The organism is Ottowia thiooxydans, assembly GCF_040548795.1.
Taxonomy (GTDB): domain Bacteria; phylum Pseudomonadota; class Gammaproteobacteria; order Burkholderiales; family Burkholderiaceae_C; genus Ottowia; species Ottowia thiooxydans_A.
Window position 1 is genome coordinate 56,520 of record NZ_JBEPSH010000006.1, and the last position, 112,088, is coordinate 168,607.

Sequence of the window (112,088 nt, forward strand, 5' to 3'; positions counted from 1 at the left end):
GGCCAGTTTATCGACATGGCTCTGCTGGACACCCAAGCCGCCATGCTGGCCAACCTGGGCGCCAACTACCTTGTAAGCGGTAAATCGCCAGGCCGCATGGGCAATGCCCATCAGAACATCGTGCCCTACCAGGTTTTCGAGGTCGCGCCCAAGCCCGACGGCAGTGCAGATCACATCATCCTGGCCGTAGGCAATGATGGCCAATACGCCAAATTTTGTCAGGTGGCCGGCCGGCCCGATCTCTCAGCGGATCCACGCTATGTCCGCAACCAGGACCGCGTGCGGCACCGTGCAGAATTGGTGCCTATCCTCACTGAGATCATGAAGACTCGTGCCAAGGCTGACTGGCTGTCCGCGCTGGAAGCCGCCAAGGTCCCATGTGGCGCCATCAACAACCTGGCCGAAGTATTTGCCGACCCCCATATCCAGGCTCGCGGCATGGTCACCCACTGGAAGCACCCGCTGCGTGGTGACTTGCCTCTGGTGAGCAGTCCGCTGAAACTGGAAAAAACTCCGGTCCGCACCGATATGCCGCCTCCTCTGCTGGGCCAGCATACAGACCCCGTTCTGCGCGACCTTCTGGCGTATGACGACGCACGGATGCAGCAACTGCGTGATGGCAAGGTCATCTGAAGACTGGGGAGCTGCGACTGTGGCGTGAGGTGGGGGTCAGCCCACCTCTTTGCTCTCCCTGTTCCCGGCCGACTACCCAGTGCCCAGTGCGTTTAGCAAAGGCAGCGCCTCACGCACCGAAGAAATCAGCAGCCCGGCAAATCTGCCTTGAGGTAGTGCGCTCCGGCAATAGGGTTGTGATAGTAGGGGGGAATTTCCATGAAGCCGAGCTCTTCATAGAGGGCTCGTGCGGCTTCCATGTCACTCAGCGTGTCGAGCAAGACGCAAGCATAGCCCAAGCGCTCAGCCATCTCGAGAATGGACTCCGCGAGTTGGCGCCCTAGTCCGAAGCCGCGAAAGGCCTTGCGGACATACAGGCGTTTCATTTCCGAGGCGTTGCTGTAATCCACGTCATCTAGCGGAGACAGGGCACAACAGCCTGCCGCCTCTCCATCGACCAGCGCCAGCAACAGGACACCCCTGGGCTCGGCGTACTCGCCGGGCAGCTGTGCCAGCTCTTCCTTGAAGCCCTGAAAATCCAGATCGACCTGAAGGCTCGATGCGTACTCTTCAAACAACTCGCCAATGACCTTGATTTGCTCGGGCGTGTGGGCGACGACGATTTCTATAGGGGGTGGAGTATCCAATGCAGTGGGCCGCGCGTGGCGCGAAATATAGTCTCAGGCTCAGTTTAGCGCAGGACTGGCCAGGCCCACCACCGTATAAACGATGGCTATGGCCGCCAAAAGCACCACCAAAGCCAGCCAACGCGTCTTGGCGGAATCCCGTGTCGCCACCACCTCCGCGGCAAGGGTCTTGTCGCCGCCCAACATGGGCTTGATCAGATTGTTCTTCTTGGCAACCCAATAAATCAGCACCGCCACAATGTGCAGGACGATCAGGGCGATCACCAGAAGTTGCCCCCAATCCTTGTGGTAGCCCGTGGCCAGATTGACTGTATCGCCAGACACCAAAGCGGTCAGCGGCCCGGAAAAGGCGATTTCATCATCCGAAATCAAACCAGTCCCCACTTGCGCCCCCAGCACGAGCAACATGGCAAAAACGGAGAGCGCGCCAAGGGGGGTGTGCCCAGCCGTATCCTGCGCCAGGGCTTTCCCACGAAGGTAGCGGCCCAAGCGGGCCGGTGTCGGGAAAAACGAGGTAAACCTGGACCAATGACCGCCCACCAGGCCCCAGATCACTCGAAACACCAGCAACGCAAACACCACGTAGCCCAGGCGAATATGCCAAGTCATGGCATTGCCGCCCACCTTGCCGGAGATCACTAACCCTATGACCGCTGCTGCGAGGAGCCAATGGAATATTCGGGTGGGAAGATCCCAGATGCGGGTGGTTTTCATCATGAACGATTTCGTGGGGGGTCGATCACCGAACGTGCATTCTGCACACGCCGTACGGAATTATTATGGAAGTTCAGGCAAGATATGCTCCGCAAGGGCGCACCGCTATGAACTGCAGTGTAGTGGCTTCATAGCCGGCGGCTTCGCGCGCCGGATGGCTTGTTTCAGTTTCCCGACACCAAAGAAAGAACCACGATGAAAAAACTGATATCGATTGTTTTGGCGGTTGGCGCCTTAGGCCTGGCTGTACCCGCCAGCGCCCAGTTTGCCAAACCCGAAGATGCCATCAAGTACCGCCAAGCGGCCTTGACCTTGCTCGGCAACCATTTTGGCCACCTGGGCGGTATGGCTCAAGGCCGTATTCCATTTGATGCCGCCGCCGCGTCCCTGGACGCGGATGTCGTCGCACTGGCATCCAAACTGCCCTGGCATGCCTTCGGCCCGGGTACGGACACTGGACGCCCCAACGCTGCCAAACCCGAAGTCTGGAAAGAGCAAGCCAAGTTCAAGGAACTGAGCGACAAGATGCAAGCCGAGGTGACCAAGGTCGCCGCTGCAGCCAAGACTGGGAACCTGGACAATCTGAAAGGCGCCTTCGGCCCCGCCGCGCAAAGCTGCAAAGCCTGCCACGACGACTTCCGCAAACGTTGATGTAAAAACAGCCAGGAGCGCTATGGGCCTGGCTGTTGAGTACGATAGGGCAATTCACAGCCCTGGATCGCCACGCGCTCCAGGCTGTCGTCAGGCCTCAGCCAGAAGCTTTTCAATCAACTGGTGAAGCTCGGCAAAATCTGGCGCACCCACATAGCGCTTCACGATCTCACCTTTTTTATTGACGATATACGTCGTGGGGGTCAATTTGACTTCGCCCCATGCCTGGGCCACGGCGCCCGTGTTGTCGATAGCCACCTTGAATGGCAACTTGCGAGTCTCGGCGAAGTTGACCACGTAATTCGGCGGGTCGTAGCTCATGGCTACGGCCAGAGTTTCATAGCCGCGTGATTTGAACTTGTCGTAGGTTGAGACGATTTGCGGCATCTCTGCCACACAAGTGGTGCAACTGGTTGCCCAGAAATTAACCAGGGTCACCTTGCCCTTCAACTCTTGCGTGGTGGTACGGCTACCGTCCAACAGCACAAAGGTGGACGCTGGCGCGGCATCCTTGGCACAACCAGCCAACGCCAACACGGCAGCGGTCGTCCCGGCAACGAGAAGTGTTCTAAAAGCGAGTTTCATGGCTAATCTTGGATTGTAGGACCAACGGACTCCTGGCGCGTGACAGGTCCGAATTCTCCGGCAACCACCCCAGACCCAGAATAGAGCAGATTTACAGCGGCAAGTTCACTTGACTCATGCGCTCTGATGGCTCTCCTGCACAGGAACTGCCCGAGGAGGCAGATTCCCAGCGCCTCTGGCCAACCCAAAATGCGTGAACCTGACCGCCCTGCACCAGCAAGGCGGCCTGGCAAACGGCCGAGATTTATTTGGCTTGGGCCAGCATGGTCGCACCGTCGCTGACTTCAAATTTGCCAGGGCCTTCCACATTCAGCGTGGCCACCTTGCCGTCTTTGACCAGCATGGAGTACCGATTGCTGCGCACACCCATGCCGCGCCCTGTGAGGTCCAGGGTCAAGCCGGTGGCCTTGGCAAATTCAGCGCTGCCGTCGGCGAGGAAGCGGATCTTGCCCGCAGCCTTTTGGTCACGCGCCCAGGCGCCCATGACAAAGGCATCGTTCACGGACAGGCACCAGATCTCGTCCACGCCTGCTGCTTTCAGCGCCTCTGCATTTTCAAGATAGCCGGGCACGTGCTTGGCAGAGCAGGTCGGGGTGAATGCGCCGGGAACGGCAAATACGGCGACGGTCTTGCCGGCAGCGGCAGAAGCCACTTCCACCGGGTTCGGACCGATACTGCAGCCATTGCCTTCCACCTCGGAATACTCGGTCAAGGTGACGGCAGGCAGGGTGTCTCCAACTTTGATCATGGAATGAATCTCCTTCTAAAAAAACAAAAAAAAGCGACTCACATTGTGAGTCGCTTTTCGCTTTCACGCGCATAACGCGGAAAAGTAGGCTTGGTGCCCGCGCGGATTCTTAGAACAAGTTCTTAGACCACAGCGGCTTTTTGCACCAGTCGTGTCGCTACCCAGTTTTTAGTCTTGGACAGCGGACGGCTTTCAGTGATCTCGATCACGTCGCCCAGTTTGTACTCGCCATTTTCGTCATGAGCGTGGTACTTGCTGGAACGCATCACGATCTTGTCGTAGATCGGGTGCTTCACGCGGCGCTCGATCAGCACCGTCACGGTCTTGGCGCGCTTGTCGCTGACGACCTTGCCGACCAGCGTGCGCTTGAGGGATGTTTTGGCTTCCGTCATGGTCACGTCCTTACTTGGCGGCTGACTGCTTTTCAGCAATCAGGGTCTTGGCGCGAGCAATCGCGCGGCGGGTCGAACGCAGCTGGCTGGTGTTATTCAGTTGCTGCGTGGCCTTTTGCATACGCAGGTTGAAGTGGGCCTTTTGCAGGTCCTTGACTTCAGCTTGCAGGCCGGCGACGTCTTTTTGGCGCAGTTCAGCGGTTTTCATTTTCTATGTTCCTCGCTTACTGGCCAATCATGCGTGTAACGAAGGTCGTGCGCAGTGGCAGCTTGGCGGCAGCCAGCTGGAACGCTTCACGAGCCAACGCTTCAGGCACGCCGACGATTTCGTACAGCACCTTACCTGGCTGAATTTCAGCCACGTAATACTCAGGGTTACCCTTACCGTTACCCATCCGGACTTCAGCCGGCTTGGTTGAAATCGGCTTGTCTGGGAACACGCGGATCCAGATACGGCCACCACGCTTGACATGGCGCGAGATCGCGCGGCGTGCTGACTCGATCTGGCGCGCCGTGAGGCGGCCGCGGTCGGTGGATTTGAGACCGAAGTCGCCGAAGGCCACGGTATTGCCACGAGTGGCGATACCGGTATTGCGGCCTTTCTGCTCCTTGCGGTATTTTCTGCGTGCAGGTTGCAGCATGTTTACTCTCCTTTAGCGCCGTCAGCTGCTGCAGCTGGCGCGGCTTTGCGAACGCGCTTAACGGCGGATTTGGCGTCAGCCCCTGCGGCCTCCGCGGGTTTGTCGCTACCATCGGCAGGCGCTGCGTTGCTACCACCAGCGCGGCGGGGACCGCCACGGCCAGCACGGTCGCCACCAGGGCCACCACGGCCATCACGACGTGGGCCACGTGGACCGCGACGCTCTTCGCCTTCTGGGCGTGGCGTGCTGTCCAGCGAAGGCGCGTCGTTGCGGCCCAGTGTGTCGCCTTTGTAGACCCAGACCTTGACACCGATGATGCCGTAGGTGGTCTTGGCTTCGCTGGTACCGTAGTCGATGTCAGCGCGCAGTGTGTGCAGTGGCACACGGCCTTCGCGATACCACTCTGTACGAGCGATCTCGATGCCGTTCAGACGGCCAGCAGACATGATCTTGATGCCTTGAGCACCCAGACGCATGGCGTTCTGCATGGCGCGCTTCATGGCGCGGCGGAACATGATCCGCTTTTCGAGCTGCTGTGTGATCGAATCAGCGATCAGCTGGGCATCGACTTCAGGCTTGCGCACTTCTTCGATGTTGACGGCCACTGGCACGCCCAACTTGTCTGCCAAGTCTTTCTTGAGCTTTTCGATGTCCTCGCCTTTTTTACCGATCACCACACCCGGACGAGCCGAGAAAATGGTGATGCGGGCGTTCTTGGCAGGACGCTCGATCAGAACGCGCGAAACGGCGGCGTTCTTCAGCTTGGCCTTCAGGTACTCGCGAACCTTGATGTCTTCAGCCAGCATGCCAGCGAAGTCACGGTTGTTGGCGTACCAGCGGCTGGACCAGTTACGGCTAACGGAAAGCCGAAAACCGGTAGGATGGATTTTCTGTCCCATAGTATTTCTCGGGCTTTCCGTATCAGTAGCCGACCGTCACGTACACATGGCACGTGGGCTTCGACAGGCGGGCACCCCGGCCTTTGGCGCGGGCGGCTGAACGCTTGAGCGTCGTGCCTTGCTCGACGTAGATCGTCTTGACGCGGAGTTCGTCAATGTCTGCACCATCGTTGTGCTCAGCGTTGGCAACTGCCGACTCGAGCACCTTGCGCACGATAGGCGCTGCCTTCTTCTGTGTGAAGTTGAGGATATTCAGGGCCTGGTCCACTTTCTTACCGCGGATCAGGTCGGCCACCAGACGGCCTTTGTCGACCGACAGGCGTACGCCACGAAGGACTGCACGTGTTTCCATGAGTCTTCTCCTTATTTCTTGGCTTTTTTGTCCGCCGCGTGACCTTTGAAGGTACGCGTCAGGGCAAATTCACCCAACTTGTGGCCGACCATCTGGTCAGTCACGTACACAGGCACGTGCTGCTTGCCGTTGTGCACAGCAATGGTCAGGCCGATGAAATCGGGCAAGATCATTGAGCGACGCGACCAGGTCTTGACGGGCTTCTTGTCTTTGGTGGCCACGGCCTTGTCGACCTTGGCCAGCAGATGATGGTCAACAAACGGACCCTTTTTGAGAGAGCGAGTCATTTGTTAGTCCTTATTTCTTGCGACGCGACACAACCATTACCTGGGTGCGCTTGTTGTTGCGAGTGCGATAGCCCTTGGTCAGGTTGCCCCATGGATCGACAGGCGCGCGGCCTTCACCAGTGCGACCTTCACCACCACCGTGCGGGTGATCGACCGGGTTCATGGCAACGCCGCGAACCGTTGGGCGAATACCCATCCAGCGCTTGACACCGGCCTTGCCCAAACGGCGCAGGCTGTGCTCTTCGTTGGCAACTTCACCGATCGTGGCGCGGCACTCGATATGGATCTTGCGGACTTCGCCAGAGCGCATACGCACTTGAGCGTAAGTGCCTTCGCGCGCCAAAAGCGTAGCCGATGTACCAGCCGAGCGAACAATCTGAGCACCAGCACCTGGCTTGAGCTCGATGCAGTGGATGGTGGAACCCACTGGGATGTTGCGGATCGGCAGGGTGTTGCCAGCGCGGATAGGCGCTTCGGAGCCGCTCATCAGCTGGCTACCAACTTCAACACCGCGAGGAGCGATGATGTAGCGGCGCTCGCCGTCAGCGTAGCAAACCAGAGCGATGTGTGCCGAACGGTTTGGATCGTATTCAATACGCTCGACCTTGGCAGGAATACCGTCCTTGTTGCGACGGAAATCGACGACGCGGTAATGATGGCGATGACCGCCGCCACGATGGCGCGTAGTGATGTGACCGTTGTTGTTACGACCGGCTTTCTGGAATTGTGGTTCCAGCAGCGGAGCGTAGCCTTCACCTTTGTGCAGGTGATCGCGCGTGACTTTGACCTGACCGCGACGGCCAGGGGAAGTCGGTTTAATCTTGATGACAGCCATGACTTACGCGGCCTCCCCAGACAGGTTCAACTCCTGGCCTTCCTTGAGCATGACGTACGCTTTACGCACGTTGTCGCGACGACCGATTGCCCGGCCGAAACGCTTTGTCTTGCCCTTGGTATTGACCACGGAAACGCCCTTGACCTCGACCTTGAACAGCAGCTCTACAGCAGCTTTGATCTCTGGCTTGGTAGCGTTTTGCAGCACCTTGAAGGTGACCGCATTGGACTTTTCAGCCACCATGGTGGCCTTTTCCGAGATGATGGGTGCCAACAGCACTTGCATCAACCGGCCTTCGTCGAATTTATTGGCGGCGGTGCTCATGCGAACATCTCCTTGAGCTTGTCGATGGCGCCCTTGGTTACGAGCACTTTCTTGTAGTGCACCAAAGACACCGGATCGGCGTAGCGCGGTTCGATGACCAGCACATTGCCGAGGTTGCGCGAAGCCAGGTACAGGTTCTCATCGACTTCGTCGGAGATCACGAGCACGGAATTGAGCTTCATGGCTTTGAGCTTGTCAGCCAGCTGCTTGGTCTTGGGAGAGTCGACCTTGATCGAATCCACCACGGCCAGGCGGCCTTCACGAGCCAGCTGCGAGAAGATGGACGCCATGCCGGCGCGGTACATCTTCTTGTTGATTTTCTGGCTGAAGTTTTCTTCAGGGCTGTTCGGGAAAATCCGACCGCCCCCACGCCACAGAGGCGAGGACGTCATACCAGCACGAGCATTACCCGTACCCTTTTGACGGAAAGGCTTCTTGGTGGAGTGCTTGACCTGCTCGCGGTCTTTTTGTGCACGTGTTCCCTGGCGCGCATTGGCCTGATAGGCCACCACGAGCTGGTGAATCAGCGATTCGTTGTAATCGCGACCGAACACAGTCTCGGGCGCGTCCACTTTGGAAGCTGCCTGACCTTGGTCGTTGAGGAATTCAAGCTGCATTACTTAGCCCCTTCCTTCGCGGCCGTCTTTGGCTGGCCTTTGACTGCTGGATGCACGGTGACGAAGCCGCCACGCGAACCAGGCACAGCGCCTTTGATCAGCAACAACTGACGTGCTTCGTCTACACGAATGACGTCGAGGTTTTGCGTGGTCACGGTTTCGTCGCCCATGTGGCCGGTCATCTTCTTACCGGGGAACACACGGCCTGGATCTTGCGCCATCGAGATCGAACCTGGCACATTGTGCGAACGGCTGTTACCGTGCGATGCGCGCTGCGAACTGAAGTTGTGGCGTTTGATGGTACCGGCGAAGCCTTTACCAATGGAAGTGCCTTGCACGTCGACCTTTTGGCCGGCGGAGAACACATCCGTCACGGGAACGGTGCTGCCTGCGGCGTACTTGCCAGCAACATCACTGTCCACACGGAACTCACGGAGGATTTCACCGGCTTCCACGCCCGCTTTAGCGAGGTGACCGGCTTCAGGCTTAGTGACACGCGAAGCTTTGCGTGTACCAAACGTGACCTGCAGGGCCACGTAGCCATCGTTTTCCTGGGTTTTGACCTGGGTGACGCGGTTGTTTGATACATCTACCACTGTGACAGGCACTGCATCGCCGTCATCAGTGAACAGACGCATCATGCCCACCTTGCGCCCCAGCAACCCCAATCGATTGCCTTGACTCATTTATTGCTCCAGTACTTTCACCGCGCCTGCTGCAATTGGCTTGCGCGTTTGGTGTATGAAAGAAGGGTTGATATAGAACTTACCTTGTTTTGCCGGCTCTTCCGAGCCGCAAAAATAGGCAAGCCTGCGATTATAAGTGCGACTTGGAATTTCGGCAAGTCACAAGTAGATAAGGGCTGACAGCGTTGCTTCTCAGCAGCTATCAGCCCCCTCCTCCCTGCTTTCCTTAACCGAGCGCCCTTTGTCAGAGCGCTTTCCAAGGGGCAGGGAATTGCTTCTTCGATCCACAAGGAAGCTTGGCTTCCTTGCCTGCGTTTATTGCAGTTTGATCTCGACGTCCACGCCAGCTGGCAGATCGAGCTTCATCAGCGCGTCTACAGTTTTATCTGTCGGGTCGACGATGTCCATCAGGCGCTGGTGCGTACGGATTTCGAACTGGTCGCGGCTGGTCTTGTTGACGTGCGGCGAACGCAGGATGTCGAAACGCTTCATGCGTGTGGGCAGCGGCACTGGGCCTTTGACCACAGCACCAGTGCGCTTGGCAGTGTCAACGATTTCAGCTGCAGACTGGTCGATCAGCTTGTAATCGAACGCTTTCAGGCGAATGCGGATTTTTTGTTTGTTAGCCATGATTCGCCTGCCTTACGCAATGATTTTTGCAACCACGCCGGCGCCGACGGTACGGCCACCTTCACGGATAGCGAAGCGCAGACCTTCTTCCATGGCGATAGGAGCGATCAGCTTGACGGTGATGCTCACGTTGTCGCCAGGCATGACCATCTCTTTGCCTTCTGGCAGCTCGATGGAGCCGGTCACGTCTGTTGTACGGAAGTAGAACTGAGGACGGTAGTTGTTGAAGAAAGGCGTGTGACGGCCACCTTCATCTTTGCTCAGTACATACACTTCGCCTGTGAAGTGCGTGTGTGGCTTGATGGAGCCTGGCTTGCACAGCACTTGGCCGCGCTCGACGTCTTCACGCTTGGTGCCGCGCAGCAAGATACCCACGTTGTCGCCTGCTTGACCTTGGTCGAGCAGCTTGCGGAACATTTCCACGCCCGTGCAAGTAGTCTTCTGGGTGTTCTTGATACCGACGATTTCGATTTCTTCGCCGACTTTGACAATACCGCGCTCGATACGGCCAGTCACCACAGTGCCGCGGCCAGAGATGGAGAACACGTCTTCCACAGGCATCAGGAAGGCACCGTCAATCGCACGCTCAGGCGTAGGAATGTAGGTGTCCAGCGCTTCAGCCAGCTTCATGATGGCCTCTTCACCCAGCTCGCCAGTGTCGCCTTCGAGGGCCAGCTTGGCAGAGCCTTTGATGATGGGGGTGTCATCGCCAGGGAATTCGTACTTGGACAGCAGCTCGCGCACTTCCATCTCGACCAGCTCGAGCAGTTCAGCGTCGTCCACCATGTCTGCCTTGTTCAGGAAAACGATGATGTAAGGCACGCCGACCTGACGCGACAGCAGAATGTGCTCACGCGTTTGGGGCATAGGGCCGTCAGCGGCCGAGCACACCAAGATAGCGCCGTCCATCTGGGCAGCGCCGGTAATCATGTTTTTAACGTAGTCAGCGTGACCTGGGCAGTCCACGTGAGCGTAGTGGCGGTTAGCCGTTTCGTACTCAACGTGCGCTGTGTTGATGGTGATGCCGCGCGCTTTTTCTTCTGGCGCTGCGTCAATCTGGTCATACGCTTTGGCTTCGCCGCCAAATTTCTTGGACAGCACAGTCGCAATGGCCGCTGTCAGCGTTGTCTTACCATGGTCAACGTGACCAATCGTGCCCACGTTCACGTGCGGTTTCGTCCGCTCGAATTTCTCTTTTCCCATTTCAAAACTCCATGTAAAGAACAAATGCCCGTGCTTGTTTAACGTCTCCAGCACCGAGGCCGCCACGGGCAGCTCCCCTACGCCCTGCGGGCGTTGCCAAAGACAAATCCACTAACTCAACCTCAACCAACCTAACCATCACCCCCCCACTTTCGAGGGCACCCGCGGAGCTGGCTTTGCCAGGCCGCTGGGTGCGCCCCCTTGAGGGGGTAGGCGGCAATGCCGCCTTCAGGGGTGGGTTTATTTAGCCCGAGCAGCCACAATGGCTTCAGCGACGTTCTTAGGCGCTTCAGCGTAGTGTTTGAATTCCATGGTGTACGTAGCGCGGCCTTGTGTAGCCGAGCGCAGCGTCGTGGAGTAGCCAAACATCTCGGACAGAGGAACCTCTGCCTTGATGGCTTTGCCACCGCCAGCCATGTCGTCCATGCCTTGAACCATACCGCGACGGCTGGACAGATCGCCCATCACGTTACCGGCGTAGTCTTCAGGTGTTTCCACTTCGACAGCCATCATGGGCTCCAGGATCACGGGAGTGGCCTTGCGAGCTGCTTCCTTGAAGCCGAAGATAGCGGCCATCTTGAACGCTTGTTCAGATGAGTCCACATCGTGGTAGGAACCGAAGGTCAGGCGAACTTTGACGTCGACCACAGGGTAGCCAGCCAGAACACCGCTGTTCAGCGCCTCTTCCACACCCTTCTGCACTGCAGGGATGTATTCGCGTGGCACCACGCCGCCCTTGATTTCGTCGACGAATTCAAAGCCTTTGCCTGGCTCTTGTGGCTCCAGTGTGAAGACGACGTGACCGTACTGGCCTTTACCGCCCGACTGACGCACAAACTTGCCTTCGACATCGGTCACTGTCTTGCGCACGGTTTCGCGGTAGGCCACTTGTGGCTTACCCACGTTGGCTTCAACGCCGAATTCGCGCTTCATGCGGTCAACAATGATCTCCAGGTGCAATTCACCCATGCCGGAGATGATGGTCTGACCAGACTCTTCGTCTGTGCGCACGCGGAACGATGGATCTTCGGAAGCCAGGCGTTGCAGAGCAATGCCCATTTTTTCCTGGTCAACCTTGGTCTTGGGTTCCACAGCTTGCGAAATCACAGGCTCAGGGAACACCATGCGCTCCAGCACGATAGGCTCGCTAGGATCGCTCAGTGTTTCACCGGTGGTGACGTCCTTCAGACCCACGCAAGCGGCGATGTCGCCCGCAACGATCTCTTCGATCTCGATACGGTCGTTGGCCATCATCTGCACGATACGGCCGATACGCTCTTTCTTGCCCTTGACGGTGTTGATAACCGTGTCACCTTTCTTCAACACGCCCGAGTAGACGCGCACGAAAGTCAACTGGCCGACGAACGGGTCAGTCATGAGCTTGAATGCCAGCGCAGAGAATTTTTCCGTGTCTTCGGCTTTGCGAGACACTGATTTCTCTTCGTCATCGGCATCGGTGCCGGTGACAGGTGGAATATCCACTGGCGAAGGCAGGAAGTCGATCACGGCGTCCAGCATGCGCTGAACACCCTTGTTCTTGAACGCAGTACCGCACAGCATAGGCTGGATCTCGGTGGAGATCGTACGGTTACGCAGGCCGAGCTTGATCTCTGCCTCGCTGAGGTCACCCTCTTCGAGGTATTTGTTCATCAGCTCTTCACTGGACTCAGCCGCAGCTTCGACCATGTTTTCGCGCCACTTCTGAGCGTCCGCTGCCAGCTCGGCAGGGATTTCAGCGTAGTCGAACTTCATGCCCTGTGAAGCTTCATCCCAGATGATGGCCTTCATTTTGATCAGATCCACCACGCCTTTGAAGTTGTCTTCGGCGCCGATTGGAATCACCACTGGCACAGGGTTGGCCTTCAGACGAACCTTCATCTGGTCATAGACCTTGAAGAAGTTCGCGCCGGTGCGGTCCATCTTGTTGACGAACGCGAGACGAGGCACTTTGTACTTATTGGCTTGGCGCCACACAGTTTCGGACTGTGGCTGGACGCCGCCCACGGCACAGTAGACCATGCAGGCGCCATCAAGCACGCGCATGGAACGCTCCACCTCAATGGTGAAGTCCACGTGGCCGGGGGTATCAATGATGTTGAAGCGGTGCTCGGGGTAGGACAAGTCCATACCTTTCCAGAAGCACGTCACGGCAGCCGAAGTAATGGTGATGCCGCGCTCTTGTTCCTGCTCCATCCAGTCGGTCGTGGCCGCGCCGTCGTGCACTTCGCCCAGCTTGTGGTTCACGCCGGTGTAAAACAGAATGCGCTCGGTAGTCGTGGTCTTGCCAGCGTCGATGTGTGCCGAGATACCGATGTTGCGATAGCGCTCGATGGGGGTTTTGCGAGCCATGATGAATCCTTGTGGAGTTGGGCGTTGAGCGTTCGGCGTTCAGCGCGAAAAACAGCGGGCCACCAGGCCCGCAGCACGCTCAACGCAATACGCCGAACGCTGAACCGATAATCAGAAGCGGAAGTGGCTGAATGCCTTGTTGGCTTCGGCCATACGGTGAACTTCGTCCCGTTTTTTCATGGCGCCACCACGACCTTCGTTGGCTTCCAGCAACTCGTTGGCCAGACGCTGCGCCATGGATTTTTCGCCACGCTTGCGAGCAGCTTCCTTGATCCAGCGCATGGACAGAGCCAGGCGGCGCACTGGGCGCACTTCAACAGGAACCTGGTAGTTCGCACCACCGACGCGGCGGGATTTAACTTCCACCATCGGCTTGACGTTGTTGATCGCGGTCACGAAAAGCTCAAGCGGATCTTTGCCGCTTTTCTTTTCCATGTTCTCGAGAGCACCATAAATGATGCGCTCGGCAACCGCTTTTTTACCGCCTTCCATGATCACGTTCATGAACTTGGAAAGCTCGACATTGCCGTATTTTGGATCCGGCAGAATTTCACGTTTAGGGACTTCGCGACGACGTGGCATGTTTCACCTCATATTGCTTCAGCTGATGCTCGGCCAGTCCTATTGACTCGAACACCGCGCAGATCATCAAACCTGCACTTACTCGACCTTTGTTCAAGGTCACTACGCTTGATTGAAGGACCAAGGCCCCATTCAAGCACCGAAAAATGACAAAAGCGCTTAAAAAGCCGATCAGGCTTTCTTCGGACGCTTGGCACCGTATTTGGAGCGCGACTGCTTGCGGTCTTTCACGCCTTGCAAATCGAGCGAACCGCGCACGATGTGGTAACGCACACCCGGCAAGTCCTTGACACGACCACCGCGCACGAGCACAACACTGTGCTCTTGCAGGTTGTGGCCTTCACCGCCGATGTACGAAATGACCTCGAAACCGTTGGTCAGACGCACTTTGGCAACTTTACGAAGAGCCGAGTTTGGCTTCTTAGGCGTCGTTGTATACACACGAGTGCACACACCGCGACGCTGCGGCGAGTTTTGCATCGCGGGGCTCTTGGATTTCGACTTCTCGACTGTCCGGCCCTGACGCACCAATTGACTGATGGTTGGCATTGAAAAAACGTCCCTAAACGTCTGGAAAAACCAAAGGCGCCGCCCGGCCTACTACCCGGCAGCGCACGCTTGAAGCCCCTCCCCACTAGCTGCCCAACGACTCATTCAAACGAATGACGCCAAGCACCATTCAAACGAATGACCCCAGCAGCTACCAAGGAAAAAGGCCCTGAATTTCCCGCCCCAAAATGCGGGAAAGCCTTAAAGTATAGCCCGTATTGGGCAATCCCGCAATGGGATGCCCTTGGGAGTTACTTGATCCACAGGCGCACGGCGTCCCACGCCCGGCCCATGAATCCAGCCTCTTCCACGCCTTCCAGGGCGACCAGAGGTACTTCGAGCAGCATTTGCTCACCCTGCTTGACCTTCAAAGTCGCTACAGCCTGGCCCTGCTTGATTGGCGCAATCAGAGGCTCAGGGCGTGCAATCTCGGTCTTGACCTGCGATGCGGTTCCCGCTGGCACTGCAACCACAATGGGTTCGTTGCGGCCAAGTTTCAACTCGCTCGCCTTGCCTTTCCAGATTTTGGGCGTCACCACGGCCTGACCACCATCAAACAGCTTGATGCCTTCGTAGGCGGTATAACCCCAATTGAGGAGCTTCTGCGATTCGCTGGCACGCGCACTTTCGCTGGCGGCGCCCAAAACCACCGTCAGAACGCGGCGCGAGCCCATGTTGGGAAAATCACGATTGGCCGTGGCCACGAGGCAGTAGCCCGCTGCATTGGTGTGTCCCGTTTTCAGACCATCGACGGTCGGATCGCGGTGCAGCAAGGGGTTGCGGTTGGTGGCGTTGCTGACAGGCGTGCCGGCGTAGTGGTACTTCTTGATGGAGTAGTAGCGCGCGTCGTCTGGAAAGTCTTGCAACAGGCGCATGGACAGGGTTGCCAGGTCGCGCGCCGTGGTGGTGTGCCCGGCTTCAGTCAAACCTTCCGGGTTTTTGTAGCTGGTGTTTTTCAAACCGAGCGCCTTGGCCTGGTCGTTCATCAACTGAACAAAGCGCTCGACTGAACCGCCAACACCTTCGGCCAGAGCGACCGTGGCATCGTTGCCAGATTGAACGATCATGCCCTTGATGAGGTCCTCGACTGGCACCTGCATCTTGGGATCAATGAACATACGCGATCCCGGCATTTTCCAAGCACGCTGGCTGACCGGCATGGTTTGGCTCAAGCTGATTTTCTTGGCCCGCAGCGCATCGAATACGACGTAGGCGGCCATGAGCTTCGTCAGGGAAGCAGGTTCCACCGGGGAATCGATGTCTTTGGAGCCCAGAATCTGGCCAGCCGTGACGTCCATGACCAACCAGGATTTGGCAGCGACTTCAGGCGGTTGGGGAAGCTGGGACGATTGCGCCGCGGCGACGAACGTCAGTGCAGAGAGAGTGAGTGCAGCGAGTGTCTTGAAAAATCGGTTCATGGGAAAAGCGCAAAAAAGAGAGTAAGCCGCTTCAGGCACGCGCATGGCGTGCGACCAGCGTCTTGAGCAGGGGCAATTGGCCATGAAAGAAATGCTCGCCCCCGGGCACCACAGTCACAGGAAGCGATTGCGGCCTGGCCCAGTCGAGCACCGAGGCCAGGGGAACGGTGTCATCTTGCTCCCCATGTATCACCAGAGTCTGGGAATGCAGATCAGGATGGACAGGCTCGGCATTGAAGCGCGAGACTGCGGTGCCAACCAATACAGCGCTGGCAATGGGACGGATGGGCCGCAGGCGCTCCAACGCGCAGGCGGTGACAAAAGCACCAAACGAGAAGCCTGCCAGCGCCAGAGGAGCACCTGAAGGCACCTGGGATTCAACCACAGCCAGCAAATCGTCCAGTTCGCCACGGCCTTCATCGTAAGCCCCGGCGCTCGCGCCGACACCCCGAAAATTGAAGCGCACTGCCCGCCAACCACTTTGCACAAAAGCGCGCGCAATGGTCTGCACAACCTTGTTGGTCATGGTGCCGCCAAATTGCGGATGCGGATGAGCCACCACCACCGTTCCCAGCAGAGACTGAGACAGATCTGGCGACGGCGCATCGATCAGCGCCTCTATGGCACCAGCCGGGCCGGAGAGGGTCAACGTTTGGGTTTGAGCATTCATTTAGCTACTTAAAGTATAGCAGCTTGGCGATGAGCACCTGTATTGCAGACGGCTTTGACTATGTATCGAAACAATTCCCGGGCGCGTTGCCCGGCATTCGGCAAGTGCGGTCAGCGGCCTACATCCGGGGGCGTCAACAAGCGCTCGACCACCACACCGCTTTTCAGATGGGACTCTACGATTTCCTGGATGTCGGTTTGGTCGACATAGGAATACCAGACCGCCTCTGGATACACCACCGCGATAGGGCCTCCCGCGCAGCGGTCCAGGCACCCTGCCTTGTTGACCCTCACCTTGCCGGGGCCAGACAGGCCTTGCTTCTTGACTTCGGCTTTGCAGTAGTCAAACGCGGCCTGCGCATTGTGGTCAGCACAGCAAGAATCCCCATTTTCTCGCTTGTTCAGGCAAAAGAAAATGTGGCGCTGGTAGTACGAAGACGAGGTATCGGTGGCGGTCATGTGCGGAGATTCTAGAACGTGTACGCTTTTCCGGCACAGAGGGGCACTGCCCCTGTCCCTTGCCTTGGAGCATGTTGACGTGATTAGCGGCCGGATGGGTCGCGCTGCTGAGTCTCGAGGGCTTTGGACAAGCCATCATCAGATAAGGAATTGGCTCGACTGACACCATGGGCCTCATCGATGCGCGGGACAGGAGTGGCCGGATGTCTATCGGCGCGAAACGCATGGATCAGAAGGTAGATAAAGGTTACATAGGGCCACAACCAACCCACCCACTGCGCCAGCCCGTGGAAATGGATGAAACGGCCTTGCTCCCAGCTTTGAAGGGTAGCCGAGAAGTACGCGCTCTCCGGCGCCGCGTTGAGCATCACGACCTGGGTCACGAGGGCGACCATCAGCAGGACGCCACAGACCCGCGGCGGAAGAAACAAGGTCGCGAATGCGGCGAACGCACCCACCATCAGCCCAGCCTCCACCGGCTGGCTGACCCACGCCCAGGCATACACCGGGCCCCATGTCAGGGCGGCCGACAGCGCAGAAACAAGCACTCCCAGTGTGAGGGCAGACATTGCAAACAAAGCCCTGCGCCCCCGGTCGCGAATGATGGTATAGCCGAGCAGGCAAGGAACCAAAGCCCCCAGTGCCACGCAAATCAGCTCGACACCGGGCAGCAAAGGCTGAAGATCCAGTTCTCTAAGTGGCAGCCATTCGAGAAATGGCGTGTCTTCCAGGACCTGCGCAAGCGCATCTTCCAGGCGCTCATAGACCTGCCCCAGCCCCAAAGCGACAGGCGGTGTAAACAGAAGCCCGACGGGCCAGAGCGCAAGCAAGACCAGGGCGCCACGTGAGTCGTGTACGAACCAGAGCGCTCGAAAGCGGCGCCAACGGTCAATGGCCCCCAAGCGCTCCAGTACATAGGCGGTCAACGCGCCTATCACCCCGCCAGTCGCGTTGAGACCCCAATCCAGATTGGAGGCCACCCGGATAGGCAGATACGACTGCAAGGCCTCCATGGTGAACGACAGCAATGCCGTGACCAGCGTCGCCAGCACGACCGCTGGCCATCGCCAGTGGGCCCGCAACAGCGCGAGGGTGAGAAGAAACCCCATGGGCACATAGCCCGCCACGTTGGCGATGATGTCGAAGCGTGTCCAGTATTGCGGCAAGGGCGCTGCGGTAAAGGCCCACGGAGCCAGGCCTTGGTCACGCCACCCCGAAAAGGGGTACAAGCTGGCGTAGACGATCAGCGCCGCATATAGAAATGACAGCGGACGCGCGGCGGACTTGTAGCGGTTCATGGAGAGCGCCCAACGGCGTTCAGAACGGCTTGACGACCACCAGGATGACGGCAGCCAACAACATCAAGACGGGTGCTTCGTTGAACCAGCGGAACCAGACGTGTCCGCGTGCGGGCCGGCCGGCCTCGAAGTCTCGGAGCAGACGACCGCACCAGTGGTGATATCCCAGAAGCAGCACCACAATCAGCAGCTTGGCGTGCATCCAGCCATTGCCGGGGCCCATGCCAATCCGGTAGCCCACCCACAACCACAAACCCAGCGCCAACGCGGGAATGGCGAGCAGGGTCATGAAGCGGTAGAGCTTGCGGGCCATGAGCAGCAGCCGCGCGTGTTCGGCCACGGAACCGGCAGGCACCATCGCCAAATTGACGAAGATCCGTGGCAGATAAAACAAGCCGGCAAACCAACTCGCAACGAAGACGATATGCAGAGCCTTGATCCAGAGCATGGGGCAAGTGTAGCGGTGATGAATTCCCGCAGGCGTGTGGTCTCTGCGTAGCCCACAAGAAAAAACCTCGGCCACAGGGGCCGAGGCTGAATAAGCTTGTTTGCAAAGTGCAATCAAGCACCCGCTCAGGGAGGAAAAGCGGGGAGCAGCGAACTGCCCGGAAGAAATATACTACAAAAGTAAACTCTTTGATGCGATTTGCGGTGGATTTGTCTACGAATGAGGGAAAGCCCTTGGATGCAGCGAATGGTCCGGGGACCAGAGGGGCAGTTTCTCTGAGCGCTCAGTAAGGGCCAATTGTTTGCCAGCGCCGTCTACCCTCACCCCCCCCTCTCCCGCAAGCGGGAGAGGGAGCAAGATCGCAAGGCCGCGGAGCAGGCCATTCGGAAGTAGCCGCGGAGCTGGCTTTGCCAAGCCGCTGGCTGCGTCCCCCTCAGAAGGCCGCGGAGCAGGCCATTCGGGAGTAGCCGCGGAGCTGGCTTTGCCAGGCCGCTGGCTGCGTCCCCCTGGGGGGAAGGCGCGTAAGCGCCTCAGGGGGGGCATAAAATCCAGGCCATGACCTTCCCCCCCGCCTCATTTCCCGCCAACCGGCCACGCCGCCTGCGCCGCGATGACTTCACTCGCCGCCTGGTGCGTGAGCACGCAGTGAGCGCCAACGATCTGATCTACCCCGTTTTCGTGCTGGAAGGTCAAAAGCGCCGGGAAAATGTGGCTTCCATGCCCGGCGTGGAACGACTTTCATTGGATGAATTGCTGCCGGTGGCGCAGGAGTGCGTCGAGCTGGGCATTCCGGTGATGGCGCTGTTCCCGGTCATCGACAGCCAGCTCAAGGACGAAAAGGGCAGCGAAAGCACCAACCCCGAGGGCCTGATTCCCACCGTTGTCCGCGAGCTGAAAAAGCGATTTCCTGAACTCGGTGTCATGACCGATGTGGCGCTAGATCCTTACACCAGCCACGGGCAGGACGGCTGGCTTGATGACACGGGCTACATACTGAATGACGAGACCGTTGGCCAACTGACCAAGCAGGCCTTGACGCAGGCGGCTGCAGGTGTGGATATCGTGGCGCCGAGCGACATGATGGACGGGCGCATTGGCGCCATTCGCTCCGCACTGGAAGCCCATGGGCATATTCACACGCGCATCATGGCCTACAGTGCAAAATATGCCAGCGCTTTCTACGGGCCGTTTCGTGATGCAGTGGGCTCTGCCTCCAACCTGGGCAAGAGCAACAAGAAGGTCTATCAGATGGACCCCGGCAACAGCGATGAGGCCTTGCGTGAGGTGGCCATCGACCTGCAGGAAGGCGCCGACATGGTGATGGTCAAGCCTGGCATGCCCTACCTGGATATCGTGCGCCGAGTGAAAGACGAATTTCATGTCCCCACCTTCGCCTATCAGGTGAGCGGCGAATATGCCATGCTGAAGGCCGCGGCGCAAAACGGCTGGCTTGACCACGATGCAGTCATGATGGAGAGCCTGTTGGCCTTCAAACGCGCTGGTGCCGATGGCGTGCTGACTTATTTCGCTCTTGAGGCTGCTCGCCTGCTTCAACGGCCATGACCCACCATCCCCGAGCGGGCTTGGCATAACACCGTACCCTCACAGTGCACATCCTCGAATTCACCGGCAACAGCCTGCGGTTTCTCGACGAGCTGCCGTCTGAAGTCCCTGCGGATGGTTTCGTATGGGCCTACCTCGAACGCGCTGAGCTCCCTCGGCATCAGGCCGCCCTACAAGCTGCCGCCCAGTGCCTGGGTGGTTCAGGCCTGCTGGATCTGCACTGGCTGGACTTGAACAGCGAACAGCACCCTTCGAACTACGATTCGACTTCTGTGTATGACGTGGTGATCTTTCGGCGTCTGGCGACACAACTGGAGGTGCAGCAAGATGCCGAGCGCGAGGCGGCCATCGTCGCGTACCACAACCAGGGCTATGCATCGCGCAACCGCAAGGCCGACGCCATGCCCCCCGCCTTTGCCCGGATCAACTCGCGGGCGGTGGGTTTTGCCATTTTCGACCGCTTGCTTATCAGCCTGCATCCACCCGGCTGCCATATCCCCAATACCTATGTACAGCGCTTTGCAGCTGACGCTCGGCTGAGCATTGACGCAACCAGCGTCCGATCGCGCTTGCCTGCCAGTCCAGCCGACCTCGCACTGCGCATGATCAACACCATGGTCGACAGCTACCTCGACTTGCGCAAGGACCTGTCGACCCATCTGGAGCAGATGCAGGCCGAATTGATCAAGCCGGATTCTCAATTTGCAGACTGGGGCGCCTTGATGGAGGCGCGCCGCCAATTGCATTTGCTCGAAGACCTGTGCGAAGGGCAGCGCGATGCCATTCAGGAGTGGGTGGACAATCTGCGCGAGCAGCCTTTGACGAATTTTTCGCCCGATGCGATGGTCGCGCAGGCCCAGCGCGATCAGCTGATGGCGCGAGCGCGCGACGTAGGCGAGCACATAGACCGCGTGATGCACCACGCCCGGCGCCTGGAACAGTCGGCCGAGACCGTCGTGCAGATTCATTTTTCCGTGCAGGGACACCGGACCAATGACATCATGCGCACCCTCACTGCGGTGACCGCCATCTTCCTGCCCTTGAATCTGGTGACAGGTTTTTTCGGCATGAATTTCGAGCATCTACCCTTGATTCACAGTTCTGGTGCGATGTGGGTCATCTTCAGCATCATGACCTGCCTGGCCCTGGCCGTGATCGTGATCTTCCTTCGCAAGCGCTACATCGCCCGCACCGGTCGTTGAATCTTTTTGGGCCAAAAAAAACGAGATGACGGGCATCTCGTTTTTCTCACCCCCGCGCTTTTGAGCGCGCGGGGTCCTGCGGTCCGGCGGCGCGGGGCGCAACAATCAGCTCATTTCGCCGCTCTTGGCAAATTGGCCGTGGGCCACTGCCTCGACAGTGTCGGCACGCACTTGCGCACGAGTCAACTGGCTGGAGGCTGCCCGTACAGCAGCAACGGCATTCTGAGCGCCAGCAGCGGGACGATGAGCGATAGCGTCTTGCTGAACCGCTTCACGACTGGTGGCACTCACTGTCACCGCATCGTTTTGAAAGAATGGGCCTTCGCCAGAGACGGGAAATGCGAACGCATTGCCAGCGAATGCAGTAGCGAGCAAGGTAGCAAGGGCGATATTTCTGGTTTTCATGATAGTTTTCCTTTAAGTTCGTAAAGTGATGCTGCCGATCGATCTGTGGTCTGGTGGCCATTGGCCGATGGGTCAGCTTTTCAATCAAGTCCGTGTCTTTTTATGTTGGCCCGGGCTCTCTTAGGAGAGGTTGTTTGTCTGAAAGAGGCTTGTCGCCGCTCCGTAAGACGAAGTTTGCGCCTGGGAGACTTGATTTCAAACTACCATCCAGGAACAAGACTTTTTCCGAATAGGAAATAATTTAGTGTCGTGAATTGGAAGTTCGTTGAACAATTCTGCCGAGAATCGGCGCCATGCGGCGTCACCTCGGCGGCCCCACAACTCCTCGCGATACCACTCGGTATCCCTGCGGTTTGTTCCTTGCCTGACACCGATTTCGACAGAATTTTTTCTTCAACGCACTTCCAACTCACGACACTAGGCTATGGACTCTCTCGAACTGATTCAAACCTTTCGCGAAGTTGCCCAGCGCGGTAGCTTTTCTGCCGCTGCACGCGCACTCGACATGTCGCCTGCCAATGTGAGCAAGTACGTGGCCGCATTGGAGACCCGCTTTGGCGTGCGCCTGTTCAACCGCACCACACGCAAGGTCTCACTGACCGATGCGGGTCATCTGCTGCTACAGCGCTCAGGGCCCATGCTGGAGCTGGTGCAGATCACGACCGGTGAGCTGCACGACCGCGCCACTACGCCCAGTGGAAGGCTCACACTGACGGTGCCGCATCCCTTGCTGCAAACACAGTTACCTACCTTGCTGGCGCGCTTTCTGGTGCGCCACCCTGCTGTGTCGCTGGACCTTCGTGCCACCGACCGCGTGGTCGATCTGGCAGAGGAAGGCGTTGATATTGCGCTGCGCGTGGGACCTGTGCCCAATGCCAACCTGATTGTGCGCCGCCTCATGCCTATCGAGCGGGTCATCGTCGCCACGCCAGCTTACTGGGCCAAGTACGGCGAGCCCAAGCATCCACGCGATCTGTCGACACACCAGACACTGACCGTGGTGCGCTCAGGCGAAGTGCCTAACTGGGCCTTCATAGACAACGGAAAACGCTTTGATCTGCCGCTGGACCCGCACGTCGAAAGTTCCAGCCTGGCGCCTATGGTGACCTTGGCCATGCACGACCTGGGGGTGATCTACATCGCCCGTCTCACCGTGGCCGAGCAACTTGAAAAGGGTCAATTAAAGCCCGTACTGGAACGCTTCATTCCCCAGGACGTATGGCTGTATGCGGCTTATGCACAGCGGCGCAACAACAGCGCGGCGTTGACCGCGCTGCTGGCCTATCTGGAACAGGAGTTTCCCAGGCAGGAGACCAAACTGGGAGCGGTGGCAGCCAAGGAATGCTAGGGAGTCTCTGCAAAACCCCTCACGCCCGGATGGCTGCCCCCCGGATCACTGCCCTCGCGCGGTCTGCGACGTTGATTGAAGTGGAGGTATTCAACCCTCCGTCATTCCCGCGCAGACGGGAATCCAGGCCTCATCTCAACCCTGTCGCTGGATTCCCGCCTGCGCGGGAATGACGGAAACAAGAATCTCGGCTCCTTCGACAATCAACGAGCAGACACCCTGAAGCAAGCGCCATTCTCCCTAAGAGTCTGCGCCGCTAAAGCCCGCGAAACGTATTGACCCCTAAAGCGGTTCCATGGACCGCGAGGTGCGCACCGAGTTGAATGGCTTGCAGCATTTCAGCCCGAGACAGCCCTTGAGAAAGTCCCGTGACCACCATCTGCCGGGTGGCGTGCGGATTGAATGCCGTGAAGCAGGCGTGAAGCGCCAGTTGGACCAGGCTGCGCTCACCAGGTTCGAGGCCGCCCACGGGTCTGCCATGTTCTATAAAGTCCAGCAGCATGGCTGCATAGCCAGAGTCCATCCGCGCAACCGCTTGCAGGGCCAGCGCGTGTTCGGGGCCGAGTTGATCGATGCGCGCTTTCAGGTGCGCATCCAACTCCTCAAGTTCATCGGTTCCTGCCAGTTCGGCCAGGATGTCGGCGGCCTGGCAGGCGCTGACAGCGCCTTGTACGGCCACCAGATGCAGCACGTCAAAGATATCGGACTGAGTGGCGCCCACTTCCAGCGCCTTGCGCATGTGGGTTTCCAGGCCAGAGGCGAACAGATGCGATGATGATGTGTCCAGCGCGACATAGATCAGTTCCACCATGCGCGGCGAGAGCGGCCCCGTGCGCGCCGGGTACCCCGCATAGCGCGCGTATTGCTCCACGAAACCAGGGCTGACTTCAAGCATGGTTTCGGCCCACGGGCGCCAGTAACCACGCTCTGCGGTAAAGAACGCCTTGATTCGGGAGCGCTCTATGTCGGCCGCAGACTCAGGCACTTTTGTCATGCTTCTGACTGCGAAGCGCTGCCGCGGCACCTCAGAGTCTGTCCGGTCAGGTATTGGGCGGCTGGGCCGCAGACGTAGGCCAGCAGCGGGTGCAATTGCGATGGCTCAAGGTCTTCAGGCACTTCGACCGCATTGATGCGAAGCGCCAGACTGCCCCATTCGCACGCCAGGGTGGACACCAGCATGCGTGCGGCGGCCGCGTCGCCTGCGGCTTGCCAGCGGGCTGTAGAACGCGAGGGCAACAACACCGTGAGGCTGGCCTGCTGGTCATGGCGGCCCGCAAAACGCGTTGCCGCCAGATGCACGGCCTGCAAGAGTCCGCCCTCGGGCGCGGAGAGTGCCGAGACATCCAGGCAAGCTTCGTAGGCCGTGGTTCCCGTAGAGGCCTCGGCCCAGCTGTGCCATGGCCCGGCATGGTCACCCCGAACATCAAGCTTCACCGGCCCGTCCAGCGGCAACGTGTCAATCGTAGTGGGCGCGTAGGGGCGGCTTGCACCGGAAATCGAAGAGCCGCCATTGAGTGCCAGAATCTGCCCGCGAAGTGGCCGGGCACCTGCACTGGCGAGAAAGAACAAGGCGCGTGCCATTTCCGCCGGGGCAGCCATGCGCCCCAGGGGGATCTTGGCCACGGCACCTTCGGGAACCAGGCGGCCCGATTGAATCAGGCTCTCTACGAGTTCGGTACGCACAAAGCCAGGCGCCAATACTGTGACGCAGAGATCAGGTCGCGCTTGGGCCAAGGCCATGGTCTGCGCGATGAGACCGGCTTTGCTGGGGCTGTAGGCGCCCCGCCAGGGGATGGCAGCCAGCCCCGCGCCCGAGGAGACATTCACGACCCGGGCGCCAGGACGAAGAAGACCGGCACAGGCGTCCACCACGGCAGCCGGTGCCGTGAGGTTCAGCGCAAGCAGGCGCTGCAGTTGCTCTGGGGTCTGCTCAATCAAGGGCAGCGTGGACGGCTCCGTCATGCCTGCGTTGTTCAAGATAGCGTCCAGTGCGGGCGTACCCTCCGCGAGTGAGGCGATCTGCTGGCGGTCTGTCAGATCGATGACTCTTGGAAAATGCGTGACGCCGCCATGTGCAGGCAGGCTGCGCACCACCTTTTCCAAAGCCTGCGCATTGCGATCAACCAGTACACATTGCCAGCCGGCGCTGGCAAACAGGCGAGCGGTATCGCGGCCAATGCCGGACGCTGCGCCGGTAATCAAAACATTTTGCATCGATTGAATAAACGTGTAGGGTGATTGCAAAAAATTGTAGGACACGCCTACACCAAGGATTACCCATCATTTCGCGATAGAGTTTTACAAAATGAGAAGCAATGAGCTTTCTTAACTCGTTCAATATCGCCAGTTCAATTCGACACGAATTCATAACCCGCGAGCAACGCGTCCATCGCGATTGAGCACAAAGGCAAGCAGTGAACATTCAGCGTCTGGGAGAATTAAAAACCGCCTTGGGTGAGTGCCCGACCTGGTTTGAAGGGCAGCTTTGGATCATGGACTGCCGCGCTGGACTGGTGTTCGCGCTGAATCCCGATACGGGGGCAGTCGTCTCACGCTACGAAGCGCCTGCACCGCTAGGCTCGTTTGCGTTCAACGAGGACGGCAGCCTGATCATTGCCATGAAGGAGCACATCGCCGCCATGAGCCGGCCCAGCGGCGAGCTGCGCATGCTGGGACACATTGGCTGCTCTCATCCCAATTTGCGCCTGAACGACGGCAACGCTCTGCCCGACGGCAGTTTTTTGGTGGGGACCATGCACATTGCCCGTGAGCCGGGTGAAGAGCCTTTGGGCGGCCTGTATCGACTGGGCACTTCATTGCAGCTGAACAGGGTGGACACCGGCCTGGGCATCACCAACGGCCCTTGCGTGAGCCCCAACAATGGGCGCCTGTACGTGGCCGACAGCGCTGCGCATTGCATTTACTCTTACGCCATGGGTGCCGATGGCACCTTCTCGGACAAGCAGGTGTTTGTCAACACCGAGCCGTACAACTCCAGTCCGGACGGTTGCTGCTTCGACCGCGATGGCGGGCTTTGGACTGCGCTGGTACGTGCGGGCGCCCTGATTCGCTTCGACGAATCTGGCAAGCACACTCACCGGATTGAATTGCCAGTCAAGCACCCCACGGCATTGTGCTTCGGAGGTCCAGCCATGAGTGACATGTTCATCACCAGCATCAGTGACAGCGGACGCCTCAGCGCGTCCGGGCCTCTTGATGGAGGCCTACTCAAACTGAGTGGGCTGGGGTTTACTGGCATGGCCCGTCCCTCGTGCCGCCTTGCGCTTTGAATTGCATTCATGAACGCGCCAAACTCGCGTTGCCGTTTAGCGTCGTCAACTGGTCTTGGTCAGAAGCCGAGAGCTCTTGGCATGGGCCGTGAAGCGAAGCTCCGGCCCGGCCACATGCTCCGCCACAAAATCCAGAAATAGCCGGATCTTGGCCGGGACAATCGGCGTGTCAGAGATGGTGGCGAACATACCCTGGCCAAAGCTTGTGTTGGTGATGCGAAATTCCGGCAAGATGCGAATCAGGCGCCCATGAAGAATGTCGTCATGGACCGTGTAGTCATCCAGCAAGGCCAGACCCTCACCCAGGCGTGCCAATTCCAGAAGGGCAAACCCGCTGTTGCTGACATGCCGGGGCTTGAAGGCCATGGTTTTTTGCTGCTCGTCCTGCTTGAACAGCCAGGTGTATTCATCCCCGGGCCGGTAATAGGCCAGGCACTCATGCTCCAGAATGTCCTCTGGTTTGGAGAGCGGTGGCTTTCCCGACAGATAGGCAGGCGATGCCACCAGATGACGATGGCTCTGAAACAACATGCGGCGCTTGACCCCGGCCTCCACCGGCGGAGAAATACGAAAATCAATGTCGATCTGGCTGCGCCTCAGATCCGCTTGCGACTCTGCCAGTACCAGTTCGATATGGATGTCAGGGTAGAGTTTTCGGAAGTCGGCGATCAGTTGAGGCAGCACACCGAGCCCGAACATCACCCTCGAATGCACCCGCAAAAGGCCTTGCGGTGCATGGCTGATGGCCGTGATGTTGGTACGAAGCTCATTGATTTGAAAAAGAATGCCTTCCAGCTGCTGGGCGTACTCTTGGCCCGACTCGGTGAGCACCACCTGGCGGGTGGAACGCAGCAAGAGCTTGACGTTCAGGTCCTCCTCCAGCTCAGTGACCATCCGTGAAACTGCAGTTGCCGATATTCCAAACTGGCGAGCAGTCTCCGAAAAATTCTGAGTCTGGGATATGGATAGAAACAGCTCCATGGCGCGCAATCTATCCATGACTCCTCCAATTAACGCAGTTCTGAACTTCAATATTGGTGATAGTTAAATCCTCCTGGATCCATAAAATTTGCTGCATATCAAGGCAGCGCGTTTTTTTGGAGACAGTCAATGGACTTCGGCGTATTCATCCTGGCCCAGCAGCGGGGTTACCATCAAACCCCGCAACAAGTGATCTACAACTCGATCGAGCAGACGGTAGCCGCGGAACAAGCCGGCTTTACCAACGCCTGGTACGCAGAGCATCACTTTAACAACTATTCGCTTTCGCCCTCGCCGCTGATGATGGTGGCTCACATGGCAGGCAAGACCGAGCGCATCCGGCTGGGAACCGCAGTTTGCATCCTTCCGCTGTATCAGCCGGCGCGATTCCTGGCCGAGGTGGGGTTTGCCGATGTCGTCTCCAACGGCCGTCTGGACCTCGGCGTGGGCTCGGGCTATCAGGAGTTCGAATTTGAGCGCTTTGGCGTGAAAATTCAGGATGCCGCAGAGATCTACAACGAGTTCCTGGACATCATCCCCAAAGGCCTGACCCAGAAAATTGTTGAATACGACGGCAAGTTTCTCAAGATGCCGCCAAGCTCCGTCGCAGTACGTCCGCTGCAAAGCCCGATGCCACCCGTCTGGATCACATCAGGCAACCCCGTCGCGCTGGGCCGCGGCGTGCGCGAAGGCTACAACCTGTTCGTCACAGCACTGCTGGGCGGCAATCAGGCCATCACCGATCTGCGGGGGCGTCTGGAGAAAGTGGCCCAGGATAACGGTGCAGATCTTGACCGCGATGTGAAGTTCGGCTTCCTGCGCTGCGCCTATGCATCAGACAAGCCTTCTGAAATTGACGCATACCTGAACTGCGCACGCTTTCAGCGGCGCATTTCTGAAAGCCTGAAATACCGCCGCGCACAGTCCGACGACGGCTATATGGTCAAGGAAGTCCCTTCTGCAACCGATCCCACCATGGAGCAGCTGAAGGAGAACCTGCCTGTCGGTTCCGTCAACCAGGTGATAGACAAGTTGCTGGAGGAAATCAGCATCCTCAAGCCCAAGCACATCGCCATTCAGACTCAACTGGGCGATTTCGACCAAGCGGCCATGCTCAAGCAGATCGATCTCTGGGGCAGCACCATTATTCCAGCCGTTCAAAAAGAACTCAGCCGCAACAAGCAGACCGACACCGCCACCGCCGTTTGAAGAGCCCGAGCTCCCCCCGAATCTAGAAGTCAGTACTCAAAAGGAGACATGCATGAATAAAAGCCTGATCAAACGCCGCATCGTCGTGGCCAGCGCCCTGTTGGGCAGCTTGCTGTCCAGCGCGTTCGCCCCTGCCCTGGCACAAGGTGATAACTGGCCGTCCAAGCCGATTCGCCTGATAGTGCCGAGCGCACCTGGCGCTGGCGGAGACATTTTTGCCCGCTTGATCTCGATGCCACTGCAGAACATCCTCAAGCAGCCCATCATCATCGACAACAAACCCGGCGCCAACGGCATCATCGCTGCCGATCAGGCGGCCAAAGCCAGTGGGGACGGTTACACCTTATTGCTGGCTCCCTCATCGGCCATCCTGATCAACCCGGTCATTCAGGCCAAATTGCCCTATGACACTGAAAAAGACCTGATCCCTGTGGCTCAGGTCGGCGCGGCGGGCATTTTGTTGGTTGCCAACCCCAAGACAGGCTTCAAGAACCTGGCTGATATGGTGGCCTATGCCAAAGCCAACCCTGGCAAGCTCCCCTATTCTTCATGGGGCAACGGCTCGTCTGGCCACCTGGCGATGGAAGGCATCAAGGCGCGTTACGGCCTGGACATGCCTCATGTGCCCTACAAGAGCATTCCGCAAGAAGTCACCGACCTGATAGGCAACAACATCAGCGTGGGATTCGTTGATATTGCCTCGCCCATTCCGCACATTCGCGAAGGCCGCCTGACCGCTTTGGGCACGACGGGCTCGCAACGCTGGCCCGCCACACAAGATGTGCCACGCTTGACTGAGCAAGGCTTTACGTTCGATGCGGACGGCTGGTACGGAATTTTTGTACCGAAGGGCACACCTCAAGCCATCATTGACCGCCTGGCCACCGAGATTAACCGCATCCAGCAGAGTCCAGAAGTTCGGCCAAAGATCGAAGCGCAGAACATGATCGTTCCGCCCAACCGCACGGCCAAACAATTCGCCGACTCCATCAAAGCCGATGCGGTCATTTGGCAGGGACTGGCCAAGACCACGGATCTGCGAGACAAGTAATTCTTGCCCAGCCAGGTGTCCAAGCGTGGGCCCGCTCCAGAGCCCACGCTTGAAAACGAAGTGCGGGATACGCGGCCCATGCAATGAGCGCACCCGCCCTGCTGCCCCACTGCGCCAACAGGCGCACACACCCAGCCAATGGCTACCCTCATTTCGTGCACTGAGTCACTCCCAAAGGCGCGCCATGATCATCTCCCCCTCATTTGACAGCAACGCCCTGAACGGAAAAGTCGCCTTAGTCACCGGCGCATCCGGCGGCCTGGGCCTTGCCATGTGCCAGCAACTGCGCGCCATGGGCGCGCAGCTTGTGCAGTTGGACATAAGCTACCCGGCCACCCCATTGGAGGACGAAGGCAGCCTGTCTTTCCACTGCGACATTGGCAATCCCGATTCCGTCTCTGCGATGGGTGAGCAGGTACGCCAACGGTATGGCCGCTGTGACGTGCTGGTGAACAACGCCGGCATCAGCTCCGAAGCTGTTGGCTTGGAAAATTTGCCTATTGCGATCTGGGACCGGGTCTTTCAGGTCAACCTGCGCGGCGCGCTGCTTTGCGCTCAGGCCGTGGTCCCCATGATGTTCCAACAACAAGCGGGCAGCATCATCAATGTGGCGTCCATTGCGGCGCAAGTCGCCACCCGCGTAGGAGCCTATGGTCCTACCAAGGCTGCCCTGAAGGCGCTCACGAACCAGATGGCCGTCGAGTGGGGACCCCGCGGCATTCGCGCCAATTCAGTGAGCCCCGGCATGATCCGCACGCCCTTGTCTGAAGTTCATTACAGCGGTGATGCGGCAGCGGTCCGGACTGCGCGAATTCCGGCACGGCGCCTGGGACTGCCTTCTGACGTGGCAGGTGCGGTGGCCTTTTTGGCCAGCGACGCTTCCATCTATGTGAACGGTCAGGACATTGTGGTCGATGGAGGCTTCCTGAAAGCGGGCCTGGTCAATCTTTACAACGAGGCAGAGAAGGCAGGGGCCGCAGCCCCTGCGACCCCCTCATCCTAAGGCACACCATGCAATCACCCAAACGCCTTCAAAACGTCTTTGTCGTGGCCGAGCGGCCGGCTGAGCTGCACCACTTTTACGAGTCTGCTCTGGGACTGACAATCAAGTTTCGCGACAAGGACCGATGGATCCAGTATGGCGTGGGCAACACCAGTGTCGCCCTGGCCAGCCGTGAAGAGGCCGCACCGGCCAGCGCAGGTGTGGTCATGGTGTTCGAGGTGGAGGATTTTGCCGACGCATCGGAGCGCATCACAGCCGGAGGGGGAGAAGTTCTGGGCACACGCGACATGGGATCGCACGGTGCGGTGCTTTCGCTGCGCGATCCGGAGGGCAATATCGTTCAACTCTTCAAGCGCCAAGGGACGCCCACACCGTGACCCAACCAGCCTCACTCACGGAATCCATAGACCCGCACCGGTTCCGCCAGCTGCTGGGGTGCTTTCCGACCGGAGTGGCCATCATCACGACCAGTGGCAACGATGGCACCCCCCTGGGTCTGACCTGCAATTCGTTCAGTTCAGTTTCCCTGGAGCCGCCGCTGGTGCTGTTCAGCCTGCGCAATGCCAGCAGCTTGCTGCCGCGCTTCATGACGGCAGACGCTTTTGCCATCAATATTCTGTCTCAGAGCCAGGATCAGCTGTCCGGGCGCTTTGCGTCCAGCAAGATTGCCGACAAGTTTGAAGGGGTGAACTGGCGCCCCGGGCCACTGGGCACACCGCTGATTGACGGCTGCCTGGCCAGCTTCGAATGCCAGGTACACGCACGCCACGAAGCGGGAGACCATACGATCTTCATTGGTGAAGTCAAATACATGGGCGCCGACTCTGCCGATCATGCATTGGTGTTCTACAAAGGCGCCTACATGATGCTTGCGGAATCCCTTCGCAAGCTGGTGCTGGATGGCAAGCTCAATACCGCCGACATTGACGAGGCCTATCGCGCGCTCTACGGTACGCTTCTGAGGCTGGGTTGCGAGCGCGCCAGCGAGGAAGAGGTGGATGCCATCGAAGCCGCGGTCCATGAGATCGAGCAGCACCAGCACATTGATTCGCTCCCCAGACGGATTGACGCTACCGCCCGCTTCTTTTCTTCCATTGCACGGGCCGGCCACAACGAGGCGCTGACGCTCATGGCCCAAACCATGACATCCGTCCTGAGGGAGCGCATGACACATGTGCTGCCCACACCACCACGGCCCGACGTGTTTCCACTGAGAAGGAAAATCGTGGAATGCCTGCGGGCGCGTGACGTCGATGGGGCGACTGCTGCCCTCGACGAATTGATCACCAGCCTGCGCAAGGAAACCAGGACGCAGGGCAGCGAGGGCTCTGTACCGCTATAGGGTCAGGCCTCTGCGCCTGCCCATTCTGAAACACCAGGGCGTGTTAACCGGCCCTGGGGCGTGTCATCAATTAAACCCCCCACGCGCTGATTCGCCCTGAGGATGGATACGCGAAGGCAGGCGCAGGCCGTAGTGATCTACGGCCAAGGCTGCCGACAAAGTAGACGCCGCAGGGCGAGCCAGCCCGAAGGGTTGCCAAGCCAGGGGGCGCCATGCGTTGTTGTGGCTCGCTTGTGTACAGTAGTACACGGCGCTCGCCACGCCTAGCCTGGCACCCCCTGGCTTGGCAACGCGTGGGGGGTTTAATTGATGACACGCCCTAGGCCCAACGCTGTTCAGTTAAACCCAGTCCGTTCGCGCTGAGCCTGTCGAAGCGTCGCACCCGGCTTCGACAAGCTCAGCCCGAACGGGTATTTGTGTGCTTAAGTCAACAGCATTGGCCCTAGGCCAGATTCTGAGCAAAGAATGCGAGCGTGCGTTCACGCGCCAGCTTGGCGGCAGCGGCGTCATAGGATCCACGGTGATCGCAATTGAAACCATGGTCAGCAGCGTACAGATGCACCTCCACCTCTGGGTGCGCCTTCTTGAAGGCTTCCACGCTTTCCACCGAAATCCAGTGGTCGCGCTCACCGAAGTGCGCCAGCACAGGGACCTTGGGCTGACGAGCCACTTCTCCAGGGGTGGTCATACCACCACCGTAATAGGGCACAGCCGCGGACAAACCCGTCAAGGTGCAGGCGGCACGCCAGCTCAGCAGCCCACCCCAGCAATAACCGACGATACCGACCTTGCCTCCGCTTTGGCTGGCTGCGTAATCTATAGCCGCTTGAAGGTCCTGCAGCACGCCAGGTGCGGGCAGCGCCTCGACAGCTTGCTTGAGCTTGGAGCCGACCCCCATGTCAGCCTCGGTGTAGCCAAGTTCCACGCCTGACTGAACACGTTGAAAAGTGGCCGGGGCTATGGCCAGGTAGCCTTCAGCGGCGTAGCCATCGGTGACTTCACGAATATGCTGGTTGACGCCAAAGATCTCCTGGGTCACGACGATGGCGCCCCTGGGCTTGCCCGACGGCTCGGCGACGTAGGCGGGAATGAGAGTGCCGTCTGCGGCTTTCAAGTCAATGATCTGTCCCATCTATGTCTTTCTCCTGTATCAAATGCGGTTGATGCGCGGACGGTGATCGGTGAATCACCCTGAGTCGAGCGAGCGAGCAGTGTGCCTTTATTCGCGAGAGCGTACAACAGAAAGCCCTCCAGAGTTGCGCTCAATTGATGGAATCCCCCGCGCCCTCAGACCACCAGCTGGCGCTGCGTTCCCAGGCCTTGGATCGTCAACTCCATGACGTCGCCACGACGCAGGTACCGAGGAGGCTTCATTCCCATGCCTACGCCGGGAGGCGTTCCGGTGGCGATCACGTCGCCTGGCTCCAGGCGCATGTAGGTCGATATGTCGGCAACGATCTGGTCGACGTTAAAAATCATGGTTCGCGTATTACCCCTTTGCATGATTTCGCCATTGACACTCAAGCTCATATTCAGAGTAGTTGGGTCCGTCAACTCATCGCGACTTACCAACCATGGTCCAAGTGGTCCGAAGCTGTCATGGCTCTTGCCCTTGGTCCATTGAGTAGCCGAGTGTTTGAGTTGCCAGTCGCGTTCTGACACATCATTGACTATCAAGTAGCCAAAAATGTGCTCACGCGCCTGTGCCACGCTGATATTCGAGGCCTCCCGCCCAATCACAATGCCCAGCTCGACCTCCCAATCCAGAGACTGACTGTCAGGGGGCATTCGAACTTGGTCGTTCGGCCCTACTATGCAAGATGTGGCCTTGAAAAAGAGAATCGGCTTCTCAGGCACTGGCATGCCAGATTCCGCTGCGTGATCCGCGTAGTTCAAGCCAACTCCCAGGAATTTTCCAACACCAGCCACCGGAGAACCCAAGCGGGGAGAACCCGAGATCAGCGGCAACTCCCGCCAACCTTCAGCAGCACGCATGAGTGCACCCGAGGCCATGCCAGGTCCGTCGACGTCAGGTACGACACCAACCAAGGTGCGCAAGCTGCCATCGGGTGCCAGCAGGCCGGGTTGCTCCTGGCCAATCGGCCCGTAACGCAGGTATTTCATAAAAATCAGCTCCAGTTCAAAGGACGAATCAATCCAATTCTCAAACGGTCAATACGTATTCCGAGACCACGCCACGGCAGTCCATTTCAAACTCCAGATCCTTCACGGGCGGACGGTTGAAATGCCAGTCCACACCGTTGCGCACAATCCCTTGTGGCGCCATTTCCTGCAACATGACATGTTGGATCGGATGCACCGTATATAACTGCACCCCTGATGTGTCATCCCAAGTGAAGCCAAGCGCTTTCATTCGACGGCTCATCTCACCCAGTACCCAGCGACCCTTTTCAGATAAGCCTTCGGGGGAGATGTCTCCCAGACGCACGCAGTTGTCGCGGTAGTCTCCTTTACCTTCAAGGGCTTCGGCACTGCCAGCAATCACGAACGAGGGCACGGCGCCCGGATGCGCCACGGTATAGCTGAACGCATACAGCGAAGGCTCGGCGGGTTTATGAAATTCCGGGCAGACATTGCTGCGCGCCACCGGGTTGTCTCCGCCCTCTTCATAGATTCCCCAGGTTTTCAGAGTACCGATGTAGACATCATTGAAAGCACGAAAGCCCTCTTCTGTGAATGGCGCGGGCGAGCGTAGCTCACAGGCTGCGAATGCCGTTAACGGTCTGCCGTTTGCCTGGAGGTGAGCAGCGATACGTTCGAACCCCTCTTTGAGAGGCAATGGGCGTGAGAAGCGTGCGCGCTCCAGTCTGTACCCCAGGTCAGCGGCAACTCCGCATGAGTACTGGCGCACTCCGCGCACATATCGATAGTTGCCCGGATTGAAAGCGATGACCTCGGTCATGATGTAACTCCTTGGAAATGAGACGTGAAAGTCCGCCCCACCGGAAGTTCCGGTGAGTTCAGACAGGAAAATTCAAGCTAAGGGCAGCGCTAAAGTTCGATGCGCAAGGGCCGGAACCCTCAGGCGTAGGCGCTGCCCAGATAGGCCTCCCGGATAGCGGGATCCTTCAGCAAAGCGGCACTGTGGCCGTGGTGGGTGATTCGCCCGGTGTCCATCACGTAGGCGGTGTTCGACAGTTCAAGCGCGGTGACCACGTCTTGCTCGACAACTAGAAGAGAAAGTCCCTCTCGATTGAGCAGTTGCAGCGACTGCACCAACTGGTCTACCAACAAGGGCGACAACCCCAACGAGAGTTCATCGATCATCAGCAAACGGGGTGCGCTCATCAGACCTCGACCGATCGCGCACATCTGCTGCTCGCCACCTGACAAGGTACCGCCCGCTTGAGCGCGCCGCTCGAAGAGTTTGGGAAAGACGGTATACACCCGGTCCATGTCTCGCCGGATCGTGGTGCGATCAGCCTTGCGCGCGTAGGCGCCCATAAGCAAGTTGTCTTCCACGCTCATGGCACCGAACAGACGCCGTCCCTCCGGCACATGGGCGATTCCCAATACCAGCAGCGACGCTGGCGTTGCCCCTGCTTCCAGCCTGATGCCCTCCCAATGCAACTCGCCTGAGCGCAAAGCCACCAGGCCTGAAAGCACACGCATCAAGGTGGATTTACCAGCGCCATTGGACCCAATCAATGAGGTGATCTCACCCTGCTTCAATACAAGGTCCACGCCCCAGAGCACATTCACCTGACCATAGCCAGCCTGCGCCGCGCGCACCTCCAGCAACGTCGTCGTGTTCATCGCTGTTCTCCTTGCGCGAACTGCTGCGCCAACTTCGCATATTTCTGCCCGAGATAGGCCTCCACGACAAGAGGGTCGCGCACGACGTCATGGGGGAGGCCATCGGCAATCAATCGGCCGTTCTGAAGCACGACGACCCTCGAGCAGGTGTCTACCACGACCTTCATCAAATGCTCGATCACCACGATGGTCAGGCCTCGCTCCGCAAGGGTGCGAATCAACGTCATGGCCTGCTCAACTTCCGCTGTGTTGAGCCCCGCATTCACCTCGTCGAGAAAGAGAATTTTGGGTTTCATCGCCAACGCTTTGGCAAGCTCCAGACGCTTGCGCATCGCCAGAGTGAGGCTCGCCGCGGGACGATCGGATACGGACCCCAGTCCCACGAATTCCAGGTGTCCCTCTGCCGCTTTGCGCGCTCCTGCCACCGTGAGCCCGCTCTGAGAAAAAAGGGCCGCCGAGGCTACGTTGTCCAGTACGTTGAGCTCTGGGAAAGGCTGCACGATCTGGAAGGTGCGAGCCAAGCCCATGCGGGCAGCCTGGTACGGCTTGCGCGAGGTGATGTCCTCACCTTGAAACATGACCCGACCACCGCTGGCGCGATGCACCCCCGTGATCACATTGATCAATGTAGTCTTGCCAGCGCCGTTGGGACCGATAAGTCCCAGCACTTCCCCCTTGTGCAGACGCAGCGATACGTCTTGAAGTGCTTGCAGACCACCAAAACGCCTGGACACTGACTCAAGTGCGAGCACCTCAGTCATGAGAAGCTCCCGAAGCACGGCGCGCCAGACGACGCGGCAAGGAGACCAGGCCATGTGGCAGGAAAAGCAGCAGCAGGACCACCAGGACTCCCAACGCCGCTGAATGCATCTCCAGCATGTTGCGCCACAGTGTCTCCTCCAACCCTAGAAAAACCAATGCACCAGCCACAGCGCCGCTAACCGAACCCAGGCCTCCAAGCAGCGCCATGACGATAGGTTTGACCGACAACAGCACATCGAACACGTCTGCCGGTTCAATGTAGTTCACCCAGGCTGCATACACCGCGCCAGCCGCACCCACAAAGATAGCCGAGAAGCCAAACGCGAGGCTCTTGTAAAGCGTGGCGTTCACGCCGATCATGTCAGCTGCGGCCTCATTCTGGCGAATACAAGCGAGGCCAAAACCCAGCTTGGAGCGCTCGATCCAGCGTGCCATCAGGAAGCACAGCAAAAGCAGTGCCCACATGAACCAGTAGAAGAGCGAAGCCGTCGCGGCGATGCTGCCACCGGAGCTCATGGGGACATTCAAACCCATTCCGCCACCCGTGAGCTCAGTCGAAGAGTTCGCGAGCTCGCGCAACACTTCCACAACAGCCAGGCTACCAATCGCGAAATAGTGACCTTTCAAACGCAGCAATACGGAGCCCAACGAGAGCGCGAGCACAAAAGCAAGTAAAGCTGCACAAAGCACCGCCAGTGAAAGCGGCCACCCGCGAGCCACCAGAATGCCGCCTGTGTACGCTCCAAGACCAAAGAAGGCCGCCGTAGCGAACGACGGATAGCCAGTAAACCCACCCACAATGGTCCACGACACTGCCAATACCGAATACATGGCAGCCAGAGTGCCCAACCGCATCAGATAGGCGCTGTCTGTCCAGGGCAGCATCGCGGCCACGACGATCAAGCCGAGCATCAGGAAATACGCGTTCAGCTTCATTCGAACCCCCGCTTGCCCAACAGACCATGGGGCCGTACCAGCAAAAAGACGATCAACACAGCGAATGACAGGGTCGTCCCATGCTCAGGGCCCAGCGCCAGTGCGCCGAAGCTTTCAAGCAAGCCCAGGAACAGGCCTCCCGCCACGGCGCCAGGGACGCTGCCCAGGCCCCCCAGCACACACACCGCGAAAGCCTTGCCCAGATAGGAAGAGGACGTCAGCGGGGAAATTGGAAAGATCATGGCGAGCAGAACACCCGCACAGCCCGCCATGGCCGCTCCCAGACCGAACGCAGAGGCATAGACGGAATTGACGTTCACGCCCATCAAGCGAGCTGCATCACGGTCCAGCCGTACCGCGATGATGGCGCGCCCGATGCGAGTGTGGCGCAGCAGCAGATAAAGCAGCCCGGTCAATGCCAGCGCCAGCACCATCACCAGTGCCCGGTCAACCGGCAGGACCAGTGGCCCCAATTGCCATACGCCCAATGGGGGATCGAGAATCAGCTTGCGAAAGTCTGCAGTAAAGACCTTGATCATGCTGTTGCTGAGGATCAGGTCTATGCCGAAGGTCATGGTCAGCGTAACCAGCACCGGTGCAGCGATCACGCGGTTGAGCAAACCGCGCTGAAGTCCATAGCCCAGCACAAAGAAAATGGGCGCAGCAGCGATCAACACGTACCAGGGATCCAGGCCCAGGGCGTTATAGGCCAACCAGGCCAGGTACGACCCCAGCACAATGAAGGAGCCGTGCATCAGGTTGATGACGTTGAGTACTCCCCACACGAGCGAGAATCCCGCAGCAATGGCCGCATACAGGCAGCCCAGCACGACGGCATTCAACAAGACCTGTGCAATCAGCATGCAGCCGCTCCCTGAGCAAGAGTTTCCATTGGTCGGGACACCGAGGCTTGTGAGCGACCCTGTTGAACCATTACTTCACGCCCATTTGGAATTCACCTTGCTTGGCCTCGGCGGGAAAAACGATCACGGGTTTTCCTTTCTGGATCTGGAACACGGGTGGCTGCAATGAGTTGATCTGGCCTGTAGGCCCAAATCGAACGGGGCCCCAGAAGGTCATGACATCGAGAGCAGCGAGTGCATCGCGCACCTTGGCTGGATCAAGCGTGCCGGCCTTTTCGATGGCCATCTGGAAAAGCGCACCGGCCACTGATGCTGACGCCTGGGCATAGTCCGGTGTCGATTTGTACTTGGCCTCGAAAGCCTTGACGTAGTTTTCGGTGCTGCCAAATATGTCCGTGCCCTTATAACGAAGAGCTGGGTGCCACCATGAGGCACTGCTGATGTTTTCTGCGCCCTGACCCGCCGCATCAATGAACTCCTTGTACGCGGGCGCGGCAATCATCGTCACAACCTCAGCCGTGATGCGTTGGTCAGCCATTTGCTTGCGCAGAAGTACCAGATCGTTGATATAACCCGTCATGAAGATCCACTGCGGGTTTTGCGCCTTGACCTGCGCCAGAGCGGCCGAGTGGTCCATGGTGTTGATGGCGTACTTCTCGGAGAAGACCACGTTGAAACCCCGGCTCTTTGCGGACTTCTCCATCTCCTGGGCGATAGACAGAGGGAACAGGTCGTTGCGCGCCAAAATAGCCACCTTGGAATTAGGCGGCAACTTGGTCTTCACGATATCCGCGAGGGGGTTGGTGAGTGTGCTGTTCGGTGTGAAAGTCCCGAACAGGTACTTGTAGCCCTGGTCATAAACCTGCTCGGACGAAGCCGCCGCCGCGATGCTCGGGCGGCCGTAGCGCTCGGTCACTGTACTGGCCGCCTTGGCTGCACCCGAGCCGAAAGCGCCAAAGAGAAAGTCGACTTTATCCTGAGTGATCTGGCGTTCGGCGGTCTGCACAGCGCGAGGCGTATTGGACTGGTAATCGGAGTAGACGATCTCGACGCGGTACTTCTTGCCCCCGACATTGATGCCACCCTTCTTGTTCGACTCTTCAGCCCACAGGTCGTAGCCCTGGCGTTGTTTGAGTGCCTCGGGCGCCAATGCGCCGGTCAGAGGCAGTGGTGCCCCGAAACGGACCACATCCTGAGCCATCGCACTCAGCCCTGCTCCGAAGGCTGCTAGCCCCAGACCGCACACGATGGCGTTGGTACGCAACACACGAAAGATGCCGAATTTCATACGCGTATCTCCTAAAGGGGGAACACAGCTACAAAGACTGTGGGCCACTCTAGCAAACAGACCGTCGCTTGAACCCCTGTTGAATGCGAACTCGTGCATCGCAAAAATAGAACACACACCAGTTCACACGATAAATTGGGACTAGGTGAATCCTCGGATGCACTGCGTAGAAGATGGAACGAAACTTGCAGGCGAACTCCTGAACGTGTTTTATCTTCGCTACATGCTCCAACCCGTCTCTCTCCAGTATTTCGAAGCGGTCGCGCGCAACGGGTCGATTCGGCAGGCTTGCGACAAGCTTTTTGTCGCTCCCAGTGCCGTAAGCCGGCAGATCGTCAACCTTGAAAAGGAGCTGAGCGCGGAGCTCTTCGAGCGCACCCCGCATGGAATGGCACTGACGGCCGCAGGCGAAGTGCTGCTGCGTTATGTCGATTCAATCAACGGGCATCTCCAATGCGCTCGCTCCGAGATCGAGGACCTCAGCACACTGGCACAAGGGACGGTGCGCATCGCGGCGACGGAGGGCACGATTTTTGATTTCTTACCGGCCAAGGTAGCCAGCTTCATCAAACAGCACCCCGGTATTCAATTCAAGGTCAATACCCTTGGGACGCACCAGATCACTGAACAGGTGGTGACTGATGCAGCGGAAATCGGGTTGGTATTTGGCGTATCGAGCCGGGACGATTTGATTCTCCGTGGTCGCGTGTCGAACTCCATGCGAGTGATCATGCGGCCGGGGCATCCGCTGGCCGGTCGCGATTCATTGGCGATGACGGACCTTGTGGGAGTGCCCATGGCATTGCCCGACCGCACCTTTGGCATCAGACGCCTGGTGGAGCGGGCAGCTCAGGCCGCCAAGGTGCCTCTGAAGATTCAGCACGAATCCAACTCGCTGCATTTCATCAAGTCATTGGTGCAGAACTGCGACGTCGTGGGCTTTATGCCGCGCATCACTTTCGCACGAGAAGAGGTTGCGGGCTCTATCGTATCGGCGGAGTTGCGAGACCCGGTATGCGAGCAAGCCACCGTGGACATTGTTACGGCTCGGGGGCATAAGCTGTCAACCGCCGCCCGCAGCTTTTTACGCCACCTCGCCAGCGAAGAGATGTTTTGAAGCTGCGCTGAGCACCCGCCGAGCGCCTCCCTCGCGATCATCATCACGCTGGGTTGGGCGTGCCCTGGCAAGCGTTGCATGAATGTCTGGTTGCGCTCGCGTGTCAGTCAACACGACTTGGTCCAAACGGCTTCAGCTCAGGCTGGTTGATGAACTTCAGGGATCAGCGACACTCAGGGTATTGGTCACTTCAGATCGCAGTCACCGCCTGTTTCAAGCTGTCCTTCAAAGCGCTTTCCAATGGCTCTATGGAAGGTGCGATGGACTTGTAGAAAATCACATCAGATCTTGCAGGAATAAGGACATGGAAAAAGTATTGCTGATCACTGGCGCCAGCCGAGGAATCGGCGCTGCCACGGCAAAGATGGCCGCACACGAGGGTTGGACCGTCGCTGTCAACTACGCTGCCAACTCGCTCGCGGCAGACGAAGTGGTACGCTCCATTCGCGCCGCGGGAGGCCATGCCATCGCCGTTCGCGCAGATGTGGCCGATGAAGCGCAGGTGATGGCCATGTTCCAGCATATTGACGCCAAGTTGGGACCCTTGAAAGGCCTGGTCAACAATGCCGGCGTGGTGGATGTTTCCCAGCCTGTCTCCGAACAAACGGTGCAACGCTGGAGGCGAATGTTCGAGGTCAATGTCATTGGCTCCATGCTCTGCGCCCGTGAAGCGGTGCGACGCATGAGCACGCAGTATGGTGGCGCGGGCGGGAGCATCGTGAATGTCTCCAGCGCAGCGGCGCGCCTGGGGTCTCCAAACGAATATGTCGATTACGCAGCCAGCAAAGCAGCCATAGACACCTTTACCATTGGCCTTGCCAAAGAAACTGCTGGCGGCGGCATACGCGTCAACGCCGTGCGTCCAGGCTTGATTGATACCGAAATCCACGCCAGCGGCGGCAAGCCCAACCGCGTGGAAGATCTCAAACACCAGATTCCCATGAAGCGTGGCGGCACCGCCGAGGAAGTAGCACAAACCATCGTCTGGCTGCTCTCGGATGCGGCCAGCTACACCACCATGTCACTTATTGATGTTTCAGGAGCCCGTTGAACACCATGTCCACTCAAGCACAAAGCCAAATCAAGTATTTCTGGGAAGACCTGCCCGTGGGCAAAACGCTGGATATCGGCAGCATCACCGTCGACCACGACGAGGTCATTGCCTTCGCCACCAAGTATGACCCCCAACCTTTTCACCTCAATGAAGAGGCCGCCGCCAAATCGATGTTCGGCAAGCTCAGCGCATCGGGCTGGCATACCTGCGCGATGGCCATGGGCCTGATGGTGCGCGGCTTCCTTCACGAGTCATCGAGCCTGGGTTCACCCGGACTGGAAGCCGTGAAATGGCTCAAGCCCGTGTACCCTGGCGACACGCTGACGCTGAAACAACGCATCGTTGAAGCGCGTCCCATGAAATCTCGCCCGGATGTGGGCTTGACGCGTACTCTGTGGGAAATGTTCAACCAGCACGGCGACCAAGTCCTGATGATGGACGGCTACGGTATGTTCCGGCGCCGTACCCCGGCCGGTTCCGACGAACCTAAAGCGAGTGAGTGACATGACTTCATACACCGGCGCCCTGCGCCCTGGATCATTTAAGCTGGCTCGACTGACATGGACCACTCCCGTAGCCGCGCTCTTCATGAATGCGGCCATGGCGGCCCCATCCACACCAGCCCAGGCGAACCTGTCTCCAGGTGCGGCCAGTGAAACGACGCTCGCCTGGCAGCAGTGCGCCGGCAAGGCGGACAGTGAACGCCTGGCCTGCTTTGATGAATGGGCGGCCAGTCAGCAGAAGCTCATGCAAGCCTTGGACGAAAGAGCGCGTTCGGTGGCGGAATCACCCAACGCGCAACCCACGCCTGCGGGAGCCAGCACATCCCTGCGCCAGGACGTTACCCGGGCACTGGCCACTACCCAGCCCAACGCACCAGAGTCTGGCTCCCCCACCGCATCGACAGGGATTGTCGGCGTTGGGCTGGAACAGGGTTGCCGCGATCGTCAGTTCTCCGAGACCTCCCGCTTCTGGGAGTTGGAGTCAGGCTCTAGTTGCCCTACGTTTGGCTTGCGCGCATTCCACCCCACCACTGTGACCGTGTCCGCAGGCAATGGGATCAACACGCAACCCACCTCGCCCAATCCTGCCAATACGGCGACCACCCCGATCGACTACAGCAAGCGTGAATTGAGTTTGTCGCTCTCCGTGAGGACCAAGCTGGCCAGCGGCATGCTGACCCCGGAAGGTAGCACCTTGCGCGACTCGCTCTGGGTGGCCTACACCCAAAAGTCGAATTGGCAGGTGTTCAACAGCGGCCTGTCCCGCCCCTTTCGCAACACGGATCACCAGCCTGAACTGATCTACATCTATCCCACCACCGCCAAGCTGCCGGGCGGCTGGGTTTGGCGTTACACGGGCTTGGGTGTGGTCCATCAATCCAACGGCCAGAGCGACCCGCTTTCGCGCAGCTGGAACCGGGCCTATCTCATGACCGGGATTGAGAAAGACAATACCTGGGCCATGCAATTGCGCCTATGGAAGCGATTGTCTGAATCCGCTGAAAAGGACAACAACCCCGACATCACGCGCTTTCTGGGCCACGGTGATCTGAGCTTACGCTGGAACGTCAATGCGCAGAACAGCCTGCGACTGACCTACACCGGTTTCAACAGCCGCGGCTCCAGCAAGCTCGAATGGACCCGATCACTGGGCGATGGCCTGGGCAATAGCTTCTCTGGCTTGAAGCTGTACACCTCGATCTTCCACGGTTATGGAGACACTCTGCTCGACTACAACTTCAAACGAACGGTGTTCAATATCGGTCTGAGCTTGTCGGACTTCTAAAACTGATGTCACCGCAGCTGAGAACGTGCGGACGTTCTCAGCTGAGCTCCTTCAACGCGCGAAGGCTATAAGAACGTCAACGGCAGAATACTTCAGGGCCTGGCAGCAGGAGCCACCGGCCGTGCCCCCTGTGGGACGGGCAGCTCAGCCAGCCATGCAACGATCTGGCGCGCCAGGTCATCCGTTGCATCCGTCAAAGCCTTTACGCCCCCAGGCGCATCATTGCTGGCGGCCGGCTGGCGAGCCGTGAACGTGCGCTGACCCAACAGGCGTTCACCCCGAGTCAGCGGCGCGACCACAGTTGCACGCATGCGTACCAGACCAAAACTGGCTCCGGGCGAGTCAAACACCTGGCTGAATTCTTCCAGATCCACTCTCAACTCGAGGGCGGCCAGACTTTCACCCACGTTCACCACAGGCCGCTGAGCCGCCAGTGTTTCTCGCAGGCGCTGGGAAACCAACTGCGCCGGGGACATGCTCCACCGAGCCAAGGCATAGGGCTGCGGCTGCTGACCAGAGCCTGCGTACAGGAGCCGGTAGTTCACAGCCAAGCCTTCGAGCGGTGCCGGGGCCGCAACCTGCGCCAACGCCAAAGGGGCGCCAGCGGGGCCGCTGGACGCCGCCGGCAAGCCGGGCCCAAAGTCATACACCATGGGGCGCTGTGGCTTGTCGGGCAAAGGAAGGCTTCCGCAGCCGGTCAACACTGCGATCCCGGCAGCAACGGCGGCAACTCTCATGCCGGTTGAGCAAAAAGCTATTAATTTCATAGTGAGCTCAAGGTTGAGAAGACCCAGCAGGCGCAGAGAATCCAGGCTCGCCCGGCCCCGGAGGAATAGCGCCGTTGCCATACAGCAGGGATTGAGGGTTATCGTTCAAAGAGTTGGCTACCCGGTCAAGCCTGCGAATCGTTCGGCTGACATCGTCGGTCAGGCCTTGAATGCGCGGCAAGGTTGTGCCGCTCACCGTGCTGGCACTTTCGCTCAGGCGATCCAACACACCGCCAGGTGCGGTCAACATGTCCAGACCGGGTTTGAGCTCCTTGGTGACGGCGGTGACGTTGCCCATCGCTTCGCCCGTCTTGGTGGCCGCATCCTGCATGGTCTTGAGTGAAGAGGTAGCTTGCGTGATCAGAGCAGGAATATTGTTATTGCCCCTGCCCAACTGGGCCTCTATCGTTTTGTCTGTGTTGGCGGCCAGCTGATTGATACTTTTGGCAGCCGCACCCACTTCGTTCAGTGCAGTATTGAGGGCGGCCTGGTTTTCCGGACCAAGCACCTGGTTGATGCGCTCCACGGTCTGATCAAACTTGGAGACCAGCAAGGCCGCGCTGTCTTGCAGCTGCCCAAGCAGGCTCGGTTTCAGCGGGATCCGTGGCGGCTCTCCGTTCTCGGATGTGGGAGGCTCACTGGATTCCCCGGTGTCATCAAGTTGCACGTAGGACAGTCCGGTCACGCCCTGGTAGGCCAGCGTGGCGAAGGTCGACTTGGTCACAGGCGTGTCGTGGTTGATGGCAATACGCACCAGGACGTTGCCCCGTACTGCGGAATCAAAGCTGATGTCCGTTACCTTGCCAATCGCCACGCCTTTAAAGCGCACTGCCGCCTGAGGCTGCAGGCCGCTGACCGCTTCACTGGTCGTCATCTCATAAACGTCTGTGTTGGTCACATCGCGCATCAGCCACATGCCCAGGCCGACCAGCAACGCAGCCACCACCAGCACGAAAACGCCGGCTGCAAGGGCGTGTGATTTGTTTTCCATGAGCTTATTGTCCTTTCGCTAGCTCGTTCCGGGGCGCGGCAGTTTTACGGTCGCGCAGCATTTCCATTGCGCGCAAGCCTCGTTCGCCCAGGAAGAAATGATGAATGAAGGGATGATCGAAAGCGAGCACCTCCTCCACAGAGGCAGCGATGATGACGCGCTGTTCGGCCAGCACCGCCACCCGTGTCGATAACGCAAAAAGTGTGTCCAGATCGTGTGTGACCATCACCACGGTCAAGCCCAGTTCCTGGTGCAACGACTGCAAGAGGTCGCAGAAGGCATCAGAGCTGTCGGGATCGAGCCCGGCCGTGGGTTCGTCAAGCATCAGCAGCGGCGGGTCCATGACCAGCGCACGTGCCAGGGCTACCCGCTTGATCATGCCCCCTGAAAGCTCCGCTGGCATCTTGTGCGCGTCGGTCGGCTTCAATCCGACCATTTGCAGCTTCAGCAGGGCGGCTTCGCGAACCAACTCTTCTGGCAGCGCCTTGGCTTCACGCAAAGGAAACGCAATGTTGTCAAGCACATTGAACGCCGAAAACAAAGCGCCCTGCTGAAACAGCATGCCGACGCGCGCGGCGGCGCCCGGCCCCGCCAGTTCAGCCACCGGACGGCCCAGCACCGTCACCGTGCCTTTAGCGGGCGTGTTAAGTCCCAACATCTGACGCAGCAAAACCGTCTTGCCCGTGCCGGAGCCGCCTACAAGCGTCAGCACTTCACCCCGATTCACGGTGAGATCCAGGTCTTTGTGAACAACTACTTGCCCACCACCTGGAATCGGAAACGCGCTCCACAGGCCACGCACCTCGATCACGGACTCAAGCTGGGTGAGACCTTTTTCGGAAACCAGGGTGTCTGGGGCCATCACATGCCCACCTTCTTGAACAGCACGGCAAACAGCGCATCGATGAGGATCACCGCGGTAATGGATGCCACCACCGAGGCCGTCGTCCCCTGCCCCAGGCTTTCCGTGTTGGGCTTCACGCGCAGGCCGTAATGGCATCCGATGAGCGCGATAGAAACTCCGAAAACCAATGCTTTGGCAGAGGCCAGCGTCAGGTTGGCAATAGGTACAGCCTTGGGCAGAGCCTCAAAGAAGAAGCTGGGTGTAATGCCCAGTGTGATGTCTGCCGCCAGCATTCCCCCGAGCAGTGCTGCCATGGATGTCCATACGCTGATCAATGGCATCACAATGGCCAATGCCAACGCACGGGGCAGCACCAGCCGAAACCCGGCGGGAATGCCCAGCACACGCATCGCATCCAACTCTTCCGTGACGCGCATCACCCCGATCTGTGCTGTGATGGCAGAGCCGGAACGGCCAGCGATCAACACCGCCGCCAATAGCGGCCCCAGCTCCCGGATGAGGGCCAATCCTAGAATATTGACTATGAACGCTTCTGCGCCGAACTGGCGCAGAATCTGACTCATCAGATAGGCCAGCACGACACCAATCAAAAATCCTACCAACGCCGTGATGGGCAGGGCCTGAGCGCCAATTCTAAAAAGGTGACCGGAAAAATCACGCCAGGGGCCTTTGTGAGGTGCGGCCACCAGACGCAGGATATCCAGCAGTAACTGACCCATGAGCACGACGAAGTCGCGCATCTGCGCGAGGGCGGACTCCACTCCCAGACCGAATTCATCCACGCGTTGGCTAAAGCTGCGACGGCCAGACGCGGCCGGCACGAACGGGTAGGAGGCCACCCGCTCCAGCAAAGCGCGCTGGCTTGGATTGGCCTCCATATGGGTGGGCCACTGTCTACCCCAATGATTCCAAAGGGTCAGCGCTCCCAGATGATCGAGCGCACCCACCTGCCGCAGGTCCCAGTCCTGACCGCCCTTGAGTCCCGCCAGATGGGACTTCACCATCCGCCAGACGCTGGCAGAAGCCAGTTGCGCGGCCGTCCAGTCTCCCCCGAGTAAGACGATCGTCCGACCCGAGGACTGCTCTTCCTGGCGCAAACTAGGCGTAATGTCGTCCATAGGCTTTAACAGGCGTGCTGGAGGGCGCGAGCAGGAGCGCAGGAGCCATTCGGCGAAAGCGCATGCGATGTGAGCATTCTCACTCTAGCGCCCGCGCAATGGCATGCACAACGCGTGCCAGTGCTGGGGTCGATACTTAAGAAGACTTGCAAGCTCATGCAAATGGGAAAAAGGGAGGGAAAGGGGACAAAAGGGCAGATAGGAAATAAAGGAAAAGAAAAGCAAATATCGGAAACCACCAGCAACCGCTGGCATGTAACTTCGGCAGGATGGTTCTCGCCGCGCCGGGATGATAGGGCGAATGGTAACGCTTGAACTGAATACCCTTATGTCGGACAAGGCCCCGGAGGAAGCGGAAAAGAGAGTAATTTACGCTGCAATAGTGCACCGGTTGGTTACGTTTCTTTCCTCTTGTGCGCACCTGTAGCACGATGTGCCGTTAGCATTGACCGGTTGTCACAAGGAATAAAGCATGGCACTTCAAGGACCTTTTTTCGGTAAGCGCGACTCTGAGCCGCTGAACCCCCGTAGCCCCGCCAGCAACTCGCTTGGCGGCACAAGTTCTCTGGGCTCTGCCAGCGGTGTTTCCGCTGCTCAACCATTTTCCGCTTCTGCCACCAACGCTCCAGCCGCGGCGGCGACAGCAGCCCCTGCGGCCGAAAGCGGCGCCAAGCTGACTGTTGGACCGAATATCAAGCTCAAAGGCGTCGAAATCACCGATTGCGACACCCTGGTGGTAGAAGGCACCGTCGAAGCCACCATGAATTCGCGCGTGATTCAGATCGCCGAACAAGGCGCATTCAAGGGTTCGGCAGAGATTGACGTGGCAGAAGTGCGCGGCGTGTTCGACGGAAACCTCGTGGTTCGCCAAAAATTGGTGATTTTTGCCACCGGCAAAGTGACCGGCAAGATCCGCTATGGCAAGATCGTGATCGAAGAAGGAGGCCAGTTGTCCGGTGAAATCACGTTCGGTACATCAGATGTTGACAGCGCTTCATCCGGCAAAGGTTCTGCCGGTGCCAGCGGAGCCAAGGGCGAACAGGTGTCTGTTCCAGCCTGATCCTTGCGCAATGGGCGTGCCGACGGGCACGCAGTTTCCAAGGGCCGCATGCGCGGCCCTTTCTCTTGCTCTGGCGCTGGCCGCGACGGGTTGCGCAAGTGATGCGCACATCGAACGAGGGGAAGTGCGAGGCCAGGAATTCGGTGGTGCGGAACTGCTGCAGAGTGAGGGCAATCGCGTCGCCAATGCGGGTATGCGCGCCAATCATCAAAGCCTCATGCTGCTGGCAGACAAGCTTTACCGGCGAAACCCTGCGGAATGGCGTAAGTCCGCAGCCTCGCGCGAAGCCGCTCTGGCGCAACTGGATGCCGCTATTCAGTCCCAGCAAGCCTGGCTGCCGTTAGCTGGCAAGCGTGACGTAGCCGCGCTTTCGTCTGCGCTGACGCCGGAATTCCAGGGTGATCGCGTAGCCGCTTTCATCTTCGCCTGCTCGGACACCATCATCACTTCGCACGGTGGCAAGCGAGAGTTTTATTATCTGGACTCCGTGGATCCGCAACATATCTATAACGCAGCCCGCAATATGGAGACGGCCCTCTGGATCCTGAACACCCGCCGCGACGCGCGAGGCCAGCCCTTGCTGCTTGCCAACGAATTGACCCCCGACAGCCATAACTTGAGCTTCGAGCGGGAATTCGGCAAGATCATCGGCCGACTCGATATGCTCGCGACCTATACAACGGAGCGTTATCGGCGAGCCGCCATCGGGTATGTGCAGGGCATCGTGGCAGCGCCATTGCTGGCCTTCCTGCCCGTGAAATAGCCCTCGGGAGCCTCAGCAAAACCCCTCACGTCCCGGGCGCTTACGCCCAACTGAACATCTGAGTGATCCACTCGGTCCAGCTTGGAGGCTCCGCCTCTGGCGAGGGCGCCCCTTTAAGAACGATGACTTCAAAGTTTCGGTCGACACCGGGCAGATCCAGATCTTTCTAACGCTGATGGCTGGCACAGGATGGAGCTGATGAGGCAGCGCAGCGGAAACACCGCTGTTTTGTAGCACCTGGAGGTGGCATTGGAGAAATGCTTTGAAATGAACCGTAGACAAAAAAGGCCATCGGCAGATAGCCCTTCATGAGTAACGGGAAAACCCTTAGAGTTCTACCCAAGCCCCTGAAAAGTCTCTCGGCAGGCCCATTGCCAACCACGTCCACCATCAGTTAGGAGAACTTCATGAAGCCCGAAATGCCCTATACGCCCCCTGCGATCTGGTCCTGGAAGAAGTCCAGTGAAGGGCGGTTTGCCAACATCAATCGCCCTGTGGCGGGCGCCACGCATGACAAGGCTCTGCCGGTAGGGAAGCACCCCCTGCAGCTGTACTCCCTGGGCACGCCCAATGGAATCAAGGTGACAGTGATGCTGGAGGAGTTGCTCGAGCTTGGCCATCACGGTGCTGAATACGACGCATGGCTGATCCGCATCAACGAAGGAGATCAGTTCGGCAGTGGCTTCGTGGCCATCAACCCGAACTCCAAGATCCCTGCGTTGCTTGATCGCAGCGGTCCGCAGCCCCAGCGGGTTTTCGAGTCAGGCGCTATCTTGATGTACCTGGCCCAGAAGTTTGGCGACGCATTCCTTCCTTCGGACCCCGCCACGCGAGCCGAATGCCTCTCATGGTTGTTTTGGCAGATGGGCAGCGCGCCCTTCCTGGGTGGCGGATTTGGTCACTTTTACGCCTATGCGCCGCTAAAAATCGAGTACGCCATCGACCGTTACGCCATGGAAGTCAAGCGTCAACTCGATGTGCTGGACCGGCGCCTTGCCCAAAGCCGCTACCTGGCGGGTGACGAATATTCGATTGCAGACATCGCGGTGTGGCCCTGGTACGGCGCGCTGGTGAAAGGACAACTCTACGAAGCGGGCGAGTTTCTGCAGGTGCAGCAATACACCCATGTCCTGCGATGGGCCAATGAAATAGCCGATCGGCCTGCTGTAGCGCGCGGTCGCATGGTCAATCGCACATCGGGTCCGGCCTCAAGCCAGTTGCATGAACGCCATGATGCGTCGGATTTTCTGAACCGCACACAAGACAAGCTGTGATCAACCTCTGATGACCACCGCCTGGACTTGAGTCCACTCGCGACCGTGGGGAATCCTCTCAAAAACCCCTCACGGCTTGGAGTCAACTCATGGAAAGGCAGTGAATTCCTGGAGTGTGTTGACACGCCCCAACGCGAGTCAGCGTGTGGGGGTTTTAATTGATGACACGCCTTAGTAGGAGCTGCGCAGAGCAACCACTTCCATATTTCGCGGAATTTCGCCGGAGCGGCTTCCTTTCGCATAGTCAAGCGCCGCCAGGAATTCGCCCCACATCAATACCGGGGCCAGCAAGCTGGTAACTACGGTTTCTTCGCCGCTCGACGACAAGTGTGTCGATGCGCCTTGCTGCAGAGTGCCCAGCAATGGATCATCAACAAGCTCTATTGGATGCAAGGCACGCTGCTCATAAGCACCTTCGGTCCCTTTAGTCGCGGACATAGCCTGTCTGGCGTTGATTTTCAACGAGTTCACTTGTTTTTCGAGCTGAGAACGCTCTGGCTTCAACTGCGCCCAAAGATCTCGCATTTCGAGAAAAGTAATCTCCAGTTCAATCAGATCTTCTGAGTCAAAAACCAGTCCCGGAGCCAAGGGCAGGTCTGACAGAGGATTGCGCGCGGATGAAGCACTCAAGCTTCGGGCCTCATCAAACAGCTCGCGCGCCCTGGTCACAAAAGGTGAATCTTCCAATTCCTGGATCAGCGCCTGCATCTGTTTCACACCCCGAGCGCCTTCCTTGACACCGCTCGAGGAGAGCACATCCGCCCAATGTTTCATGGACCAAACACGACTTCTCGAAGTCCGCATGTGCGCTTCCAGGTCGCGAACCGCTGGCGCGACCTGTCCGGAGTGGGGCGTCTCCGCCCTTTCGAACACATGAACTTCGATCTCTTTGTTGAAAGTGACTGACTTCTTGGGAGAAATCGCAGTCGACGTTTTGGAAGATACGGAAAAACTGCCGGTGCCGCGCGACGACACAACCGAGTCTTCATAGGAAGAATCCAACGAATACTCCTGCGAAGGACTTCGCAGAAGTAACTTGGGCAACTCTTTCTCAAGCTGGCATTCGAGGTCTTGAACGGATTGCACCTTTCCCGCCTTCAATGTCTGGCCCAGTTGGTTGCGCCCCACGCGGACAGGGTGCTGCGAGCCTGCCGGCGTCTTAACGGTCGGACTCTTCAAGCCAATTTCTTTAGGTCGACCAAACCATGAGAATGGAAACAGCATAAAACTCCTGGATCAATCCACAAAATGATTTCCAAGGTATTCTTTTTCTCAAACAAACCGAAGAAACCCACCTTGATTAGCAACACTTTGGGATCACAAAGTTCCATGGAATTCCCATTTAATTTCCATGAATAGCTTCGAAGATCAATTCATTGTCTAGAAGCGCCCGTGAAGTGGTTAATCCACACTCGCAAACGCTTGCGTTTGAACTCTTTGTGAGAGCAACGCTGTTATGCTCAAGAGCCCCTCTGCCTTGGCAAGGTCTCGCAAGGCTTTGGTGTTCTGGATATCCACCTCAGGCCACAGCCTCTCAAGAATTTTCTCAGCGAGGCCATCGTCAGCCATGGCGTCCTTCGCAAACAGGTCCAGCAAGCCGGTCAAATCTCGCTCCACACAAAAATCGATGAGGCCTTCCGCACTATGAAACGCCGCGGCAGGTAGCCAATTTTTCAGGTTCTTTCTATCGTCGGCCGAAACGCTGATGCCCGCCTTGATCAGTCCGTTGGCTATGGAGAGCTTGCCCTCGTAGTGCAATGCATCAGGAATTGCTTTTAGAGAAAGCATGCTTGCGACGCTGGTTCGTTGATCGAGCTTCCAGGCTTCCTGGAGCCCAAGGATCGCACGGGTCAGCGTCTCCACATTTTTCGAAGGAATATGACGAGCGTCGACCCAATGGCCTTTCAGGGCAGCATTCTTTTTGGCGTTAGCTCTGGCCTCAGCCCTTTTGATGGCGTTTTCCCACTCGATGGTCACATGCGTGAAGGTCTTTTTCCGACCTTCGAGGCTTTCTGACCCTGCCGCCCTGGTTATTTTCGTTACCAAGGCGCCCAGCATGCCAGGCGATCCCACATCCGTCGCCAGGCCGATCAGAGTTCTACCCTGCATATTCTTTGTCAGGTCCAGGCCCAGTGACTGGAATTTTTCCACCAGCTTGCCTGCTATTTTTCTGGCGTATTCACGTTCGGTTTTCAGCTCTCGGATTGTTTCGGAACAAGCCCGCATTTCCTCCCGGTCGGCAAGGGATTTCGCGCCCTTGGCATCTTCGTGAGGACCTCGCGCCAGAGTGCTCGGCAGCTTCTTGAAAGCACCTCTGGCTTCTCCCAATCGCTTGTCGATTTTCGAGTTCATTTCGCCGGACTGGGAAATCGCCCAGGTCATCAGGCCAAGCAGACGTTGGCTCTCTAGAGGCCCTGTCGCCGAACTGAATTCATCGATCACATGGCAAACCACGTCGAGTTGATTCGCCTGCACTGCTCGCATCAGCGCTTCGTTCAACAGATAAGTGCCTTCCGGAGTGATCTCGGAATTGAGGTCAACTCCCGCTCGCTTCATCAGCGATAACCATTTTTCCGTCTGCACTGCATTGCCATCCCTTGCCGCAATCAGCAAAGCACCAATGCCCGCCTTGCGCGCGCTGGCCCCCTCGTTGACCAAAGCCACCAAAGCGTGCAGATCACCCCGTTCTATCGCCTTATCCACCGCCCTTGCGATCAGGAAAGACGTCACAGGGGAGATCACAAGGGAAATAAAATGGCCAAGCGCTGTAATGAGTGAGTCCGTCAACAAACTCACCCATTGCCGGGAGTCTGTTCTTCCCTCGACAAGGGACTGGCGATCCTCTCCCGAGCCTACGGAGACTCGTTCTTCAGTGCCCCCCTTGGATGAAGCGTCCAATTCGCTTGTGGACGTTTGGACAGGAGGTGCGTTGAACTCTGAAATGCGGCGGTCAGACATGAAAACCTCATGGATCAAAATATGGCGCACAGCCCTCAGCTGCCATGCGCCAACAGGCGCTGTACACCCCTCACTTCCATGAGTAACAAGCCCGCCCCTCAGGTTCCACCCGGGCTGCCATCGACACAGGCTCAGTGGGCCCAAGACGCTCCAGAACCTGGGCGTTTTTGATGCAGAACACCCTCAGTTCCGAAGCACTTTCACCCACGTGTCTTCAGGCACCTCCGATGGTGCAGCCCCTTCAGCGATCTGAACTGCGAGGTCGCCCAGTCCTGCCAGAAATTCCCCCCAGATGAGAATGGGCGCCAGTGAATGTGAGACCGTGGTCTCATCTCCGGCGAACGAAACCCAACTCTGAGCCTGTACCGAGTCGCCCACGCGTTTCGGATCATCAACGACGCTCATGCTCACGATGGGCGCTTGGGGAAAGTGAGGAGCTTCAACGCCATCCACTTCGCCCAGGCCTTCATTTGTCACGATTCGATTGACCAATCGTTCGACTACCTTTTGATGCGGGTGTTGGGTTCCTTCCTGTCTCAGATAGTCCAGGGTTTCCTTCAAATCAAACATGGCCTCCACGAGATCGAACAGTTCTTCGCACAAGAACTCCATGGCCGGAATCGGACCTCGATCAGCGGTGCCCTCGCCTTCAGAAACCTGCGATCGGGCATCCGCAAATATTCGCCGTGCTGTCATGACGGGACTGGAGTCTTCGATGACGTCAAGCAAAGCTTGCAAGCTCAAGAATCCCTCTACACCCATTTCCGGCACTGGCGTTTCACGCGCCCGCGCCAGTGGAGTGGTCGGCTGCGCGCCTGCATCCGAGAGAGCCCTCTCTTGACTTTTCTTTGACTCCAAGACGTCCACCCAATGTCTAGCGGACGCCATGAACTTTCTGCATGCGATGGCACCAGCTTCTATGCTGTCCCTGCCCAGAGCCACGTGGTCCGGCGCGGATTGAACATCACCCGAAGAAATTCCACCCTCCCAGCGCATACCCTCGAATTCGCGCACCGCGGCTTTGCGGTTGAACGTCACGGCCTTCCTGTGCGGAGCAGTCTGGGAAATCGAGGAAGCGTCGCTTTCAGAAAGCTCGTCTTCAGAAAACTCACCTTCAGGAATGACCACCACTGACATATCCATAAAGCTGGATTCCGCCCTGGGAGACTCTCCGAAGTCTGGAGCGGATTGCTGCCGATCCTGGTACAAGCCGTCGCTCACCCCAGTCTGACCAATGGCGGCACTTTTAGCCCGACTGAGCTGACTCTGAGGGGCGGGAGATCCCGAGGTATCTGGAGCCCGTGGGGTGAGCGATGGCCGCTCGGACGACGCGCTGGAGTTATTGCCGCATAGACAGGAAAGCAAAAATAGCATACCGCTCCTGAAGTGACACAGATCAACGAGTATTGGTATTACTTAAAAATTACAAAACAGGGTTAACCCTTTGTATTAAATTAAATCTTAAGAGTTATTTAAATTGATTTTTCGGTAGTTGGAAGCCGCACGTTTTGCCGCTGCCTCCTGGGAGGTCTGAGTTACTGATGGATTACGGACGGGGCGATGCAGTTACAGAGAATGAGACCCAGCAACCAGCTGGCTACCAGGTGCCACCCAAATGCTTTCATCGCAAATGCCCCTTCTCGCCTATGATCTGGCGCAGCACCTGCCAGCATATGAGCGAACAAACCTTTGACTACATCGTCGTGGGAGCCGGAACTGCCGGCTGCCTGCTTGCCAACCGACTTTCGCGCGACAAATCCAAGCGCGTACTATTGATTGAGGCCGGCCGCAAGGACGACTATCACTGGATACATATCCCGGTGGGCTACCTGTACTGCATCGGGAACCCGCGCACGGATTGGCTCTACCAGACCGAGCCCGCAGCCGGTTTAAATGGACGCTCGTTGCGCTATCCGCGTGGGAAGGTACTGGGCGGAAGCAGTTCGATCAACGGCATGATCTATATGCGGGGCCAGTCACGCGACTACGACCAGTGGGCACAGCTCACGGGTGAAGACGCCTGGCGCTGGGAAAACTGCCTGCCGGACTTCAAGGCGCACGAGGACCATCACAGGCTCGACAAAGCTGGAAAGGGTATGCCTGTCCCTACTTCGGAATTCGCTGGCCTGCACGGCCACGGAGGCGAATGGCGGGTAGACAAACAGCGCCTGCGCTGGGACGTGCTGGATGCCTTTGCCGCCGCAGCGCAGGAAGCCGGGGTTCCTGCGACGGATGACTTCAACCGTGGCTCCAACGAGGGCGTAGGTTACTTCGAGGTCAATCAGAAAGGCGGTTTGCGCTGGAATGCCGCCAAGGCGTTTCTTCGTCCAACCTGCTACGGACGACCGAACTTCGAACTTTGGACCGGCGCCCAGGTGGCACGATTGCTTCTGGAGCGCAGCGCAGGCGGCGCTTTGCAGTGCTCCGGTGCAGAAGTCATGACGGACGCGGGTCTGACCCAGGTCCTTCTGGAGCCCGGAGGGGAATTGATCCTGAGCGCCGGGAGCATTGGATCGCCGCAGATCCTGCAGCTGTCGGGCATTGGTCCGGCAGGTCTTCTGCGTCAGCATGGCATTGAAGTAAAGGCGGACTTGCCAGGCGTGGGCGCTAACTTGCAGGACCATCTGCAGATCCGCAGCGTCTATAAGATCAAGGGCGGCAAGACACTGAACCAGCTTGCCAGCACGCTGTGGGGCAAGGGCAAGATAGGCATGGAGTACTTGTGGCGCCGCTCTGGGCCCATGAGCATGGCCCCGAGCCAGTTGGGTGCGTTCACCCGCTCTTCAGCCGCCTTTGAATGGCCCAACATCGAATACCACGTGCAGCCGCTCAGCCTGGACGCATTCGGGGAACCCCTGCACAGCTTCCCGGCCATTACGGCCAGTGTGTGCAATCTGAACCCGACCAGCCGCGGAACAGTGAACATCAAAAGCCCGCGCTTTGAGGATGCTCCCGCCATTGCACCCAACTACCTTTCCACGCAAGAAGATCGCCAGGTGGCGGCCGACAGTTTGCGCGTGACTCGCCGCATCGTCTCCCAGCCTGCCATGGCACGTTATTGCCCGGAGGAGTTCAAACCTGGAGTGCAGTACCAAACTGACGAAGAGCTGGCCCGCCTGGCAGGAGATATTGCCAGCACGATCTTTCACCCCGTGGGCACAACCACGATGGGAAAAGACGGGGATCCCATGGCCGTTCTCACTCCGCGCCTTCAGGTGCGCGACGGGGCAGGCGGCGTCATCGCAGGCTTGCGTGTGGTCGACGCTGGAGCGATGCCTTTGATCACCAGCGGCAATACGAACAGCCCGACCCTCATGATGGCCGAAAAGGCCGCCAAGTGGATACAGGCACGTCATTGAGCCGGTTTCCGCCAAAAGCTCTAACATATGAGGTTGCGTTCTGTGTCTGAGGCACAGGCGACTTCCTGAACAAATCCTTGTGAACACCGGCAATGGCGCGCCACGCTGTCGCTGCCAACATCACCGCCCTATTTCTCCAACCATCCAAGCCATCTCAATGACCTATCCGAATACCCAGCTGTTCATCGACAACCAATGGTGCGACGCCGCCGCCGGAGAAACATTGGCCGTACTCAACCCTGCCACAGGTCAGGAAATCGGCCGCCTGGCACATGCACGCAAACCTGATCTGGACCGCGCCCTGGCCGCAGCAGAACGAGGCTTTGCTACCTGGCGCAATACCCCTGCGCACGAGCGCTCAGCCATCATGCGGCGTGCTGCAGGCCTGATGCGCGAGCGCGCAGAAGCCATCGCAGCGGTCATGACTCAAGAACAGGGCAAACCGCTGGTGGAAGCGAAGATCGAAGCCCTCGCGGCAGCGGACATCATCGAATGGTTCGCAGAAGAAGGCCGTCGCGTGTATGGCCGTATCGTGCCTCCACGCAATCTGGCGGCTGACCAACGCGTGCTGAAAGAGCCCGTAGGCCCGGTCGCGGCCTTCACTCCCTGGAACTTTCCTATCAACCAGGTGGTGCGCAAGGTATCTGCTGCACTGGCGACGGGTTGCTCCATCCTGGTGAAGGGCCCTGAGGAAACACCGGCCTCCCCCGCTGAACTCATTCGCGCCTTCAGTGACGCTGGCCTGCCTGCCGGTGTGCTCGGACTGGTCTACGGCGTACCGGCTGAAATTTCGGAATACCTGATTCCGCACCCCGTGATTCGCAAGATCACATTCACGGGCTCTACCCCGGTTGGCAAGCAACTGGCTGCCATGGCTGGCCTGCATATGAAGCGCGCGACCATGGAATTGGGCGGCCATGCGCCCGTCATCGTCTGCGACGACGCCGATCTCGAGCTGGCAGTGAAAGCCATTGGCGCAGCGAAGTTCCGTAACGCTGGCCAGGTCTGCATTTCTCCTACCCGTTACCTGGTCCACAACAAAGTCAAAGCTGACTTCGTGGACGCATTTGCCGCTCTGGCCAAGGGCCTCAAGGTCGGCAACGGGATGGAAAAAGGCATTCAGATGGGTCCTATGGCCAATGATCGCGGCCTGGCCACCATGGTGAGACTGACCGAAAACGCGGCAGCCAAGGGCGCCAAGGTGGTCACCGGAGGCGAGCGCATTGGGACCACAGGCAACTTTTTTGCCCCTACAGTGCTCACAGACGTTCCACTGGACGCCGACATCTTCAACCAGGAGCCCTTCGGCCCTATCGCTGCGGTCCGTGGGTTTGACGACCTGGCCGACGCCATCAAGGAAGCCAATCGTCTGCCATGGGGCTTGTCTGCTTATGCCTTCACGCGCTCGCTGAAGAACGCGCACCAGCTTTCGCACGGTGTGGAAGTGGGCATGTTGTGGGTGAATCAACCTGCAGCGCCTTCGGCTGAACTGCCGTTCGGCGGCGTCAAGGATTCCGGCTATGGGTCTGAAGGTGGGCCAGAAGCACTTGAGGCCTATTTGAATACCAAGACGGTGTCGATCATCTGCGGTTGATTGTTTGGAGTGGGGCGGCGCAGTCCTTGCCCGCCTCCTGTGTTGGCCTGCGCGCGCATCAGTGAACTATTTTCCGGACCCCACTTGCGCGAGGTCGGCTCTCCCGAACGTCGCTGGGTGCAACGAGTGCTGTGACTGCGACTTGCGCTGTACAGGAATGCGCACATCTCTTGCCTGCAATAGCTGCGAAGAGAATGCACCGACAATATCGGTTGTCCGCCTTTTCGGCGACCCCCCTTTTCATTGAATGTGAGCCATGTCTTCCACGATCTTGCAATCTCTTCCTGCCGGCCAGAAAGTCGGCATAGCCTTCTCGGGCGGCCTGGACACCAGTGCCGCGTTGTTGTGGATGCGCCAGAAAGGCGCTGTGCCTTACGCATACACCGCCAATCTGGGCCAACCAGATGAAGAAGACTACGACGCCATTCCCCGCAAGGCCATGGAATATGGCGCTGAGAATGCTCGTCTGGTGGATTGCCGGACTCAATTGGCCAATGAAGGAATCGCGGCTTTGCAATGTGGTGCCTTCCATATTCGCAGCGGTGGCGCGACCTACTTCAACACGACACCTCTCGGCCGCGCCGTGACTGGCACCATGCTGGTCAACGCGATGAAAGAAGATGATGTCAATATCTGGGGAGATGGAAGCACATTCAAGGGCAATGACATAGAGCGGTTCTATCGCTATGGTCTTTTGGCCAATCCGTCGCTGCAGATCTACAAACCCTGGCTGGACCAACGCTTTATTGATGAGTTGGGCGGACGCAAGGAAATGTCCGAATTCATGCAGAAGGCCGGTTTTGGCTACAAGATGTCGACAGAAAAGGCGTATTCGACAGATTCAAACATGTTGGGCGCTACGCACGAAGCCAAGGATCTGGAAGAGCTGTCCAGCGGTATCCGCATCGTGAACCCCATCATGGGCGTGGCGTTCTGGAAACCAGAGGTGGACGTCAAGGCCGAGGAGGTTCGCGTTCGCTTTGAAGAGGGTATTCCAGTGGCGCTCAACGGTCGGGACTTCGCTGACCCGGTTGAGATGTTCCTGGAAGCCAACCGCATTGGCGGCCGCCATGGCTTAGGGATGTGCGACCAGATTGAGAACCGCATCATTGAAGCCAAGAGCCGTGGCATCTATGAAGCCCCTGGCATGGCGCTGTTGCACATCGCTTATGAGCGACTGGTATCTGGTATTCACAACGAAGACACCATTGAGCAATACCGCATGAACGGCCTCAAGCTGGGCCGCCTGCTCTACCAGGGGCGCTGGTTCGACCCGCAAGCCATCATGCTGCGCGAGACCGCCCAGCGGTGGGTTGCCCGTGCGATCACCGGTGAAGTCACCCTGGAGCTGCGCCGCGGCAATGATTACAGCCTGCTCAATACGGAATCGTCCAACCTCACCTACGCTCCTGAGCGACTGTCCATGGAAAAGGTGGCCAATGCCCCCTTCACTCCACAAGACCGTATTGGCCAGTTGACCATGCGCAATCTCGACATCATCGACACACGGGGCAAACTGGCCGTTTACGCGAAAGCTGGCCTGTTGCAACTCGGAGAAGGCTCGATGTTGCCCCAACTGGAACACGACAAGTCAAAGTAAGGGTAAAGACTACTCACTCGGTCTGGTTTTGAACCAAAAAGGTGCCTTGCACCAATTTTGTTCGGGGAAAGTCCCAATACGGAGAATGGCAGTGCGCGGTTACAGTCACTGCATTCGGGCATCACAGTCAGCACAGTGATGCCGAAGGGCCGAGGAGACTAGCCAGACCAACAAGAACATCAAATCAAAAGAATGCCATGCAATGGCTCACAAAGGACGCCCTATCCGGCGTCCTTTTTTTTGTCCGCTGCGCCGCCTCTCCCTTAAAATTAAGGGTAAACCCCCGAATCAACGGAACTTCGTTCTCAGTATCCAGCTCAGTCCTGGCTATTGACTCGGCACCCACTCGACCCCCTTCTTATGCAGCGTAGAACGTCGTTAACAGCCCTCATGGGATGGGCCGGCTTGTCCCTGGCTCCGTTTGGGTCCCTCGCAGCCACGGTGCTGCAGTCGCTGAAACCGTCCACGCGCATGCCGGTGCTGTTTGTAGGCCATGGAAGCCCCATGAATGCCATCGAGGACAACCACTGGCGACGGAGCTGGCAGAGCTTGGGAGCCGAATTGCTCAGGCGATCCGAGCGCCCCCAAATGATCCTGTGCATATCTGCCCACTGGCTCACCCGCGGCAGTTGGCAGCTGACAGGCATGGCGCAACCGCGCACCATTCATGATTTCGGTGGATTTCCCCAGGCCTTGTTCGACCAGCAGTATTCCGCACCGGGTGCTCCTGAGGTTGCCAAGGCGTTGGCCAGAGAACTGCGTGCGCCTGGCAATGGTCGGGCTTTAGACGTAGATGAGCATGAATGGGGGCTGGATCACGGCACTTGGTCGGCGTTAAAGCCCATGTTTCCGCTCGCGGACATCCCGGTGGTTCAACTCAGCATGGACTACGACCGCTCGCCTCAAGATCACTACCTCTTGGGCCAGCAACTGCAAAAGCTGCGCGATCGCGGGGTGCTCATTGTGGGCAGCGGCAACATTGTTCACAACCTACGGGTGACTCGCCGCGGTGCGGCCCAGAACGAAACCTATGACTGGGCGGCTGAATTCGACACGCTGGTCCAAGACCAGATCAAGAAAGGCCAGTTAGATGCACTGGCGCATTTTCAGAAGTTGGGGCAGGTGGCTCGGATGTCTCATCCTACGCATGAACATTACCTTCCACTTCTGTACGCAGCGGGGGCGGCCCGCGCCACCGAAATGCCTCGATTTTTCAACACAGGATTCCAATCTGCATCTATTTCCATGCGATCTGTGTTGTGGGGTTAAAAGTCTAGTGGTTAGCTAGCATCGTCTTTGTTTAGCCGGTATCTCGCGCTGACTTGCAGGAACCCGCTACGCGGGCTTGCGATCGCTGGCGCCACGAAATTCCCACAAACCGCTATGATCGGCCCGCATCTTGCCTCGAAATGGCACAGCGTGCCTGTTGGATGCAGTATGAGCGCCTCAGGCTGAAGATTCGCCTCAACTATTCATTGTGCTCTCATGGAACTGCTGATCGTAACCCTGGCTTCTCTTTTGGCCGGGTTGGTGGACTCGATCGTGGGAGGCGGCGGATTGATTCTGGTGCCGGCGCTTTTCGCTACGTTTCCAAACGCTGCACCCGCCACACTCTTTGGCACCAACAAGAGTGCATCGGTTTGGGGCACCAGTATGGCTACCCTCCAATACAGCCGCCGCGTTCAGCTGCGCTGGCCAGTGCTTTTGCCAGCAGCGGGAGCCGCGTTGATTGGCGCGTTTCTGGGTGCATGGCATGTCACTCTGATCAACCCGGACTTCCTCCGCCAGTTGCTCCCGGTGATCCTTCTGGCCGTGCTGCTCTACACACTGGCCAAGAAGGACTTGGGCCACACCCATGCCCCGCGTCATACCCAGGGGCGTGAAACTGCCATTGCCTGCGGCATTGGTGCCGTGATCGGTTGGTACGACGGATTCTTTGGCCCCGGCACCGGCAGTTTCTTCATCTTTCTGTTTGTGCGGTTTCTGGGCTACGACTTTCTCAACGCCTCGGCGTCAGCCAAGCTGCTCAACGTCGCCACCAATATCTCCGCTATCGCACTTTTCGCGTCAAAAGGGCACATTTGGTGGCATATTGGGCTCATGATGGCAGCAGCTAACGTGGTGGGCAGTTTGATTGGCACTCGTTTGGCGCTGAAGCATGGAGCCGGGTTTGTGCGGGGGGTGTTTATTTTTGTGGTGAGTGCGCTGATTCTGAAGACCAGTTACGACGCGTTCCTCAAGTAGCTCAGTGATACGCTGGGACAGATTTTTAAAGGTCTGATGCACTGTCGTTTCACTCGTTTTTCCTTCGCATCAGGATGGATACGGCTGGCCTGCGATACGTGACGGAGCAGCACTGTTCAAGCACTGCACTGAGGGTTGAAGCGGCTAGCCGATAATTCGAAAGTACTATCTGAATGTGTCGTCACACCAAATGGCCGTGCAAGGTCTATAACGCATTCATCGACGCGCATGAAAGGACATGCATGAAAACACTCACCCTCATAGCTGCATCTTTGTTTGCAGCACCCGCGTTCTCTCAAGTCTATAAGTGCCCCAATGCCAACGGGCGCGTTGTTATTCAACAGGCACCGTGCGCAGGAGGTGACAAGCTGGATGTTCGCCCAGCGAGTGGGCAAGCGCCTGCTATGTCGAGCGACGTCCCGGCAAGCATGGGCAAGCCCGCGTCAGAGGCAGACCGTATCAACGCTCGCACGGACGCGAGCCAGCGCGAACGCTGGAAAATCGAACTTGAAAATCGTGCGGTTCCTGATGCCGACATGGCGATTGCAAACGGCAGACGGGAATGTCAAGCTCAAGCCAAGGAGCTGGAGTCTCGTGGCGGCTCTGCCAACAACAACCTTGCAGGCGCCACCTATCTGCAGTCGGTCGCCCTTCAGATGCAGGCATTAGCTACACGATGCGATACTCAGGAACGCACTCTGAGAGATAACTACGATCGCCTGCTGCGCGAATGTAAGCAGTTGAGCGGCTGTGCTGGGTTCGCACCTTAGTTGATAACCCTGTAAGCCGACCTATCAGGTGCCGTTCTCTACCCTGTTCTAGTGCGTTGTTTCATGCACTTTTCGAGCGCGCGCGCTGACAGTGGGGTGGTGAGTCCGCTTGGGACCACGTCTGCGGTCGGCCTTCTAAAGCTTGTCAAAGCACTGTGGTGGGCACCCGCACCGCAAGCGCACACATCAATTCATAGCCTATGGTCCCGGCGGCATGGGCGACCTCGTCTATGGGCAGCAGCGCCCCTTTAGGACCTTGCCCCCACAGGGTGACTTCACTGCCGCAGCGGGCCTTGGGCACGGGCGTGAGGTCTACCGCCAGCATATCCATGCTCACGCGGCCCAGGGTGCGGGTGCGCACACCATCCACCAACACTGGCGTGCCAGTGCCGGCGTGGCGGGGATAGCCGTCCGCGTAGCCGCAGGCCACCACGCCTACGCGGACGGGAACATCCGCAGTGAACGTGGAGCCATAGCCTACGGTGGCGCCCACCGCAAGCTCATTGATCCCAATGATTTTGGATGACAGCGTCATGGTGGGCAGCAAACCCCAATGCGCTGCGTCATGCTGCGGAAAATCGGGCGAGCCGCCGTAGGCGGCCACGCCTGGGCGCACCCAATCGCCTCGGATATCCGGCTGCGAGCCATAGCGCAAGGTGGCCGCACTGTTGCACACGCTGCGCTCGCCCGGAAGCCCCTCGGTGGCACGCTGAAATCTAGCCCAGGGTTTGGTGATGCCGTCGTCGAGATCTGCGTCGCTGAAATGCGTCATATGGGAGATTTCATCCACCTGCGGAAGAGCACCCAGACGTGCATAGGCAGCGCGATAACGTTCGGGCGTGAAACCCAGCCGGTTCATGCCAGAGTTGAGCTTGAGGAAAACACTCTGTGGCGAGTGAGTCTTGTGCATCGCCAGCCAATCGATCTGATCGTCGTGGTGGACCACGTGAGAAAGTTGCAGCCGTGAACAGATTTCCAGATCACGTGGCTCGAACACCCCTTCCAACAGCAGGATAGGGCCACGCCAGCCCAGATCGCGCACACGCTGAGCCTCGTTCAGGTCCAGCATTGCAAAGCCGTCGGCACCGCGCAGACCCTCGAATGCGCGGTCTATGCCGTGGCCGTAGGCATTGGCTTTCACAATCGCCCACAGCCGTGCGCCAGGCGCCGCTGCACGCAAGCGCTCAATATTGTGTCGGAGAGCGGCGGTATGTATGGTGGCCTGTATGGGACGTGGCATGGTGAATAAGACTTGCTGGACTCAGGCAATTGGTTGGGTACCCTATTTTGGCATTCGGAATGCCTGGGACGGTTTGACCGGCCAGCGAGTTGCGACTGCACCTAACCCTTTGACTCCGCACATGCGGGAGGCCACCAGTGGCTGCTGGCCTCCCGTGGGCAAATCCCGGGGTAACAATGATCGCTGACGTGCTATAACCCCCCATTCGTTTAGAGCACACAACTTCATGCCTTTTGCCCGGCTGACCGGCCGCACCGCTGTGACCCCATGAAACGCGGCTTCTACGTCATCATGGCCGCGCAGTTCTTCAGCTCGCTGGCAGATAACGCCATTTTCATTGCTGCCATCGCGCTGCTGAGGGCCGATGGTGCGCAGGATTGGCAGACTGCGGCGTTGGTGCCGATCTTCGCGTTTTTTTATGTGGTGCTTGCGCCCCTGGTCGGCGCATTCGCAGATTCACAGCCCAAGGGGCGCGTGATGTTCTTCAGCAACGCCGTGAAGGCAGTGGGCTGCGCGATGATGCTTTTTGGCTCTCATCCCTTGTTGTCCTATGCCGTGGTGGGCCTTGGCGCCGCAGCGTACTCCCCCGCCAAATACGGCATCCTGACCGAATTGCTGCCTCCTTCTCAGTTGGTCAAGGCCAACGGGTGGATAGAGGGGCTCACCATCGCCTCCATCATTCTCGGCGTATTGCTGGGCGGTCAGCTGGTCAGCCCCTACGTGGCGAACCACCTGCTCAGCTTTGATTTCCCGTTTGTGGACACCGGTGTAGAAACGCCCGCAGAAGCAGCCATCGCCGCCATCATGGTGCTGTATGTTCTGGCCGCCATGATCAATATGCGCATTCCCCACACGGGTGTGGTCATGCGTCCTCTGCCACGCAACCTGTTCAGCCTGCTGCCCGACTTCTGGCGCTGCAACGCCCGCCTTTGGAATGACCGCCTGGGGCAGATTTCTCTGGCCACCACCACGCTTTTCTGGGGCGTCAGCGGCAACCTTCGCTATCTCGTACTGGCCTGGGCCGCTGCCGCCTTGGGCTATGGCGTGCCCCAGGCCTCCAAGCTGGTAGGGGTGGTGGCCATCGGTACAGCGGTAGGGGCCATCTGGGCATCCATGCGCGTCCGGCTCGATCGCGCCACTACCGTGATGCCCTTGGGCGTGCTCATGGGCGCGCTGGTCATACTGCTGATCTTCATTGACGAACTCTGGATGGCTGTGCCGTTCCTGATTCTCCTGGGTGGTCTGGGGGGGTTTTTGGTTGTGCCAATGAATGCACTGCTTCAGCATCGCGGTCACAACCTGATGGGCGCAGGCCGTTCCATTGCCGTTCAGAACTTCAATGAACAGGCCTGCATTCTGGGGTTGGGCTTCATCTACAGCATGAGCACCAAAGCAGGTGCCTCTGCCTATGTGTCTGTCTTCTGGTTTGGCCTGTTGGTCACTCTCACCATGGTGGCCATACAGGGTTGGTATCTTTATAACCTGCGGCATCACCCCATCGAAATCAAGCGTTTGCTGGCCATTGCCCGAAGCGATCACAAGCACTGAAGCTTCCAAAGCGTGTTTACGATCTAAGAACGTGTCGACACCCTCCGTTCTGCCAGTGCTGGCGTTGCTGTTCAACGCCCTGGTCTGGGGGCTGTCCTGGATTGCCTTCAAAGAGCTTCAAACGCATGGCGTGCATCCGCTCTGGAGCACCGTGCTCGTGTACGGAACCGCGCTGGTTTCCTTGCTGCTCTGGCGGCCACAAGGCTTTCGAGCACTGACGCGCCACCCTTATCTGATTGGGCTATCCGTCGCGGCAGGACTGACCAATCTGGGCTTTAACTGGAGCGTGACCATTGGCGATGTGATGCGCGTGGTTTTGCTCTTCTACCTGATGCCAGTCTGGTCGCTCTTGCTGGCTTGGTGGTTGCTTGACGAGCGGCCCTCCCGTGCAGGCCTGGTGCGCCTGGCGCTTGCCCTCTGCGGTGTGCTGCTGGTACTGAAAAATCCTGATTCCGATTGGCCGTTGCCCGAAAGCCTGGCAGACGCGCTGGCCTTGATGGCTGGGTTCACGTTCGCACTGACCAATGCCCTGCTCAGGCGCTGGAGAAGCGCGCCCAGCGATGCGCGTGCAGTCGCCATGTTTGGCGGCGGTTTCCTCATTGCCGGAACCATTGCAAGCATAGGCTTTGGCAACGGAACCCTGGCCTTCTTGCCAGCCCTTTCCAGTAGCTGGGTCCTGTGGGCGCTGCTGTTAACCGCAGCTTTCCTGGCCGGCAACCTGGCGCTTCAGTACGGCGCGGCCCGCCTGCCGGCTCAAACGACGTCCCTCATCATGCTCTCGGAGGTCGTCTTTGCAAGCGTGACGGCGGTCATGTTGGGAGCCTCTCAATTGAACGCCCGTACCGTCGCAGGTGGCGCCATGATTGTGGGCGCCGCCCTGCTCGCTGCGCGTCTGCCGGAGCGCGGTGAATGAAGCCAAGCGCAGGCAAGATCTCGACGATTGCACTATGCTGAAGTCTGCTTAGCCCTCCGGGACCGCGAACATGACAGCCGACGCTCATACCCAACCCCAACAATTTGGCCAATTTACCGTCACCACACTGGAGGGCCAGCAACTCCCGCTTTCGAACCTGGCAGGCAAGGTGGTGCTGATCGTCAACACGGCGAGCGCCTGCGGCTTTACGCCCCAGTTCGCCGGCCTGCAAGAGCTGCATGCCAAATATGCGTCTCAAGGTCTGGCGGTGCTCGGTTTTCCCTGCAACCAGTTCGGCAGCCAGGACCCCGGCAGCAATGCCGAAATCGGCGCCTTCTGCCAGAAAAACTATGGCGTCGATTTCCCGATGATGTCCAAGATCGAGGTCAATGGCGCCAGCGCTGATCCCTTGTTCAAGTGGCTCAAAGCCGAAGCCCCAGGCTTGCTGGGGAGCGAAGCCATCAAATGGAATTTCACCAAGTTCCTGGTGGGCCGCGATGGCCGGGTCATCCGGCGCTATGCGCCCCTGGACAAGCCAGAATCGATTTCAAAAGATATCGAAGAAGCCTTGAACACCTGAATTTTTGGGCCAACCGCCAGCCAGCGTTACGCTGGTTACCTTGAGCGGCGCTGCGAACTTACTTGTGTGAGATGCTTTCGTCGAGCAATTCAACCCAATGCCGAACCGGCACTTCCGTGCCTGATTGCAGGTGTGTGATGCAGCCAATGTTGGCTGAGACGATTGCGCTCGGCTGATCGGCCACCCGCTCTCCCAGCAGATTACCAAGTTTGCGATCGCGCAGCCGGGTGGCGAGTTCTGGTTGCAAAACCGAATAAGTTCCGGCCGATCCGCAGCACAGGTGCGATTCGACCGAGGCCAGGCGCACATCAAAACCCAGTGCCCGCATATGCTGCTCCACACCGCCGCGCAATTGCTGTCCGTGCTGCAAGGTACACGGAGGGTGGAACACCACGGTACCTGGCTTGGCGCCAAGCTTGCCCTGCAGCGCTTGGGCAATGTCGGGTAAAAGCTCGCTCAAATCGCGAGTCAGCGCACTCACACGGTCTGCTTTGGCCGAGTAGTGAGCATCGTCCTTGAGGGCGTGGGCGTAGTCCTTGACTGCCGCGCCGCAACCAGACGCATTCATGACGATGGTGTCCACCTCGCCCGACTCAATGTAGGGCCACCAGGCATCTATGTTTTGCCGCATCTGGCTCAAGGCGCCTGATTGATCGTTGAGGTGAAAACGCACGGCACCACAGCAACCCTGGCCTCTGGGGCGTATGGTCTGGATACCCGCAGCATCCAGCACGCGAGCCGTCGCGCGATTGATATTGGGCGCCATGGAGGGCTGTACGCAGCCTTCCAGCATCAATACCTTGCGCGCGTGCTTGCGCTTGGGCCATGCGCCGGCCTTTTGCGGCGCGGGCACCTTGGCACGCAAGCCTGGCGGCAAAATGCCCCGCACAGACTGTCCCAGGCGCATCGCAGGGCCAAACAGGGGGGAGGAAAGACCAACGCGCAGCATGGCGCGCATGCGTCGTTCCTCCGGTGGCCGGGGCACCTTTTCTTCAACCACCTTGCGGCCAATATCGAGGAGATGAGCGTATTGGACCCCGCTGGGGCAGGTGGTCTCGCAATTACGGCAGGTCAGGCAGCGGTCCAGGTGAAGCTGCGTCTCGCGCGTGGGGGTCTCACCCTCAAGCACTTGCTTGATCAGGTAGATACGCCCCCGCGGCCCATCGAGCTCGTCACCCAGCAACTGGTAAGTGGGACACGTGGCTGTACAGAAACCGCAATGCACGCACTTGCGCAAGATGGCCTCGGCTTCAAGCCCGTCGGGGGTGTTCTGAAATTCTGGCGCGAGATGGGTTTGCATTTGCCTAGAAGCTGTCGTTGGACGTGCCAGAGCAGGTCATCATGGGTGGGGCCATCGCTTGATGGTTCCAGAAATCAATAATCTGGAAACATTCGGCCGGCGTTGAAAATTCCGGCTGGGTCGAACTCATGTTTGAGCGCCCGACTGATGCGTGCCAAGGGGCCTGCTTGCGGGGTAAAAACAGGAGCTCTTCCATCCCCGCCTCGGAAAAGCGTGGCATGCCCACCAACGCGTGCTGCCGATTCTCGCACTCTGTTGACTTCGTGCGGAGGCAGCTTGACCCAGCGCTGCGCCCCATGCCATTCCATGACCGTAGGGCCCAGGTTCAACGGGGTGGCGGTATCCGGAACGCTGACCCGCCAAAGTGCTTCCCCATGGTCAAGTCGAAAAAAAGCCAGTCCGTGGTCGCGCAGCAAAGCCCATTGTCGGGACACATCTCTTTCAAAGACCTGCCCGCCCATCGTCTTGCGAGCGGCATCCACCGCAGCCCGAGCTCCGCGCAAGCGCACCATCAACCGGCCATCAATCCAGCAACTGGCATTCAGGGGCAGCGGCTGGCCGCCCCATCGATTGAGCTGCTGGCGTGCGCTGGTCTCGCTCAATTCAAAAACCAGGGTGCTTTCAGCGGGGGCGCTCGACAGCACTTTCAAACTGACCTGAACGATGACGCCGAGCGTGCCCATTGAGCCCGCCATCAGCCTGCTGACGTCATAGCCTGCCACGTTCTTCATGACCTGGCCACCAAAGGTGAGCAATTCGCCCTTGCCATTGACCATTTGAACGCCCAGCACATAGTCACGCAGGCTGCCCACACTGGCCCGTGCCGGCCCAGACAAGCCAGCCGCCACCATGCCGCCCACCGTGCCAGAGACGCCGAACTGCGGAGGGTCGAAGGGAAGGCATTGCCCTTTTTCAGCCAGAACCGCTTCCAGGTCTTTCACGCGCGTACCGGCTCGCACAGTCACGACCAGCTCGCTTGGCTCATAGCTGACAATGCCGGACAAGGGGCGCGTATCGAGTAATTCGCCGTGCAAAACCTGACCGTAGAAGTCCTTGGTCCCTGCACCTCTGATACGCAGATGGCGAGAGCGTTCGGCGGCTTTCTTTACCTTGCCGATCAACAAATCCAATTCTGCATCCATCCTTCGATCATAAGGCTGCGTCGCCTTGGTGAAGTGCGAAGGTGCAATGTTTGGCGCCCGTTTGCAACTAATTCACTTTTAGCGGTGAAGGCAGGGGCACGTTCACATGCGTTCTTGCGTTCAGTGCAGGCTTGATGGCAGTAACATTCCGATCAGGTAGGACCTGCCAAAAAAAGCGCTTGCAGCGCTTGGCTGCTGGCACCACCACCAGCAACAGCATTAGTGGCAACGCTAGTGCCACACTCAAGTGAGGACTCTGAGATGAACATCGCTTTGGCAAAACGACTTGTGTGGTGCCTGGTTGGCTGCTTTATGAGCGCGCACTCGATCACCTGGGCTGCTGAGCAGAGAATGGAGCCGGAGGTCGTCAAGCTTGCGCTTCAAATCAATGGCGATCCGGTAGAAGTCACCGCGCACTTGTACAAACCGCAGGGCGACGGGCCTTTTCCTCTGGTCATCTTCTCGCATGGACGTGCTAGCAGCCCAGCGGATCGAGCCCGTTTGAGCCAACCTATTCTGGGCGGACATGCCAATTACTGGCTGAAGCAAGGCGTCGCTGTGGTCGCTCCGGTGCGCCCCGGATACGGAGATACAGGAGGCATCGATCGCGAAAACTCATTTGCTCGCTGGAGCGGTACCACTTGCAACAGCAATCCGGACTTCACCGAGATCTCCGGGCAGTCCCGCGAAACCATCAGGGCCACGCATGAGTGGGCGCAGCATCAGCCTTGGGTGCGCAAGGATAGGATCCTGCTCGAAGGACAGTCTGCAGGCGGTCTGGCGACCGTGGCCGCAGGGGCGCTCAATCTGCCGGGTGTCGTGGGTTTGGTCAATTTTGCAGGCGGTTCAGGCGGCAATCCTGAGCGATCACCCGGCCAAAGCTGCAGACCAGACAACTTGACAAAAACCTATGGCGCGTTGGGTGCGCAGGTCAAAGTGCCTAGTCTTTGGTTGTATGCAGAAAATGACCTGTACTGGGGGGCAGAGGCTCCCAGGCAATGGCATGCGGCCTTCCTGGCAGGCGGTAGCGATAGCCTGCTCGTTCAGACGCCGCCATTGGCAGGGCACGATGGCCATCGCCTGCTGGCCCGGGGCGGCCGCATGTGGAGCGGACCGCTGAATGCGTTTGTACAGAAGATTGGCTTGACTTCCAGGTAGGTCCCAGGAAGAGTGATTCAGCTCAATGGACTGAAATACGCTTCGAGTATCGCAGCGCTGTAACGGCTGGCCACTTTCTCGATAAAGCGCGTGAAATCAACGTGGGCAGCGTCGTCGGCACGATCCGAAATGGTACGGAGTGCGGCAAAAGGTACGCCGTAGTCATGACACACCTGCGCGACTGCAGCGCCTTCCATTTCAACTGCCAGCGCATCGGGCAACGCTCTGCAGAGGGCAGCGCTTTCCACACGCGTAGACACGAAACGGTCACCGCTGACAATCAAGCCTTCATGCACCAACGGGGTCTGCAAGGAAAATTCAAGCGCGGCGTTTTCATCTAGCAACTCGCCCGCAGGATCGGCCAGCGCCTTGCGCGCAGCATCGATCAGTTCGCGCGCCAAAGCCGCATCTGTCGGGAACCGGCTAAGTCCGGTCAGCGGCACTTCATAGCGCGGGAAAAGCGGTGAAGCATCCATGTCATGCTGCAGCAGCTCATGGGCCACCACGACATCACCCACACGAACGCCGTCTGCCAGCCCGCCTGCAGCGCCGGTGAAGATGATTCTATCCACGCCGAAGCGCTCAATCAGCGCCGTGGCCGTCGTGGCGGCCGCCACCTTGCCTATGCCGGAGAGCACCACCACCAGTTCGTGGCCATGCCAATGCCCTAGCCAATACTCGCGCCCGCCCACGGTTTGACGGCGCTCGTCCGGCATGCGGTCCAGCACTGCTGCCAGTTCGGGACGCAAGGCGGCCATCAAGCCCAGGCATGGCATGTCTGGAAAAGCGCGTGCCTGGATCAGTCGACCTTGGCAGCACTCTGCGCGCGCAGCTCTCTGCGCAAGACCTTGCCCACGTTGGTTTTGGGCAGCTCCGTGCGGAACTCGATCACGCGCGGCCGTTTATAGCCCGTGAAGTTGTCATGGCAGAACTGGCGCACGGCGTCTTCGGTGAGGGCAGGATCCTTTTTGACCACCACCAGCTTGACCGCTTCACCGGTCTTGTCGTCAGGTACCCCGACTGCCGCCACTTCCATGACGCCGGGCATGGAAGCCACGACTTCCTCAATCTCGTTGGGGTAGACGTTGAAACCGCTGACCAGAATCATGTCTTTCTTGCGGTCCACAATCTTGGTGTAACCGCGCTCGTCCATGACGCCGATGTCGCCGGATTTGAAATAACCGTCCGCAGTCATGACCTTGGCGGTCTCGTCAGGGCGCTGCCAATAGCCCGCCATGACCTGCGGGCCCTTGATGGCAATTTCGCCCGGCTGACCCAGCGGCACTTCCTGCCCGTCGTCATCAATGATCTTGACCCAGGTGCTGGGAATAGGTACTCCGATGGTGCCACTGAACTCGCGTGAGGTCACGGGGTTGCAGGTGGCCGATGGGCTGGTCTCTGACAGGCCGTAGCCTTCACAGACCGGGCAACCCGTTTTTTCCAGCCAGAGTCGGGCCACGGCGCCTTGCACGGCGGTACCGCCACCCAGAGACACCTTGAGGTTCTTCCAATTGACGGTATTGAAATCCGGATGGTTGGCCAGGCCGTTGAACAAGGTGTTGACCGCCGGGAAGGTGTGGAAGGTGTGCTTGGACAGCTCCTTGAGTGTCCCCGGCAGATCGCGCGGATTGGGAATCAGGATCATCTTCGCGCCGCTTCGCATACCCAGCATCATGTTCACAGTGAACGCGAAGATGTGATAGAGCGGCAAGGCGCAAACACTGGTGTTTTGCTCGCTGGCCGGAATGCCCTTGATCGCTGGGCTGTTCCAGGCTTCGGACTGCAGGACGTTGGCGATGAGGTTGCGATGCAGCAGCATGGCGCCCTTGGCCACCCCTGTCGTGCCGCCGGTGTATTGCAGCACCGCCAGGTCGTCCGCTCCAATGGGGGGCGCCGTAAATGCAGAGCCCTTTCCCTTGCTTACCGCGTCATTGAAATGCACGGCCGCCGGCAGGCTGAACTCAGGGACCAGCTTCTTGACCTTGCGCACCACCGTATTGACCAACAAGCCCTTGAGCCAACTGAGTTGGTCCCCCATGGACGTGAGGACCACATGCTTGATTGGCGTCGACGCAATGCACTTTTGCAAAGTGGCCGCGAAGTTCTCAATGATGAAGATCGCCTTGGCACCTGAATCCTTGAGCTGGTGCTCCAATTCACGCGCGGTATACAGCGGGTTAACGTTGACCACGACCATACCTGCACGCAAGATGGCCGCAACCGCCGCAGGGTACTGTGGCACGTTGGGCATCATGATGGCGACGCGATCACCCTTGGTGAGCCCCAGGCTTTGAAGGTAGCCGGCCAATGCCAGGCTTTTTTCACCCACCTCTGCATAGCTCACATCACGGCCCATGAAGCTGCACAAGGTGCGGTCCGCGTACTTGCCAAAACTCTCTTCCAAAAGCGCGACCAGCGATGTGTACTGCGCCCCGTCGATATCGGCTGGAACACCCTCAGGATAACTACTCAGCCAGATTCGTTCAGTCATGCGGAAAAATCTCCAGATTGAAATACGTTAAACAACCGGTCATTGTCCAGGGGGCATTCTCAGAGTGGAAGTGGGCTTTCCCTAAGTCAACCTCATCACCGCACACAATGAAAATCGGCGACTTGAACGTCGCCGATTGCCTTTTCGAACGCTCGAATAAGCCTACTCTATAGCTTTCGCAATGTCCTCGACAACTTTCTTGGCATCACCGAAGACCATCATGGTCTTGTCCATGTAGAAGAGTTCATTGTCCAGACCCGCATAGCCCGCCGCCATGGAGCGCTTGTTAACGATCACAGAGCGGGCCTTGTAGGCATCCAGAATAGGCATGCCATAGATAGGCGTGCCCTTTTGCAAGGCAGCGGGGTTCACGACGTCATTGGCGCCCAGCACGATGGCCACATCGGCCTGGCCAAATTCACCGTTGATATCTTCCATCTCGAAAACCTGGTCGTAGGGCACTTCGGCCTCGGCCAGCAACACGTTCATGTGGCCTGGCATGCGCCCTGCCACAGGATGGATGGCGTATTTGACGTTAATGCCTTTTTCCGTCAATTTCTCTGCCAGTTCCTTGACCGCATGCTGCGCTCGCGCCACTGCCAGGCCGTAGCCGGGAACGATGATCACGCTGTCTGCATTGCTGAGCATGAAGGCCACGTCGTCGGCACTGCCACTCTTGACAGGACGCTGCTCCTGCGTGCCCCCGGTAGCAGCAGCAGCATCACCGCCGAAGCCCCCCAGAATGACATTGAAGAACGACCGGTTCATGGCTTTGCACATGATGTAGCTCAGGATCGCGCCTGAAGCCCCCACCAGCGAACCGGCAATGATCAGCATGCTGTTGTTGAGCGAGAAACCAATGCCTGCTGCTGCCCAGCCTGAGTAGCTGTTCAGCATGGACACCACCACGGGCATATCAGCGCCGCCAATGGGGATGATGAGCGTGACGCCGATGATCAGGCCCAGCAGACAGACCAGAACGAAATCGATCCAGCTCTGGGAGTGCCAGAAACCGAAGATAAAGAAGACCGCGGCCAAACCCAGAGCCAGGTTCAGCCAGTGCTGCCCGGGGAACACCACGGGTGTGCCCTGGAAAAGGCGAAATTTCGATTTACCCGAGAGTTTGCCCCACGCGATGACAGAACCGCTGAAGGTCACGGCTCCGATAAACGCACCCAGGGCCAACTCGATCCGGTTACCCCCAGGAATGGCTCCACCCACGCCGTTGACAGGATGTTCGGCAATGCCGAAGGCCCAGGGTTCGGTCACAGTGGCACCTGCGATCAACACAGCGGCCAGGCCAATCATGCTGTGAAAGAAAGCGACCAATTCCGGCATCTTGGTCATTTCAACGGTCTTGGCACGCCAGGCGCCGTAGCCGCCACCGACCAACAGACCGACCAAAACCCAGATCAATCCGAGCCCGGAACCAGCCAGCTTGACGATGAGTGCCGCCGTGGTCAATCCCGCAATGGTCATGCCGACCATGCCAAACAAGTTCCCGCGGATGGACGTTGTAGGATGACTCAGGCCTTTGAGTGCCTGGATAAAACAAACGCTGGCAATCAGATACAGCAGCGTGACAAGGTTCATGCTCATGGATCGCTGCTCCTCTTATTTACCCGCCACCGTCTCGGCAGGGGCGGCTTCGCCCTTGCCCTGGGCAGGCTTTCGTTCTTTTTTCTTGAACATCTCCAGCATGCGTCTTGTCACCAAAAACCCACCAAAGATGTTCACCGCTGCGAGAGCGACCGCCGTCACCCCCATGACCTTGCCCAGGGCGCCTTCTGTCAAGGCAGCCGCCAGCATGGCACCGACGATCACAATGGCGGAAATAGCATTGGTCACCGCCATCAAGGGCGTGTGCAAGGCGGGCGTGACGGTCCAGACCACGTGATAGCCCACGTAGATGGCCAGCACAAAAATGATCAGGTTGATGACGGTGGGGGACACGATGTCCATGCGAAGTCTCCTCGGGTGTTCTTGTTAAGAGCGGTGAATCTGCGTCACTCGCGGTCGCGCCGCGGTGTCTGCACCTGAGTTGCGGGCTGCGGAACCTGCGTCGCGCGGGTGGGTGCAGGAGCCGCCACCGGTGCCATGGGCAGCGTGGTCGTGGACTGAAAGGCCGGCGGCGCAAGCCGTGCAGCATAAGGGAAAGGCGGTACCACCAGGGCGGTGCCACCCGCCGCGGCCCGTGTAGCGTCCGCAAGGGCTTGCGCCCACAGCGTGCCCGGTTGGCCGGCAGCCAGGAAATCAGCGTTGTTGCGTGTCACCGGTTCAATCAAAAAAGGATTGAACAGGGCGTGGACCTCCAACAGACGGCCGCCGACAACGACCCTGTGCCCGACCCAGGCACGGGGCCGGCTGTCCAGGTTTCGGTCATCCAGCCACTGCCAGAGCACCGAATGTTGCGCGCGAAGCCAGCCTTCCAGGTCAGCATCGCGGCGCAGCCTCAGGCAATCCGAAGGTCCGCGGCCACCCAGGTGCATGCTGTCAGGCTGAGGGCAGGCCGGCGCAGCGCTGGCAGGTGCAGATTGCGCCACCACCACGGCCAACCAGGTGCCATCCCCTCGTTGCAGGCCCACCGCGCGCGTGGCCGCATTCGCGCTGGAGACGGGTACGGCGCCCTCGCCGCCCAGCCAGGGCGAAGGTTCAGCCCCCAGGTCGTACCAGGTGCCCACGCTGGTGGACGGCACAGAAATCAGCGGTGTTTCTCTGGCCAGAGCCGAAGCGGCCGCCATCGCCGCGGGCGAGTTCTCACCTCCCGCAGGCGCAGCGCAGCCAGCTACCAGTGCCAACATCAAAGTGCCAGCCATCACGCCAATGCGCGAGTTGCGCAAACTTGCCATGGAATTCATCTTGAGCCTCACTACTTCAGCTTTCTTCAGGCGCGCGTTACGGCACCGGCATGAGCCATCAGGCAAGCGGCCACGATATCGTCTTCCCGATCGAGCGTGAAGCCACCGTCTTTGGGCAGCACCAGCTTCAGGAAGTCAAGCACGTTTCGCGCATACAAGGCAGATGCATCAGCGGCGACGAGCGCCGCCAGGTTGGTCTCACCGACTAGAGTCACGCCGTGCTTGACGACGGTCTTGTCGGTTTCGGTCAGGGGACAGTTGCCCCCCACGCTACCGTCAGGGTTGGGAGCACCCTTTCCTGCGGCCATATCAACAATCACCGAACCCGGCTTCATACTGGCCACCATTTCCCCGGTGATCAGGACAGGGGCTGCGCGACCGGGAATCAAGGCGGTGGAGATCACAATGTCGGCTTGCGCGACACGTTTGGCGACTTCAGCTTTCTGGCGATCAAGCCAGCTTTGCGGCATGGGGCGTGCGTAGCCCCCCACGCCTTCCGCAGCTTCTTTTTCTTCGGCTGTTTCGTAGGGGACATCAATGAATTTGCCCCCCAGGGATTCAACCTGTTCCTTCACGCTGGGGCGCACGTCACTTGCCTCGATCACCGCACCCAGCCGCTTGGCCGTGGCAATGGCCTGCAGCCCTGCAACGCCCACGCCCAGAATGACCACCCGTGCGGCCTTGACCGTACCAGCTGCTGTCATCAGCATGGGGAAAAACTTCTGGTAACGATCAGCTGCGACGATAACAGCCTTGTAACCAGCAATGTTGGCCTGGCTGGACAGCACGTCCATGCTTTGCGCACGGGTGGTACGCGGTGCGGCCTCCAGGGCAAAAGCGGTCAGGTTGGCGCCAGCCAATCGTTGAAGCCCTTCGGCATCGAACGGGTTGAGCATGCCAATCAGCACAGCACCGGGTTTTGTCTGCGCCAATTCGGCAGGCGATGGCGAGCGCACCTTCAGCACCATGTCAGCACCCAGGGCACTGGCGGCGTCGGTGATCTCCGCTCCGGCCGCCTGGTAGGCTGCATCAGTCACGGAAGCCTTCAGCCCAGCGCCCGACTGCACGCGGACAGTGTGGCCTTGGGCAATGAGTTTTTTGGCCGTCTCCGGGGTGACGGCAACACGGGTCTCGCCGGCCGCCGTTTCGGTGGGCACGCCAATCAGCATCGAAATTCTCCTCGTACGTTGGGCTCGGGCAAGTACCTACATGGGTCTCGCCACCCGGATCAAACCGAGCTTAACAAACCTCTTGCGCCGCATTGTGCTTCATTTCGGGGCGCCCGCAGGATAATCCCCATCATGAATACCCGATGGAAGCCCAGTGTCACTGTTGCGGCAGTGATAGAGCGTGATGGAAATTACCTGCTCGTGGAAGAACATACCGCTGACGGCCTGCGCCTGAATACCCCCGCCGGCCACCTTGAGCCTGGTGAATCTCCCCTGGAGGGGGCCGTTCGGGAAACGCTCGAAGAATCGGGTCATGTCTTTACGCCGACCGCGCTGCTGGGCATCTACATGGCTGCGAGCAATGACACTCAGGGCCAGCCCACCAGTTGGATGCGAATCGCCTTTTGCGGTCACGCCGTGGAGTCCGTACCCCCGCAAGCACTGGACGAGGGCATCGTCCGCGCCATCTGGATGTCACCCGCAGAAATTGAAGCCAGCCAGGCCCGCCATCGAAGCCAACTGGTATGGCGATGTGTTCAGGATCATATGGCGGGCCAACGCTTTGACCTGTCGGCCGTGGTGATGGATGTGAGCGCGCTCAAACCTCCGAAGTAGGACGGCGGTGGAGCATTGAATTCAAAGCCTGCCCATACGCCTGACTCCAAAGCCTGATTTGCACCCCTGATGGATCCCTCATGGACCCCCTAGCTTCCTTCTTGCTGCTCTCCACCGCCGCATTTGGCGCTGGTGTGCTCAACGCCATTGCCGGCGGCGGCACCTTTCTGACCTTCCCGGCCCTGGTCTGGACAGGGGTGCCCCCGATTGCGGCGAACGCTACCAGCGCGCTGGCGGTGAGCCCAGGCTACCTGGGCAGCACGCTCGGTTTCCGGGCTGAACTGGCAGCATTGCCCCGAGCCCTGGTCGTGCGCGAGCTGGTGCTGAGCGCGATTGGCGGGGTCGCGGGAGCCTTGCTTCTGCTGGTCACGCCCGCCAAGGTTTTTGCCGGAGTGGTGCCCTGGCTTCTGTTGTTTGCGACGGTGTTGTTCGCGTTCGGCCCCGCTCTTTCCCGTTGGGCTGGCGGCGAGAACGGCATCCTGGCAGGGTGGCGCAAACCGGCTCTGCTGGTGGTAGCCATCTATGGCGGCTACTTCAATGGCGGCCTGGGCATCCTGCTGATGGCTTTGTATTTGCTGTGTGGCGAGCAGCGCATGCACACCGTGAACGCGCTCAAGAATTTGAATTCATTCGTGCTTTCAATCGTTTCCGTGATTGCATTCGCCCTGGGGGGAGCCATCGTATGGAAGCAAGCCCTCTTGATGGCGGTGTTCGCCACCCTCGGCGGTTTGGCGGGCGCGCGCCTAGCCCGAAGCCTCCCACCCCGCGTGGTGCGCGCCATTGTGATCACGACCGGACTGGTGATGAGCGTATTGTTCTTCATCCGCACGTAGATTTGGCTCCGGCCAGATAATCAGGACATGTCCAAACATCGCATCGTCGTCGGCCTATCGGGCGGCGTAGATTCCGCCGTTACCGCCTACCTGCTTAAAAAAGCGGGGCATGAGGTCGTCGGCATATTCATGAAAAACTGGGAAGATGACGACGACAGTGAATACTGCTCTTCCAACGTCGACTTTGTAGATGCTGCGGCGGTGGCCGATGTGATCGGCATCGAAATTGAGCACGTCAACTTCGCCAGCGAGTACAAAGATCGCGTATTTGCAGAATTCCTGCGCGAATACCAGGCGGGCCGGACACCCAATCCAGATGTGCTGTGCAACGCCGAGATCAAATTCAAGGCCTTCCTGGACCACGCCATGCGGCTGGGAGCGGAAAAAATTGCCACGGGCCACTATGCCCGCGTGCGTTACAACGACGCACGCGCCAGGCACGAGTTGCTCAAGGGCCTGGACCCCAGCAAGGACCAGAGTTACTTCCTGCACCGCTTGAACCAGGCTCAACTGGCCAAAACCATGTTTCCGGTCGGTGAACTGCACAAGACGGAAGTGCGGCAAATTGCCACGGAGATCGGCCTGCCCAACGCCAAGAAGAAAGATTCCACGGGCATCTGCTTCATCGGTGAACGGCCGTTCCGGGAGTTCCTCAATCGCTACCTGCAAAGCAAGCCAGGCCCAATCAAGGATGAACGGGAACGCACCATCGGCCAGCACGTGGGCCTTTCCTTCTACACCCTTGGCCAACGTCAAGGCCTGGGCATAGGAGGGATCAAGGAAAAGGGCGAGGCCCGAGGCGGTGGTGAGCACGCGCCCTGGTTTGTGGCGCGCAAGGACATGGCGCGGAACACTCTTTATGCCGTTCAGGGGCATGATCATCCGTGGCTGCTCTCCCACGAACTGGTCTTTGAAGATGTGTCCTGGACAGCCGATGAAGCCCCTGAACCAGGCCTTCTGGCCGCCAAAACGCGTTACCGCCAGCAGGACGCAGCCTGCACACTTTCAATGGGCGATTCGCCAGGCGCGTTTCGGCTGAGTTTTGCCGAACCGCAATGGGCGGTCACACCGGGCCAGAGCGCGGTCCTGTACGACGGCGACGTGTGCCTGGGGGGTGGTGTGATTGCATCTACGCCCGAACTATTGAAGGAACGCAACGTACCCGAGAAACCGGCTCGTCGGCGGCCTGCTCTTCTGGGCAGCGGTGTCCGCTAGGGCGTGTTAACACTAAATTCACCCCCGCGCCGGATTTTCCCGGCTCATAGTGCAAGACGCGCCGCGCAGCCAAGGTGCGATCCTTGGCAAGAGGCGCAACGCAGCAATATGGGGCGGCCGGCATAGGCCCGGGAAAACCGGCCCGAAGGGTGAGGCACTGGCAAACCGCACTCTGCGTTGCAAACCTCGCCGGGTGTCCAACCCGACTGCGGTTTGCGCCTTGATTGCGGCTCGCCAGTGCCTCACGCGGGGGTGAATTTAGTGTTAACACGCCCTAGGCCAGAAGCTTTCCTATCGTGGTGAACCCGGGCTACTGACCAGAGCACGTTCACATACCCACACTGGCACCAAACAGGCGGCCAATGAGCGCAGAAGCCCCCATGGCCAGTGCCCCCCAGAAGAGCACGCGAGTCGCGCCAGGCTTCAAGGGAGCGCCGCCCAGCTTGGCACCCAGTGCACCCAGCAAGCCCAATACCAGCAAGGTGGAGATGACCAGCGCCGCTTCCAGGCCCGGCCCGCTGCAGAGCAAGACCACCAAAATAGGGCAAAGCGCGCCTGCAGCGAACGCGCCCGCAGATGCCAACGCCGCTTGCAATGGGCGAGCCGCATTGTTTTCATGGATACCCAACTCATCTTGCAGATGGGCATTCAAGGCGTTGTGTGCCGTCAGTTCGTTGGCCACCTGCGTGGCCAGTTCCTCAGAAAGACCTCGGCGCTGGTATATGCCAACGAGTTCGAGCAACTCGACGTCGGGCTCCTTATCCAATTCGATTTTCTCCTTGTCTCGGTCCGCCTTTTCAGAATCGGCTTGCGAGCTGACGGAGACGTATTCGCCTGCAGCCATGGAGAACGCACCTGCCGTCAACCCCGCCGCTGCTGTCAGCAGCAGAGTGTTCGTGCTCGCCCCCGTCGCGACCATACCCACCAGCAATCCACTGGTGGAAATCAGCCCGTCATTGGCGCCCAGAACCGCCGCGCGCAACCAACCGCTCTTGTGGACATAGTGAATGTCTGGATGGGCTTCGGGGGTGGTGTGACGCGGCATGAGAAAAATGAGTAGTCAGCAAAGCGGCCCTATGGAGACCCTATGACCGAGGTCCCGCGGGAAAGTCATTGCTCGCCACCGCCATGACGGCCACGGGCTCTGGCTGGAGCAGGCTGCCTCCACGCCAGCCCTTCCAGGTCGCCGTTGTCATGGCCAGGGTCACCAGAGTCGCGAAGGCCAGGAAAATGATGGCTGGCGCTTCCATCGCGGGATGCTGAACGGCCAGGCGGAGCGTCAGCGAGGCCAGCGCCGCCAAAGGAAACCCAAGCGCCCAGAAGCTCATCGAGAAGGGCTGTGCCAGCATCCGGCGCACCAGCTGCAGGCTCCAGAGCAGGAAGAACAGCGCTGCGCCCCAACACATCCATGCCAAGACGATAGGCCCTCCCATTTGCAGCACGGCCGAGCCCACGACCGATGGAGGCGCCACACATATGAAGGTAATGGGCAACAAGCGCTCAGCCCACAACCCCTGGGCGGCTATCCGAGCAAAGATCAGTGCCAGCACCACGGGCCAGAGTAGCAAACCCACACCGAACTGCGCCGCAGCCCAGGGGCCCGCGTCCAGGCTGCTTCCTGCCAGTGGCGCCAGCACATTGCCCACAACGGGAATCAGCAGCGCTGGTGTCAAGGTGGCCCAGTTAAGTCCCTCCATCTTCCCTGCATTTAGCCAGCGCGTCAGCACCCACAGTGTGGCGCCGAACTGCGTCAAGGAGCCCGCCCACCACAAGACCGCCAGCCACACACTCGTGCCAAACAAAGACACGCCGCAAGTAGCCAGCAGAATCATGGACACCGGAATTGTGGCCACAAACGCGTGGCGCACGGGGTGCTTCAAATCCGCCGCCAGTGCTTCTGGGTAGCGCTGCCAACGCTGCCACGAGACCACCATCAGCACCACGAAGATCAGCACAGCCGCCGCTGCCAACAACATAGCGCCAGCGCCTGCCACTTCGCCCATCAAGGGGGTAGCCCGCCCCCAGGCCAGGGACAAGCCCGCCAGTCCCATGACGAGCGCAAACCAATTGAGGCCTATGTGTTTGAGAGCGTCTGGAGCTTGGGCCATACGTTCATGATGCCACGGATCGAATGCTGCACTTTTAATAGCAAAAAATGCCTGTATGCATATGTTTTATAAGAACTTTCATCTCTACCGCTGAGAAATTGAATAAGCAAACAAAAAAACAGTAGTTCCAAGAATAAGGGTTGGCGAACAAAGATCTGGGCCTGGCTCGCACATATCTTCAAGGAACCCGCATGTCATTCGCAACCTCTCGCCGCCTGGCTCTGGCCGGCCTATTCGCCTTGGCAACGACGCCGTATGCGCTTGCGCAGCAGCCGGCCACGGTCACCCTGCTCAACGTCAGCTACGACCCGACTCGCGAGCTGTATGTCGAGTTCAACAAGGCCTTCGCAGCGCATTGGAAGGCGCAAAACGGCCAAAACGTGGTGATCAAGCAATCCCACGGGGGCTCTGGCAAGCAAGCCCGGTCGATCATTGACGGCCTGGAAGCGGACGTCGCCACCCTGGGGCTGGCACCGGACATCAACGCCTTGGTCAAGAACGGCGGATGGGTCGCTGCGGATTGGCAAAAGCGCCTGCCGCACAACGCAGCCCCTTACACCTCCACCATTGTGTTCCTGGTCAAAAAAGGGAACCCAAAAGGCGTGAAGGATTGGAACGATCTGATCAAGCCTGGCGTGGCGGTCATCACGCCCAATCCCAAGACTTCCGCGGGCGCACAGTGGAATTATCTGGCGGCCTGGGAATACGGTAAACGCAAATTCGGCGGCGACGAGCAGGCCAAGTCTTTCGTGCAAAAGGTCTATAGCAACGTCCCAGTGCTGGACACTGGCGCTCGTGGTTCCACCATCACCTTTGCCCAACGAAACGTGGGCGATGTCTTGCTGGCCTGGGAGAACGAAGCCTTCCTGGTTCTCAAGGAATTCGGTGCCGATAAGTTCGAGATCGTTGTGCCTTCGGTGAGTATCGTGGCCGAACCCACTGTCGCCGTGGTGGACAAGAATGTTGACAAGCACGGGACCCGGGCAGTGGCTGAAGCCTACCTGAAGTATCTCTACACAGAAGACGGCCAGGACATTGCGGGCAAGCACTTCTACCGCCCCGCAGTTTCCGACAAGGCCAAGGCCAAGTACGCCCCTCAGTTCCCGAAACTGACCTTGTTCACCATTGACCAGGCCTTTGGCGGCTGGAGCAACGCCGGCAAGCATTTTGCCGACGGTGGCAGCTTCGACCAGATCTACACGCAGAAGTGATGCATCCCGAGCCTCCTCGCCGAATCACCCGCCTGGAGATGGCCACGTACATCGTGCTGGCCATTGTCATGTTGGTTGCGGGTGTGCTGGCCGGCTGATCAGCCAAGCACCTACCCCGAGCCATTTCCAAGAGATATCTCATGAGCTTTGAAGTGACGACCCCCGCCCTGGAAGCCCTCCAAGACATCGAACACCAAGCCGCTGACAAGGGCCTGCCCTATCACGGCCAAGTGCCTCCATCTCTGGCGTGGCAACTCTTTGAGGATGGCGACGCCCTGATTGTCGACGTGCGCACCGCTGAGGAACGCAAATTCGTTGGCCATGTGCCAGGCAGCCTTCATGTGGCCTGGGCCACTGGTACCGCGCTCACGCGAAATCCACGATTTGCCCGCGAACTGGAGGCCAAGACGGGCAAGGATGCCGTCGTGCTGCTCCTGTGCCGCAGTGGCAAGCGCTCGGCCCTGGCAGCTGAAATAGCTGCCAAGGCGGGCTTTACCCGCGTGTTCAACGTGCTGGAAGGCTTTGAGGGCGAACTGGATTCTCAGCAACAGCGTGGCCATGCGGATGGATGGCGATTCCGCCGCCTGCCCTGGGTGCAAGACTGAAAATGACCCAAACCACTCTCACCGAATCGCCCGGCACATTGGATGTCGGTGCCATCGTCAACGAATTGCGCAACGCTCGCGTGGAATGGCGGCTGGCACGTGGCCGCTCACTGGAGCCGCGCGGGCGCGACCTGCCTTCCCGGGAGGTATTGCGCGAGCTGACGACCGAGCTTCACGGGCTTCTCTTCCCCATGCGGCTTGGCCCGCCTGATCTGCGCCAGGAGGCGGAGGACTTCTACGTGGGCTCCACCCTCGACAAGGTAGTGCACACGCTGGCCAGCCAGATACGGCTGGAGCTCCACCACTCCGCACGGCATGCCCACCTGTCGCCACGCGAGATAGACGACCGCGCAGACCACATCGTGCGCCAGTTTGCCTGGTCACTGCCCGGAACCCGGCGCCTGCTGGACACCGACGTCCTGGCGGCCTACCACGGTGATCCGGCGGCGCACAGTGTGGACGAAGTACTGCTGTGCTACCCCGGTGTGCACGCCATCATCAACCACCGGCTGGCGCACACCCTGCACGGGCTTGGCGCCACCATGCTGGCGCGCTTGATTGCGGAGCTGTCGCACGGTGCCACGGGCATCGACATCCACCCTGGCGCATCGATTGGTGGATCTTTTTTCATTGACCACGGCACCGCCGTCGTGATCGGAGAGACCGCCATCATCGGCGAACGCGTGCGTATTTATCAAGGGGTCACGCTGGGCGCCAAGAGCTTCCCGCTGGACGCCACCGGCCAACTCAGAAAGGGCCTGCCCCGCCACCCCCATCTGGAAGACGACGTCGTCGTCTATGCAGGCGCGACGGTATTGGGGCGCATCACGATCGGCCGCGGCGCCACGATTGGTGGGAACGTCTGGGTGACCCATGACGTGCCTGCAGGCACACACCTCACCCAGGCGAATTCACGCCATGCCGAAGCAGAGCTGACCGCTTCCTAACACCAAAAAAAATTTCTCACCTTTCGGAGTTTCAAGAATGAGCGCAACTGTTGGCGGTACCACCGCCCTTGGCGACAACGCCGCCCGGCAATTAGCCAATGCCACCAAGACCGTCCCCCAGCTTTCGACGATTTCGCCGCGCTGGCTGACGCACCTGCTGCAGTGGACGCCCGTGGAAGCCGGCATCTACCGTCTGAACAAGGTGAAAAATCCGGAAGACATCCGGGTGACCTGCACTGCCAAGGAAAGCGAAAACCAGCTTCCCCGCACCTACGTCGACTATGAAGAGCAGCCGCGCGAATACTTCCTGAACGCCGTCAGCACGGTACTGGACGTCCACACCCGCGTGTCTGACCTCTACAGCAGCCCGCACGATCAGATCAAAGAACAGTTGCGCCTGACCATTGAAACCATCAAGGAAAACCAGGAAAGCGAACTCATCAACAACCCCGACTACGGCCTCCTGGCCCAGGTGACAGACGAGCAGCGCATCTTCCCCTTGAGCGGTGCGCCAACGCCGGATGACCTGGACGAACTGCTGACCAAGGTCTGGAAAGAACCTGCTTTCTTTTTGGCTCACCCGCTGACCATCGCTGCCTTCGGCCGCGAAGCCACTCGCCGCGGTACGCCCCCGCCCACCGTGAGCCTGTTCGGTTCGCAGTTCATAACTTGGCGCGGCGTTCCCCTGATTCCTTCAGACAAAGTACCTGTGGCCGACGGCAAAAGCAAGATCCTGCTGCTGCGCGTAGGCGATAAGCGCCAGGGCGTCGTGGGCCTCTATCAGCCCGGCTTGCCCGGCGAGCAAGGGCCAGGCCTGTCGGTGCGCTTCATGGGCATCAACAACCACGCCATCGCTTCATACTTGATATCGCTGTATTGCTCGCTGGCCGTCCTCACGCCCGATGCATTGGCCGTGCTGGACGACGTGGAGATCAACCGCTACCACGACTATTCAGCGCTCGACACCTACAAGTAAGACGTCGGCATGACCGCAGTAACTCCCGTCGTTCCCGGCGACTTTGAGGCGCCGATCGACCCGGCGGCGCTGGCGCGCATGGCCAGCGCTTTGTTCTCGGCGTTGCCAGGGCAGGTCCCAGGCGCGCAAGCGCCGGTGAACCTGGCACCGCCCGGATCACCACTGGCCAGCCCTGCTGGCCTAGGACCCAGCGTCCCCGGCACGCCCATTCCGCAAGGTCAAGTGCCTGGCACCAATCTGATCCCGGCGTCGCCCACGCCAGTGCTCTCACTGGCCAACCGCATACCCGCGCTGGCGCCGCATGCGCCGGCTGGCAATGGCGTTCCAGACAACGTATTTGCACCCGCCCCAGGTTACGAACCAAGATTCGGCGGCCAGGCGCTGGCCGTACCGCCAGCCCATTCGGGGGAGCCCTACTACTTCCTGGCCAACGGCCACCCCTCCCCTGGCGGTGCCCCCCAACCTGCGGGCATCTCAGATCCGCTGGATGGATTGGCGCAATTGCCTTTTGCGACTCCCGAGCCACCGCGCGCTGTGCCCACTGTTCCCGCCGCGGCGCAACCAGTGACCACGCCATCGGCAGAGCCGCGTTTTTACTTCGTGGATGCAGTCGTGCTGCCCAGCGGCTACACCACGCCTGCCACACCTGGAGCACGGGGGGATGCACGTGACCAGCACCTGGGCAAGCAAGAGCGCCATCCGGCATTCGACGTTCACGCTGTACGGCGCGACTTTCCCATCCTTTCAGAACGTGTCAACGGCCACCCGTTGGCCTGGCTGGACAACGCCGCCACTACGCAGAAGCCCCGCTCTGTGATCGAACGGCTTTCGTACTTCTACGAGCACGAAAATTCGAACATCCACCGCGCGGCCCACGAACTTGCTGCCCGCGCGACCGACGCCTATGAAGCTGCTCGCGAAAAAGTTCGCGGCTTTCTGAATGCGCCGGACGTGAACGAAGTCATCTTCGTGCGCGGCACCACCGAAGCCATCAATCTGGTGGCCAAAAGCTGGGGTTGGCAACACATAGGCGAAGGCGACGAGATCATCGTCAGCCATCTGGAGCACCACGCCAACATCGTGCCGTGGCAACAACTGGCGTCCGCCAAAGGCGCCAGGTTGCGCGTGATTCCCGTGGACGACAACGGCCAGGTGCTGCTGGACGAATACCAGAAGCTGCTGAACGACCGCACCAAGCTCGTCTCTGTCACCCAGGTCTCGAACGCACTCGGCACCGTCGTGCCCGTCAAGCAGATCGTGGAGCTGGCTCACCGCGCGGGGGCCAAGGCCCTGGTGGACGGCGCACAATCGGTCTCGCACATGCGGGTGGATGTCCAGGACATCGGCGCAGACTTCTTCGTTTTTTCCGGCCACAAGATTTTCGGCCCCACCGGCATCGGTGCGCTCTGGGGTAAGCGGGAGGTGCTGGAGAGCATGCCCCCCTGGCAAGGCGGCGGCAACATGATTGCCGACGTCACGTTCGAAAAAACGGTGTTCCAACCCTTGCCCAATACCTTCGAAGCCGGCACTGGAAACATCGCCGACGCCGTGGGACTGGGCGCCGCCATCGACTATGTGCAACGCCTGGGTATGGAAAACATCGGCCGCTACGAGCATGAGCTGCTCGTCTACGGCCAGGACCGTCTGCGCGAAATCCCGGATGTGCGCCTGATTGGCACGGCACCTGACAAAGCCAGTGTGATGTCATTCGTCCTTGCTGGCTACACCACGGAAGAAGTGGGCCGCGCCCTCAACAAGGAAGGTATCGCCGTGCGTACCGGCCACCACTGTGCGCAGCCCATCTTGCGCCGCTTCGGGGTTGAGACGACGGTACGGCCTTCGCTCGCGTTCTACAACACCACCGAGGAGATTGACCGGCTGGTGTCCGTGGTGCGCCGCCTGGCCAGCTCAAGCAGGTGAGCGCCGAACCTGGCAGGTGAACAGCACATAAGCAAACTACTACTTCTTCGTTGGCCTGTGCTGGGCATGGGCAGAAAATTGGCCCATGCCCTACCCTACCGTCCTCATCGTGCCCGGCTGGCACAACTCCGGTCCCAGGCACTGGCAAAGCCTTTGGCACCAATGCCTGCCGCGATCTGTTCGTGTGGAACAGGCAGACTGGCGCCACCCTCTACGCAAACCGTGGGTGGAGCGCCTGGTCCAAACCATTGAACAAACTGAAGGCCCGCTCCTGATCGCTGCGCACAGCCTGGGATGCATCACCACCGCACACCTTCCGGCTTCAGCCCAGACACGCATCCATGGCGCGCTGCTGGTGGCGCCTGCAGACCCGGAAAACCGCAGCGCACTGGCTGATTTCGCACCTGTGCCACGCAAACGGCTGCAATTTCCCAGCATTGTGGTGGGCAGCTCGAACGACCCCTATTGTCCGGTCGCGCAAACCAGCCACTACGCCAAGGCCTGGGGCAGCCGCCTTGTGCTGCTGGACAAATCCGGCCATATCAATGTGGAGTCAGGACACGGGGACTGGCCTTTCGGGCTGACCTTGCTCAAAACCTTGGGAGCCGAGCCTCCTTTGCGCCAAGCCGCTTCATTCTTTATATGAATTTCGAATAAGAACACAAAAACAAAGTCGTTTGAATTAGAAGGGCCGACTCTGACAATTCGTCATCGTTGTCTCATTACCTTTCCAATTCCATGAAAACGACTCTAAAACTGACTCTGGGCGCCATCGGCTTCAGCCTGGCTTCGCTGGCCTCCGCTCAGACGCTGCTCAACGTTTCCTACGATGTGGCGCGAGAGTTCTACAAGGACATCAACCCCGCTTTCATCGCGCACTATAAAAAAACCACAGGCAAAGATCTCAAGATCGACCAGTCGCATGCTGGCTCCAGCGCTCAGGCGCGTGCCGTGGCAGACGGCCTGGAGGCCGATGTGGTGACCTTCAACACCACCACCGACATTGACTTCCTGGCAGACAAAGGTGTGGTCGCCAAGGACTGGCGCACCAAGTTTCCAAACGGAGCTGCCCCGACGACATCCACCATGCTGTTCCTGGTGCGCAATGGCAACCCCAAGGGCATCAAGGACTGGGACGATCTGATCAAACCCGGCGTACAAGTGGTGGTGGTCAACCCTAAAACCGGAGGCAATGGCCGCCTGGCCTACCTGGCTGCCTGGGGCCAGGTCCGTGCCAAGGGGGGCACTGACGCACAAGCACTGGACTACGTCACGCGGCTGTACAAGAACGTGCCTGTGCTGGCACGTGGTGGGCGCGATGCCACTGGCGTGTTCCTGCAGCGCAATATCGGCGACGTATTGATCACCTTTGAATCCGAAGTGGTTTCAGTGGACAAGGAATTTGGCGTCGGCAAAGTCGATGCCATTCACCCCAGCGCCAGCGTGATCGCTGAGAACCCAGTAGCCGTCGTCGAACGCACGGTCAACAAGAAAGGCACGGCTGCGGAAGCCAAGGCTTACCTTGATTTCCTCTACACGCCAGAAGCGCAGGAAATCGCAGCCAAGCACAACATCCGTCCTCGCAACGAAGCCGTCCTCAAGAAGAATCCACAGTTCAAGCCAATCAAGCTGTTCACCGTGGACCAGTACTTCGGCTCGCTCGGCGAAGCCCAAAAGGTGCACTTCAACGACGGCGGCCAGTTCGACAAGCTCTACACGCCCGGCAAGTGATGAACGGATGACCGCGCCGACGCGCGGCCTGGTTGAGTAACGGTGACAGCGGCCCGGTAGCGGCCGCTGCCTGCTGCCAAAACGCCAAGGTGCCCAGACGGCTAGCAGCCGTCGTTCGCCCCCACATACACAAGACAACCCCATGTCCTCCACTGCCACCCTTGCAGCGCCTCGTCCCCGAGCCGTGCGGCGCGTGCTGCCCGGCTTTAACCTGACCTTGGGTTACACCCTGCTGTACCTGAGCCTGATCGTATTGATACCGTTGTCCGCACTGGTCTTCAAGACCTTGACGATGACCTGGGCCGAATTCTGGACAGCCATCTCGGCGCCACGCGTCGTGGCTTCGTACAAACTGACTTTTGGCGCATCGTTTCTGGCCGCCTCCATCAACGCGGTCGCTGGCCTGTTGATCGCATGGGTGCTCGTGCGCTATGAATTTCCAGGCAAGAAGATCGCCGATGCGCTGGTAGATCTTCCGTTTGCCCTGCCCACCGCCGTGGCCGGTATTGCCCTGACAGCCATCCTGGCAGGCAACGGCTGGATCGGCCAGTACCTGGAGCCGATGGGCATACAGCTGGCATTCAAGCCCGGGGGCATCGTGGTGGCGCTCATCTTCATTGGCCTGCCTTTCGTTGTACGCACTGTGCAGCCCGTGCTGGAAGACACTGAAAAAGAGCTTGAGGAAGCCGCTGCCTGCCTGGGCGCCAACCGCTGGCAAACCTTCTGGCGCGTGATCTTCCCCGCCATCGCACCGGCCCTGCTGACAGGGTTTGCCATGGCCTTCGCCCGCGCTGTCGGTGAATACGGCTCCGTCATTTTCATCGCGGGCAATATGCCCATGATCTCTGAGATCACGCCGCTCATCATCATCGGCAAGCTGGAGCAGTACGACTACGCAGGCGCTACCGCCGTCGCATCGGTGATGCTGCTGATCTCCTTCGTCTTGCTTCTGATCATCAACGGACTGCAAGCCTGGGGTCGGCGCCGCTACGGGAGCACATCATGAGCATTGCAAAAAGAGTTCGCACCACCGAAACACCGGCAGTGCGCTGGTTGCTCACAGCCCTCGCGCTGGGCTTTATGGCCCTGTTCCTGGTGCTCCCTCTGGTCACGGTTTTCATTGAGGCGCTCGGCAAGGGGTGGGACGCGTATGGTGCAGCGCTGATGGAACCTGACGCCTGGGCGGCCATGCGCCTGACGCTGCTGACCGCTGCCATCGCTGTTCCAGTGAATCTGGTGTTCGGCGTGGCCGCCGCCTGGTGCATAGCCAAGTTCGAGTTTCGCGGCAAGTCCTTTCTCACCACATTGATCGACCTGCCCTTCTCGGTTTCGCCCGTGGTGGCGGGCCTTATCTACGTACTGGTGTTCGGAGCCCAGGGGTGGTTCGGGCCCTGGTTGGCAGAGCACAACATCAAGATCATGTTTGCCGTGCCTGGCATCATCCTGGCGACTATCTTTGTCACCTTTCCTTTCATCGCCCGCGAACTCATCCCGTTGATGCAGGCTCAAGGCAGCGATGAAGAGCAGGCGGCTCAGGTCCTGGGCGCCAATGGCTGGCAGACCTTCTGGTACGTGACCCTGCCCAACATCAAATGGGGCTTGATCTACGGCGTGATTCTGTGCAATGCGCGTGCCATGGGTGAATTCGGAGCGGTGTCTGTGGTCAGTGGACATATCCGCGGACAGACCAACACCATGCCACTGCACGTGGAGATTCTCTACAACGAATACCAAGGCCAGGCTGCCTTTGCCGTCGCCTCCTTGCTGGCACTGCTGGCTATCGTCACGCTGGCCGTCAAGAGCCTGGTGGAGTGGCAACATGCACGCTCATTGCGGGCCACCACAGATTTGCCGCCAGAGCCCATCTCCATCCATCAGCCTTCTTCACCTGATAGTCAAGTCCGGACCGCGTCGGTCGCGAAAGCAACATCATGAGTATCGAAATCCGCAATGTCTCCAAGCAATTCGGCTCCTTTCAGGCGCTGGGTGATGTCAGCCTGAACATCGATTCTGGTGAGCTGGTGGCGCTACTGGGCCCATCAGGCTGCGGCAAGACCACGCTGCTGCGCATCATCGCGGGCCTGGAGTCCAGTGATCAAGGCAGCATTCTGTTCAACGGCGAAGACACCACAGATGTTCATGTAAGAGAACGCGGCGTAGGTTTCGTGTTCCAGCACTACGCTCTGTTTCGTCACATGACGGTGGCGGACAACGTGGCTTTTGGTCTGCGCGTGAAGCCGCGCAGCGAGCGTCCAAGTGAAGCCAAGATCAAGGCCAAGGTGCATGAGCTGCTGAGCCTGGTTCAGCTCGACTGGCTGGCCGACCGCTACCCTTCACAGCTCTCAGGCGGTCAGCGGCAACGCATTGCCTTGGCCCGCGCCTTGGCTGTGGAACCCAAGGTTCTGCTGCTGGACGAGCCCTTCGGTGCGCTAGACGCCAAGGTCCGCAAGGAACTGCGCCGCTGGCTTCGGCGCCTGCACGACGAGTTGCACGTGACCAGCATTTTCGTCACGCACGACCAGGAAGAAGCGCTTGAAGTAGCCGACCGCGTGGTGGTAATGAACAAGGGCGCCATTGAGCAAGTGGGCACGCCGCAGGAAGTGTGGGAAAGCCCCGCCACGCCCTTCGTCTATGGATTCCTCGGCGACGTCAACCTGTTTCACGGCCGCGCCTCAGGTGGTCAGATGCAGGTGGGTGACTGGCGTATTGCAGCGCCTGAGCATGCCAGCGCGATGGATGCGGAAGCCATGGCTTTTGTGCGCCCGAGCGATCTATCGGTCACGCCCTATACAGCCGGCGCAACGGGTCTGGTGGCCAAGCTGGACCGCGCCCTGGTGATTGGGCCACAGGCACGGCTGGAACTGACACCGCGTGATCAGCCAAGTCACATTCTGGAAGCGCATCTGTCGGCTGAGGAGTATCGTCGGCTGGGGATCAAGGAGGGGGATATTGTTAGTGTTTCGCCTAACAAGGCGAGGGTGTTTTTGGAAGTGGCGGATGATCCGGCAGTGATGATTTGAGTTGTCGGATTGAAGGTTCGCGGCGCTCGATCCGCGATGTGTCGGTGAGGTGGCAGTGCGGTTTAACTCCTTCTCCCTTTGGGAGGGGTTGGGGCCGGCCAACCGGTACGGGCAAGTGGCGGTTGATTGGTCGCTGGGGTTACTAATTACCTTCTGCTCTTCACTTCAGGTCGGAGGCCGGGGAGTGCGCCCGGCAGCGCACCTACTTCTTCTTTGCTCCGCCAAAGAAAAGTAGGCAAAAGAAAGGCGGCCCCACTGTCCGCGTCCCTTCGCTTCGCTCCGGGCAACCTGCGCTGCTCGTGCGAGGGGCAGTGTCGCAGAAACTCCCTGCGTTCACTTCGCTCACTTCGGTCAAACAACTGCGACAAGCTAGATCTTGAAGCAAGAGCATCTTGCAGTGCTCTTGCCCGCCCCTCGCACTGCGCTGCTCAGCACGGCCAAAGGGGTGGGAAGCCTGATTCGGGCCATTGCTTCGCTCGGCCCTCGAATAATCAGTCGCTGGCGCGAGGATGTTGTCCCGTCTCCAGCATGCGGGAGAGGGAGTGAAATCCACCGCCGGTTGACCGGCCCCGCCCCATAGGAAGAGGGAGCCGGACTCAATCAGAAGCCGTTGAACCCATTCAACATCTAAGAATACATCCAAGGCATCCGTCCCCTATCCCCCACCTCAAACTCCTCAATCCTCCCCACATACTCCTGCAACGTCCTGCTGATCGGATCCAGCCCCGAGAGCAGCTGCTCTCGCTCTTCATCCCCCAGCGTGATGGCATGCACAATCCCATCAGGCCCCTTCAGCTCCCGTCGATTCAAATCCAGCGCAACCTGTCTGGCCTGCGGATCAGGCGACACAGCATCTGCCAGCGCCTTGACCTCAGGCTCAGGCAACACCACGGGCAAGATGCCATTGCGAATGCAGTTCGCAAAGAAAATGGCACCAAAGCTGGGCGCTACGATGGCCCGAATACCCCACTCGGCCAGCGCCCAGGCCGCATGCTCTCGAGACGATCCGCATCCAAAATTCGGGCCTGCCAGCAGCACCGTCGTGCCGCGCTGGTTCGGCCAATTCAAGACGAAATCCGGATCCGGCTCGCGCGCAGCGACATCGCGATAGCGCCAGTTGGCGAAGAGGCCTTCAGCGAGTCCATCTTTGCCTACCGTCTTGATCTCACGCGAAGGAATGATGGCGTCGGTATCAATGCTGGGCTTCAGCAGGGCAGCAGCAACCCCGGTGTGTTGGCTGAAAGGCTTCATGGCTCGCCCCTCAGGAAAGGCCGCGGATCAGCGATGTGCCCACTCAAAGCGGAAGCAGCGACCGTCACAGGGCTTGCCAGATGGGTTCTTGTCTGCGGGCCTTGCCGGCCTTCAAAATTTCGATTGGTGGTGCTGATCACGCGCTCGGCCACGCCGAAACTCTCGCCGCCCGAGAAAAAGCACATCGAACAACCTGACTCTCGCCATTCAAATCCGGCGTCCTTGAAGACATGGTCCAGCCCCAAAGCCTCAGCCTCCCGCTTGACACTGGTAGAGCCCGGAACACAGATCGCACGAATGTGAGGCGCCACACGCCTGCCGCGAAGAACATCTGCAGCCGCTTGCAAATCTGACAGCCGGCCATTGGTGCATGAGCCGATGAACGCCGCCTGAATCGGCATATCGGCCAGCTTGTCACCGGGGTGGACGTCCATGTAGGCCAGGGCTCGTTCGGCGGATTGCGTGGCACCAGGAACCACACCATCAACGCCACACGCGTGCTGAGGGCTCGTTCCCCACGTCACCATGGGCGCCAGATCCGAAACGTCCATATGCAACTCGACGTCGAAGCTCGCACCCTCATCACTTTTCAGGTTCCTCCACGACGCCATGGCCTCATCCCATTGCGCACCCGATGGCGCGAAAGGACGCCCCTGCAGCGTGCTGAACACTTTTTCGTCAGGCGCTATCAAAGCGGTGAAGGCCGAAAACTCCACCGCCATATTGCAAATCGTCTGGCGCGCTTCGATGGACATGTCGCGAATCACAGGGCCATCGAACTCCACCACACAACGCTGGGCCCCATCCGCACCATGGCGTGCAATCAGCGCCAGCGCCAGGTCCTTGGCACCCACGCCTTGCGCCAGGCGCCCAGTGAAGGTGACGCGCATGGAGCGCGGCTTGCGAACACGCAGTGTTCGTGTGGCCAAGGCGTGTTCTGCCTCGGACGAACCAATTCCCCACGCCAATGCTCCAAAGGCACCTTGCGTGCAGGTGTGACTGTCAGGGCACACCAAGGTGATGCCCGGCAAGACAATACCTTGCTCGGGAGAGATCACGTGAACAATGCCCTGGCGTGGGTCATTGATGTCGAAGAAATGAATGCCCGACTTCCGGGATTCATCGCGGGTGACGCGAATGAAGTCCACCCCACCTGGCATCAAGGTGGTGTCTTCTGTGCGCCCTGGCCGCGTGTCTGCAATATGGTCTATGGTGGCAAACACCTGCTGCCGGTTTCTTACAGGCAATTGCCGCTCTGCGAGCGAACGCAAAGCCACACCGCCCATGCGTTCGTGCAACATCACGCGGTCAATATGCATCAAAGCCAGGCTGCCATCCGCGTTGAGATCTTCAACGCGGCGCTGTGCCCAGATTTTCTCGAACAGCGATTGCGGGGCCGTGACAGTCATGGCGCCTCTATCCGCAACACACCCGCCTCCTGCATGGCCTGTATCTGCTCCTTGGAAAAACCAGCGGCCAGCAGCACCTGGGCGCCACCTTCACCAATGCCTGGCAGATCGCGGCGCACGCCCAGACGCTGATGTCCCATCTCGATGGGAAGCGCAGGCAAGCTGGCCCGTTCACCACTTGGCAGCGTGACATCCACCAGGCCGCCCGCGTTCAGATGCGGATCATTGATCAGGTCTTCGGGCTTGGCCACAGGAGCAAACGGCAAGCCAATGCTCTCGAGCTTCTCCATCAGAGCGTCCCGTTCAAACGTACCCAATCGCTCACGCAGCGTCGACATGTAGCGATCTTTCTGCCGAACGCGATCATTGTTTTTCTGCAGGGTGGGATCGGCACCCAGCTCATCGAGACCAAATGCCGTGCAAAAGCCTCGCCACTGCGTATCGGTGACGACAGCGACGAACACTTTGCTCTGGTCTTTGGTGTCAAAGATGTCATAGACCGCCCACGCTGACTGGCGTTGCGTCATGGGCGGCGCGGGCTTGCCGGTGACGGCGAACTGCGCCATGTGCTGTCCGACCAGGAAGGCCGTGGTTTCATACAAGGCCGTGGTCACCAACTGGCCCTGACCGGTGCGGTGGCGCTGCTCCAGCGCTGCCATGATGCCGATGACGCCGAACATCCCGCCCATGACGTCAATCACAGACGCGCCTGCGCGCATGGGCTTGTCGGGCAAGCCGGTCATATAGGCCAGGCCGCCCATCATCTGAGCCACCTCATCCAGCGCCGTGCGGTGCGCATAGGGGCCGCTCAAGAAGCCTTTGCCGGAACAGTAAATGACCCCGGGGTTGGTGGCAGAGATAGCTTGGTATCCCAGACCGAGCGCATCCATGGCACCTGGCCGGAAGTTCTCAAGAACAATATCGGCTTTCTGCAGCAAACGCTGGGCAGCATCGCGCCCTGCCTCGGACTTGACGTCCAGGGCCAGACTGGCCTTGTTGCGGTTGTACATGGGAAAGTAGCCAGCGCCTGAACCCGTTAGCCGGCGCGTATTGTCGCCTTCCAGGGGTTCGATCTTGATCACTTCGGCGCCGAGATCTGCAAGAATCAGGCCCATACTGGGGCCCATCACCATGTGGGTGAACTCAACCACCCTAAGGCCGCTCAAGGGAAGATCAGTAGCTTGGTTCATGATGCTTTGAAGTTCTTTGGAAGGCCCGCTAAAGGCACCATGCCGTAGAGCGGCTCACCAGGCAGGGCGTCACTCAGCAATTGCCGGGCGTGCATGAGTGCGTCGTAGTCAATGCCGGTAGAAAAGCCCATCGCCTCCAGCATGAACACCAGGTCTTCCGTGACGATGTTGCCACTGGCCCCAGGTGCGAATGGGCAGCCACCCAGCCCGCCCTGAGAAGCGTCAATGGTGGTCAAACCCTCATCGATAGCGGCCAGTGCATTCGCCAAGCCCAGGCCCCGCGTGTTGTGCAGGTGAATGCCCGTAAGCCGATCAGCCCCCACCCGCGCGTGCACCTTGCGAATCATGCGCCTGACTTGGGCCGGGTTGGCGTATCCGGTGGTGTCCGACAGGCCCACTTCATCGCAGCCTGCCTCAATCAGTATCTGAGCCAGGTCCATGACCTTGTCTTCCGGTACCACGCCTTCCATGGTGCAGCCAAAGGCCGTCGAGAGGCTGCCTTCCAGATGAGGCCGCTCCGCTTCAGGCAGCGTCTTCAGAAAGGCGCCAATGGCCTGGACTTCCTGGATCATCTGCTCATGGGTGCGCCTCACGTTCTTGAGGCTATGGGTTTCGCTGCAGGAAAAGGGAATGGAGATCTTGTGCGCCCCGGCCTTCACCGCGGCTTGCGCGCCTTTCAGATTGGGCACCAGAGCCGCCACGGCAAGGCCAGGCAAGGTCCTGGCGAAGCCGACCAGTTCTGCGGTGTCTGCCATCTGGGGAAGCACATGGGAGGGCACAAATGAACCCACTTCAATTTCCCGCAGCCCCGCTTTGAACAAGGCATGGATCCAGGCCTTCTTCTCCGGGGTACCCATGATCCGCTCAATGCTTTGCAAGCCATCACGCGGGCCAACTTCGCTGACGAGGATGGAAGTGCTCATGAGCACGCTCCGATGTCGATGTTTCTCAAGACAGTCTCCTGTTTTTCTACACTTCGGGAACGACGTCGATGGAACGCGTCCGCCACCAAGTTCTACTGAATGGTTTCAGACTCGCGCAAGCTGCTGATCATCGAAGTCTCGAGCAGATACTCCGTCGCCAGGGCTTCGTCTGACGCCTTGCGCTGCAGCTCAGTCAAGGAGCGCCTGCGCTTGTCCGTATCCCGCTCCTGCATGCGTGCGCGGTTGCGGCCAGACTGCTCCAGCACATGCTTGATCGCGATGGGTCGGCGTTGCCGCTCGTACAGCCCGAGCAGTTCGACACTTTCTCCGGCGTAGATCCGGTTCAGTTTGTCGGTGAGATTGAACGCGTCATGTATGCCGCCGTTCATGCCCATGCCCCCACTCGGGCTGTTGATGTGGGCTGCGTCGCCGGCCAGCACAACCCGGCCATGTACATAGCCGTTCACCACGCGTTGGTGGATCCTGTAAGGCCTGATCTCCATCACCTCATAGGGCTGGGCGGTCGGGAAAATTTCCTGAAGCTTGGACTGCACAGACGCAGGCGTGACGGCCTCCTCATCTGTTTCGCCGTCTCTTGGATACAGGCTGGCACGCCACAGATCCTTGAGCCGGAGCAAGCTGAAGGTGCCTGATTCCTTCCAGCAGTAATTGATGTACGACAGATTCGGCAGGTGATCGTGAAAGGGAAAACGTGTGGTGGCGAGCACCGTGGTTTCGGGGAAGGTGTGCCCTTCGAACGTCAGCCCCAACTGCGAACGAATCACGCTCCTGGCGCCGTCCGCGGCAATGATGTAGGCACCCGAGAATGAATGCAGTTCACCTGCCGGGTCTTGCGCCACGACTTCCACACCGTCGTCGTTCTGGGTAAAACTCTGCACCCGATGTCCGCGCAACACTTCAATGCCGGGCAGTTTGTCCCGTATGTATTCCAACTGGAACTCGGCCAGTCGCCACTGCTCACATTGCAAGCGATACGGGTGGGCGGTGTGGTCCTTCAAAACGCCAAGGTCGAACTCAGCAAACTCCCCAGTAGTGTGCCAGCGCACCTGCCAGGTAGGCGCCACGAGCCCTGCGTCAATCAAGCGTTGTGTGATGCCGAATCGGTCCAGCATGTCCAGAGTGGGCGGATGGAAAGTGGAAGCGCGCAGATCGCGCGGGACTTCGGTGTCAGCTTCCAGCACCAGGCACTCGATGCCGTAGTGGCCCAAAAGAATAGCGGCCGTGAGGCCCACAGGGCCCCCACCGACAATGATCACGCGTTGAGATTTCATCTTGATTCTTGACCTACGAGGTACGTTATCTGCACAACACCAACAATATTTCAGTAGCCTGCTCTTGAGCTTGACCTGCCCAAGGCTCGTCTGCGCATCGAAGCGCTACGCAAGGTTTGGACTGGCTCTCAGCTTTCAGCACGGTCAGTCGCGATTTTCGAGCTAAGGTGCATAAGGATCCGTTCACGCTGAGCTTGTCGAAGCGCTTCGCGAGGCTTTAACGTTTCGACTGGCTCTGGACAGGCAGCGTTCAGCCCCAACGGGGTCAGAAGCGCAAGCCCATTTCGGAACATGGAATCCACTTTCTCTTCTGCTTACCGCCGCAGAGCCTCCAGGCGTGGGCCCCAAGAATCGCCTTGAAGCCAGCTTTGAAGTGAGTACTCGCCAGGATGGACCAGTTCCACCGCCTTCCATGCCAAGCAGAACATGCAGGACAGGACGGGCACGCCCTGGCCAGAGCGGTTGGCATTGAGCATGGGCGCCAGAGTAGGCATGCCCGTACCCAGCATGACCACAGCGTCCACGCCTTTGAGCGAGCCCAGTTCCTCCAGGATCCCCCCGGCTTGTTCGGCGCTGAGGGAGTAGATGGGATGGAAGTTGGTGGCCGCGTCGTTGATGGTCGACGCGGCCTTCACCACGGTCAGCCCGTGGGACTCCCAGTAAGTGACGCTCTTTTGAGTCAATGCGTCCGGATAGGGCGTAGCCAGCGCAATGCGTTTCGCGCCCATGGCGGCCAGGCAGTCCACCAGTGCCGTGGCCGCCGTGAAGGCCGTCACGCCCCTGGCGGTGCCCAGTCTTTCCAGCAAGCGCTCTTCGTTCGCGCGCCCCGCCAGATAAGACGCGCCAGTGCACCCCAGAGCAAGCGCCTGGATCGGCGCATTGGCGAACTGGCCAGCCACCTGCTCGGCCACCTCTAGATAGTCAAGCAAGCGCTCTTCAATGGTGCCCTTGTTGCTGACAAGCCTGGCATTGATATGCGCATAGCCCGGCGGCAGCAAGATGGAGAACTCGGGCTCGACCGTCGTATTGGCCTGGGGCGTGAGCAGCCCTATCAAGCCTTTTGGCGCATATTCAACACTCATGGATTCAGCTCTTCAGTTTGGTTCTAAGGCGCGTGCAGACGGGGCCTATTCAGCGGTGATGTTTTTGTCTTTCAGGACCGCTGTCCATTTGACGATTTCCTTTCGGAGAAAACCATCAAAATCTTTAGGGCCCAGACCCATGGGTTGCACACCAGACTTCAGCATCTGCGCCCGCACATCAGGGCTTGCGAGCGCTTTAGCCGCTTCAGCGCGAAGCCGCTCGACCACGTTAGCGGGTGTGTTGTCCGGAACCGAGATACCGAACCACGCGTCACCCACCGTGCCGGGATAGACTTCGTTCATGGTGGGCACATCCGGGTAATCGCTGGCGCGTTGTGCGCTGCTGACCGCCAGGGCTTTGAGTTTCCCGCTTGAAATCTGCGTGGCCGCCACGGCGGGGCTCGTGAGCATGGCGCCAATGGTGCCACCCACCAGATCCGTCAGAGCTGGGCCAGTACCTTTGTAGGGCACATGGACCATGCGAAACTGCGCCTGCTGTTGCAGCAGCTCTCCCGCCAGGAAGCCTGCCGAACCCACGCCAGCAGAGCCCCAGCTCACCCCCTTGGGCTCTTTACGAGCGTAGTCGATGAACTGTGCCAAGGTCTTGGCTGGATGGTCCGCGCGCACTACCAGCATGTTGGGAAAACTTGCGATCAGAAAGACATGGACAAAGTCGTCCATTGGCTTGTAGGCCAACTTCTGACCAATCAAAGGAGCGGTGGTGATGGCCGCACCATTCGTAATGGTCAGCGTGTAGCCGTCCGCCGGAGCCTTGGAACCGGCGTCAGTGCCGATGATGGACGCCCCACCCCCACGATTCTCAACAAAGACGCTTTGTCCCAGGCCTTCAGACATCTTGGTGGCCATCAAGCGCCCTACGATGTCACCGGTACCACCAGGCGAGAACGGGACGATCATCTTGATCGGCTTGTTCGGGTAGGGATCCGCGGCCATGGCGCTACCCAGAGGCACCAGTGCAGAGGCCAGAACAAGCGCGGCGGAACGGCACGTACGGCCCAGATTAGCCCGCAGGCATGGTGAGGAGAACATGAATCGTTTACCCTGTCGTGGTTGAATTCGAATAGACAGCCAAGCTCTCCGAGAGTCTGTTCAAAGTTTCCTCGCGACGCCATTACGCCCGAAACGTCGCGCCTGCGGCGTTAAAAATACTCGCGATACCACGAGGTATCACTGCGATTTTCGCCTTGCATTCACAACATTTCGAACACAATTGCATTCGCGCAGAGACTCTGAACAGACTCTCCGAACCAGCTCAACTGCCGGGACCATCAAGATTGCCCTGCACTATTTGTCTTAATGTATTTACGATCATACAAATAAAATACGGGTCATGCAAATTTCCATGCCTTTGCCGAAGTACCACCGCATCTACCTTGTCCTCAAGGAGCGGTTGCTTGAGGGCATCTACAACAATGGACTCCCGGGCGAGATGGAGTTTTCCACCGAGTTCGAAGTATCCAGGGTCACCATTCGAAAGGCCTTGGGCAACCTGGCAGCAGAGGGGCTGATTGAGCGAACCGCTGGCCGCGGAACACGGCGGCTGGAGGCCCAGGGCGCACCCGGCAAAGCGGCCCCCGGATCAGCGCCCCCTCACCTGCTGGACAAACTGGTCGATATCAACCGGAGCACCACAGTCAAGGTTCTGGAACATGGGCGTCAGCCTGCCACGGAGTCCGTGGCAGCAGCGTTGCAAGTGGAGGTGGGCACCGCTGTGCTCAGAGTGGTGAGACTGCGCAGCACCACGGATGGACCGGTCTCGCATATCGTGGCGTGGTTGCCATCCGCTGTTTTCCCCGGCCTCACCAAATCCAAGCTGGAGCGCAAGCCCATTTTGACCTTGATGGAAGAGGCGGGCGTGGAGATCGCAACGGCCACGCAGACGATTTCAGCCAAGCAGGCCGACAGCGTGGTTGCCAGGCACTTGGCCGTTCCTGTGGGCACGGCCTTGCTTGCAGTCAACCGCCTGGTATTCGACAAGAACGCACGGCCCGTTCAGTGGCTGCAAGGACTGTACCGCCCTGATCGCTACGAGTACGAAATGAGTCTTTCTCGTGCAGACGAAGCCGACACCACCAGTGTGTGGATCAGCCGCGAGCTGAACGCCCGCATCCAGTAGTTCAAACTTCAGACTGAGCAAGCTGACTTTTTTCAATTAGTCTGGTTTTTTGCAAAGCGTCAGAGTTCACTCCAATCCGTTCGCGCTGAGCTTGTCGAAGCGTTGCGCAAGGCTTCGACAAGCTCAGCCCGAACGGTGTTGTTTGTTCAAGGGACACTTGCCACTTGACGGCAACCATAGAACCTCGGGGGAACGGACTTTCGTGAGCCCGAAAAATGGAAACGCTCTACGCAAGCGCCTGAGTGAAATCCTGGCAGCTCATCACCTCGGCCACGTTGCGCATATCAGCCAATGAGGTGTTGTGTCTTTCCTCACCGAACGCTGCGCAGCCATCGCTCAGCACCACGGCGTGGTAGTCCCGCATATGCGCATCACGCACGGTGCTCGCCACGCCGCCATTGGTCACAATGCCGCAAACCGCCACGGTGTCGATGCCCGCGCGGCGCAACACCCAATCCAGCTGGGTGTTGAAGAAGGCGGAGTAGGCCACCTTGTTGACGGTCACGTCCACCAGGCCCTGGAGTTCATCCACGTTCGCATGGCCCCAGCTGCCTGCGGCAAAGTCGCCTTTGCTCAGATAAGGGCGCAGCGCCTTGAGGTGCGGCGACACCATGGGCTCTCCCGCCGCATCGTGCCAGAGCGTGAATTGGCTGGTCGCCACCATGCCACCAGCGGCCTTGAGAGTCCTGGCCACCTCGGCCACACACGCTGGGAGTAACAATGCCGGTGGATTGGAGTCGCCCCCCCGGGCATAGGCGCCCTGGGGATGCAGGAAATCGTTTTGCAGGTCGATGACGATCAGCGCCGTCGTAGCCGGAATGATCGCTTTATCTTTACTCATGATCTTGGGGAGAAAGGTCTTATCGGCGCAATGCCAAAGGATCTGTCCAGAAGCCAGGCTCCAGCCAGACGGTGGGGTCGGCTGGGAAACTACCATGATAGGTGGTACCCCCGCCGGCTCGAAGCATACAAAACCCTGGATCAGCTTGAGCGGTGAATCAGCGCCTTGGCGTCACGCGCGGCACCTTGATCGAACCAGTTAAGGAACCGTTCGAACTCAAAATACCTGTTTGGACGGTTCTCAGGAAAGAGAGGCTGCATGTACATTTCTCGGTAGGCATCGTCGTCTTGGTCCAGCGCGATGATGGCCCGGATGAAGTCATGGTCGTCTTCATAGTCGTGCCAATTGAGGAATGCCTTGGGATTGAAATCTAGAGCGACCGTCGGGCTTCCCCAGTAGATGGGAATCGTACGGGCACACAAGGCTTCAAGCAGCTTTTCGGTCACATACCCTGGATGGCTGGAATTCTCGAAACAAAGGTTGAATTTGTAATCGTTCAGAAAGGCGATCTTGTCTGGAACGCTACCCCCGACAACCCGGCCCATGTTGTTGAACAGCGGACCTCCGGCGTCCACGCGCTTGTAGTTCTGCAGTGCCTCGAAGTACAGGTTTCGTTTTGCGCAGCGCGGGTTCTTGACCAGAAAGGAGCAGAATTTCTTCTCTTCGAATCCATCGTCCGCTTGACGCCTGCGCTGCTGTATCAGATTGAAGTCGTGGTCATAAATGACATACAAGGGCAATCTGCGGTGCCTGTCGGTTTCGAAATGATCGAAGGTCACCGCGTAATCGCACTGGTAACGCCAAGCGCGGTGATTCTCCGGCGTATAAAAAAGCTTGATGCAATTCGATCCGTCGAATCTCAGATTGTTGAGCCCATGAATCACGTCTCCGAAGATGAGAATCTCGGGTTGGATGTCATCCCTGATCACGGTGTAGCGTTTCGATAGCATTCCGACAAAGAATGCTGCTATCGCTTCGGGGAGATCGGTGAAGCCGATTCTTAAGGTAAGCATGCTGGATTCAAGAAGATCAGCTCAAGTTTGCACCTTCTGTAGCCGGGTCAGCCCCGACAGGCGCGGACAACGCCCTGAACACTTCAAGAAGGTCGCTCACAATGGCGGTTTCTGGATAAGCGCGAGCAATTTCAGCGGCAGCTCGCCGGGCCCTGGCCTCATGTGCATCCCGTGCCTCGACTGCCTCGCGCATGCGCGCCATGGCGGAGTCTATGCTTGGCTGGGCCCACCTTTGATCCGGCCAGTTCAACGGCGCTGACGGAGGCCAGACCGGCGTAGGCTGCAACCTGTAATCAATGGCACCGGGCCAATCGCTGCCAAGAAAATCGCATTGCCCGCCCCATTTGGTCATCACAACGGGATTGCCACGCAGCGCCGCCAAGTAGGCCATCATGTCCCAGGCTGTTCCATGTGACAGTGAGACATAGCAGTCACCCAGGTGATGCAGTGCCTCCATCGCTAACCCGTTCAATGTATAAGGCAACAGACAGATGGCAGGCAAATCGGTGTTCCTCTCCTTCATGAGCCGGTCGAGCTCTATCTGTAGCAACGCGTCCGTAGCTGATTTGCTGTACCACGGCGGCACGCCAAGTCCTTCCTCGGAAGTATTGAGCACCAAGGTCACCGGATCTTGAGCATCGAAAGCCTGGGCAAATGCGCGAACCAGATCTCTCTGGTTGTTTTGAGGCAGCCAGGGGCCCATCGAATAGAACACAAAAGTGCTGTCGGGCAAATCCAACGCTGACCGAAGCGCTTCGCCCGCATCCGCAGAAACCTGTGCATGGCCTGCTGAATAGACAGGTGGTATGCGAAACAGTGGCATCTCTGGAAGGCTTCGCTGTATAGCCTCCTGCGTGAAGCGGCTAGGAACACATACGGCATCAGTCTGCTCCAGAATGCGCACCCAATGTGTCGGTAGCCGACTAGAGTCCCAGAGCACGTAGCCCGCGTGGCGCTTGCCGCTTTCAAGCAATCGCGGCCAATATTCCGGTTCAATGCAAAGGAAAACCGCATCATGGTTGACCGAAGCAGCGGTCGATTTGACCAAGCCTGCCAAATCATCCACCTTGCCCAATTGCTGAATCGCGGACAGGCAGGCCTGCACCTCATCCGGAGCCATGGGAGAGACCGATTGAGTCCCCAGGCGTTTCAAGGGCACCCATTGAACTGGAATGCCCGCTTTTCGCAGGCTATCTACAAACCCTATGCCGATCAGACCATAGTCGCTACTGTCGAGCAGCGAACATACCCTGAGGCGCAAGTTACTCATCTTTTTTTCGTCTACGCAGGCGCATCGCAAGCAATGCGAGCGAAGCGGACAGCAATCCTGTTGAGGCCGGACCCAATGCAGGCACCGCTGCGGGGGCTGGCGGAGCTGGCGGCGCGATCACAGTGATATCGACAGTCGCATAACTGTTGCCGGCACTGGGATCCTCCAACATATAGGTGAACTGATCTGGGCCCGAGTAACCCGCTGCCGGCGTGTACACAAAGGTACCGGCTGGATCCAGCGTTACCGTGCCATGCGAAGGCAGAGCGGTCAGCACCGTGGTAAACGTGTTCGCCCAGAGGTCGTTGTCGGCCACGTTGTTGCCGCTGAGCGCAGTGTTAGCCGGGGTGCTATAGGTATCGTTCTGCGCTTGGGCCAACGCTGAGCCGGACGCTCCCGCTGCCATCAGGCCCAGCCCAATCAGGACTGACGGTAACGGCTTTGTGAAACTGCCCTTGGGGTTTTGACCGCTAAGGTCTTCTGGCTTCTTCCCTGTCATATTCGAACTCCTCAATGTTGGATTACTCCCACCAAGTATCTTCAAATCAGCACATGCAGCCTCTACGAAAAGTGATTTTTCCAAAGGTTTGAGGAAAAAATCACATTTCGCAATTATCTACCTCCAGGCGTTCGTTAGCAATTGGTCCAGGCCCTGTAATAGTTTTCACCGCATTTCTAATGAAGTGCAACGGCCTTGAATATCCCAAAGGAGAATTGCACGTGCCCGCAGGATGCGCGCGAGGCCCATGGGCATTGGGCCAAGGATAACGTCATGAGAAGTCAGCGGTGCACGAAATAGACCTCATTGCCGCAGGTCAGACCCATGGGTTACGGGCTGTATGCAACTTCTCAAACTCTGCAATGAGGTTCGCGTTCATGAGCGTCGAGCCAACATCATCGATCCCCTGCAGCAGCGCCTGTTTCTGCACTTCGGGAACAACGAACTGAAATTCGCCAAGACGTGGGTGACTCACGAGGCAATCACACAAATCTACAGTCACGCTGATAGAAGAATCTTCGGCCAGAGCATTGAACAATGCGTCAACTTCAGTCGATTGGAGGACTACTGGCAACAGCCCATTTTTGAATGCGTTGGCAGTGAAGATGTCCGAGAATGACGGTGCGATAAGGGCACGAAAACCGTAGTCTTTCAATGCCCAGGCAGCGTGTTCCCGGCTGGACCCACAACCGAAGTTCTCGCGCGCCAGAAGTATTGTGCTGTTCCGATAGGGCAGACGATTCAGTATGAAATCCGGGTTCTCGCGGCGTCGTACCGCCGATCCCTCGACATGTGGATCCAAGTAGCGCCAGCCATCGAACAAGTTGGGACCAAATCCCGTGCGAGATATGGACTTTAGAAACTGCTTTGGAACCAGCGCGTCGGTATCAACGTTGGCGCGGTCCAAGGGTAGCACTATCCCGGAGTGTGAGATGAACGGCGTCATGTGGGCAACCAACCTTCTCGCAGATCGACGAATGTTCCGGCGATAGCGGCCGCAGCCGCCATCTGAGGACTCACCAAGTGGGTTCGCCCTCGGTCTCCCTGCCGCCCTTCGAAATTCCTGTTTGAAGTAGACGCGCAGCGCTCACCCGCACCTACTTCATCACCGTTCATACCCAGGCACATCGAACAACCTGGTGCCCGCCACTGAAAGCCTGCGTCAATAAAGACCTTATCCAGACCTTCGCGAGCAGCCTGCTCTGCCACGAGGCCCGAACCGGGCACAACCAACGCCTGACGCACGTGGGATGAAACTCTTCTGCCCTCGACGATTTGAGCCGCTGCTCTGAGATCTTCGATTCTGGAGTTGGTACACGAGCCGATAAAGACATGATCAACCCTAAGATCGCCCAGGCTGGAGTGCGGCTGTAAACCCATATAAGCCAGCGCTCGCGCCAGATCAGCACGCCGCGTGGGATCTTCGACCTCCTGCGGGTCCGGAATGCGGTCTGACACCGCGCCCACCATATCCGGAGAGGTGCCCCAAGTGACTTGAGGTGCAATAACGTCAGCTTCAATGAACAGTTCGGAATCGAAGGATGCGCCAGCATCCGACACCAACTCTTGCCATTGAGTCACCGCCTTATTCCACATTGCGCCTGTCGGAGCGAGGGGACGGCCCTTGACATAGGCAATGGTCTTTTCGTCCACGGCCACCATTGCCGCCCGAGCGCCTGCTTCAATTGACATATTGCACAGGGTCATGCGGCCTTCTATGGAAAGTGCCGTCACTGCTTCTCCATCGAACTCGATCACATGGCCCGCCGCACCGCTCGTTCCTACCCGTCCGATGAAGAAAAGTGCCATGTCCTTTGCAGACACACCCCGGCCAATCTCTCCACGAAAGCTTACCCTCATTGTCTTGGGCAACGGCATAAAAACTGTCTGGGTTGCCATGACATGCTCAACTTCGGACGTCCCTATTCCGAATGCCAAACATCCGAGTGCTCCATGAGTAGTCGTGTGCGAGTCTCCACAGACCACCGTCAGCCCCGGCAGAGTAAAGCCCTGCTCCGGTCCCACGACATGAACAATACCTTGCCGGACGTCACTAAGGGGAAAGTATCTAAGTCCATTGGAAACGGCGTTGTTGTTCAGAGTGTCAAGCTGGACCTTGGAGAGACCCTCTGGCACGCCGGTAGTGCGATCTGTCGTCGGGACATTGTGATCGGGAACCGCCAGAATGGACTCTCGCCGCCAGAGCGGGCGGGCGGCATCGCGGAGGGCCTCAAAGGCCTGCGGAGAGGAAACCTCGTGCACCAAATGGCGGTCAATGTAGATCTGCGAGAGTCCGTCAGAAGTTCCTACGAGGTGGGAGTCCCAAAGCTTGCGGAAGAGCGTGCGGGGCGATGTGCCTGTTGTCATTGCCAAGTCCTAAGAAGATTCGGCCACGGAGGCGGTTCGTCTCGCTTTGGCCCATGACATTGAGCGCCCGCCCAAGGTTCTGCCCGTGATCTGACTGGCGAATGCCACTGCATCGTAGAGTGCGGGAAGATCTACGCCAGTGGGGTATCCGCACGACTCAGCCATAAGCACCAGATCCTCTGTTGCAAGATTTCCAGCGGCCCCAGGGGCGAACGGGCATCCACCAAGGCCGCCGGCGCTGGCGTCGAATCGTCGAATTCCCGCTGAAATTCCTGCCCACGCGTTGGCAACGCCCATTCCCCTGGTGTCATGCAGATGCAGCCCGATCAGATCGCTTGGTATTGATCTAGTAAGAATCCGGCAAACTTCCTGGACCTGCGCAGGACTTGCGGCCCCAATGGTGTCTGCTATCACCAACTCGGTTGCACCTGCGTCCAACATGCGCGCCGCCAGGCTTACGACTACATCCGAGGGGACCAGCCCCTCAAAAGGACACTCAAACGCAACTGCAATGTACGCGCGAGTTGAAAGCTTGCGGGAGGCCGCCCGTGCAATCACCTCTTCACTAGCAGCGATTGCTTGATCAAGGGACATTCCAAGGTTCTTTCGATTCATGGTGTCTGTGGCAGCAAGCACCACTGCAACTTCATGAACGCCGCTGGCAATCGCCCGCTCGACGCCTCGAACATTTGGGGCGAGCGCCGAGAGACGTACATCGGGCAACTCACGAGACCGGGCAATAAGCTCTTCGGCGTCCGCCAGTTGAGGTATCGTTTTCGGGGACACGAAACTGGTTGCTTCGATGCTGTTCAATCCGGCCTTCGACAATAGCTTCAGAAGGTTCAGCTTCTGCTCGGTCGGAATGAACGATGCATGGCCCTGAAGCCCATCACGCAAGGCCACCTCTGTGATTCGGATATTGGGATCTGTGGACATACCAGGCTCCTACTGAATCGCACCTGCGGCGTGAAGCTGGTCTATCTTTTCCTGGTCATAGCCAAGACTTTGTGAAAGCACTTCTTTCGTATGTTGACCAAGGTTAGGCGGACTGCTGAAGCTGGTGCTATTGGTGTCACTGAACTTGATGGGTACGCCGGGCATCCGGACAGTGCCTCCGTTTGTCAATGGCACCTCGACAACCATGTCTCTCGCAATCACCTGCGGATCGGTGGTTGCCTGTTCGAAGTCATTGACAGGCGCGCACGGAACTCGTGCAGCGGCAAGCTTCTCCAGCCAGTAGCCATTGGGGTGTTTCAACACCTCCTCCCCCACAATCCTTTCTATGATCTCCTTATCGGCGTAGCGTGCCGGCTGCTTCTTATAGGCGGGCTTTGCTAGTTCGGGCCGATCGATGACGGTCAGAAGTTTCTCGAAAAATGCGTCGCCAATGCATGCGATGACCAGATAGCCGTCGCTCGACTGGAAGGTGTTGTAAGGGACATGCACAAAGTGTCCGTTGCCAATCCTCTCGGGGACGTGCCCCGACATCAGATGCATAGTTGCCATGTAGTTGAGTAGCGAGATTTGCGCATCAAGCATGGAGACATCTACATGCTGGCCTCTGCCAGTCACACTTCGCGCTTGAAGCGCAGCGAGCACTCCCATGGCGCCAAAGATACCTCCGCCCAGGTCGCCAATGGCAATTCCAGAACGTACAGGCGGCTGGTCCGGGAATCCTGTGATGGACATGCCGCCTCCCATTGCCTGAACCACTTGATCAAATGCTGGTCGATTGGCTCCCGGTCCGTATCCGCCGAATCCAGTGACCGAACAAGTGATGATGCGGGAATTGACTTTAACGAGGTCTTCGTAATGGATGCCAAGACGCTTGGTCACGCCTACAGCAAAATTGTCGAAAACCACATCTGCCTCTCTCACCAAGTCCATGAACACTTCGCGACCCTGCGCTGATTTGAGGTCAATGGCGACGCTCTTCTTGCTTCTGTTCAGAGTCAGAAAATAGGCGCCCATCCCATGACGAGAGTATTCTTTGTCCGTGGCCAATAGCGCGCGCGTTCCTTCTCCGGAGCCGGGTGGCTCCACCTTGATAGTGCTTGCACCCAGGTCCGTCAGCATCATGGTCCCGTAGGGACCTGAAAGCATGTGAGTAAGGTCAAGAACTTTGATACCTTCAAGCGGGGCCATGATCAATCTCTCTCTTGGGTTGGACGCAATAGTCGCTGACGCTCAGGCGATGACGGGGAGTGCAAATTCATCCACGTGTCCGTGCGCACTGACCGCGACAGACTCGGGCGGCAACTCAACCTTGAAGTGCCGCTTCAACACATCGGCAATGAGTTCGTAGCAGGAGCCAACTCGAACGACCTTCATGGTCTCGAAGTTGATCAGAGTCGCCGAGCGCTTGTACGTGTGGTACTTGCGCAACCCGTAGTCGATCGTGAGATCAGCAATCGCCCTCAGTTCGGGCTGAATGTCTTCCACCCGAAACTTTGTGCCCGTTCCGGTCAGGTTCGCTGATGAGCCGAACAGAGGATGGTTTTCCTCTCTACTCAGGCGGCAGATCTCCGCATGAAACGGGCCAGCATTCACCAGCATCGCCAGCGTTCCACCGGCCGTGCTTCCCACCAGCGAATCTGGATCAATCTCGCGCATCAACGGATGGTCAGCACGGTACGGTGCGATGGGGCCAATCGGCAGGTTGTAGTCCTGCGTAATGGCTTCGATCATTTCCTGCTTTCTTGTGTCCAGAATCTGCAACTCGCGTTGGGTCTCCATGTCGCAGATAAGGGCGTTGCGCTTGTGACCACCCCTCTCTTTGGTCTTGAAGATGCGTTTGAGCGCCTCTTTGGATCCACCAATCATGGAGTAGCCGACATCCACGGGGAATATCACGATACCCCCTTTTTTTGCCACGTCGAATGCACGGCGAGCGTCGCCGGCGATGTCAAGAATAGCCATAACAGTTCCTTTCAGTTGGTAGGTTTCGGTGCAAGCTTTGCGTTACCAAAGATGGGGGTCCATCGCTCTCGCTCTCTTTGAAGAAGCATGTCTGTGCTCTTCGAAGTAGTGCTCAGGGCTTCGAACCCCATCTTTGTTAGTTGATCCCGGAAGGCAGGCGTGCGGGCAATCTCTGCCACTTCCTCTTCGAGACGGCTCACGATAGCTTTCGGTGTCTTCGCAGGCACCATTAGCAAGTAACGGCTGCTCATATCGACACTCGGCAGACCCGCCTCGGCCATGGAGGGAACCTCAGGTGCAAGAGATGTTCTCTCTTTGCTGGTGATGGCGAGCAGTTTCAGTCTTCCGGCCGCTGCATACGCCTGAACCGACGACAGCGTAAACATGCCAATCTGGACATGGCCAGCAACCACGTCGGCAAGCGCGGGGCCATTTCCTTTGTAGGCGATCTCGTTGAGCTGCACTTTGGCAGCCCGGCTGAACAGCGTCGCGGCTAGATCGTGCGGTGTTCCCAGCCCCGAGGTTGCCAGTGTGACGACACCGGGTTGACTGCGAGCCAAGGCAACAAGCTCTGCGATGTCCTTGGCTGCAACTGAAGGATGAGCAACCAAAACAATCGGAGCTGAAGCAAAGAAGGAAATAGGCGTCAGATCATTTCGGACATCAAACTTCAAATTAGGATAGATCAGGGGAAATATGCCAACGGTATCTGCGTTGACAAGCAGCGTGTACCCGTCCGGGTCCGAGCGAACAACCTGCTCTGTGCCGACCGCACTGCCCGCCCCGCCCTTGTTCTCTACAACCACTGACTGGCCGAGGCGATTTTTCAAGTAATCTGCAAAGACGCGGGACACGGTGTCGGTCCCGCCGCCCACGGAAAATGGAATGACAAGCTTGACCGGCCGCTTGGGGTACCCCGTCTCTGCTACTGCAGCCGACGCACCAACAGCACCCGCCACCAATGTAAAGAGCACCCTGGCTGCGACCCATCGCCGGTTCATCATCATCACTGTCTCCGTGTTTTTTATTCCAATGAGAGCAATGATAGGAAGCACGAACCGCAAAGAAAAGCTTATTATTCTTATGGATCGATTTGAAAATCGTATCTTCAAATATCTTTGGCGATGCTGGGTTTCCGCTCAAACCGTGAGACGGATACGCTCACACTGACCATCGAACGATTCGCTCATTTTCCGAACGCAATAGGTCACTGCTATGCATTACACGCTCAGACAGTTACGTGCCGCCCAGGCTGTGGCACACCATGGAAGCTTTCGCCGCGCGGCCGACGCCGTTTCGCTTTCGCAGCCCGCTTTGTCTCTTGCGGTAAGTGAACTCGAGGGTGTGCTGGGCGTGACTTTGTTTGACCGGACCTCCA

At 58.8% G+C, this 112,088-nt stretch carries 115 protein-coding genes (2 of these 115 cut by a window edge); 43 read left to right on the plus strand and 72 right to left on the minus strand.

What is annotated here, in order from left to right; genetic code table 11:
* Positions 1-633: the 3' portion of a CaiB/BaiF CoA transferase family protein gene (locus tag ABIE13_RS15030; RefSeq protein ID WP_354444829.1), read on the plus strand. 603 nt of this gene lie to the left of the window's left edge; only the last 633 of its 1,236 coding nucleotides appear in the window; its start codon lies off the left edge, out of view; the stop codon is at positions 631-633.
* 125 nt (positions 634-758) lie between these two features.
* Here the strand turns inward: ABIE13_RS15030 and ABIE13_RS15035 are convergent, their stop codons facing one another.
* Both ABIE13_RS15035 and ABIE13_RS15040 read right to left on the minus strand, forming a co-directional pair.
* On the minus strand, positions 759-1,241 hold the full coding sequence (locus tag ABIE13_RS15035) for a GNAT family N-acetyltransferase (RefSeq protein WP_436278433.1): 483 nt from the start codon (positions 1,239-1,241) through the stop codon (positions 759-761).
* Positions 1,242-1,298: 57 nt separating this feature from the next.
* Entirely contained in the window at positions 1,299-1,976 is a 678-nt protein-coding gene (locus ABIE13_RS15040) for a cytochrome b/b6 domain-containing protein (protein WP_354444832.1), read from the minus strand.
* Between the two features lie 192 nt (positions 1,977-2,168).
* Between ABIE13_RS15040 and ABIE13_RS15045 the strand changes: the two genes are divergently transcribed.
* On the plus strand, positions 2,169-2,624 hold the full coding sequence (locus tag ABIE13_RS15045) for a c-type cytochrome (protein ID WP_354444834.1): 456 nt from the start codon (positions 2,169-2,171) through the stop codon (positions 2,622-2,624).
* A 90-nt stretch (positions 2,625-2,714) separates the two neighbouring features.
* On the opposite strand, the gene ABIE13_RS15050 is transcribed toward ABIE13_RS15045, so the two are convergent.
* The 22 genes from ABIE13_RS15050 to ABIE13_RS15155 form a co-directional block, all read right to left on the minus strand.
* Positions 2,715-3,209 (minus strand): peroxiredoxin family protein, encoded by a 495-nt coding sequence (locus ABIE13_RS15050; protein ID WP_354444836.1) that lies wholly within the window; start codon positions 3,207-3,209, stop codon positions 2,715-2,717.
* Positions 3,210-3,453: 244 nt separating this feature from the next.
* Positions 3,454-3,957, minus strand: coding sequence for a peroxiredoxin (locus tag ABIE13_RS15055; RefSeq protein ID WP_354444838.1), 504 nt, complete (start codon positions 3,955-3,957; stop codon positions 3,454-3,456).
* A gap of 122 nt (positions 3,958-4,079) precedes the next feature.
* Positions 4,080-4,349, minus strand: a complete 270-nt coding sequence (rpsQ, locus tag ABIE13_RS15060; RefSeq protein ID WP_231695473.1) for a 30S ribosomal protein S17 — start codon at positions 4,347-4,349, stop codon at positions 4,080-4,082.
* A 10-nt stretch (positions 4,350-4,359) separates the two neighbouring features.
* The gene (gene rpmC / locus ABIE13_RS15065) at positions 4,360-4,557 is read right to left on the minus strand and encodes a 50S ribosomal protein L29 (RefSeq protein WP_028603966.1); all 198 of its coding nucleotides are present in this window, start codon (positions 4,555-4,557) and stop codon (positions 4,360-4,362) included.
* Positions 4,558-4,573: 16 nt separating this feature from the next.
* Entirely contained in the window at positions 4,574-4,990 is a 417-nt protein-coding gene (gene rplP, locus ABIE13_RS15070) for a 50S ribosomal protein L16 (RefSeq protein WP_028603965.1), read from the minus strand.
* Between the two features lie 2 nt (positions 4,991-4,992).
* Positions 4,993-5,889 (minus strand): 30S ribosomal protein S3, encoded by an 897-nt coding sequence (rpsC, locus tag ABIE13_RS15075; protein ID WP_354444841.1) that lies wholly within the window; start codon positions 5,887-5,889, stop codon positions 4,993-4,995.
* A gap of 22 nt (positions 5,890-5,911) precedes the next feature.
* Positions 5,912-6,241 carry a 50S ribosomal protein L22 gene (rplV, locus tag ABIE13_RS15080; RefSeq protein ID WP_028603963.1) on the minus strand — a complete coding sequence of 110 codons (330 nt, stop codon included), beginning with the start codon at positions 6,239-6,241 and terminating at the stop codon, positions 5,912-5,914.
* A gap of 11 nt (positions 6,242-6,252) precedes the next feature.
* Positions 6,253-6,528 (minus strand): 30S ribosomal protein S19, encoded by a 276-nt coding sequence (gene rpsS / locus ABIE13_RS15085; protein WP_028603962.1) that lies wholly within the window; start codon positions 6,526-6,528, stop codon positions 6,253-6,255.
* A gap of 10 nt (positions 6,529-6,538) precedes the next feature.
* Positions 6,539-7,363, minus strand: a complete 825-nt coding sequence (gene rplB / locus ABIE13_RS15090) for a 50S ribosomal protein L2 (protein WP_354444843.1) — start codon at positions 7,361-7,363, stop codon at positions 6,539-6,541.
* Positions 7,364-7,366: 3 nt separating this feature from the next.
* Entirely contained in the window at positions 7,367-7,687 is a 321-nt protein-coding gene (gene rplW / locus ABIE13_RS15095; protein WP_354444845.1) for a 50S ribosomal protein L23, read from the minus strand.
* Complete coding sequence (gene rplD, locus ABIE13_RS15100) at positions 7,684-8,304, minus strand: 50S ribosomal protein L4 (RefSeq protein ID WP_354444847.1); 621 nt, start codon at positions 8,302-8,304, stop codon at positions 7,684-7,686. Before rplD ends, rplW begins: the two co-directional genes overlap by 4 nt.
* A complete protein-coding gene (gene rplC, locus ABIE13_RS15105) occupies positions 8,304-8,990 on the minus strand; it encodes a 50S ribosomal protein L3 (protein ID WP_354444849.1) in 687 nt (228 codons plus the stop codon). The genes rplD and rplC overlap by 1 nt, the downstream gene beginning before the upstream one ends.
* 315 nt (positions 8,991-9,305) lie before the next feature.
* A complete protein-coding gene (gene rpsJ, locus ABIE13_RS15110; RefSeq protein ID WP_354444851.1) occupies positions 9,306-9,620 on the minus strand; it encodes a 30S ribosomal protein S10 in 315 nt (104 codons plus the stop codon).
* Between the two features lie 12 nt (positions 9,621-9,632).
* Positions 9,633-10,823: an elongation factor Tu gene (gene tuf, locus ABIE13_RS15115; protein ID WP_354443743.1), complete on the minus strand. Its 1,191-nt coding sequence runs from the start codon at positions 10,821-10,823 to the stop codon at positions 9,633-9,635.
* Positions 10,824-11,063: 240 nt separating this feature from the next.
* Positions 11,064-13,172 (minus strand): elongation factor G, encoded by a 2,109-nt coding sequence (fusA, locus tag ABIE13_RS15120; RefSeq protein WP_354444853.1) that lies wholly within the window; start codon positions 13,170-13,172, stop codon positions 11,064-11,066.
* 111 nt (positions 13,173-13,283) lie between these two features.
* Positions 13,284-13,754 (minus strand): 30S ribosomal protein S7, encoded by a 471-nt coding sequence (rpsG, locus tag ABIE13_RS15125; protein WP_354444855.1) that lies wholly within the window; start codon positions 13,752-13,754, stop codon positions 13,284-13,286.
* A gap of 171 nt (positions 13,755-13,925) precedes the next feature.
* A complete protein-coding gene (gene rpsL, locus ABIE13_RS15130; RefSeq protein ID WP_028604395.1) occupies positions 13,926-14,303 on the minus strand; it encodes a 30S ribosomal protein S12 in 378 nt (125 codons plus the stop codon).
* 251 nt (positions 14,304-14,554) lie between these two features.
* Entirely contained in the window at positions 14,555-15,721 is a 1,167-nt protein-coding gene (locus ABIE13_RS15135; RefSeq protein ID WP_354444857.1) for a D-alanyl-D-alanine carboxypeptidase family protein, read from the minus strand.
* Between the two features lie 31 nt (positions 15,722-15,752).
* Positions 15,753-16,391: an alpha/beta hydrolase gene (locus ABIE13_RS15140; RefSeq protein WP_354444859.1), complete on the minus strand. Its 639-nt coding sequence runs from the start codon at positions 16,389-16,391 to the stop codon at positions 15,753-15,755.
* Between the two features lie 110 nt (positions 16,392-16,501).
* Positions 16,502-16,849 carry a (2Fe-2S) ferredoxin domain-containing protein gene (locus ABIE13_RS15145; protein WP_354444861.1) on the minus strand — a complete coding sequence of 116 codons (348 nt, stop codon included), beginning with the start codon at positions 16,847-16,849 and terminating at the stop codon, positions 16,502-16,504.
* An 83-nt stretch (positions 16,850-16,932) separates the two neighbouring features.
* The gene (locus ABIE13_RS15150) at positions 16,933-18,147 is read right to left on the minus strand and encodes a VanZ family protein (protein ID WP_354444863.1); all 1,215 of its coding nucleotides are present in this window, start codon (positions 18,145-18,147) and stop codon (positions 16,933-16,935) included.
* A 19-nt stretch (positions 18,148-18,166) separates the two neighbouring features.
* Positions 18,167-18,595, minus strand: coding sequence for a CopD family protein (locus ABIE13_RS15155; protein ID WP_354444865.1), 429 nt, complete (start codon positions 18,593-18,595; stop codon positions 18,167-18,169).
* 555 nt (positions 18,596-19,150) lie between these two features.
* Between ABIE13_RS15155 and hemB the strand changes: the two genes are divergently transcribed.
* The gene (gene hemB / locus ABIE13_RS15160; RefSeq protein ID WP_354444867.1) at positions 19,151-20,158 is read left to right on the plus strand and encodes a porphobilinogen synthase; all 1,008 of its coding nucleotides are present in this window, start codon (positions 19,151-19,153) and stop codon (positions 20,156-20,158) included.
* A gap of 44 nt (positions 20,159-20,202) precedes the next feature.
* Positions 20,203-21,360, plus strand: coding sequence for a magnesium transporter CorA family protein (locus ABIE13_RS15165; RefSeq protein ID WP_354444869.1), 1,158 nt, complete (start codon positions 20,203-20,205; stop codon positions 21,358-21,360).
* Between the two features lie 105 nt (positions 21,361-21,465).
* Here ABIE13_RS15165 and ABIE13_RS15170 read toward each other — a convergent pair whose 3' ends face one another.
* On the minus strand, positions 21,466-21,765 hold the full coding sequence (locus tag ABIE13_RS15170; protein WP_354444871.1) for a hypothetical protein: 300 nt from the start codon (positions 21,763-21,765) through the stop codon (positions 21,466-21,468).
* Positions 21,766-22,189: 424 nt separating this feature from the next.
* Between ABIE13_RS15170 and ABIE13_RS15175 the strand changes: the two genes are divergently transcribed.
* Positions 22,190-23,113, plus strand: a complete 924-nt coding sequence (locus ABIE13_RS15175; protein ID WP_354444873.1) for a LysR family transcriptional regulator — start codon at positions 22,190-22,192, stop codon at positions 23,111-23,113.
* 256 nt (positions 23,114-23,369) lie between these two features.
* Here the strand turns inward: ABIE13_RS15175 and ABIE13_RS15180 are convergent, their stop codons facing one another.
* Entirely contained in the window at positions 23,370-24,107 is a 738-nt protein-coding gene (locus tag ABIE13_RS15180) for a carboxymuconolactone decarboxylase family protein (RefSeq protein ID WP_354444875.1), read from the minus strand.
* Positions 24,104-25,327 carry an SDR family NAD(P)-dependent oxidoreductase gene (locus ABIE13_RS15185; protein WP_354444877.1) on the minus strand — a complete coding sequence of 408 codons (1,224 nt, stop codon included), beginning with the start codon at positions 25,325-25,327 and terminating at the stop codon, positions 24,104-24,106. The genes ABIE13_RS15180 and ABIE13_RS15185 overlap by 4 nt, the downstream gene beginning before the upstream one ends.
* 200 nt (positions 25,328-25,527) lie before the next feature.
* Here ABIE13_RS15185 and ABIE13_RS15190 point away from each other — a divergent pair, with 200 nt between their 5' ends.
* Entirely contained in the window at positions 25,528-26,403 is an 876-nt protein-coding gene (locus tag ABIE13_RS15190) for an SMP-30/gluconolactonase/LRE family protein (protein ID WP_354444879.1), read from the plus strand.
* Between the two features lie 45 nt (positions 26,404-26,448).
* On the opposite strand, the gene ABIE13_RS15195 is transcribed toward ABIE13_RS15190, so the two are convergent.
* Positions 26,449-27,402 (minus strand): LysR family transcriptional regulator, encoded by a 954-nt coding sequence (locus tag ABIE13_RS15195; protein ID WP_354444881.1) that lies wholly within the window; start codon positions 27,400-27,402, stop codon positions 26,449-26,451.
* A 111-nt stretch (positions 27,403-27,513) separates the two neighbouring features.
* Between ABIE13_RS15195 and ABIE13_RS15200 the strand changes: the two genes are divergently transcribed.
* From ABIE13_RS15200 to ABIE13_RS15220, 5 genes are all read left to right on the plus strand, one after another.
* Complete coding sequence (locus ABIE13_RS15200) at positions 27,514-28,593, plus strand: LLM class flavin-dependent oxidoreductase (RefSeq protein WP_354444883.1); 1,080 nt, start codon at positions 27,514-27,516, stop codon at positions 28,591-28,593.
* A 52-nt stretch (positions 28,594-28,645) separates the two neighbouring features.
* Complete coding sequence (locus ABIE13_RS15205; RefSeq protein WP_354444885.1) at positions 28,646-29,644, plus strand: Bug family tripartite tricarboxylate transporter substrate binding protein; 999 nt, start codon at positions 28,646-28,648, stop codon at positions 29,642-29,644.
* Between the two features lie 184 nt (positions 29,645-29,828).
* Positions 29,829-30,647 (plus strand): SDR family NAD(P)-dependent oxidoreductase, encoded by an 819-nt coding sequence (locus tag ABIE13_RS15210; protein WP_354444887.1) that lies wholly within the window; start codon positions 29,829-29,831, stop codon positions 30,645-30,647.
* Positions 30,648-30,655: 8 nt separating this feature from the next.
* Positions 30,656-31,024 (plus strand): VOC family protein, encoded by a 369-nt coding sequence (locus ABIE13_RS15215; RefSeq protein ID WP_354444889.1) that lies wholly within the window; start codon positions 30,656-30,658, stop codon positions 31,022-31,024.
* The gene (locus ABIE13_RS15220) at positions 31,021-31,989 is read left to right on the plus strand and encodes a flavin reductase (protein ID WP_354444891.1); all 969 of its coding nucleotides are present in this window, start codon (positions 31,021-31,023) and stop codon (positions 31,987-31,989) included. The genes ABIE13_RS15215 and ABIE13_RS15220 overlap by 4 nt, the downstream gene beginning before the upstream one ends.
* Positions 31,990-32,055: 66 nt before the next feature.
* On the opposite strand, the gene ABIE13_RS15225 is transcribed toward ABIE13_RS15220, so the two are convergent.
* From ABIE13_RS15225 to ABIE13_RS15265, 9 genes are all read right to left on the minus strand, one after another.
* A complete protein-coding gene (locus ABIE13_RS15225; RefSeq protein WP_354444893.1) occupies positions 32,056-32,238 on the minus strand; it encodes a hypothetical protein in 183 nt (60 codons plus the stop codon).
* A 193-nt stretch (positions 32,239-32,431) separates the two neighbouring features.
* On the minus strand, positions 32,432-33,121 hold the full coding sequence (locus ABIE13_RS15230) for a dienelactone hydrolase family protein (RefSeq protein WP_354444895.1): 690 nt from the start codon (positions 33,119-33,121) through the stop codon (positions 32,432-32,434).
* Positions 33,122-33,276: 155 nt separating this feature from the next.
* Positions 33,277-34,113 (minus strand): fumarylacetoacetate hydrolase family protein, encoded by an 837-nt coding sequence (locus tag ABIE13_RS15235; protein WP_354444897.1) that lies wholly within the window; start codon positions 34,111-34,113, stop codon positions 33,277-33,279.
* Between the two features lie 40 nt (positions 34,114-34,153).
* Complete coding sequence (gene cnbZ / locus ABIE13_RS15240) at positions 34,154-34,912, minus strand: 2-amino-5-chloromuconate deaminase CnbZ (RefSeq protein ID WP_354444899.1); 759 nt, start codon at positions 34,910-34,912, stop codon at positions 34,154-34,156.
* Positions 34,913-35,031: 119 nt separating this feature from the next.
* Positions 35,032-35,766: an ABC transporter ATP-binding protein gene (locus tag ABIE13_RS15245; protein WP_354444901.1), complete on the minus strand. Its 735-nt coding sequence runs from the start codon at positions 35,764-35,766 to the stop codon at positions 35,032-35,034.
* Positions 35,763-36,527 (minus strand): ABC transporter ATP-binding protein, encoded by a 765-nt coding sequence (locus ABIE13_RS15250; RefSeq protein ID WP_354444903.1) that lies wholly within the window; start codon positions 36,525-36,527, stop codon positions 35,763-35,765. Before ABIE13_RS15250 ends, ABIE13_RS15245 begins: the two co-directional genes overlap by 4 nt.
* Positions 36,520-37,464, minus strand: a complete 945-nt coding sequence (locus ABIE13_RS15255; protein WP_354444905.1) for a branched-chain amino acid ABC transporter permease — start codon at positions 37,462-37,464, stop codon at positions 36,520-36,522. Before ABIE13_RS15255 ends, ABIE13_RS15250 begins: the two co-directional genes overlap by 8 nt.
* The gene (locus ABIE13_RS15260) at positions 37,461-38,327 is read right to left on the minus strand and encodes a branched-chain amino acid ABC transporter permease (protein WP_354444907.1); all 867 of its coding nucleotides are present in this window, start codon (positions 38,325-38,327) and stop codon (positions 37,461-37,463) included. The genes ABIE13_RS15255 and ABIE13_RS15260 overlap by 4 nt, the downstream gene beginning before the upstream one ends.
* A 70-nt stretch (positions 38,328-38,397) precedes the next feature.
* On the minus strand, positions 38,398-39,615 hold the full coding sequence (locus ABIE13_RS15265) for an amino acid ABC transporter substrate-binding protein (RefSeq protein ID WP_354444909.1): 1,218 nt from the start codon (positions 39,613-39,615) through the stop codon (positions 38,398-38,400).
* Between the two features lie 157 nt (positions 39,616-39,772).
* Between ABIE13_RS15265 and ABIE13_RS15270 the strand changes: the two genes are divergently transcribed.
* The 4 genes from ABIE13_RS15270 (at position 39,773) to ABIE13_RS15285 (ending at position 43,574) form a co-directional block, all read left to right on the plus strand.
* Positions 39,773-40,732 carry a LysR family transcriptional regulator gene (locus ABIE13_RS15270; RefSeq protein ID WP_354444911.1) on the plus strand — a complete coding sequence of 320 codons (960 nt, stop codon included), beginning with the start codon at positions 39,773-39,775 and terminating at the stop codon, positions 40,730-40,732.
* A 304-nt stretch (positions 40,733-41,036) separates the two neighbouring features.
* Positions 41,037-41,783, plus strand: a complete 747-nt coding sequence (locus ABIE13_RS15275) for an SDR family oxidoreductase (protein ID WP_354444913.1) — start codon at positions 41,037-41,039, stop codon at positions 41,781-41,783.
* A gap of 5 nt (positions 41,784-41,788) precedes the next feature.
* Positions 41,789-42,289: a MaoC family dehydratase gene (locus ABIE13_RS15280; RefSeq protein ID WP_354444915.1), complete on the plus strand. Its 501-nt coding sequence runs from the start codon at positions 41,789-41,791 to the stop codon at positions 42,287-42,289.
* Between the two features lies 1 nt (position 42,290).
* Positions 42,291-43,574 (plus strand): phospholipase A, encoded by a 1,284-nt coding sequence (locus tag ABIE13_RS15285; RefSeq protein WP_354444917.1) that lies wholly within the window; start codon positions 42,291-42,293, stop codon positions 43,572-43,574.
* Between the two features lie 92 nt (positions 43,575-43,666).
* Here the strand turns inward: ABIE13_RS15285 and ABIE13_RS15290 are convergent, their stop codons facing one another.
* Genes ABIE13_RS15290 through ABIE13_RS15305 form a run of 4 tightly spaced genes read right to left on the minus strand, consistent with a single transcriptional unit; the run spans position 43,667 to position 47,315 of the window.
* Entirely contained in the window at positions 43,667-44,341 is a 675-nt protein-coding gene (locus ABIE13_RS15290; RefSeq protein ID WP_354444919.1) for an ABC-type transport auxiliary lipoprotein family protein, read from the minus strand.
* Between the two features lie 7 nt (positions 44,342-44,348).
* Entirely contained in the window at positions 44,349-45,332 is a 984-nt protein-coding gene (locus ABIE13_RS15295; protein ID WP_354444920.1) for an MlaD family protein, read from the minus strand.
* A gap of 4 nt (positions 45,333-45,336) precedes the next feature.
* Positions 45,337-46,194 carry an ABC transporter ATP-binding protein gene (locus tag ABIE13_RS15300; protein WP_354444922.1) on the minus strand — a complete coding sequence of 286 codons (858 nt, stop codon included), beginning with the start codon at positions 46,192-46,194 and terminating at the stop codon, positions 45,337-45,339.
* The gene (locus ABIE13_RS15305) at positions 46,194-47,315 is read right to left on the minus strand and encodes an MlaE family ABC transporter permease (protein WP_354444923.1); all 1,122 of its coding nucleotides are present in this window, start codon (positions 47,313-47,315) and stop codon (positions 46,194-46,196) included. The genes ABIE13_RS15300 and ABIE13_RS15305 overlap by 1 nt, the downstream gene beginning before the upstream one ends.
* Before the next feature lie 472 nt (positions 47,316-47,787).
* Between ABIE13_RS15305 and ABIE13_RS15310 the strand changes: the two genes are divergently transcribed.
* The 3 genes from ABIE13_RS15310 to yghU all read left to right on the plus strand — a co-directional run bounded on the left by ABIE13_RS15310 (position 47,788) and on the right by yghU (position 50,412).
* The gene (locus tag ABIE13_RS15310) at positions 47,788-48,375 is read left to right on the plus strand and encodes a bactofilin family protein (protein ID WP_354444925.1); all 588 of its coding nucleotides are present in this window, start codon (positions 47,788-47,790) and stop codon (positions 48,373-48,375) included.
* 10 nt (positions 48,376-48,385) lie between these two features.
* Entirely contained in the window at positions 48,386-49,138 is a 753-nt protein-coding gene (locus ABIE13_RS15315; protein WP_354444927.1) for a hypothetical protein, read from the plus strand.
* Between the two features lie 407 nt (positions 49,139-49,545).
* Positions 49,546-50,412 (plus strand): glutathione-dependent disulfide-bond oxidoreductase, encoded by an 867-nt coding sequence (yghU, locus tag ABIE13_RS15320; protein ID WP_354444929.1) that lies wholly within the window; start codon positions 49,546-49,548, stop codon positions 50,410-50,412.
* 171 nt (positions 50,413-50,583) lie between these two features.
* Here the strand turns inward: yghU and ABIE13_RS15325 are convergent, their stop codons facing one another.
* The 3 genes from ABIE13_RS15325 to ABIE13_RS15335 form a co-directional block, all read right to left on the minus strand.
* A complete protein-coding gene (locus ABIE13_RS15325; RefSeq protein ID WP_354444930.1) occupies positions 50,584-51,120 on the minus strand; it encodes a hypothetical protein in 537 nt (178 codons plus the stop codon).
* A 693-nt stretch (positions 51,121-51,813) separates the two neighbouring features.
* Positions 51,814-53,370, minus strand: coding sequence for a hypothetical protein (locus ABIE13_RS15330; RefSeq protein ID WP_354444932.1), 1,557 nt, complete (start codon positions 53,368-53,370; stop codon positions 51,814-51,816).
* A 183-nt stretch (positions 53,371-53,553) separates the two neighbouring features.
* A complete protein-coding gene (locus ABIE13_RS15335; RefSeq protein ID WP_354444934.1) occupies positions 53,554-54,744 on the minus strand; it encodes a hypothetical protein in 1,191 nt (396 codons plus the stop codon).
* A 299-nt stretch (positions 54,745-55,043) separates the two neighbouring features.
* Here ABIE13_RS15335 and ABIE13_RS15340 point away from each other — a divergent pair, with 299 nt between their 5' ends.
* The 6 genes from ABIE13_RS15340 (at position 55,044) to ABIE13_RS15365 (ending at position 62,937) form a co-directional block, all read left to right on the plus strand.
* Positions 55,044-56,729, plus strand: coding sequence for a GMC family oxidoreductase (locus ABIE13_RS15340; protein ID WP_354444936.1), 1,686 nt, complete (start codon positions 55,044-55,046; stop codon positions 56,727-56,729).
* 157 nt (positions 56,730-56,886) lie between these two features.
* Positions 56,887-58,323: an NAD-dependent succinate-semialdehyde dehydrogenase gene (locus ABIE13_RS15345; protein WP_354444937.1), complete on the plus strand. Its 1,437-nt coding sequence runs from the start codon at positions 56,887-56,889 to the stop codon at positions 58,321-58,323.
* Between the two features lie 256 nt (positions 58,324-58,579).
* Positions 58,580-59,923, plus strand: coding sequence for an argininosuccinate synthase (gene argG, locus ABIE13_RS15350; protein ID WP_354444939.1), 1,344 nt, complete (start codon positions 58,580-58,582; stop codon positions 59,921-59,923).
* 360 nt (positions 59,924-60,283) lie between these two features.
* The gene (ygiD, locus tag ABIE13_RS15355) at positions 60,284-61,192 is read left to right on the plus strand and encodes a 4,5-DOPA dioxygenase extradiol (RefSeq protein WP_436278424.1); all 909 of its coding nucleotides are present in this window, start codon (positions 60,284-60,286) and stop codon (positions 61,190-61,192) included.
* A gap of 216 nt (positions 61,193-61,408) precedes the next feature.
* On the plus strand, positions 61,409-62,167 hold the full coding sequence (locus tag ABIE13_RS15360) for a sulfite exporter TauE/SafE family protein (protein ID WP_354444941.1): 759 nt from the start codon (positions 61,409-61,411) through the stop codon (positions 62,165-62,167).
* Positions 62,168-62,409: 242 nt separating this feature from the next.
* Positions 62,410-62,937 carry a DUF4124 domain-containing protein gene (locus ABIE13_RS15365; RefSeq protein ID WP_354444943.1) on the plus strand — a complete coding sequence of 176 codons (528 nt, stop codon included), beginning with the start codon at positions 62,410-62,412 and terminating at the stop codon, positions 62,935-62,937.
* A 145-nt stretch (positions 62,938-63,082) separates the two neighbouring features.
* On the opposite strand, the gene alr is transcribed toward ABIE13_RS15365, so the two are convergent.
* Positions 63,083-64,177: an alanine racemase gene (gene alr, locus ABIE13_RS15370; RefSeq protein ID WP_354444945.1), complete on the minus strand. Its 1,095-nt coding sequence runs from the start codon at positions 64,175-64,177 to the stop codon at positions 63,083-63,085.
* A 267-nt stretch (positions 64,178-64,444) separates the two neighbouring features.
* Here alr and lplT point away from each other — a divergent pair, with 267 nt between their 5' ends.
* The 3 genes from lplT to ABIE13_RS15385 all read left to right on the plus strand — a co-directional run bounded on the left by lplT (position 64,445) and on the right by ABIE13_RS15385 (position 67,218).
* Positions 64,445-65,725 (plus strand): lysophospholipid transporter LplT, encoded by a 1,281-nt coding sequence (gene lplT, locus ABIE13_RS15375; protein WP_354444947.1) that lies wholly within the window; start codon positions 64,445-64,447, stop codon positions 65,723-65,725.
* 31 nt (positions 65,726-65,756) lie between these two features.
* On the plus strand, positions 65,757-66,638 hold the full coding sequence (locus tag ABIE13_RS15380; RefSeq protein ID WP_354444948.1) for a DMT family transporter: 882 nt from the start codon (positions 65,757-65,759) through the stop codon (positions 66,636-66,638).
* A 70-nt stretch (positions 66,639-66,708) separates the two neighbouring features.
* On the plus strand, positions 66,709-67,218 hold the full coding sequence (locus ABIE13_RS15385) for a glutathione peroxidase (protein ID WP_354444950.1): 510 nt from the start codon (positions 66,709-66,711) through the stop codon (positions 67,216-67,218).
* Positions 67,219-67,276: 58 nt separating this feature from the next.
* Here ABIE13_RS15385 and glcF read toward each other — a convergent pair whose 3' ends face one another.
* Both glcF and glcE read right to left on the minus strand, forming a co-directional pair.
* Positions 67,277-68,518, minus strand: a complete 1,242-nt coding sequence (glcF, locus tag ABIE13_RS15390; protein WP_354444952.1) for a glycolate oxidase subunit GlcF — start codon at positions 68,516-68,518, stop codon at positions 67,277-67,279.
* A 74-nt stretch (positions 68,519-68,592) separates the two neighbouring features.
* The gene (gene glcE, locus ABIE13_RS15395; RefSeq protein ID WP_354444954.1) at positions 68,593-69,660 is read right to left on the minus strand and encodes a glycolate oxidase subunit GlcE; all 1,068 of its coding nucleotides are present in this window, start codon (positions 69,658-69,660) and stop codon (positions 68,593-68,595) included.
* A gap of 261 nt (positions 69,661-69,921) precedes the next feature.
* On the opposite strand from glcE, the gene ABIE13_RS15400 reads away from it, so the two are divergent.
* The gene (locus ABIE13_RS15400; RefSeq protein WP_354444956.1) at positions 69,922-70,818 is read left to right on the plus strand and encodes a dienelactone hydrolase family protein; all 897 of its coding nucleotides are present in this window, start codon (positions 69,922-69,924) and stop codon (positions 70,816-70,818) included.
* A 17-nt stretch (positions 70,819-70,835) separates the two neighbouring features.
* Here the strand turns inward: ABIE13_RS15400 and ABIE13_RS15405 are convergent, their stop codons facing one another.
* The 6 genes from ABIE13_RS15405 to ABIE13_RS15430 form a co-directional block, all read right to left on the minus strand.
* Positions 70,836-71,576 (minus strand): 5'-methylthioadenosine/adenosylhomocysteine nucleosidase, encoded by a 741-nt coding sequence (locus ABIE13_RS15405; protein ID WP_354444958.1) that lies wholly within the window; start codon positions 71,574-71,576, stop codon positions 70,836-70,838.
* 41 nt (positions 71,577-71,617) lie between these two features.
* Positions 71,618-73,309: a long-chain-fatty-acid--CoA ligase gene (locus ABIE13_RS15410; RefSeq protein WP_354444960.1), complete on the minus strand. Its 1,692-nt coding sequence runs from the start codon at positions 73,307-73,309 to the stop codon at positions 71,618-71,620.
* 162 nt (positions 73,310-73,471) lie between these two features.
* Positions 73,472-74,908, minus strand: coding sequence for an NAD(P)(+) transhydrogenase (Re/Si-specific) subunit beta (locus tag ABIE13_RS15415; RefSeq protein ID WP_354444962.1), 1,437 nt, complete (start codon positions 74,906-74,908; stop codon positions 73,472-73,474).
* Positions 74,909-74,923: 15 nt separating this feature from the next.
* Positions 74,924-75,271, minus strand: coding sequence for an NAD(P) transhydrogenase subunit alpha (locus ABIE13_RS15420; RefSeq protein ID WP_354444964.1), 348 nt, complete (start codon positions 75,269-75,271; stop codon positions 74,924-74,926).
* Positions 75,272-75,315: 44 nt separating this feature from the next.
* Positions 75,316-76,167, minus strand: coding sequence for a hypothetical protein (locus tag ABIE13_RS15425; RefSeq protein WP_354444966.1), 852 nt, complete (start codon positions 76,165-76,167; stop codon positions 75,316-75,318).
* A gap of 26 nt (positions 76,168-76,193) precedes the next feature.
* Entirely contained in the window at positions 76,194-77,336 is a 1,143-nt protein-coding gene (locus ABIE13_RS15430) for a Re/Si-specific NAD(P)(+) transhydrogenase subunit alpha (RefSeq protein WP_354444968.1), read from the minus strand.
* Positions 77,337-77,468: 132 nt separating this feature from the next.
* Here ABIE13_RS15430 and ABIE13_RS15435 point away from each other — a divergent pair, with 132 nt between their 5' ends.
* The 3 genes from ABIE13_RS15435 (at position 77,469) to mnmA (ending at position 79,999) form a co-directional block, all read left to right on the plus strand.
* Positions 77,469-77,951 (plus strand): NUDIX hydrolase, encoded by a 483-nt coding sequence (locus ABIE13_RS15435; RefSeq protein WP_354444970.1) that lies wholly within the window; start codon positions 77,469-77,471, stop codon positions 77,949-77,951.
* 80 nt (positions 77,952-78,031) lie between these two features.
* Positions 78,032-78,784 carry a sulfite exporter TauE/SafE family protein gene (locus tag ABIE13_RS15440; protein ID WP_354444972.1) on the plus strand — a complete coding sequence of 251 codons (753 nt, stop codon included), beginning with the start codon at positions 78,032-78,034 and terminating at the stop codon, positions 78,782-78,784.
* 27 nt (positions 78,785-78,811) lie between these two features.
* A complete protein-coding gene (gene mnmA, locus ABIE13_RS15445) occupies positions 78,812-79,999 on the plus strand; it encodes a tRNA 2-thiouridine(34) synthase MnmA (RefSeq protein ID WP_354444973.1) in 1,188 nt (395 codons plus the stop codon).
* Positions 80,000-80,327: 328 nt separating this feature from the next.
* Here mnmA and ABIE13_RS15450 read toward each other — a convergent pair whose 3' ends face one another.
* The gene (locus ABIE13_RS15450; protein WP_354444975.1) at positions 80,328-81,044 is read right to left on the minus strand and encodes a VIT1/CCC1 transporter family protein; all 717 of its coding nucleotides are present in this window, start codon (positions 81,042-81,044) and stop codon (positions 80,328-80,330) included.
* Positions 81,045-81,084: 40 nt separating this feature from the next.
* Positions 81,085-82,107: an SLAC1 anion channel family protein gene (locus ABIE13_RS15455; protein ID WP_354444977.1), complete on the minus strand. Its 1,023-nt coding sequence runs from the start codon at positions 82,105-82,107 to the stop codon at positions 81,085-81,087.
* 191 nt (positions 82,108-82,298) lie between these two features.
* On the opposite strand from ABIE13_RS15455, the gene ABIE13_RS15460 reads away from it, so the two are divergent.
* The 10 genes from ABIE13_RS15460 to ABIE13_RS15505 all read left to right on the plus strand — a co-directional run bounded on the left by ABIE13_RS15460 (position 82,299) and on the right by ABIE13_RS15505 (position 92,517).
* Positions 82,299-83,318, plus strand: a complete 1,020-nt coding sequence (locus ABIE13_RS15460; RefSeq protein ID WP_354444979.1) for a sulfate ABC transporter substrate-binding protein — start codon at positions 82,299-82,301, stop codon at positions 83,316-83,318.
* 140 nt (positions 83,319-83,458) lie between these two features.
* Complete coding sequence (locus ABIE13_RS15465) at positions 83,459-83,923, plus strand: rhodanese-like domain-containing protein (RefSeq protein ID WP_354444980.1); 465 nt, start codon at positions 83,459-83,461, stop codon at positions 83,921-83,923.
* A 2-nt stretch (positions 83,924-83,925) separates the two neighbouring features.
* Positions 83,926-84,870 (plus strand): serine O-acetyltransferase EpsC, encoded by a 945-nt coding sequence (epsC, locus tag ABIE13_RS15470; RefSeq protein ID WP_354444982.1) that lies wholly within the window; start codon positions 83,926-83,928, stop codon positions 84,868-84,870.
* Positions 84,871-84,907: 37 nt separating this feature from the next.
* The gene (locus ABIE13_RS15475; protein WP_354444984.1) at positions 84,908-85,846 is read left to right on the plus strand and encodes a family 2A encapsulin nanocompartment shell protein; all 939 of its coding nucleotides are present in this window, start codon (positions 84,908-84,910) and stop codon (positions 85,844-85,846) included.
* A 9-nt stretch (positions 85,847-85,855) separates the two neighbouring features.
* Positions 85,856-87,766 carry a family 2A encapsulin nanocompartment cargo protein cysteine desulfurase gene (locus tag ABIE13_RS15480; RefSeq protein ID WP_354444986.1) on the plus strand — a complete coding sequence of 637 codons (1,911 nt, stop codon included), beginning with the start codon at positions 85,856-85,858 and terminating at the stop codon, positions 87,764-87,766.
* 85 nt (positions 87,767-87,851) lie between these two features.
* A complete protein-coding gene (locus tag ABIE13_RS15485; RefSeq protein WP_354444988.1) occupies positions 87,852-88,412 on the plus strand; it encodes an RBBP9/YdeN family alpha/beta hydrolase in 561 nt (186 codons plus the stop codon).
* Positions 88,413-88,504: 92 nt separating this feature from the next.
* Positions 88,505-89,497 (plus strand): sulfate ABC transporter substrate-binding protein, encoded by a 993-nt coding sequence (locus ABIE13_RS15490; RefSeq protein WP_354444990.1) that lies wholly within the window; start codon positions 88,505-88,507, stop codon positions 89,495-89,497.
* Positions 89,498-89,639: 142 nt separating this feature from the next.
* Positions 89,640-90,503: a sulfate ABC transporter permease subunit CysT gene (gene cysT / locus ABIE13_RS15495; protein ID WP_354444992.1), complete on the plus strand. Its 864-nt coding sequence runs from the start codon at positions 89,640-89,642 to the stop codon at positions 90,501-90,503.
* Positions 90,500-91,432: a sulfate ABC transporter permease subunit CysW gene (gene cysW / locus ABIE13_RS15500; protein WP_354444994.1), complete on the plus strand. Its 933-nt coding sequence runs from the start codon at positions 90,500-90,502 to the stop codon at positions 91,430-91,432. The genes cysT and cysW overlap by 4 nt, the downstream gene beginning before the upstream one ends.
* On the plus strand, positions 91,429-92,517 hold the full coding sequence (locus ABIE13_RS15505; protein WP_354444996.1) for a sulfate/molybdate ABC transporter ATP-binding protein: 1,089 nt from the start codon (positions 91,429-91,431) through the stop codon (positions 92,515-92,517). The genes cysW and ABIE13_RS15505 overlap by 4 nt, the downstream gene beginning before the upstream one ends.
* 627 nt (positions 92,518-93,144) lie before the next feature.
* On the opposite strand, the gene leuD (ABIE13_RS15510) is transcribed toward ABIE13_RS15505, so the two are convergent.
* The 7 genes from leuD (ABIE13_RS15510) to ABIE13_RS15540 form a co-directional block, all read right to left on the minus strand.
* Positions 93,145-93,768, minus strand: coding sequence for a 3-isopropylmalate dehydratase small subunit (gene leuD / locus ABIE13_RS15510; RefSeq protein WP_354444998.1), 624 nt, complete (start codon positions 93,766-93,768; stop codon positions 93,145-93,147).
* The gene (locus ABIE13_RS15515; protein ID WP_354445000.1) at positions 93,765-95,177 is read right to left on the minus strand and encodes a 3-isopropylmalate dehydratase large subunit; all 1,413 of its coding nucleotides are present in this window, start codon (positions 95,175-95,177) and stop codon (positions 93,765-93,767) included. Before ABIE13_RS15515 ends, leuD (ABIE13_RS15510) begins: the two co-directional genes overlap by 4 nt.
* Positions 95,174-96,367 carry a CaiB/BaiF CoA transferase family protein gene (locus ABIE13_RS15520; RefSeq protein ID WP_354445002.1) on the minus strand — a complete coding sequence of 398 codons (1,194 nt, stop codon included), beginning with the start codon at positions 96,365-96,367 and terminating at the stop codon, positions 95,174-95,176. Before ABIE13_RS15520 ends, ABIE13_RS15515 begins: the two co-directional genes overlap by 4 nt.
* The gene (locus ABIE13_RS15525) at positions 96,364-97,290 is read right to left on the minus strand and encodes a hydroxymethylglutaryl-CoA lyase (RefSeq protein ID WP_354445004.1); all 927 of its coding nucleotides are present in this window, start codon (positions 97,288-97,290) and stop codon (positions 96,364-96,366) included. The genes ABIE13_RS15520 and ABIE13_RS15525 overlap by 4 nt, the downstream gene beginning before the upstream one ends.
* A 92-nt stretch (positions 97,291-97,382) precedes the next feature.
* Positions 97,383-98,582: an FAD-dependent oxidoreductase gene (locus ABIE13_RS15530; RefSeq protein ID WP_354445006.1), complete on the minus strand. Its 1,200-nt coding sequence runs from the start codon at positions 98,580-98,582 to the stop codon at positions 97,383-97,385.
* A gap of 314 nt (positions 98,583-98,896) precedes the next feature.
* On the minus strand, positions 98,897-99,664 hold the full coding sequence (locus ABIE13_RS15535) for a maleate cis-trans isomerase family protein (RefSeq protein WP_354445008.1): 768 nt from the start codon (positions 99,662-99,664) through the stop codon (positions 98,897-98,899).
* A gap of 45 nt (positions 99,665-99,709) precedes the next feature.
* A complete protein-coding gene (locus ABIE13_RS15540) occupies positions 99,710-100,714 on the minus strand; it encodes a Bug family tripartite tricarboxylate transporter substrate binding protein (protein WP_354445010.1) in 1,005 nt (334 codons plus the stop codon).
* 301 nt (positions 100,715-101,015) lie between these two features.
* Here ABIE13_RS15540 and ABIE13_RS15545 point away from each other — a divergent pair, with 301 nt between their 5' ends.
* Positions 101,016-101,801: a GntR family transcriptional regulator gene (locus tag ABIE13_RS15545; RefSeq protein ID WP_354445012.1), complete on the plus strand. Its 786-nt coding sequence runs from the start codon at positions 101,016-101,018 to the stop codon at positions 101,799-101,801.
* A 226-nt stretch (positions 101,802-102,027) separates the two neighbouring features.
* Here ABIE13_RS15545 and ABIE13_RS15550 read toward each other — a convergent pair whose 3' ends face one another.
* The 10 genes from ABIE13_RS15550 to ABIE13_RS15595 all read right to left on the minus strand — a co-directional run bounded on the left by ABIE13_RS15550 (position 102,028) and on the right by ABIE13_RS15595 (position 111,717).
* Entirely contained in the window at positions 102,028-102,642 is a 615-nt protein-coding gene (locus ABIE13_RS15550; protein WP_354445014.1) for a cysteine hydrolase family protein, read from the minus strand.
* Positions 102,643-102,782: 140 nt separating this feature from the next.
* On the minus strand, positions 102,783-103,655 hold the full coding sequence (locus tag ABIE13_RS15555) for a glycosyltransferase family 10 domain-containing protein (protein ID WP_354445016.1): 873 nt from the start codon (positions 103,653-103,655) through the stop codon (positions 102,783-102,785).
* Between the two features lie 16 nt (positions 103,656-103,671).
* Positions 103,672-104,925, minus strand: coding sequence for a hypothetical protein (locus tag ABIE13_RS15560; protein WP_354445018.1), 1,254 nt, complete (start codon positions 104,923-104,925; stop codon positions 103,672-103,674).
* Positions 104,918-105,424, minus strand: coding sequence for an Ig-like domain-containing protein (locus tag ABIE13_RS15565; protein ID WP_354445020.1), 507 nt, complete (start codon positions 105,422-105,424; stop codon positions 104,918-104,920). Before ABIE13_RS15565 ends, ABIE13_RS15560 begins: the two co-directional genes overlap by 8 nt.
* A 316-nt stretch (positions 105,425-105,740) precedes the next feature.
* Positions 105,741-106,370 (minus strand): 3-isopropylmalate dehydratase small subunit, encoded by a 630-nt coding sequence (leuD, locus tag ABIE13_RS15570; RefSeq protein ID WP_354445022.1) that lies wholly within the window; start codon positions 106,368-106,370, stop codon positions 105,741-105,743.
* Positions 106,367-107,791, minus strand: a complete 1,425-nt coding sequence (gene leuC, locus ABIE13_RS15575) for a 3-isopropylmalate dehydratase large subunit (RefSeq protein ID WP_354445024.1) — start codon at positions 107,789-107,791, stop codon at positions 106,367-106,369. Before leuC ends, leuD (ABIE13_RS15570) begins: the two co-directional genes overlap by 4 nt.
* A 9-nt stretch (positions 107,792-107,800) precedes the next feature.
* Positions 107,801-108,727, minus strand: a complete 927-nt coding sequence (locus ABIE13_RS15580; protein WP_354445026.1) for a hydroxymethylglutaryl-CoA lyase — start codon at positions 108,725-108,727, stop codon at positions 107,801-107,803.
* Positions 108,728-108,736: 9 nt separating this feature from the next.
* A complete protein-coding gene (locus tag ABIE13_RS15585; RefSeq protein WP_354445028.1) occupies positions 108,737-109,936 on the minus strand; it encodes a CaiB/BaiF CoA transferase family protein in 1,200 nt (399 codons plus the stop codon).
* A gap of 42 nt (positions 109,937-109,978) precedes the next feature.
* A complete protein-coding gene (locus ABIE13_RS15590) occupies positions 109,979-110,710 on the minus strand; it encodes a Sua5/YciO/YrdC/YwlC family protein (RefSeq protein ID WP_354445030.1) in 732 nt (243 codons plus the stop codon).
* Positions 110,711-110,721: 11 nt separating this feature from the next.
* Positions 110,722-111,717 carry a Bug family tripartite tricarboxylate transporter substrate binding protein gene (locus ABIE13_RS15595; protein WP_354445032.1) on the minus strand — a complete coding sequence of 332 codons (996 nt, stop codon included), beginning with the start codon at positions 111,715-111,717 and terminating at the stop codon, positions 110,722-110,724.
* 208 nt (positions 111,718-111,925) lie between these two features.
* Between ABIE13_RS15595 and ABIE13_RS15600 the strand changes: the two genes are divergently transcribed.
* Positions 111,926-112,088: the 5' portion of a LysR family transcriptional regulator gene (locus ABIE13_RS15600; RefSeq protein WP_354445034.1), read on the plus strand. It continues 746 nt past the right edge of the window; only the first 163 of its 909 coding nucleotides appear in the window; it begins with the start codon at positions 111,926-111,928; its stop codon lies beyond the right edge, outside the window.

Coding starts and splice junctions, on each gene's coding strand:
- rplD (WP_354444847.1), bottom strand. CDS start 8,304: ATGCAGCTTGAATTCCTCAACGACCAAGGTCAGGCAGCTTCCAAAGTG.
- ABIE13_RS15590 (WP_354445030.1), bottom strand. CDS start 110,710: ATGGCTATTCTTGACATCGCCGGCGACGCTCGCCGTGCATTCGACGTG.
- mnmA (WP_354444973.1), top strand. CDS start 78,812: ATGTCCAAACATCGCATCGTCGTCGGCCTATCGGGCGGCGTAGATTCC.
- hemB (WP_354444867.1), top strand. CDS start 19,151: ATGACCTTCCCCCCCGCCTCATTTCCCGCCAACCGGCCACGCCGCCTG.
- ABIE13_RS15480 (WP_354444986.1), top strand. CDS start 85,856: ATGACCGCAGTAACTCCCGTCGTTCCCGGCGACTTTGAGGCGCCGATC.
- ABIE13_RS15195 (WP_354444881.1), bottom strand. CDS start 27,402: ATGGATAGATTGCGCGCCATGGAGCTGTTTCTATCCATATCCCAGACT.
- ygiD (WP_436278424.1), top strand. CDS start 60,284: ATGCAGCGTAGAACGTCGTTAACAGCCCTCATGGGATGGGCCGGCTTG.
- ABIE13_RS15365 (WP_354444943.1), top strand. CDS start 62,410: ATGAAAACACTCACCCTCATAGCTGCATCTTTGTTTGCAGCACCCGCG.
- cysT (WP_354444992.1), top strand. CDS start 89,640: ATGTCCTCCACTGCCACCCTTGCAGCGCCTCGTCCCCGAGCCGTGCGG.
- ABIE13_RS15490 (WP_354444990.1), top strand. CDS start 88,505: ATGAAAACGACTCTAAAACTGACTCTGGGCGCCATCGGCTTCAGCCTG.
- rpsG (WP_354444855.1), bottom strand. CDS start 13,754: ATGCCACGTCGTCGCGAAGTCCCTAAACGTGAAATTCTGCCGGATCCA.
- ABIE13_RS15430 (WP_354444968.1), bottom strand. CDS start 77,336: ATGCTGATTGGCGTGCCCACCGAAACGGCGGCCGGCGAGACCCGTGTT.
- ABIE13_RS15405 (WP_354444958.1), bottom strand. CDS start 71,576: ATGGCCGCCTTGCGTCCCGAACTGGCAGCAGTGCTGGACCGCATGCCG.
- ABIE13_RS15560 (WP_354445018.1), bottom strand. CDS start 104,925: ATGAGTAACTTGCGCCTCAGGGTATGTTCGCTGCTCGACAGTAGCGAC.
- ABIE13_RS15580 (WP_354445026.1), bottom strand. CDS start 108,727: ATGTCCACAGATCCCAATATCCGAATCACAGAGGTGGCCTTGCGTGAT.
- ABIE13_RS15335 (WP_354444934.1), bottom strand. CDS start 54,744: ATGCTATTTTTGCTTTCCTGTCTATGCGGCAATAACTCCAGCGCGTCG.
- argG (WP_354444939.1), top strand. CDS start 58,580: ATGTCTTCCACGATCTTGCAATCTCTTCCTGCCGGCCAGAAAGTCGGC.
- rpmC (WP_028603966.1), bottom strand. CDS start 4,557: ATGAAAACCGCTGAACTGCGCCAAAAAGACGTCGCCGGCCTGCAAGCT.
- ABIE13_RS15140 (WP_354444859.1), bottom strand. CDS start 16,391: ATGAATGCTCAAACCCAAACGTTGACCCTCTCCGGCCCGGCTGGTGCC.
- ABIE13_RS15530 (WP_354445006.1), bottom strand. CDS start 98,582: ATGAAATCTCAACGCGTGATCATTGTCGGTGGGGGCCCTGTGGGCCTC.
- ABIE13_RS15175 (WP_354444873.1), top strand. CDS start 22,190: ATGGACTCTCTCGAACTGATTCAAACCTTTCGCGAAGTTGCCCAGCGC.
- ABIE13_RS15055 (WP_354444838.1), bottom strand. CDS start 3,957: ATGATCAAAGTTGGAGACACCCTGCCTGCCGTCACCTTGACCGAGTAT.
- glcF (WP_354444952.1), bottom strand. CDS start 68,518: ATGCAAACCCATCTCGCGCCAGAATTTCAGAACACCCCCGACGGGCTT.
- rplW (WP_354444845.1), bottom strand. CDS start 7,687: ATGAGCACCGCCGCCAATAAATTCGACGAAGGCCGGTTGATGCAAGTG.
- ABIE13_RS15050 (WP_354444836.1), bottom strand. CDS start 3,209: ATGAAACTCGCTTTTAGAACACTTCTCGTTGCCGGGACGACCGCTGCC.
- ABIE13_RS15520 (WP_354445002.1), bottom strand. CDS start 96,367: ATGAACCAAGCTACTGATCTTCCCTTGAGCGGCCTTAGGGTGGTTGAG.
- rpsS (WP_028603962.1), bottom strand. CDS start 6,528: ATGACTCGCTCTCTCAAAAAGGGTCCGTTTGTTGACCATCATCTGCTG.
- ABIE13_RS15475 (WP_354444984.1), top strand. CDS start 84,908: ATGAGCGCAACTGTTGGCGGTACCACCGCCCTTGGCGACAACGCCGCC.
- ABIE13_RS15255 (WP_354444905.1), bottom strand. CDS start 37,464: ATGAAGCTGAACGCGTATTTCCTGATGCTCGGCTTGATCGTCGTGGCC.
- ABIE13_RS15440 (WP_354444972.1), top strand. CDS start 78,032: ATGGACCCCCTAGCTTCCTTCTTGCTGCTCTCCACCGCCGCATTTGGC.
- ABIE13_RS15245 (WP_354444901.1), bottom strand. CDS start 35,766: ATGAACACGACGACGTTGCTGGAGGTGCGCGCGGCGCAGGCTGGCTAT.
- ABIE13_RS15230 (WP_354444895.1), bottom strand. CDS start 33,121: ATGGGACAGATCATTGACTTGAAAGCCGCAGACGGCACTCTCATTCCC.
- ABIE13_RS15325 (WP_354444930.1), bottom strand. CDS start 51,120: ATGCAGGCGCTGATCCAGGAATTGGAAGATTCACCTTTTGTGACCAGG.
- ABIE13_RS15535 (WP_354445008.1), bottom strand. CDS start 99,664: ATGAGTGTTGAATATGCGCCAAAAGGCTTGATAGGGCTGCTCACGCCC.
- ABIE13_RS15330 (WP_354444932.1), bottom strand. CDS start 53,370: ATGTCTGACCGCCGCATTTCAGAGTTCAACGCACCTCCTGTCCAAACG.
- ABIE13_RS15460 (WP_354444979.1), top strand. CDS start 82,299: ATGTCATTCGCAACCTCTCGCCGCCTGGCTCTGGCCGGCCTATTCGCC.
- rplC (WP_354444849.1), bottom strand. CDS start 8,990: ATGAGTCAAGGCAATCGATTGGGGTTGCTGGGGCGCAAGGTGGGCATG.
- lplT (WP_354444947.1), top strand. CDS start 64,445: ATGAAACGCGGCTTCTACGTCATCATGGCCGCGCAGTTCTTCAGCTCG.
- ABIE13_RS15360 (WP_354444941.1), top strand. CDS start 61,409: ATGGAACTGCTGATCGTAACCCTGGCTTCTCTTTTGGCCGGGTTGGTG.
- ABIE13_RS15300 (WP_354444922.1), bottom strand. CDS start 46,194: ATGGCCCCAGACACCCTGGTTTCCGAAAAAGGTCTCACCCAGCTTGAG.
- ABIE13_RS15415 (WP_354444962.1), bottom strand. CDS start 74,908: ATGAGCATGAACCTTGTCACGCTGCTGTATCTGATTGCCAGCGTTTGT.
- ABIE13_RS15275 (WP_354444913.1), top strand. CDS start 41,037: ATGGAAAAAGTATTGCTGATCACTGGCGCCAGCCGAGGAATCGGCGCT.
- ABIE13_RS15450 (WP_354444975.1), bottom strand. CDS start 81,044: ATGCCGCGTCACACCACCCCCGAAGCCCATCCAGACATTCACTATGTC.
- ABIE13_RS15525 (WP_354445004.1), bottom strand. CDS start 97,290: ATGAGCACTTCCATCCTCGTCAGCGAAGTTGGCCCGCGTGATGGCTTG.
- ABIE13_RS15145 (WP_354444861.1), bottom strand. CDS start 16,849: ATGACCGCCACCGATACCTCGTCTTCGTACTACCAGCGCCACATTTTC.
- ABIE13_RS15290 (WP_354444919.1), bottom strand. CDS start 44,341: ATGAAATTAATAGCTTTTTGCTCAACCGGCATGAGAGTTGCCGCCGTT.
- leuC (WP_354445024.1), bottom strand. CDS start 107,791: ATGACAACAGGCACATCGCCCCGCACGCTCTTCCGCAAGCTTTGGGAC.
- ABIE13_RS15155 (WP_354444865.1), bottom strand. CDS start 18,595: ATGCTCTGGATCAAGGCTCTGCATATCGTCTTCGTTGCGAGTTGGTTT.
- ABIE13_RS15585 (WP_354445028.1), bottom strand. CDS start 109,936: ATGGCCCCGCTTGAAGGTATCAAAGTTCTTGACCTTACTCACATGCTT.
- ABIE13_RS15265 (WP_354444909.1), bottom strand. CDS start 39,615: ATGAAATTCGGCATCTTTCGTGTGTTGCGTACCAACGCCATCGTGTGC.
- ABIE13_RS15505 (WP_354444996.1), top strand. CDS start 91,429: ATGAGTATCGAAATCCGCAATGTCTCCAAGCAATTCGGCTCCTTTCAG.
- ABIE13_RS15435 (WP_354444970.1), top strand. CDS start 77,469: ATGAATACCCGATGGAAGCCCAGTGTCACTGTTGCGGCAGTGATAGAG.
- ABIE13_RS15595 (WP_354445032.1), bottom strand. CDS start 111,717: ATGATGATGAACCGGCGATGGGTCGCAGCCAGGGTGCTCTTTACATTG.
- ABIE13_RS15280 (WP_354444915.1), top strand. CDS start 41,789: ATGTCCACTCAAGCACAAAGCCAAATCAAGTATTTCTGGGAAGACCTG.
- ABIE13_RS15170 (WP_354444871.1), bottom strand. CDS start 21,765: ATGAAAACCAGAAATATCGCCCTTGCTACCTTGCTCGCTACTGCATTC.
- ABIE13_RS15235 (WP_354444897.1), bottom strand. CDS start 34,113: ATGAAATACCTGCGTTACGGGCCGATTGGCCAGGAGCAACCCGGCCTG.
- yghU (WP_354444929.1), top strand. CDS start 49,546: ATGAAGCCCGAAATGCCCTATACGCCCCCTGCGATCTGGTCCTGGAAG.
- ABIE13_RS15420 (WP_354444964.1), bottom strand. CDS start 75,271: ATGGACATCGTGTCCCCCACCGTCATCAACCTGATCATTTTTGTGCTG.
- rplV (WP_028603963.1), bottom strand. CDS start 6,241: ATGGAAACACGTGCAGTCCTTCGTGGCGTACGCCTGTCGGTCGACAAA.
- ABIE13_RS15135 (WP_354444857.1), bottom strand. CDS start 15,721: ATGAACCGATTTTTCAAGACACTCGCTGCACTCACTCTCTCTGCACTG.
- ABIE13_RS15540 (WP_354445010.1), bottom strand. CDS start 100,714: ATGTTCTCCTCACCATGCCTGCGGGCTAATCTGGGCCGTACGTGCCGT.
- ABIE13_RS15550 (WP_354445014.1), bottom strand. CDS start 102,642: ATGAGTAAAGATAAAGCGATCATTCCGGCTACGACGGCGCTGATCGTC.
- rpsQ (WP_231695473.1), bottom strand. CDS start 4,349: ATGACGGAAGCCAAAACATCCCTCAAGCGCACGCTGGTCGGCAAGGTC.
- ABIE13_RS15045 (WP_354444834.1), top strand. CDS start 2,169: ATGAAAAAACTGATATCGATTGTTTTGGCGGTTGGCGCCTTAGGCCTG.
- tuf (WP_354443743.1), bottom strand. CDS start 10,823: ATGGGAAAAGAGAAATTCGAGCGGACGAAACCGCACGTGAACGTGGGC.
- ABIE13_RS15285 (WP_354444917.1), top strand. CDS start 42,291: ATGACTTCATACACCGGCGCCCTGCGCCCTGGATCATTTAAGCTGGCT.
- ABIE13_RS15425 (WP_354444966.1), bottom strand. CDS start 76,167: ATGAATTCCATGGCAAGTTTGCGCAACTCGCGCATTGGCGTGATGGCT.
- ABIE13_RS15455 (WP_354444977.1), bottom strand. CDS start 82,107: ATGGCCCAAGCTCCAGACGCTCTCAAACACATAGGCCTCAATTGGTTT.
- ABIE13_RS15205 (WP_354444885.1), top strand. CDS start 28,646: ATGAATAAAAGCCTGATCAAACGCCGCATCGTCGTGGCCAGCGCCCTG.
- ABIE13_RS15295 (WP_354444920.1), bottom strand. CDS start 45,332: ATGGAAAACAAATCACACGCCCTTGCAGCCGGCGTTTTCGTGCTGGTG.
- rpsC (WP_354444841.1), bottom strand. CDS start 5,889: ATGGGACAGAAAATCCATCCTACCGGTTTTCGGCTTTCCGTTAGCCGT.
- fusA (WP_354444853.1), bottom strand. CDS start 13,172: ATGGCTCGCAAAACCCCCATCGAGCGCTATCGCAACATCGGTATCTCG.
- epsC (WP_354444982.1), top strand. CDS start 83,926: ATGACCCAAACCACTCTCACCGAATCGCCCGGCACATTGGATGTCGGT.
- ABIE13_RS15215 (WP_354444889.1), top strand. CDS start 30,656: ATGCAATCACCCAAACGCCTTCAAAACGTCTTTGTCGTGGCCGAGCGG.
- ABIE13_RS15150 (WP_354444863.1), bottom strand. CDS start 18,147: ATGAACCGCTACAAGTCCGCCGCGCGTCCGCTGTCATTTCTATATGCG.
- ABIE13_RS15260 (WP_354444907.1), bottom strand. CDS start 38,327: ATGCTGATTGCACAGGTCTTGTTGAATGCCGTCGTGCTGGGCTGCCTG.
- ABIE13_RS15310 (WP_354444925.1), top strand. CDS start 47,788: ATGGCACTTCAAGGACCTTTTTTCGGTAAGCGCGACTCTGAGCCGCTG.
- ABIE13_RS15200 (WP_354444883.1), top strand. CDS start 27,514: ATGGACTTCGGCGTATTCATCCTGGCCCAGCAGCGGGGTTACCATCAA.
- ABIE13_RS15515 (WP_354445000.1), bottom strand. CDS start 95,177: ATGACTGTCACGGCCCCGCAATCGCTGTTCGAGAAAATCTGGGCACAG.
- ABIE13_RS15385 (WP_354444950.1), top strand. CDS start 66,709: ATGACAGCCGACGCTCATACCCAACCCCAACAATTTGGCCAATTTACC.
- ABIE13_RS15040 (WP_354444832.1), bottom strand. CDS start 1,976: ATGATGAAAACCACCCGCATCTGGGATCTTCCCACCCGAATATTCCAT.
- rpsL (WP_028604395.1), bottom strand. CDS start 14,303: ATGCCAACCATCAGTCAATTGGTGCGTCAGGGCCGGACAGTCGAGAAG.
- ABIE13_RS15250 (WP_354444903.1), bottom strand. CDS start 36,527: ATGACTGAGGTGCTCGCACTTGAGTCAGTGTCCAGGCGTTTTGGTGGT.
- ABIE13_RS15270 (WP_354444911.1), top strand. CDS start 39,773: ATGCACTGCGTAGAAGATGGAACGAAACTTGCAGGCGAACTCCTGAAC.
- leuD (WP_354445022.1), bottom strand. CDS start 106,370: ATGACGCCGTTCATCTCACACTCCGGGATAGTGCTACCCTTGGACCGC.
- rplP (WP_028603965.1), bottom strand. CDS start 4,990: ATGCTGCAACCTGCACGCAGAAAATACCGCAAGGAGCAGAAAGGCCGC.
- ABIE13_RS15400 (WP_354444956.1), top strand. CDS start 69,922: ATGAACATCGCTTTGGCAAAACGACTTGTGTGGTGCCTGGTTGGCTGC.
- ABIE13_RS15185 (WP_354444877.1), bottom strand. CDS start 25,327: ATGCAAAATGTTTTGATTACCGGCGCAGCGTCCGGCATTGGCCGCGAT.
- ABIE13_RS15485 (WP_354444988.1), top strand. CDS start 87,852: ATGCCCTACCCTACCGTCCTCATCGTGCCCGGCTGGCACAACTCCGGT.
- glcE (WP_354444954.1), bottom strand. CDS start 69,660: ATGGATGCAGAATTGGATTTGTTGATCGGCAAGGTAAAGAAAGCCGCC.
- ABIE13_RS15315 (WP_354444927.1), top strand. CDS start 48,386: ATGGGCGTGCCGACGGGCACGCAGTTTCCAAGGGCCGCATGCGCGGCC.
- ABIE13_RS15410 (WP_354444960.1), bottom strand. CDS start 73,309: ATGACTGAACGAATCTGGCTGAGTAGTTATCCTGAGGGTGTTCCAGCC.
- ABIE13_RS15340 (WP_354444936.1), top strand. CDS start 55,044: ATGAGCGAACAAACCTTTGACTACATCGTCGTGGGAGCCGGAACTGCC.
- cnbZ (WP_354444899.1), bottom strand. CDS start 34,912: ATGACCGAGGTCATCGCTTTCAATCCGGGCAACTATCGATATGTGCGC.
- ABIE13_RS15555 (WP_354445016.1), bottom strand. CDS start 103,655: ATGCTTACCTTAAGAATCGGCTTCACCGATCTCCCCGAAGCGATAGCA.
- alr (WP_354444945.1), bottom strand. CDS start 64,177: ATGCCACGTCCCATACAGGCCACCATACATACCGCCGCTCTCCGACAC.
- ABIE13_RS15545 (WP_354445012.1), top strand. CDS start 101,016: ATGCAAATTTCCATGCCTTTGCCGAAGTACCACCGCATCTACCTTGTC.
- ABIE13_RS15180 (WP_354444875.1), bottom strand. CDS start 24,107: ATGACAAAAGTGCCTGAGTCTGCGGCCGACATAGAGCGCTCCCGAATC.
- cysW (WP_354444994.1), top strand. CDS start 90,500: ATGAGCATTGCAAAAAGAGTTCGCACCACCGAAACACCGGCAGTGCGC.
- ABIE13_RS15465 (WP_354444980.1), top strand. CDS start 83,459: ATGAGCTTTGAAGTGACGACCCCCGCCCTGGAAGCCCTCCAAGACATC.
- rplB (WP_354444843.1), bottom strand. CDS start 7,363: ATGGCTGTCATCAAGATTAAACCGACTTCCCCTGGCCGTCGCGGTCAG.
- ABIE13_RS15305 (WP_354444923.1), bottom strand. CDS start 47,315: ATGGACGACATTACGCCTAGTTTGCGCCAGGAAGAGCAGTCCTCGGGT.
- leuD (WP_354444998.1), bottom strand. CDS start 93,768: ATGAAGCCTTTCAGCCAACACACCGGGGTTGCTGCTGCCCTGCTGAAG.
- rpsJ (WP_354444851.1), bottom strand. CDS start 9,620: ATGGCTAACAAACAAAAAATCCGCATTCGCCTGAAAGCGTTCGATTAC.
- ABIE13_RS15565 (WP_354445020.1), bottom strand. CDS start 105,424: ATGACAGGGAAGAAGCCAGAAGACCTTAGCGGTCAAAACCCCAAGGGC.
- ABIE13_RS15210 (WP_354444887.1), top strand. CDS start 29,829: ATGATCATCTCCCCCTCATTTGACAGCAACGCCCTGAACGGAAAAGTC.
- ABIE13_RS15345 (WP_354444937.1), top strand. CDS start 56,887: ATGACCTATCCGAATACCCAGCTGTTCATCGACAACCAATGGTGCGAC.